Here is a 101,409-nt window from a genome sequence, read left to right on the forward strand (position 1 = left end):
ATTTTTATCATCCGTAAAAGTTGCCATACCCATTAAACCCGTAATTTCTACATTGGGAAAATCTCCGCTGATGAACTTTTGGAATAAATTGTCAGCTTCAGAAATTTCAAGTCCGAATTTTGAGTCTTCTTCTGCAATTTTCACTTGTAACAAAACTTTTATTTTACGCTTATTTTTTGCAGCTTCTTTATTTATTTCATTTAAAAGTTTCTCAGAATCTACACTTTGAATAGTGTCTATAAATTCAGCAATATATTTTACTTTATTGGTTTGCAGATGCCCAATCAAATGCCACTGAATATCTTTTGGAAGAAGCGGATGTTTTTCCATAATTTCTTGTACTTTGTTTTCTGCAAAAACTTTTTGTCCGAAATCATAAACTTCCTGAATAGCCGATACCGAATGGGTTTTTGAAACAGCTACCAATTCTACATTTTGGGGAAGCTGTTTTTTTATATTGTTGTAATTTTCTTGTAAGCTCATAGGTGCAAATTTCTTAAAATTAATTTAAAAATTGGTTTTATTGAGGTTGGTTTTCTGTATGACGCTCTGGCTAAAGGCCAATTTCTACTGTATAATCAAATTTTAAATTTTCAAATTGACAGAATTTAATCTTAAAGAATTTAAAATTACAGATAGAGAACTCGCACTCATCGCTGCCGCTGCTATCATGGGTGAGAGTAAAATTCCGAAGAAGGGGTAGAGTAATCCTGCTGCAATCGGAATGCCCAATACGTTATAAACAAAGGCGAAGAAAAGATTTTCTTTAATGTTTTTGAGTAGTTTTTTACTTAATAATTTTGCTTCCGAAACTCCCAAAAGATCACCTTTCAGCAAAGTAATTTCTGCGCTTTCAATAGCAATGTCAGTTCCGGTTCCCATAGCAATTCCTATGTTGGCCTGTGCAAGAGCAGGTGAATCATTGATGCCGTCTCCGGTCATGGCGACAATCATTCCTTCGTTCTGAAGTTTTTTTACAGCATTCAATTTGTCTTCAGGAAGACATTTGGCTTTGAATTTTTTTATTCCAAGTTCTTTGGCTACGGCTTGTGCGGTGTTTTCGTTATCACCGGTCATCATAATGATTTCAATTCCGTCATTTAGTAAATTTTTCACAGCTTTTTTAGAAGATTCTTTAATATCATCTGTAAAACTCATGAAACCCAAAACTTCATTTTTCTGAGCCAAAAACGAGATTGTGTGTGCTTGGTTTTGAAATTCGTTTGCTTTTGCTATTAAGTTTTCAGGAATTGAAATTTGGTTTGAACTCAAAAGATTTTCGTTACCAAGAAAAACCATTTTTCCATTGATTGTTGCTTTCACGCCTTTTCCGGAAATGTTTTCAAAATCGATTACTTTTTCAGAAGATATATTTTCTGATTTTGCCTTTTTAATGATCGCATTAGATAAAGGATGTTCAGAATTTTGATTTAAGGAGTAAGCTAATTTTAAAATCAAATTAGGGTCATTATTAATTGATTCTATATGTTTCAAAGATGGTTTTCCTTCAGTTAAAGTTCCTGTTTTATCGGTTATTAATACGTTTACCTTATTCATTTGTTCGAGAGCTTCGGCGTTCTTTATTAGAATGCCGCTTTTTGCACCTTTTCCAATTCCAACCATTAGCGACATAGGTGTTGCCAAACCTAATGCACATGGACAAGCAACGATCAACACAGATACGGCGTTCACAAATGCAAATAAAGTTTTTTGGTTTTCTGGCCCGAAAATCTGCCATAAAATAAAGGTGGTAACTGAAACTAAAATTACGATAGGAACAAATATTTTTGAAACTTTATCTGTAAGTTTTTGAATTGGAGCACGACTTCGGCTAGCATCATTTACCATCTTGATGATTTTTGCGAGTAAAGTTTCATCGCCCACTTTTTCAGCTTTCATAATGAAGACCTGATTTCCATTGATGGTTCCTGCGCTTACTTTTGAATCTGCATTTTTCTCTACAGGAATTGGTTCGCCAGTGATCATACTTTCGTCTATTACAGAATTACCTTCAATTATTTTTCCATCTACAGGGATTTTTTCTCCGGGTTTTACTTTTAATAGATCTCCTATTTTAATTTCAGAAAGCGGAACTTTTTTTTCTTCATTATTAATGAACAAATTGGCTTGATCGGGAGATAAACTCATTAAATTCTTAATGGCATTTCCCGTTTTTTTATGAGCCAAAGCTTCCATCAATTGTCCTAAGATAACCAAAGTTAAAATTACACAAACGGCCTCAAAATATAAAGGGATTTCGTGATTGTGACCAAGAATATGATGCGGAATTAAACTTGGAAAAAGTAACACAACAATGCTGAAAATAAATGCAGCGGAAACGCCCAAAGCAATCAAGCTGAACATATTCAGGTTCCAGGTTTTAAAAGAAACCCAGCCTCGTTGCATCAAAAACCACCCCGAATAAAATAAAACAGGAAGTGTAAGAATCAATTCAATCCACCCTTGAATTTCTTTCAAAAAAGAAAACTTAATAAGCATTCCTCCCATAGAAAGTAGAAATACAGGTATTGTAAAAGCCAGAGAAATAAGCAATTTTCTTTTTAAGATATGGTAGGTGTCATCTGAATTGTCACCGTTTTTATCTGGATGTTTTACGAGATCCATTCCGCAAACGGGGCAGCCAACATTGGATTCGTACACTTTATCTCCTTCACAAAACATAGGGCAATAATATTTTCCAGCAGTTTCAGAATTTAATATTTTGGGGTTTTCACCATCAGTATTATTACTTCTTACCAACTCCTCTGTTATTTCTTCCAAATGCATGTGGCAAACCGGGCAGCCAATGTTGCTATCGTACAGTTTTTTACTTTCACAAAACATGGGGCAATAATATTTCCCGATATTATACTTATAATTATCAGGAAGATGTGTTGATGAAAATTGAGGTATATAATTGGGGTCTTTTTCTAGTTTTTCCTCAATTGGAACCAAAAACATGTTGCAAACTGAACATCTTTTTCCGGGCTGAAAATACACTTTTTCGCCTTCACATTCCATAGGACAGTAGTAGACGGAGCTTGGAGATATTTTTTCGCTGGGATTCGGTTTTTTATGATGATGAGATTCGTTTTCCATTTAATGAATTTAAGAATACAAATTTCATGAAAGCAAACGGAAATCTGTTATAGATTTAAGGATTTTGTTTACAGAATTAAGATTTTTTAAACTGAAAATTATAGTAAATCCACGGCTTTACGATTATTGATTTTAAGTTTTTTAAATTCAGTAGGAGACAAACCGGTGCTATTTCTAAATTGAGCCGACAAATGCTGAACACTTTTGTAGCCAAGCTTTGCTGAGATTTCGGTTAACGTAAATTCATTATATAACAATATTTCTTTTACTTTTTCAATTTTTTGAAGAATGAAAAACTGTTCTAAAGTACTGTTTTCTGTTTGAGAAAATGCTTTGGAAATTATACTGTAATCTTTGTGAAGGTTTGATGATAGAAATTGTGATAAAACAAAATTTTCAGCAATATCTAAACTACTGATTTTTGAGATAACAAGATTTTTTATTTTTTCGATAAGTTGCTGGGCTGGATCCTTAATTCTTGAAAAACCTAGTTCCATCAATTTTTTTTCAATATTTCTTAAAATTTCTTCTGAGATTTTCGATTTTAATTTTACTTCACCCAAATTGATATCTACAACGTTGACTCTTTCGTCTTCAAAGATTTTTGAAACTGCCAAAATACAACGATTACACACCATGTTTTTAATGTAAATCTTCATTATTCCTCCTTTGGTGTGAGCCTGTCTTTTACAAATTCAATTTTTGTTTTGCCATGAGGTGCAGGATTTCCTTCTTCGTCTAGATTTACCATTACAATTCTATCAACGGTAATAATGGTTTGGTGGGTCATTTTATTTCTTACCTGGCAAGCCAAAGTGATTGAGCTAGAACCAAATTTAATAACTTCTATGCCAATTTCAATAATATCTCCTTGTTTAGCCGAACTTATAAAATTAATTTCTGAAATAAATTTTGTTACAACTTTCTTATTTTCAAGCTGAATAACGGCGTATAATGCTGCTTCTTCATCAATCCACTGTAATAATCGTCCTCCGAAAAGAGATTGGTTGGGATTAAGATCTTCTGGTTTTACCCATTTTCTAGTATGATAGTTCATAGTTTATTTTGATTTCTAATTTTATGCTTTTTTTTGAGGCGGAATTTCAGATAGTAAAATGGGCTGTGTTCTGCAATTTCAACGAATGTATTTTGATAGTTTATAGTATGAATTTTCATATTTAAAGCTCAAATGCGACATCTAATGTACAAAAAACACTTTAAAGACCTTTAAAAACACTCTGAAAAGTGCCAAAACATAAGTAAATATAGTCGAATTTTAACATTTGTTGAAATGCTTAAAAAAAAACTTGATTTTGAAATTATTAATTGTATCTTGCAGAGGTTTATATTTGGAATCAATATTTGTTCATTACTTTATGTTGTTTTTCTTTTATATACCAAATCTTTACTAATTTAATTTTTTTTTACAATGAACATTTTTGTTTCAAACATCAATTACGCAACTAAAGAACATGAGTTGCAGGATTTATTCGCAGAATTTGGAGATGTATCTTCAGCTAAGATCATCACAGACAAAGAAACTGGTCGCTCAAGAGGTTTCGGTTTTATCGAAATGGGTGACGAAGAAGGACAACAAGCTATTGAAGCTTTAAATCAGAAAGAATTTAACGGAAAAGAGTTAAATGTTTCTGAAGCTAAACCAAGAGAAGAAAAACCAAGAAGAAGCTTTGATAACAACAGAAGCGGTGGAAGTGGTTACGGAGGAGGTAACAACAGCCGTGGAGGTGGTTACGGAAATAATAGAGGAACAGGTGGTGGAAACTACGGTGGTGGAAACGACCGTGGCGGAAATCGTTGGTAAAAAATGAAGCGGCTTTTAAGCCGCTTTTTTTTATGTTTTTATTTTATAAAATTTAGATTAATTCTTACACGAAACTTTCATTCAAAGTTTGAAGAATCTTATATAATTTAGAGATTTGTAAATTTCTAAATTCTAAGATTTAATTAATAGCCTGTAGTTCTATAAGCTGCTCAGTTTAAAGTTATAGCTTTTTGAAGGAATTATTCTTTTTTCTTCTTTTTTTTCTTGTCTTTTGTTTTTTTATCTTTTTTCGGATTCAAGATTTCCTCTGCGATTTCTAATTTTGGTAATTTTATTTTCGTAGGTTTTATTTCTAAATCATGATCAATATATTCTCTTAAATCATCTTTTGTAACAAGATTTTCTCTGAAAAGAAAAGCAAGAATATCTTTTCCAGAATGATCAAAAAAGTTTTCAGAAATCTCTTTCATCAAAAAATCACGATACTGCTGAAAAGGTACTAGAACAGAATATTTGAAAATTCTACCTTCTTTTTCGGTTTTCAGATATCCCTTTTCAATAAGAATTTTCAGGTAAGTAGAAACGGTATTTTGATGTGGCTTAGGCTCCGGATGTTGCTCCATCACTTCTTTTAGATAAAAAGAATTGAGCCTCCAAAAAAGTTTCATCAAATTTTCTTCCGCCGAGGTTAGATGATTAATTTTCATAAATAGTATTTAAGTTCTGAACTGAATATTGCAATAAAGATAAAGAAAAGAAACTAAAAAAGCTATAAATGCTCCTAAAATGACTTCTTTTGTGGTGTGTCTTTTTAAAATAATTCTTGTAATTCCTACCAAACCAGCAATAAAAAGCCAAATTATCCCCATATAAGTTTCTATATTGAAAAATAATGTGGCAACAAAAATGTTAAACGCAGTATGCATAGAACTTTTAATAAAATAATTACTAATCTGTAATGCTAAAAGAAGGATTAAGATAAATAGCATCACAAAATCAAATCTACCAGATTTTAGGTAGGTGTAAGATAAATAAAGAATTACGCAAATCCCGATGAATATATAAAGTGTTTTTCGCTGTATTCGGTTTGATACATCCATATTGGTATATTTTCCCGTTTTCACATTATAAAAAATCCAGGTTACAATAGGGATTATGACTATTAATAAAATTGGCAAGAAGTGTGAGAGAGCTTGTTTTAAATTATATTCGTGAAAGCTTAGATACACAAAAAATATAATTAAAGAGATAAGAGGATTAAAGAAATCAGAAATTACTCTGGATACTTTATGAAGAGGTGATATTGGTTTTTCTTCCATTTTTATTTTTAATAATGTAAATATAATATTATAAGCAAAAAAACAATTGCTCTACATATAATAAAAACGAAGTTTTTTTTATATTTTTGCTCAACTATTTCATAATAAATAAGCAAGAAGCTAGCACATGAAAGAATTTTCTAAAGAGGTGTACCTAAAGTGGTATGAAGATATGACTATGTGGAGAAGGTTTGAAGACAAATGCCGTTCTCTATATCTAAAACAAAAAATCAGAGGTTTTTTACATTTGTACAATGGCCAAGAGGCTATTCCTGCGGGTTTTACACACGCAATGGATTTGTCTAAAGACAGTATGATTACAGCATACAGATGTCACATCCATCCAATGGCAATGGGGGTAGACCCAAAAAGAATCATGGCAGAACTTTGTGGTAAAGCTACAGGTACTTCCGGAGGAATGGGTGGTTCTATGCACATTTTCAGTAAAGAACATAGGTTCTATGGTGGTCATGGTATTGTGGGAGGTCAAATTCCTTTGGGAGCTGGTATTGCTTTCGCAGATCAGTATTTTGACAGAAAAGCGGTAAACATTTGTTTCTTCGGAGATGGTGCTGCTAGACAAGGATCTCTTCATGAGACTTTCAATATGGCAATGAACTGGAAACTTCCCGTAATATTTGTTGTTGAAAACAATCAGTATGCAATGGGAACTTCAGTGAAAAGAACTGCCAATCACGAAGATATCTATAAACTAGGTTTAGGCTACGAAATGCCTTGTCTTGCGGTAGATGCAATGGATCCCGAAAAAGTAGCTGAAGTTGCTTATGAGGCTATTGAAAGAGCAAGAAGAGGAGATGGACCTACTTTTATCGAAGCTAGAACTTACCGTTTCAGAGGGCATTCTATGTCTGATGCTGAGCCGTATAGATCTAAAGACGAAGTTGCAATTGCCAAAAAGGACGACCCTATAGAATTAATTAAATCAAGAATTTTATCAAATAATTGGGCTACAGAAGAAGAATTAGATATATTGGATAATAAATCTAGAGATTTTGTAGAAGAATGTATTGAATTTATGGAAAACTCTCCATATCCTGATACAGAAAAAATCTATGAGTACGTTTACGCTCAAGAGAATTATCCGTTTTTAGATAAATTTGAAAATCAATAAAATTAAATTAATTTGAAATTTGATATTTGAGTTCCCCTAATCTCAAATCTCGAATCTCAAAATTCAAATCAATATAAATCATGGCAGAAGTAATTACAATGCCACGTCTTTCCGATACAATGACGGAAGGTAAGGTGGCAAAATGGCATAAAAAAGTCGGTGACAAGGTTAAAGAAGGAGATATCTTAGCTGAAATTGAAACTGATAAAGCAGTACAGGATTTTGAATCTGAAATTGAAGGAACTCTTCTGTATGTTGGTGTTGAAGAAGGTTCAGCAGCAGCAGTAGATTTGGTTTTGGCAATTATTGGAAATGAAGGAGAAGATATTTCAGGATTAACTGGTGGTGCATCTGCTCCTGCCGCTAATGCAACTGAAGATAAAAAAGAAGAAGCTCAGCCTGAAGCAAAAAATGAAACTCAAGCGGCTATTGCGGAGGTTCCTAAAGGAGTTGAAGTAATAACAATGCCTAGGCTTTCAGATACAATGACTGAAGGTAAGGTAGCTAAATGGCATAAAAATGTTGGCGACACTGTAAAAGAAGGCGATTTATTAGCCGAAATTGAAACTGATAAAGCAGTTCAAGATTTCGAATCTGAATTTAACGGAATTCTTTTGAAGCAAGGTGTTGAAGAAGGTGGTGCTGCTCCAGTAGATACCGTTTTGGCAATTATAGGCCCAGAAGGAACGGATGTTTCTGGTGTAAACTCACCCAAATCTACACAGCATTCATCTGCTCAACCAGAAGAACAAAAAAATGAATCTAAGGTAGAAGAGAAATCGGTTGCACAAGTTACTGTTTCTTCAGATAGAGTAGCTATTTCTCCTTTAGCAAAAAAAATGGCTCAGGATAAAGGTGTTGATATTTCAGGAGTTCAAGGATCTGGTGAAAACGGAAGGATTGTGAAGAAAGATATTGAAAACTATCAGCCTTCTGCAAAACCGGCAACAGAAAATGCAGCTCCTGTGGCTGCGGCACAAGTTGCTGTAAATTTTGTACAAGGCGAGGATTCTGAAACTCCAAACTCTCAAGTTAGAAATATTATAGCAAAACGTCTTGCTGAAAGCAAATTCTCAGCTCCTCACTATTATTTAATGGTGGAGATTAATATGGATAAAGCCATCGCAGCAAGAAAAGAAATTAATGCTCTTCCAGATACAAAAATTTCTTTCAATGATATGATTATTAAAGCTACTGCAATTGCTTTAAGAAAACATCCACAAGTAAATTCTAGCTGGGCAGGTGATAAAATTATCCATAGAGGAAACATCAATATTGGTGTAGCGGTAGCAATTCCGGATGGATTGGTAGTTCCGGTATTGAAAAATACAGACCAAATGTCTTATACCCAAATTTCTGCAGGCGTGAAAGATATGGCAGGTAGAGCGAAGAGCAAAGGTCTTAAGGCAAACGAGATGGAAGGTTCTACTTTTTCAATTTCTAATCTAGGAATGTTTGGAATTGAAACTTTTACAAGTATTATCAACCAACCGAACTCTGCAATTCTTTCTGTTGGGGCTATTATTGAAAAACCTATCGTAAAAGACGGTCAGATTGTAGTAGGAAATACAATGAAACTTTCATTAGCATGTGACCATAGAGTGGTAGACGGTGCTACGGGAGCTCAATTCTTACAAACTTTAAGAACTTATCTAGAAAATCCGTTATCTTTATTAGTATAACTATTTTTCTAGTTTATGAATACAAACCTCCTATTTTTGGAGGTTTTTTTTGTTTTAAATTTAAATGAAAAATTTGCAGGCTCAAATTTTGTTTTTTCTTAGAATAAATCACCCATTACAAAATATTTTTTCATGAAATTGCATAAAGATGTAACCCAAGGAATTGATAATTCAATGTATGCAATCACAGATGCTGGAAGACTTTACAAAATTTCAAAACATAAAAAAAATCTCCAATCTGGAGATTTTTTTTATGTTTAAGTTACCCCAAAATAGTAACGCCTTTTTTGATCATATCATAGATGGCATCTTTTCCATTATCTGGTTTTACGTTTACCGCACGAGTTCCGTTGAAATGTACACAAGTTACATATCCGTTGGCAACAGCATCTAATGCAGTAAATTTTACACAATAATCTAGCGCAAGACCAACAATCTCCAATAATTGGATTTCATGATATTTAAGAAAATCATCCAAACCTGTTTTCATAAAGTGATTATTATCTTGAAAACCGCTATAGCTGTCAATCAAACTGTTTTTTCCTTTTTGAATGGTATGCGTAACTTTTTGAGTATTTAAATCTGGATGAAAATCTGCGCCCAAAGATCCTTGTACACAATGATCTGGCCACATAAATTGTGGAATACCATTTAGAATAATTGTTTCACCAACGTTTTTTCTATTATTAGACGCAAAGCTTTTATGATCCGCTGGATGCCAGTCTTGGGTAAGTATAATTTGGTCATACTCATTCTCTTCCATTAAAAGATTAATGTAAGGAATAATCTCTTTAGAGTCTGGTACAGCAAGCGATCCACCCTCACAAAAGTCATTCTGTACATCTACAATAATCAATGCTTTCTTCATATTTTATTTTATAATTTTTGAACTAAAGATTAAGAATTAGGACTTAAAAAAATACAGTAAAATTCCTTTTAAAACTATTCTTATTTTTGATAAATTTACCAAAACTAAAATCAAAAATTTGTCCAAATATAATTTATCGGACAAATAGACACTGTATGGAAAATTTTAAAATTATTCGCAGTTTTTATGACCATAGACCGAGATTACTCCAAATTACCCAAACAAGAATTATTTATGAAAATAGCGATGTGAAAAATAATCGTTTTACTGAAATTAAAAGAGATGAAATTATCGGTTTAAGGTATGGAATTCAGTTTATCAAAGGTTTTGAATTTACAATCGGGAGAACCTATGTTATATTTATAAAAAAGAACGATGGTAAAGAACTTAAAATTGATTTTAAACTTTTTTACGGTCGAAAACTTCAAAAAAAGCATCAACTTTTTTGTGAAATTATAGACACTCTTTGGAAGCATTATTTTTCTGATCTCAAAAACAGCTTGCTGGAGAAGTATAAAAATGGTGAATCTTTTGAAATTGCAAAAGTTACAGTTTTTGCTAATAAAATTAGTTTTAATAAAAATGAAATTCTTATTTCTGATTTGTCATTAAAACGCTATCATCATTACTTTGTCTTATATTCAAAACAAAAACAAAATAATAACAAAATGCTGTATTACTTGGAAGATGACGATGCAGTAATTTTACTTGAAATTTTAACCGAAATTATAAAAAAATATGATCAATCTTGAATTTAAAAGATTCCCAATCGGGCAATTTGAAGAACCACAACATATTACTGATACCCAACTAGAAGAATATATAAAAGTCATCAAAAATTTCCCAGCAAAACTGAAAAGTTTAATTGAAAATTTTTCAGACGAACAATTTGATACACCCTATCGTGAAAAAGGTTGGACGGTAAGGCAGCTCGTGAATCATCTAGCTGATAGTCATGCGAATAGTTTCATCAGATTCAAGTTGGCTCTTACGGAAGAAAATCCTGTTATAAAACCTTATCAAGAAGCCCAATGGGCAGAGCTCCAGGATAGCGCATCCATCAGTATAAAACCTGCTATGAGAATGTTGAAAGGGATTCATCAAAGATGGTATTGTTTATTAAAATCACTTACCAATAAGCAGTTTGAGCGTACTTTTCATCAACCTGAACAAAATAGAAACTACGATTTAAGAATATGTCTGGCTCTTTACGTTTGGCATTGCAATCATCACTTGGCACATATAGAAAATTTGAAAATTGAGAAAGGTTGGTAAGAAAAAGTCTACATCATTTAAATGATTTTTTAGAAATAAAAACAAGAATATCAAATTTAAGCCCAGATTCTGAACGAAAATGGGGGAGAATGAATGCCGCACAAATGCTAAATCACTGCATCCAAGTCTTAAAAGTTCCTATGAAAAAAAATAAACTTCCGAAGGTTTTTATTGTTTTAAAATGGGTGGGAATACTTGCAAAATACGAAATGAAAATCTTCAACAACGGAATTCCTCACAATATGCCTACTTTTAAAAAACTAATCATTACTTTTGATTGTAATTTTGAGACTTCGAAAGCACAGCTTCTGAAAACCCTTGATGATTATGCAGAATTTCGTGCGCAAAATAAACTTCCTTCTCAGCACCAGTTGTTTGGAAAAATGACAGAAGAAATGTGGGGTTTTTTGGAGTATAAACATCTTAATCATCATTTAAAACAATTTAATGTATGAGTTTATTTGGTAAAATATTTGGAGATAATAAAGAGGAAGAAAACAAAAATTCATCTTTCTGGAAAGTAATAGAAAATGAAGATGATTTAAAAAACGCGGTTAAAATTTCAGAAACGAAAATAATTGCAATTTTCAAGCATTCTACGAAATGTTTTATAAGTAAAACAGTTCTTAAAAATTTTGAAAATGAAGTGAAAAACACACAAAATTTAAATGTAGATTTTTATTTTCTGGATTTAATTAAATATAGAGAAATTTCAAACAAAATAGCTGAAGATTTTGATGTACGTCATGAAAGTCCGCAATTGATTGTTTTTGAGAACGGAAGACCTCTTAATAATGCATCGCATCAAGATATTTCTTTAAGTCAGATTATAAAATGAGTAATATTCAAAATTATTTAGCCAAAGTATTTGAAGTTCCTGCAGAGAAAGTAAGTTTGTGCAGCATTCAGTACGAATCAAGAAAAGTTAATAAACATGAGTTTCTTTTGCAGGAAGGTGATGTTTGCAAAAACACATTTTTTGTTGAAAAAGGTTTGCTGAGAATGTATTCTATAGATAAAAACGGTAAAGAGCATGTGATACAATTTGCACCAGAAAACTGGCTTATTGGTGACAGAAGCAGTCTTTATTTTAATGAAAAATCAAGTTATTTTATAGAGGCTGTTGAAGATTCTGAAATTTTATTTCTAAATCCTGATTTCTTTAGTAATCTTTTGGAAGAGTTTCCGAAAAGCATAGAAAAAAATGATTTGATTATACAAAAACACGTGAAGAGTCTGCAAGATAGAATCAATTCTCTTTTGGGTGAAACTGCGGAAGAACGGTATATGAAATTTACCAAAATGTATCCAGATTTATTGATGAGAGTTCCTCAATGGATGATAGCTTCCTATTTGGGAATAACGCCGGAAAGCTTAAGCCGTGTGAGAAAAGAATTGGCTAGAAAAAACTTTATTACCGATTAACTGCTAAAAAATAAAAAAATACCTCTCAAAGGCTCTAGAGATAAGACAGATCTTTTAAAATTTGATCTGCTAAGTCTGCTAAATCTATGAGAGATAAATTATTAACTGATAACCTTTAAATTTTATTCTATTTTCAAACCCATCATTACTCTACTGAGATATTCTTGTTCTTTTAAAACTTTTTCATAAGATTGCTTGGCATAAACCGAAGAAATATTGTAGCTCTCAGAAAGTGATTCAAAGCCTTGATTTTCAATAACCCCCGAAAAACTTGATAAATATTCAATTATAAAATTGTCTATTAGTTTTTTCCGAATTTCACAAAGTGTACTACTTTTCATTCTTTGTAGAGAATTCAAAACATAAGATTTGTCTGCACCAAAATTTATTGTGTGAGACACCATGGATATATTTTGATGTAAAATAGCTTCTTGCACTATTGGTTTTGGGTCGTCTTCAAAAATCATGATCTAAGGTTTTAAGGTTTGGAAATTTCAAAAACGGTTACTCTTAAATGTTGGCTTTGCCTTCTACACCATCAGAATTATCAGTTTTACTACCACTTACCGCTGCTGCAACAAAGCTCAGTAAACTTACCAGTTTCCCTGCTTTTGTATCCCAGTAATAGCTATCTTTTGGTTCCACTCTTATTATAGAAACCCTAGGGTCATCTTTGCCGTCGAACCAAGCATTGGCAAGAGCAGACCATTTTTCTTCTATAGTAGAACGGTCTTTATAAACAAACGCTTCACCGTAAATAGAGAGATACTCAGAATTTGAATTGTTCATAAAATAAAGTTGAACTCTATTGTCTTCCTTTATTTCAAAATTTTTGTTACTCGTGTCACTGCTTATAAACCAGAGATTTCCAGAATCATCTGTTTCTTGCAAGCTCATAGGTCGAGAGTTGTTTGGAAGTTTTTCTAAATCTGTACAAAACATACAAATTCTTGCGGATTCAGATAATTCTTTGATCTTATTAATTGCATCTTGCTGAATTAAATTTTCTGTTGACATACTATTTTATTTTAGTGTGATTTGTAAAAAGCAATTCAAAAACCCGACCAATTTTGCATATTTGTTTTAAATGTATGAAATATTTTAATAATTAAAACTTTTTAGAGGTTAATAATTGAATTTATTCTAAACATACTGCATTATTATGATTGCAATCATAATTTAATTTGTTGATTTAGAATATACTTACAATTAAGATTTTGTATACAAAAGTTTGTTTTATTCTTTATTTTTAAAAAAAACTCTGGTCTCATATAATGAGAATGTTTTTTTGGCATAAAAAATGTAAATGAAAATATTGATTTAATTATTCTAAAATGACTGATAACCCTACAATTACAAAGACATTGAGTTGCATGAAACTCGACGAAAAGCTATTGATTTCATTTGGTGCAGAAATCATAAGGTATGCAGCGGGAGATTTTATTTTTGAGGAAGAAGCATCACCTTCTTACTATTACCAAATTTTGAAAGGAAGTATAAAAGAAAACAATTATAATGAGCTCGGAAACGAATTTATTCAAAATATATTAGGCGATTCTCAAAGTTTTGGAGATTCTTTTCTTTTTTTGAACAAAAAATACAATATTAATGCAGTGGCTCTTTCAAATTGCGAAATTCTAAGGCTAAAAAAAGATGATTTCTTCAATTTGATTGATCAGCACCCAAAAATTTCAGTTGATACCAACAAATGTCTTTCCCAAAGATTATATTTTAAAACTGCGATGATTCAAAATCTTGCTTCATCTATTCCCGAGAAAAGGATTTTGGGCTTATTAGATTATTTGAAAAGTTTTCATAAAGATGATGAGAAATTTTCTTTTCAAGTAAAACTTACGCGTCAGCAAATTGCAGATTTAATTGGTTTACGCGTTGAAACAGTAATTCGCACTGCCAAAAAACTGGAGAAAGTAAATCTTCTAAAAATTGAAGAAAGAAAGATTTTTTACTAAATTAATAAAGAAAATTTCAGCTGAGAATTTTTACAAAGGCATGTTTTTCAATGTTATTTATTTTTCAAACTAAGGTTTTTACCATAAAACCCTATTGTATTTATGTTATAACTATATCACAAATACAGTATCTGTAGAATATTTTATAATTCCTAGCCTATAAAAACTGTGATTACAGTCATAAAAACATAATACTCAATAATTATATATTTGAGAACTTTAAAAGAGAAAATATTCAAAATAATAAATATAACAACAGCCACTTATAGCTTTTTTTAGCCAGTAATGCGAGACGAAATATGCGTGATATCAATATAAATACTCCCAAACTTAGAGCAAATGCTTTTTCTGAACATCAGGAAATTGTAGAACTTGCAAAAAGCAATTCTACAAGATTATTAAACACTTGCAGATCATTTTTCCCCACTTTCTTTGATGAATTGAAAAAGATAAACCAAGATCTTAAAAAGTCGGAGCTTATTTTTTGTATTTATTTAAAACTCGGTTTTAGTTCAAAAGAAGTAGCCATATATACTTTTGTTACACCTAAAGCGATTCAAAACCGAAAAAATAGATTGAGAAAAAAACTAAATATTGCTTCTGATATTGATATTTATAAATGGTTTGATGATTTATAATTTTTTAGATTTCATAGATTTCAGCATCAGTGAAAACATAGAATCTTCCATTTTTTGGAAGATTTTTTGTGTCTAGTCCTGTGAATTCACTAAAAGCGGGTAGTAAAATCTGGTTTTCAGAAACTACAAAACAGGGGAGTTTGATCTTTTTAATAGGAGAATTAATCAAGAATCCGGGATGAATATGTCCTGAAATTTGAAATTTATCTTCTTTTTTATTAAAATCGTGAACGAAAATGAAATCTTCAGTTTCATATCTTTCGGATTTAAAATCTAAACATAATTTTTTATCTAAAGCTTTAGAAATTTTATCATGATTACCCTCGATCAAATAGAATTTAAGCTCCAAAAATTGTTCTTTCCAAGTACAAAATTGGTTTACTTCAGAATTGTCTCCTGCATGTAGAAGGTCGCCTACAACCACAAGTTTTTCTGGCTTGAAATGCTCAATTAAAATTGATAATCTTTGCAAATCGCTTTCGAAAACTTGATTAGAAAGTGCTATTCCGTTTTTTCGAAAGTGGGCAGCTTTCCCAATATGCAGATCAGATAGTACCAAAGCTTTTTCTTTCTCCCAAAACATCGCACGTTGATTGGTAAGAACAAATGTTTGATTTTTTATTTTTATATTTTTAGCAACTATCTTCATTATTGACGTTAAAATTATCGCTTTTTGTATTCTTTAATCAAAAATAGAACCTTTATTAACTATAATATTGTTTAGAAATTTAAGTATTCATAAATTTATTTAATTTTCCAACTTTTTTTGTTTATTTACGCATTCTTCATTCAATTTTAAAGAAAGCAAGAACAGTTAATAATTAAATTTGATCTATGTAATAGTAGATGTCTAGGTTTTGAGGAATATTCATTTTTTTTCGAAGTCTATATTTTTTATTTTGAACGGTACGGGTTTCTATAAAAGTGTATTTTGCTATTTCTTTCGTGCTTAGTTTAAGTTTAAGCATTGCACAGAATTCTCTTTCTGAAGGCTGTAAATCTTGGTGTTTTTTAGATAATTCTTCCACAAATTCGGGGAAAACAACTTCAAAATTAATTAAAAATGTAGGATCATTTTTCTCTAAAAGCTCTACAAGTTGTTGGAGTTTTTCTGATGAAGGTCCTGGTTTTTTAACAAGATTTTCAGAATCGTTTTGTGGTAGTGATATTATTTTTTTCGTTTTTCTGAAATAAAATAATCCTGCAGCAGCAAAAATACCACAGCCTAAAATAGCATATAAGTAATGTTCTGGCCGAGATTGCTCATGAAGATTTTTTTCTTTACTTAAAACTTTTTGAAGAGAGTTATACTTACTATTCATCACTTTCAAATCATAAGCTTCGGCTTTTATACGATAAAATTCTGCGCTATCTTTTTGATTTGTAGATAAGTAAATTCTTCTAAGAGGCAGGTAAACTTCGTTCAAATTCAAATCTGTACCATTTGATTTACTTACTTTCAACGCTTTATGGAAATAATTAATAGAAGATTTGAAATCTTTTTTTTTCTCATAATAAGTTCCTAGAACAGAGTAAATAGAAATCAAGTTTTTATCGTCCGTATTTTCTTTTGGTCTTATTGCTAAAGATTTATCTGCAAATATTTTCGCAGAATCTATATTGATTTGCAGGTAAATATTGGCAATATTTGAGTAGTTAAGATATTGAAAAACATTTCTTTCCTCGATATTTTGAATTTCATAACCATTTTTAATGACTTGACGAATCTTTTTTGCGGGCTCTTTGGGTTGTTTTTTATCTAAATAAATATTAGCAAAACTCCCCAGTACATTGGCTTTAGCAAAAAAGACCTTTTCACTTTTTGCATCTGCTTTTTCTAATAACTTGTAGGCATCATTCAAATTTTCAATTGCCCGATCTGGTAAATTGTTAATAGAATAAGTCTCAGCAAGATAAACATTTGCCATAGATTCAAAATAGTAATCCTGATAATTTGCAGAGACTTTTTTTAGTTCTTCAGCTTGTACAATAAGACTATCTATAAGATTTTTACTGTAAAAATATCTGCACTTTCGATCAATAATCTTCATCTCAGCATTGCTGTTTTTAAGATTTCGCGCAAGTTTCAGGAGATCTGGAATTAGTAGAAAAGCTTCGTCAATATTTTTGAGATAAAGTTCTGTGTTTGCTTTTAACTTTAGATCAAGTTGAGCTGAAGAAACTTTATTTTGTCCTTGCAAGGCAATACTAAAAATAAGAAAGCAGCCTGAAAAAAATAACATTTTAATGGCTTTAGAAAGATTCACAAAAACTTAATTTTAAATTTGATTGAGTAAAAATATATAAAAAGAAAGGATTTATGAAATATAAAACAAGATATTGTTGGTTTAAGTGAAAATAATTTTTAAATAAATGTAAATATTTAACTACTTCATTTTTTTTGCCTGATTTATCAATTTCTGAATTCTTGCATCCAGATTTTCGCTCGTCAACGTCTGTCGCAAGCTGTCTACCTTAATCGGGAAACTTAAAGGTGTAAAAGTATGGGCATATTTCAAAATAATTTTAGACTTTTCAATCCGTTTAAAGGCTTCCATTAATCTTTGTTCCTGCAATTGCATATTGAAAACTTCTGTATAAGCCTGTTTTACAAGAAAATGATTAGGATCGTAATCTTCAAGAACTTTAAAAATCAATCCTGCCGAGCTTTGTAATGCTTTGTTGGAACGCTGCTGCCCAGGGAAATTTTGTACCACCATTCCCGAAATCACGGCAATGTCTCGGAATTTCCTTCTTGCCATTTCCGCTGAATTGATGCTCGAAATCACATCCACCATCAGATTTTCTCTCGTCAAAATTTTATCTAAATTATCTTCATTCAATGGAATTTCTTTATCACTGAACAGTTCAAAACCATAATCATTCATCGCCATCGAGAAGGAAATAGGCGCTAATTTTGAAATTCTATAGGCAATTAAAGCAGCCATTACTTCGTGTACCAAACGTCCTTCGAAAGGATACATAAACAAATGATGTCCTTCGCGGTTTTTAATCATTTCCACCAGAAATTCGTCCTCTTTAGGGATATGTGAACGTTTTTCCTGATTGGCTAATAGTGGATGCAGAAATTTCAGTTCCTTTTCAGAAGCTTTCGGATTCAATGCTCCCGATAATTTTTCTCTTAAAAAATGACCCAAATTCGAACTCAAAGGCAATCTTCCACCCAAATAACTTGGAGCTTGCGCTTTGCCCTTGGAAGCCCGAACAAAAACTGTCATATCTTTAATCATCGCCACTTCCAAAACACGGCCAGCCAAAATGAATTTTTCTTCTTTTTTAAGTCTCGAAATAAAATATTCCTCTACCATCCCGATGTAGCCACCGGAAATAAATTTCACTTTCAGCATCGCATCGCTTACTATCGCACCCATATTCATCCGATGGAGCATTGCAATTTTTCGGGAAGTTACTTTGTGCAAACCGTCTTCCATCACCACTACTTTATGATATTCTTCATAGCTTTTCAAGGCACTTCCACCAATGGTGAGAAAGTCTACCATTGCCTTCCACTCTTCATCTCTTATTTCCTGAAAAGTATAGACTTTTTTAATTCTTTCGTAAACTTCATTGGGTAAAAATCCGTCACCGACTGCCAAAGTCATCAGAAACTGAACCAAAACATCGAAACACAGAACCACCGGCTCACGAGGTTCGATAACTTTTTCTTTTACGGCTTCCTTCAAAGCTGCAACTTCTATCAGTTCTAAAGAATGCGTTGGTACACAATATATTTTCGAAGTTTCAAAAGGGGAGTGTCCGCTTCGCCCTGCACGTTGGAGAAATCTTGCAACACCTTTCGCAGAGCCAATTTGTATAACCGTATCCACCGGTTTAAAGTCAATTCCCAAATCCAAAGATGATGTAGAAACCACGGCTTTCAGTTTTCCAGAACTTAAATTTTCTTCGATCCAAATTCTCAAATGTGCATCAATCGAACTGTGATGGATGGCGATTTGTCCGGCAAAATCCGGATACGCATTCAGCAAAAGCTGATACCACATTTCACTCTGACTTCGGGTGTTCGTAAAAACAATGGTAGATTTAGATTCCAAAATAATCGGAACCACTTTATCAGCCAGTTTCTGGCCCAAATGTCCTGCCCAAGGCAAAAGTTCAACTTCATCTGGGAAAACCGAAATAATATCAATTTTCTTATGTTCTTTAGCGGTAATTTTTGTTTTCTTAATATCATATGGGATCAAAACATCCTGCGCTTCATCGAGGTTTCCAATCGTTGCCGTAATTCCCCAGATTTTAAGTTTCGGAACGTAATGAAAGAGCTGTGAAATGCCTAACTCGACCATCACGCCACGTTTTGAACCCAGCAATTCGTGCCATTCATCCACCGCAACGCAATGCATACTGCTAAAGAATCGCTGATGATTTTTCTGGGCCAAAAGCAAGTGTAAACTTTCGGGCGTTACAACAAGAATTTCAGGCATATTTTTGACCTGTTGCTGACGAACTTTCGGGTCTGTATCACCATTTCTAACGCCAACTTCCCAGTCCAAACCAATCTCGTCAATCGCTTCCTGCATTGCTTTGGCGATATCTTTTGAAAGGGAACGAAGTGGCGTAATCCAAATCATTTTCAGACCTTTTTTGTACTTGTCGGGATTCGTCAGAAAGTCTGAAACCAATGCTAAAAATACCGAAAACGTTTTCCCAAAACCTGTGGGGGCCACCACCATTCCGCTGTAGCCACTGCCGAATTTCTTCCAAGTATCCACCTGAAATTTAAATGGGGAATTGCCTTTTTCCATCATCCAGTTTTGAATGATCTTAAAGCCTTCGGTATTTTCGTAGTTGCTCAAATTTTGTTAATTATTATGTTTAAACGCAACGCTCGCAAGGTTTATTTTAAAATTTTTTAAAACATTTTCCGTTCGCAAAGGTGTTTCAGTCAGCCATTACATTTTGCTATCATTTGCTGAACGAACTGCCTTTGTAAACGAAAAATATGCAGGAAAATGTCAAAATATCCTTGCGCTCTTTGCGTTTAAAAATTTACTGTATCAATTTTTTAATCTCCTCAATATCATCAATATCATTCACGGTTTTGTCTTTTCGCCATCTTAAAATTCTTGGGAAACGCAATGCTACACCGCTTTTGTGACGGTTGCTGAAACCAATTCCTTCAAACGCAATTTCAAAAACTAATTCAGCTTTTACAGTACGAACGGGGCCAAATTTTTCAATCGCATTTTTATTCACAAACTTGCTGACTTCCATTATCTCTTTATCAGTCAATCCTGAATAAGCTTTGGCAATCGTAACTAATTTGTCTCCACTTTTCACGGCAAAGCTATAATCGGTGTAATAAGCACTTCGTCTTCCGCTCCCTTTTTGAGCGTAAATCAAAACCGCATCAATTGTTAACGGATTGATTTTCCATTTCCACCAATCGCCTTTTTTTCTTCCAGAATGGTAGTGTGAATTTTTCTGTTTCAGCATCAAACCTTCACTGTTGATTTCCCTAGAATTTTCTCTGATTAGATTTAATTGAATCCAATCTTCAAAATCAATTGCCTGTGAAATCTTGATCTTTTCTGGTGCTTCATTTAATAGTAATTCCTCCAGCATTGCTCTTCTTGCGGAGATCGGTTTTTCCCTCAAATCCGTTCCTTCCAATTCCAAAATATCGTACGCAAACACTTCAATTGGAATATCAGAGAGCATTTTTTTAGTTAAAGTTTTACGGTTCAATCGTTTTTGTAATTCATTAAAATTTAAAACGTTACCGTCCTTTACCGCAAGTATTTCTCCATCTATCACAAAGTTGCCTTTCATTGCTTTCACGGCTTCAGTAATTTCCGGAAACTGCTCGGTCACCAATTCTTCACCTCGAGACCAGATGAAAACTTCGTCATTTCGTCTGATGATTTGTCCGCGGATTCCGTCCCATTTATATTCAATGAGCCATTCTTCGGGTTTGCCCAAATTTTCCAATTCTTTTTCCAAAGGATATGCAAGGCAAAAAGGGTAGGGCTTTGAGTTATCAGGATTGATGTTTTCTGCCGAAATTAATTCTTTAAAACTGACCTCAGCAGGTTGCCATTTTCCCATCAGACTGTGCATCAGTGTGCTTGCTTCCTGCCCAGAAAACTTGGTCAAAGAATTAATCAATGTCTTGGAAGAAACACCAATTCTGAAACTTCCACCGAGTAATTTATTGAAAATTAATCGCTCTGTATAATCCAAACCATTCCAAGAATTGAGAACAAATTCTTTCTTTTCTGTATCCGTTTTTGTTTTTAATTCAATAATCTCGGTCATCCATTCCGACAAAGTTTTCTCAATTTTTTCATTAGGTGGCGGAAGAATTAAAGAAATTGTTTCACCCAAATCACCTACCGAAGAATAACTTTCCTGAAAAAGCCAAAACGGCAGTTGGCTTATCTCCAACGCCCATTCTTTCATATAGTTGGTGTTCACATTTCGCTTAGGTCTTTTGCCCGTAAACAAGGCGATAAACCACAATTTATCATCATCTGTCGCTCGCTCAAGATAATTGAGAATGGCATCGATTTTAGCATTGGTTTTATTGGTGCTCTCCAAAGCGTTGATGAGTTCTGCGAAATTTTTCATTTCTTATTCTATCTTTTATTGGACAACTGTCACATCCATTGGGTGTATTTTCTTTTTATTATGGCAGCTTTTCCGCCTTCCTCTCCCGCTTTTTTGCTCGTCGTTCCTCCTCACAAAAAGAGCTCCGTTCAAGTCGGGCTGCGAGCAATTCGATGTTTAAAATTAACAGGCCGCTCCTACGGAGCTTTGATTCAATGACGAATGATTCTGCTATTAACGGGTCGCTCCTACGGAGCTTTGATTTAATGACGAATCATTCTGTTATTAACAGGCCGCTCCTACGGAGCTTTGATTCAATGATTAATAATTTTGCTATTAACAGGTCGCTCCTACGGAGCTTTGATTTAATGACGAATCATTCTGCTATTAACGGGTCGCTCCTACGGAGCTTTTTCTTATCAATCAATTATTCTGCTATTAACGGGTCGCTCCTACGGAGCTTTGATTCAATGATTAATAATTTTGCTATTAACAGGTCGCTCCTACGGAGCTTTTTGTTATCAATCAATGATTCTGCTATTAACGGGTCGCTCCTACGGAGCTTTGATTCAATGATTAATAATTTTGCTATTAACAAGTCGCTCCTACGGAGCTTTGATTTAATGACGAATCATTCTGCTATTAACGGGTCGCTCCTACGGAGCTTTTTCTTATCAATCAATGATTCTGCTATTAACGGGTCGCTCCTACGGAGCTTTGATTCAATGACTAATCATTCTGCTATTAACGGGTCGCTCCTACGGAGCTTTGATTTAATGACTAATCATTCTGCTATTAACGGGTCGCTCCTACGGAGCTTTTTGTTATCATTCAATGATTCTGCTATTAACAGGCTGCTCCTACGGAGCTTTGATTCAATGACTAATCATTCGGCTATTAACGGGTCGCTCCTATGGAGCTTTGATTCAATGACTAATCATTCTGCTATTAACGGGTCGCTCCTACGGAGCTTTTTAAGCATCTGATATTTGAAAAAATATATGAGGTCAATTCAGATCGGATTGTTCTTCATTTTTATTGTCTGTTACAACTTCCTTTTCTACTACTTCGTCATCGTCGTCACCATACAAAGTTTCCACGACATCAGATTTGATTCCGATTTCATTTAAATATTTAGAAAAAATCTCAGTTTGTCCGTGCGTGACGTGAACAATTTCGGCTTCTGTGGCTTTAATGGCTTGTAAAAGGCCTTTCCAGTCTGCGTGATCGCTCATCGGAAAACCAGCGTCCATACTTCTCCATCTTCTGGCACCGCGAACCTGCATCCAGCCGGAACAAATTGCTGTTGCTGCATCCGGAATTTTTTTAATTACATTACTATCCAACAAAGCCGGTGGAACAATCACAATATCTCCTGCTACGTGTTTAATGCTTTCCCGGAAGTCGGGAACTTCATAATCGGGAAGCACAATTCCAACTTCTTCAAAGGCTTTATTGAGTTTTCCAATCGAGTAGTGAACGTGGATTTTCCCCATTCCTTCAACCGCTTTCATAATCCGTTGCGCTTTTCCCAAAGAATACCCTATGAAAACAGAAGTTTTTTGATTTTCCTGATTCCTTAAAACCCAATTTTGCAGTCTTTTATTTAAATCCGGAACTTCCAGCCAGTTGTAAATGGGAAGTCCGAAGGTGCTTTCAGTCACAAATTCATTACACTTTACCAGTTCAAAAGGTGTACTCAAACCATCATCCTGAACTTTGTAATCACCGGAAACTACGCTTACATAACCTTTGTATTCTAGACGAATCTGAGCCGAACCAATAATATGACCTGCCGGATGCATCGAAAGTTTCACACCATTAATGTCTAAAGTTTCACCATACTGTAAAGTTTGACATTCTATATCGGGAGAAATTCTTTGGAGTAAAATAGGTTTTGTAAAATGATGACAAAGATATTTTTTCATTCCCCAGCGGGCGTGATCAGCGTGCCCGTGGGTGATGACAGCATAGTCAACCGGTCGCCAAGGATCAATATAAAATTTCCCCTGCGGACAGTAGATGCCTTTGTTTGTAAATGTAATGAGTTTCAATAGAGCGATGATTAGAGTGTTTCTGATTATTCAAAAAGCTGACCAAATTCTATTTTCTAAACATAATTTACTGTACAATTCATTAGGGTAATTCAATTATTGTTTCGGAAATTTACAAAAATTATAAGAATGCAATTCATCGACTTAGAAAACTGGAACAGAAAAGAACATTTTGAATTTTTCTCCTCATTAAAAAGTCCGTACTTCGGATTTACTACGGAGGTCGACTGTACGAAAGCTTTCGAAAATACCAGGAAAAATGGACAATCTTTTTTCGCTTACTATCTGTACAAGTCTATGGTTGCCATTAATAAAGTTGATGCTTTGAAACTCAGAATTGTGGATAATAAAATTGCTTTGTTTGATAGTCTTCACGTTGGAAGTACGATTGGCAGGGCAGACGGAACTTTTGGTTTTTCTTATTTTGAATATTCTGAAGATTTTTCAGTTTTCAATGAACGTTTGCAGGAGCAAATAACGACGGTTCATAATACAAAAGGTTTGGGAATAAAAAATGAAGGTTTACCGCCCAATCATATCAGGCATACAACGATTCCGTGGCATTCTTTTACTTCGATTCTGCATCCTACCAATTTTGATCCCAAAGAATGTATTCCCAAAATAGCCTTCGGAAAATTCAGTGTACGTGATGGGAAAAAGATGATGCCTGTTTCTATAGAAGCGCACCACGGTTTGGCAGATGGTATTGATCTGGCGAAGTATTTTGAGGCTTTTCAGGGGGAGTTGGATAGAGAGTGATTTCGGTTTATGCTTGTTTTCCTGCATATTTTGTTTTGTTAATAATTGAATAATCTATCAAATAGTTTTCACGGAAATAAAGCAAGATGAAAATACAGATTCTCCATACTTTTCATCATGCTATCATTGTATTCTGCAAGTTTGGGAATCTTTACCAAACCGTGTCCCAAAAGCGAAATTGCCATTGGGAGTTTTAGGAAAAAGAATGCTATTTTGAAGTCTTTCATGTTGTGGTGTTTGATACTAATTTAGGGAGGATATTGTGGATAAGCATAAAACCTGCTGGTGGGCAGGTTTCGATCAAAATTAATTTCTAAAATTTATTTTTACTATCTAGTTCTTAGTACATCATTGTAGAATCAATACTACTGTCAAGAGAATCGTGACGAAAAATATTGTCATAATAGTACTCATCATTATTAGCACATATATGTTCAAAAATAAGTTCACCAACTGACTCCGGAATTACAGGTTGGTTATAGATGGGAATTTGAGAACTTGATATTACTTTTCCATTCCTACCATATTCTATCCAGTTTTTAATATCATAATTTTTTGATGAACAGTCACAGTCCCATAACTGCAGATTTTGCTTGCCACCAACTATAATAAACTTACCTTTTTTATCTTTTACTTTTTTTGTTAGATAAATCCATTTAATCCAAGCCGAGTTACTGCTTTCACGGCGAGAAGAAATCGTATAGTCTGATGATTTATATATCTCAATGAAATTATTTGGTACTGCAATAAAACTGAATAAGCCAAAACATGTGAGAACTGTTGAACCTATTATTACTACTTTAATATTTTTCATTATCAAAATTTATTTAAACCATTTGTTTAATCTTCTCTTTGTCCTGTCAAATGCTGTCTGCTCCCATATTACCTCAAATCCATTCCAAAAAACTCTTATCTGATTTCCAGAGTCGCGGTATAAAACAAATTTTATATCCTTGTGTTGAATATAAACGTTATTTACATTTGAAGATTCGGAGACATATTTAGAGTTGTTGTCCCGGACTTGTTCTAATCTTTGTAAAATGGATTGTGCTTCGTTTAACGGGAGATATCGGAAAGCATACGCACTTCCAATATTTCCGTCAGAATTTCTATTGTCGCCAAAGAAAGCAAGTAAAAGACCTCTTTCATTCACATCTGTACAGTTAAATGCTACAGAAATCAACCCACCACTGTCATCTGATGCCAGACTTTCTGTCTCAAATTTAATTTCACGATTATCTGCATTGCCAATAATATTGTTAATAATATATTCTTTCGACCGGAAGTGCGAAATTTCTTTTGCAACTTCCTTTTTTACAGCATTTGCTGCCAAAAAAGTTATTGCCGTTGCAGCTGCAGCAGTTCCAGCGGCTGTAGCAGTTCTATTTTTTGCATTTCCGTAAATGCTAAAAATGATAAAACATGGAATTAGAATTTTTTTCATGATATAACCAGTTATTTAAAAATTTTATTGTACCACCCACTTACATCTTTCTTAATAAGCTCATGATATTCGTACAGCAATGATGCTAAGCTTGAATTAGCTCTCTGACTTTTATACGAATTTACTGTAAGATAACCATAAAAGTTCCCATTTTTATCTACTACAATTGGAGGATTTGAGGCATAATTATTCCATGGTGAGTATGAACTGTATTCGTTTCCATAAGTTCCATAAGAATTCCAAATAGATTTTGTATTATATGAGTTACCATAAGTTCCGTAACTATTCCAAATAGAATTTTTATCGTACGAATCACAATTTAAACATCCTAAGTACTCATCTTGATCTGATCCGCCATATATATGTAGCGTTTGAGCACTTAAGATTATCGAAAACAGAAAAAATGTAAGAAAGTGTAATTTATTTTGCATGCTAGGATCTTTTGTTTTTTTTGCAAAGATATAGTGTGTGGATGCATAAAAATTACGGTTATCCTTAATTTCAAAAATAAATACAAAAAACTTCAAAATATTCAGTATTTCTACTGAAATTTTAAAAGCCTTTTGTCATATACTAAAGGATATTTTATTACATTCTCGATAAATATTTGCTTTCTAAAAAAATTCGCTTTTCACCACTTTCTCCCACAATCCTTCGGGAACTCTTCGGGTTTCCTTCGGAAAACACATACTTTTCCCGAACAACTCTCGAACAAACCCCAAACAAAAGCCGAAGAAATATCCTTTTCAGAAAGTCTTATTCATCTCAAAATTATTCCTCCAACAAAAACTATTTTTCATTAATTTCGTCAAAAATCAAAAAGATTATGAAGATTAAATTAACCATCTGTTTACTGGCTTTTCTGAATTTTTATGAAGCGCAGGAAAATATCGGTTTTCAAAAACCATCTGCTGAAATTTTACAGCTTGCAGATTACGACAGACCGCCAAGTGTGCTCACCAATGCAAAGAAAGACTGGGTAGTTTTTGTGTACAGACCAACCTATAAAACCCTTGATGACCTTAATCAGCAAGAAATGAAATTGGGAGGACTGAGAATTAACCCCGTGACTAATATTTCGAGCTCGGTAACGTATGCCAATAATCTGAAAGTGCGAAAAATGAATGATAAGACCGAAACTCAGGTGAAAGGTCTTCCTCAAAATCCGAAAATTACCAACACGAGCTTTTCGCCAGACGAAAAGAAAATGGCGTTTACCAACACTACTGATAAAGGAGTGGAACTTTGGATTGTTGATCTTCAGACTGCGACAGCAAAAAAGGTTTCTCAGGATAATCTGAATGCCAATTATGGTTCGCCCTATATCTGGATGAAAGATTCTGAGAATTTTTTAATTAAAGTGCTTCCGGCCAACCGTTCGAAATTGCTTGATTCTTCTAAAGATTTACCTACAGGCCCGATTGTTTCCACTGCAGATGGAAAAGTTTCTCAGAACAGAACCTATCAGGATTTGCTGAAAAATCCTCAGGATGAAAAGAATTTTGATAATCTGATGAGCTCTGAGCTGTATCATACTGACTTCAATGGAAATCAGAAAAAATTTAAAGAAAAAGATCTGTATGCCGGTCTGTCTTATTCTCCTGACGGAAAATATTTGATGGCAACCACGATTAAAAGACCTTATTCTTACATCGTTCCCTTGAACAGATTTCCGATGACTTCAACTGTTTATGATGCGAGTGGAAATGTAGTAAAAGTGGTAAATGAGATTCCGCTGAACGAAATTATGCCTAAAGGTTTCTCCTCCGTAAGAGCCGGAAAAAGGGACATGAGCTGGAGAAGCGATATGCCTGCAACTTTGGTTTATGCTGAAGCTTTGGATGGTGGTGACCAATCTAAATCAGCGGAATTCAGAGATGAAGTTTTTACTTTGGATGCGCCTTTTAACGGGAGTCCGAGGTCTTTTTTTAAAACAAAACAGAGGTATGAAGGCACCAGTTGGACCAATAATCATTACGCTATTGTTTCTGAAGGCTGGTATGATACCAGAAATACAAAATCTTATTTAATTGACCTTAACAACGGGAAATCTCAGGTGATTGATGACCGAAATTATCAGGATGTGTACAGCGATCCAGGGAATTTTAACACGACTAAAAATGATTTCGGAAGATACGTTGTTGATATGAAAGGAGAGAAGGCTTACCTCATCGGGGCAGGGTTTACAAAAGAAGGTCAGCATCCATTTATAGATGAAATGGATATGAAATCTCTGAAAAAGAAAAGACTCTACACGTCTAACCTGAAAAATGCGAAGGAAGAAATCATCGATATTATTGATCCTAAAAAAGGAGACGTTTTAACGATACAGCAGTCTGCAAGTTCATATCCGAATTATTTTAAGAAGAATATAAAGTCTAATACATCTGAGCCGGTAACGCAGTTTGCCAATCCTTTTGAAAGCATAAAAGATGTTTACAAAGAAGTGATTACTTATAAACGAAATGATGGAGTTACTTTAACTGGAACTCTTTATCTACCTGCTAATTACGATAGAAAAGCAAAGAAAGAGAAACTACCTTTATTGATTTGGGCGTATCCCACGGAATATAAAGATAAAAATACGGCAGGGCAGAACACGCAAAACCCGAATGATTTCACTTTCCCATACTACGGATCATTTGTTTACTGGACGGCAAAAGGCTATGCAGTACTAGATGATGCAGCTTTCCCAATCATTGGTGAAGGAAAAACAGAGCCTAATGATACTTTTATCACGCAATTGGTTGCCAACGGAAAAGCGGCGATAGATGCAATAGATCAGTTAGGTTACATCGATAGAAAAAAAGTAGCCGTTGGCGGACATTCTTATGGAGCTTTTATGACAGCTAATCTTCTAACGCATTCTAAAGATTACGCTTGTGGAATTGCTCGTAGCGGTGCTTATAACAGGACATTGACGCCATTCGGTTTTCAGAGTGAGCAGAGGAATTACTGGGACGTACCGGAAATCTACAACGGAATGTCACCATTCATGAATGCCGACAAAATGAAGACGCCATTGCTGCTGATTCATGGTGATGCTGATAATAATCCCGGAACATTTACATTACAGACTGAAAGATATTTTCAGGCTTTGAAAAATTTGGGAGCTCCAGTGAAAATGGTACTCTTGCCGAAAGAAGCGCACGGATATGTTGCGAAAGAAAATATTCTGCATCTGCTTTGGGAACAAGATCAGTTTCTGGAGAAGTGTTTGAAAAAGTAAGACAAGATTATTTATTATAAAATAACCCCTGAAAGTTAAATTTTCAGGGGTTATTTTTTTAGTTTTAAAACTAAAATTTATTTATCGATAGATCCCAAAACCTTTTGTGCAAAAGAGTTTAGGGCATCTTTTTCGCTCATTCCGTTTTTTACGTTGGTGTGAACTTCCAAAGCTCCGCAGATATTGGTAATCAATTCTCCGGCAACATTCAGGTCTTCTTCACTCGTTCCTCTGAATTCGCTGAAACTTTCCAAAACTTCTAAAGTTTTTTCTAAGTTTTCAGGCGTTTGATTCTGGTAAAACTGTCTGATAATAGGCAACTTCATTATAATTCGTTGAATAAATTAATTAAACTTTCTGCCTGATTAGATTGCACCTGATTCACTAATTCTCCGTTTTTGAATATGGCAAATGTAGGAAGGTTATCAACCTTAGCAAGTTTTCTGCTTTCGGGAAGTTTCTCTGCATCAACATATAAAAATGGTATTGCATCGTTTTCTGAAGCTAATTTTTTGAATTTCGGCTTCATTATTCTGCAGTTTCCGCACCATGTTGCACCATATTGCACTACAACTTTTTCGTTATCACTTACAATTTTTTGCAATGTGTCTTCTGCTAATTCTGTATACATAATTTCAATTTGAAAATTTGGTAATTTATTTATTTGAAAATGTCATTAAATAGAAAATGAGATAATTTTAAACTAACCAAAGATTAATTTTCAAATTATCTCATTTTCAAATTAACACTTTATCTTAGTTTTTTGCTAAATATTCTGCAGTAGAAGTTCTGTCTGCTTTCATTGCGTCTTTTCCTTCTTCCCAATTGGCAGGGCAAACTTCACCGTGCTTCTGTACGTGAGTATACGCATCAATCATTCTTAAAAATTCTTTTACGTTTCTTCCTAAAGGCATATCATTTATTGCTTCGTGGAATACTTTACCAGTCTCATCAATTAAATAAGTTGCTCTGTAAGTTACGTTTGAACCGGTAAAGTACTCATTACCTTCTTCGTCAAAATCTATATCTTGATCTACGATATCTAATAAATTAGCCAATTGTCTGTGAGTATCAGCTAAAAGTGGATAAGTTACCCCTTCTATACCTCCATTTTCTTTAGAAACATTTAACCATGCGAAGTGTACTTCATTGGTATCGCAAGAAGCACCTATTACTTTGGTGTTTCTTTTTTCGAATTCACCTAAAGCTTCTTGGAAAGCGTGAAGTTCAGTTGGGCAAACGAAAGTGAAATCTTTTGGGTACCAAAACAATAATACTTTTTGTTGATTTTCTGTTGCTTCCTGAAATAGATTGATTCTTAAATCATCTCCCATATAAGACATTGCATCGATTGCTACGTTCGGGAATTTTTTTCCTACTAAAGACATAATTTTCTAGTTTTTAATTAAATATTTTAATGGTGCAAATATATTGCTTTCTGTCTATTGATTTTATTTGTTTTGATAAATAAAATCTATAATTGTTTTTGGTTTAAAAATGCTTCTAAAAAGATAATTTAATAAATATCAAGATATTAAACTAATATTTTTGAAATTAAATAAAGGTTTTGTCTATTAAAATAAAATCAGATTTAAGTTTGCACCTAAATCTGAAATATAATTTGAAATAATTAGGTTTTAAATAGTTTTTTCCAAAACTTCTTTTATTCTTCTCATTGCTTCTTTCAAATCTTCTTCGGAAGCAGCATAAGAAAATCGTATGCATTCTGGACTGCCGAAGGAAACACCTCCAACGCAGCCTACATGAGCTTTTTCTAAAAGAAACATCGCAAAATCATCCGCATCTTTTATTTCTGTTCCATCTAAAGTTTTCCCTATATAATAAGAAATATCTGGGAAGAAATAGAAAGCTGCTTTTGGCAATAATACTTTAAATCCTGTAATCTCTTTCATCAATTCAAACATCAGATTTCTTCTTTTTTCGAAAGCGTTAATCATATATTTGTACTCCGAAGAATCAGTTTGAAGGGCAACGATAGAAGCTCTTTGAGCAACGGTATTTGCTCCGCTGGTCATTTGCCCTTGTACTTTTTCACAAGCTTTTGCGAGCCATTCTGGGCATGCAGAATACCCTATTCTCCAACCGGTCATTGCAAAAGCTTTAGACATCCCATTGATTACAGCAGTTTGCTCATATACTTCTGGGAACTGAGCAATAGAAGTAGTTTTGGTTTCGTAGTTAATGTATTCGTAAATTTCATCTGAAATCACTGTTACATGAGGATATTTTGCAATAACTTTAGCCAGAGATTTCAATTCATCATAAGTATAATAACCACCTGAAGGATTACATGGTGAGCTGAAAAGTATCGCTTTAGTTTTATCATTTATAGCTTCCTCAAGCTGTTCTGCAGTGATTTTAAAATCTGTGACATAGGATGTAGGAAGCATTACAGAATTTCCACCCATCATTTTCACCATCTCGTCATAGCTTACCCAATATGGTGTAGGAAGAATAACTTCGTCTCCATCATTTACAATTGCTGCCAAAACATTTATTATTGCTTGCTTAGCACCGTTGGAAACACAAATTTGTGAAGGTTTGTAATCTAAATTATTGTCTCTCTTTAATTTATCTGAAATCGCCTGACGTAATTCTAAAAAACCAGGAACAGGAGAATAATGACTGTAGTTTTCATTGATGGCATCAAATGCAGCTTGCTTTATATTGTCTGGAACATCAAAATCTGGTTCGCCAAGAGTTAAAGAAATGACATCTATTCCGCTAGCCTTCATTTCTCTGGCCTTATTAGACATTACGAAAGTTTGAGAGTAACCTAATCTATTTACTCTGTCTGAAAGTTTATTCATGAATTTTTTGTCTTTTAAACAAATATAGAAATAAAGACTATGACTAAAAAACTATAATACCACAAATATTTAGATTTTGCTTCAAGTAATACCACATTGATAAACAAAAATCACTTTCTCTAGAAATTTTTTGTTTATTTTTGAGAAAATTTATACTATGCTGAGACTTCTTTTCTTACTGTTAGCAACGTCTTTATTCGGACAAAATTATCGTTTTGTTTATGAATACAAATTCAGACCAGATATTGTGATAAAAGACTCGTTGGTGACAGACTACATGAATCTTGATACAGATGGTAAAGAGTCTTATTTCTACAACGCTGCGAAATTTGAAAAAGATTCGGCTTATGCTAGTACAAAAGATTCTAAAGTGCTTTCAGAATTCAAAAATTATGATAGAAATCTTACATACACTATTCATAAAATCTATTCACCTAAGAGTGTGAAATTTTACGATAAATTTCAGACAGCCAATTTGGTTATCAAAGAAAATCAATTTCCGGAATGGAAAATTAAAAACGATTTCAAAAAAATTGGAGAAATCAATTGCCAAAGAGCTGTTGCAGAATATAGAGGACGAATCTGGGAGGTGTGGTTCAGTAAAGATTATGCTATTAGTGATGGACCTTACAAATTTTCAGGATTGCCGGGGCTTGTGGTTCAGATTAACGATACTGAAAAAGATCACGAATTTAATTTAATTCAAATAAAAAAAATAAAAACGAATTACGATTTTTTACCTAAATCTAATAAGGAAATTAACGAAAAAGAGTACAGAAAACTTTGGGCAGATTACCGTTTCACTTCTGATGAAATAGATAGTATGAATATGAATTCTAAAGAAGGGAATATTACTTTACACCTAAAAGATGGGTATACAAGCAAAATAAGTCTTGAAAAACTCAAAAAAAATAAAGATATGGATGCTGCACTTTCTGCACTGCTTTCGAAATCTAAAAATAGAATTGAGAGAGATTAATTTTGCATAAACTTGATTCACGATACTAAAAACTTTATTTTTGCTCAAATATACTATTTAAGATGTCTACAGCTTTATTATTAAAATATTTCCCCAATCTTACTGATGTTCAGAAAGAACAGTTTTCAAAACTTGAAGAACTTTATACAGAATGGAATGAAAAAATCAATGTGATTTCCCGTAAAGATATGGAATCTCTATACGAAAAGCATATTCTACATTCTTTAGGAATTGCAAAAGTGATGAGTTTTTCTCCTGGAACAAAAGTGTTGGATATCGGCACTGGTGGTGGATTCCCGGGGATTCCTTTAGCAATTTTGTTTCCCGAAACTCAGTTTACGCTAATAGATTCTATCGGGAAAAAGATTACTGTGGTGGAGGCTGTAGCAGAAGGAGTGGGATTAACGAACGTAAAGGCAATTCACGGAAGAGCTGAGAAATTAAAAGAAAAATTTCATTTTGTAGTCAGTAGAGCGGTAACACAAATGCCAGAATTTCTTCGTTGGCTGAAAGGAAAATTTGAAAAAGAACAATTTAACACAAAACACAATGGTGTTCTCTATCTAAAAGGTGGTGAACTAGCTGAAGAACTTGCAGGTTTGAAATGCGAAATTTTTAGCCTTAAAAATTATTTTGAAGAAGAATTTTATGACACTAAAAAAGTGGTATATTTATCAAAAGGTAATTTTAATTCATAAATAAGTAAATTTTTTTAATCTTTTTTTTCGAAAATTTAAAATAATAAAAAATAAAATTTAATGCTATGAAAAAATTAGTTTCTGTGTTTTTTGTTGCTGCTTTCACAACATTGGGTTTTACATCTTGTAATGAAGATGATGATTACGAAACTATACAGTCTGTAGAAAAAGTAAAAATAGACAGTGTTTCAATTGTAAATGACACTATGGATGTTTTCGCTATACAAAGCATAAGAACCTACCAGAAATTTAATAATCAATGTGAAGGTTTTTATGGTTATGACTATGCTCATACCTCAGATTTCGGCAGAAACATCACTGCTTACAAATTTAAAACCAATGCCAATTGTGGTACGGGAAATTTTACAGGAGTTAATCAAATCAATTTCGCACCAAAAGTAGTTGGGACTTACCAATTTAAATTCTGGACTGGTGACAATACATTTATTACCAAAACAATCGTTGTGCAATAATGAAGTATAGAATCTCAGTTGGTTTTATTTTTTTTGTTTTTATTCTTATTTCAGCTCAGAAAATTGGGTGGAGTGAAAATAGAAAATTAATATGGAGTGACTTTAAAGCTAAGGATAACCTCGGAAAAGACATTGGTGTAGTAGCATTTGCCAATGTAGGCATGGGATACTCTGCAGAAACTACAACAAACCCAAAAGCTCCGGTAAGCATAAAAGTCTCGGTGTTTTTTGATCCCGAAAAATCTTGGAAAGTAGATTATATAAAAGGAGATCGTGTGCTTGTGCATGAACAAAAACATTTTGATGTTGCTGAAATTTTTGGCCGTAAACTCAGAAAATTAATTATCGAAAACATAAAAAACTCACTAGATTATCAGAAAAAATTTATTCCTATTTATAAAGATAACTTAGCTGAATACAAAAGTTTTCAAAAAAAATACGACACAGAAACCAATCACGGATTAAATGAAGAAAAACAACTTGAATATAATCTTGTGATTGCAGAAGAACTGAGAAAACTAAATAAATACCGAGAAAATTGAAATTTTTAAATAAAATAATCAACGAATTGCTGGCTCAGGAAGATGATCTTTCAAAATTCAGCATTGTATTGCCGGGGAAAAGACCCATTGTTTTTATCCGTCAAATTCTCGAAAAAAAGAAATATTCCGGTTTTTTGCCGGATTTTTTTACAATAGAAGATCTCATTACTGACATCGTAGATCAACAGCCGATGCAGGGAATTTCTTTATGGCTATTTTCTTATGATGTATACAGAAAACTCAATCTTATTCCGCAAGACAGTTTTTCAGATTTTTTGAAATGGTTTCCTACGTTGCAGAAAGATTGGGATGATATTTTGAAATTTTCTGAAAGCGATACTGCTGTGCTACAATATATGTTTGATGAAGAGCGCATTAAAGAATGGGCTCAGGATTTGGGCGATCAGGATGAAGTTCCGCGTAAAAAGTTTCTTAATTTTTGGCGAAACATGAATGTTTACCTACCGATTTTGAAATCGGCTTTGCTTGAGAAAAATTGGGCAACACCAGGTATGATTCATGAAAATGCTACTTCGAAAATTCATAAATACGCCACTGAAACAGATAAAAGATTTGTTTTCTGCGGATTTAATGCTTTTACGCCTGTGGAAGAAAAATTGATTCGAAATCTTTTGCAATGGGATAAAGCTCAGTGTTATTTTCAAGGAGATAGATATTATTTTGATGATGAAAGACAAGAAGCAGGAAAATTCCTCAGAGATCATAAAAAATGGAAAGAATTCAATGACAGCAGAGAATTTACATGGATTGAAGATGATTTTAATCAGCCAAAAAATATAAAGGTTTACGAAGTTTCAGGGAATATTACCCAAACTAAAATTTTACCCGAAATATTTGGTGAAATAGCAGATAAAACCTATTCTGATACGGCAATTGTACTCTTAGATGAAAATCTTTTACCAGCAAGTTTAGATGTAATGCATTCTGTAGAGTATCTCAATATAACGATGGGGTTTCCATTAAAGAATCTGTCTTTTTCTAATGCCGTAAAGCAACTTTTTTATCTTCAAAAACAATTAGAGAAAAACAAAACAACTTATTATTACAGAGATATTTACCCAATTCTGGAAGAACTTCCTGCGTCGTATTCTGATGAGAAAATTATTTCAAATTTCAAATCAAAAATAGAGGAGAGGAATATTGTTTATATCTCAAAAAATTTGTTTTCGGAACTGCTTTCCGAGCTTTCTTATTTTAAACTTTTGATGAAAGCAGAATCAGCACAAGCTTATCTAGATTTATTAACTGAATTTTGTATTGATCTGAAATGGTTGGAGATTGATGATATTCAATACGAAAATATTTCTCATTTCGAAAAAGCTTTCAGACTTCTGAAAAACCAGATTTTACCTTATGATTTTGATATCAAGATGGAAACGTTAGAGGTTTTAATCAATCAATATATTAATACAGAAAGTATTGATTTTGAAGGTGAACCTTTGAGAGGCTTGCAGGTAATGGGTCTACTTGAAACACGTTTGCTCAACTTTAAAAACGTTATTCTTCTTTCTGTAAACGAAGGTAAACTTCCGCTGGGTAATTCCCAGAATACGTATATTCCATTTGATATCCGAAGACATTTTGAGCTCCACACTTATCTTGAAAATGACAGTATTTATGCTTATCATTTTTATCGTTTGATACAAGATGCAGAGAATGTTCACTTGCTTTATAATGCATTAAGCTCTGGTATTAATACGGGGGAAAAAAGCCGTTTCATTACTCAAATTGAAATGGAAAGTAACCACGAAATCGAGCATTTAATTATAGAAAATACCAGCGAGCCAATAAAAACCGAACCAATTGAAATCCAAAAAACAGAAGCTGTTATGCAAAAGCTTCAGCAGTGGAAAGACAGGGTTTCGGCTTCCCATTTAACGAGCTATCTTTACAATCCTGTGGATTTTTATCTTTCTAAAATTTTAAACACTTCAGAATCAGACGAAATTGAAGAAGAACTATCTGTAAGAAATTACGGAAATCTAGTTCATTACTCTCTTCAAGATATTTATGAAGAATTAAAAGGTAAAATATTGAATGAAAAAGATTTAAAGAATTCTATTAAAAATATAGATACATATATAGACGGAGCAATAGAAAAACTAAAACATCAACCAGAATTTTACGAAAAAGGCATGAATTTTATTCATAAAGCCATTGCCAAAAAAGTAATTGAAGCTATCCTGAATTTTGATCTTAATTTAATAAAATCTGGAAACGAGCTGAAAATTATAGACATTGAAAGAAAATTTGAAAAAGTAGATTTCTATATAGACGAAAATTCTAAAGATAAAATTTCATTTTATGGATATATAGACCGCATAGATCAGCTAAACGGCACCATTAGAATCATCGATTACAAAACGGCAAAAACAAAAAATCTTACGATAAAGATTGATGAATTAAATCAGGATAACTACTTTCAAAACAGCGATAGAAAACAAGCAATGCAGCTCTGTCTTTATCAGTATGTAGTTCAAAGTTTACCAGAATTTTGGGGGCTTTCTGTACAAACAGGAATTTGGAGTTTTGCAGATGCCCAAAAAGGCGTGGTTTCTTTAGAATTTGCGCAGGGAGAATTGCAAAATGCAATGGTTTCTATACAAAACTTAATTCTTGAAATTTTAAATCCCGAAATGAGTTTTGTGGAGAATGTGAAGACATTTGCAGGAAATTAATTAATAAAAAAATAAATCCTCAGTGTTTCAAAAACCTTGAGGATTTAATATGGTAATTAAAAAGTGTATTATAAAAATTTAAAAAGCATTAAAGCCTGTAATATCAAGTCCTGTAATCAGTAAATGAACATCGTGCGTTCCTTCATAAGTGATTACGGATTCTAAATTTGCAGCATGACGCATCATCGGGAATTCTCCCATAATTCCCATTCCACCAAGTATTTGTCTTGATTCTCTTGCAATATCAATCGCCATTTTCACGTTGTTTCTTTTTGCCATAGAAATTTGAGCCGGACTCGCTTTGTGGTCATTTTTAAGATTTCCTAATTGGAGGCAAAGTAATTGTGCCTTGGTAATTTCAGTTAAAAATTCCGCCAATTTTTTCTGTTGCAATTGAAACGAGCCAATAGGTTTTCCAAATTGTTTTCTTTCTTTAGAATATTGAACTGCAGTGCAGTAGCAATCAATTGCTGCGCCAATTACGCCCCAAGAAATTCCGTATCTAGCAGAATTTAAACAAGATAAAGGTCCTTTCAGTCCTGTAATATTAGGGAGTAGATTTTCCTTTGGAACTTTCACATCATTGAAGACCAATTCACCGGTTTTTGAAGCCCTCAAACTCCATTTGTTGTGCGTTTCGGGAGTGGTAAAGCCTTCCATTCCTCTTTCTACAATTAATCCTTGTATTTTTCCTTCTTCGTTTTTTGCCCAAATCACGGCAATATCACAAAGTGGCGAGTTTGTAATCCACATTTTTGCTCCGTTCAAAAGATAATGATCGCCCATGTCTTTGAAATAGGTTTCCATTGAACTTGGATCTGAGCCATGATTTGGCTCTGTTAAACCAAAAGATCCAATCATTTCTCCTGACGCTAGTTTTGGTAAATATTTTTTCTTCTGCTCTTCAGAACCAAATTCGTTAATGGGAAACATTACCAAAGAACTCTGAACTGAAGCTGCCGAGCGTACCGCAGAATCTCCTCTTTCCAATTCCTGCATGATTAAGCCATAGGAAATTTGGTCAAGACCAGAACCTCCGTATTCTTCAGGAATATAAGGTCCTAAAGCTCCTATTTTCCCCAATTCTTTCATTAAATTGGGCAGGTCGGTATGGTTTTGTGCAGCTTGGTCGATATTTGGCATTACAAAACTTTCTACCCAATCTCTTACAGATTGTCTGATGAGCTTATGTTCATCAGTTAAAAAAGCATCAATTCCAAAATAATCTGGTATGCTGGTAAGCGGATAATATGACATAAATTTTTGTTTTTTTAAAAATAAGGTTTTTTAGACATTAACAAAAAAATATCTGATTTAAAAATTATAATTGCTCAAATATTTATATTGTTTCTTCCTCAAAAAAGGTGTAAGGTTTTGATTTTGAGTGGTATTTTTCAATGAATTTATAAAGGTAAGGAGCCTTGTTTGCAGAGCCATCGTATAGTTTTTCGAGTCTTTCAAGCATATTCATGCTTAAAATTTTTCGCTGAAAATTGTTTCTTCTGAAGGATTCTCCTAAAATTGTCTCATAAAGGCTTTGTAAGTCTTTCATTGTAAATTTTTCCGGAAGTAAATTGGAAGCCGCTACTTGGGTATCGATGTTGTGTCTCAAGAATTCTAATCCGGAATTTATAATTCTGTCATGGTCAAAAGCCATACTTGGAAGATTATCAACTTCAAACCAATCACAGGTTTCATTAAAAGCGTCTGGAAAAGTGTTTGCCAAAGAAAAATCGATAAGACTACAATAGCCAACTGTAAGAAAACGTTGCAATATCCAATGATCTTCAGGGATTTGCAAACCTTTATTTTGTATTAATGTTTTGTGAACATTATTTTCTGTACGATTAAGCCTTCCGAATGTATGAAATTGTTCTAGAAATATGTCTTTAATGTGTGTTCTTTCAAACAAAACTCTTGCAGCAGCATGTCGTAAGTCTTCGTCTATAAAGACAAATCCGCCCGGCAGAGAGTATAAGTCAAGATCATGGTATTTTAAAAGTAAAACCTTTAAAATACCATTATGAAAACCGAAAATAGTACAATCTACAGAGACATTTGGTATAAAATCTTTGCTGTCTATAAGTTCTTTTAGTGTTTCAATGTTTTTGTTGTGATCTGTTTTCATGCTGTAAAAATAAAATTATTTCTATAATTTTTGATTGATCATTCTGAAAAATGAAAATCCAAAGATAAATACCACAATTACAGCTACAAAAATATAAGTAGAGTATAAATGCAACATTTCTTTTTGAAATATTATAGAAATAAGTGCCGAGCTAGCAGAACTTCCTAATGATGAAAATATTACAATGATAGATGTGAGTACGTTTATTTTTTCTTTCTCGGATGATGATATCATTTTTGAATTGGCAACAGGATAGAGTGGAGATAAAAAAAGACCAATAATAGGGAAAATAAAGAGCAAAGCAATTGATTTTTCGTGGTATAAAATCTGTATCGAAATAATGATAGCTAGAATAATCAAAATCATGGCAATACAGAAATAAAAATATCTTGACAAATCAAATTTTTTAATGACCTGAGCAGTAATTATTCTTCCTAGATAACAAAAAACAGCTAAAAAAGATGAAGCTTGCAAAGCGAAAAATGAGTTTACGCCCAATTGTTTTTTGTAAAAAGAGGGCAACCAAGAATTAAAGGTTTGCTCTGTAAAAACAATAAAAAATACCAAACCGAAAAATAATAAAAAATGAGGTTTCCCATAGCCATCAAGATTTGGAAGTAGCTTTTTGCTTTTGTCTTCAGTTTCGATGATTTCAGCTTTGTAAAAAAGAAAAAGTGTATAAAAACTAATCAATGCAATGCCAAAGAAGCCAAATTTCCAATACTCACCATATTGGCTAGAAATAAGCCAACCAAAACTTGTATTGATTACAAAAATACCAATCATAAATGAAGCTTCAACACTATTCATGGTTTTTGCAAGTGTTTTTTCTTCGCTGATATTGTTTTTGATGATATTAAAAACACAAATTTTGCCTAGTGCAAAACAAGTCCCAATGATAGCAAACCAAAGTTTGTAGAACCAAAAAACCTCCACAAATGGTAAGATGATTGAACAAACTGCTACAATAAATAATGCAATGATGATGGATTTTTTTGTTCCTATTCTGCTGATGAAATTTACTGCAAATAGTGAAATAAATGCTATTGGCAAATCTTTAAACGATTCTAAAAAACCAAGTTTATTATAAGAAACATTTTCGTCCGAGAGTTGAAGTATAATAATCCCCATACAGTTTAAAACCATTGAAAAAATGAGGAAAGTAAGCTTTAGCGGAAAAGTGATTTTTCGCAGATGAGTAGTCATTAGAATGAAATTATTTGATTTTTCTGAAAAATGTTGGGTTTTAAAATGCCGTTTTACTCTTTTATGAATTTTTCATAAAAAACAGCGTCTTGAGTTTGAATTTTTAGATAATAAGTTCCCTTAGCAAAATTTACAACTTTAATAGACTTATTATTTTTTTCAGTAGAAATAGGTCTACCTAAATTATCATAAACCTGAACCATTATAACCTCTTTTTCAGAAACAATATTCAAAATATCTTTTACGGGATTAGGGAAAATAGCAATTGTATTTTTCCTAACCAGTTCAGAAGTGCTGAGAGTGGAATTGAAAAGGCCTCCAAAATTTAAAATCCCATAACCCATTTGGTTTGTATGATTTGGAAATAGTGATGAAGTTTGCCTTAATTGATTTCTCATCGTATCTCTGTTCATACCAGGGAAAGCTTGTATGAAACATGCGATACCACCAGCTGCAACCGGAGTAGCAATTGATGTACCCGAAACTGAAATAGTGTTGCTCCCGTTTACAGTTGTCGTAGCTGTGCCTCTGGCAGAAGCATCGGGTTTTATGAAGCCAGCTGAATTGGGGCCATACGAAGAAAATCCTGAAGAAACGCCCACCGAATCTACACTTCCTATGCTGAAAACTTTTGAATTGTCTGCCGGAGTAGTTATAAAATGCCAAGATTGTTCTCCAGAATTTCCTGCTGCAAAAAGCACAAAAATACCTTTATTGACAGCAATTTCTGCACCTCGTGAAATAAATGATGTGCTTCCGTTCATGTGGGCATAAGTGTAGCTGTATTTTGGGTCGTCAAAAGTATTATATCCCAAAGATGTGGTAATTAAGTCGACACCTTGTTTATCTGCAGCTTCTGCAGCTTCAATCCAATACATTTCTTCTTCAGGAACTTCTATTAAAGCATTTTCGCTTCTGTACAAATAGAAATCCGCATCTGGTGCTGAACCTACAAAAGTATCTTCAATGTATCCACCTATTGCTCCTAAAACTGCCGTTCCGTGAGCATTGAGTGTTGAATCATACACATTGGAAGTTTTGGTAACAAAATCGTAGCTATCTTTAATTTGATTATTAGTCCAAAGTCTAGAAAAAGTAGAGCCATTGTTTACGCTAGGAAATCCCGCATCAATAACGGCAATTGAAATTCCACTACCTGTATAACCAGCGAGATGGAGTGGTTTTAGATTGATTTGGTCAATTTGCTCCATTCCAGAGCCGTAGTTGAAAATCGTGTTGAAATTTTCAGTTTCCTGAAATTTATTTTGATGCTTAATCTTTACTACTAATGAAGAATTTTTAGCAAAACTTTCTACTGATGATACAAAAGGTAGAGTTTTTAGTTGGTTTACTTGGGCTTGGTTGGCATTTATTGCAACACCATTCAGCCATTTTGACTTGTCTGAAACGGTAAAACCCATACTCTCAATTGCCTGAACGTAAGAATTTTCTAAAGGAGCATCTTGGTCATTTAAAGGAATTCCAAGTGTTGTTCTGCGGTTTAAAGATTTTTGAGAAAGTTCTGTCAAAGGATTTGCATAAAATGCAGCTTTGTTTGGTTTGCCATTAAAATATACAAATACAAGCTCTGTTTGAGCCGAAACTGATACATAAATTACTAAAACAAAAAGAAGTAGAGATTTTTTCATGTATTATTTTTGAGTAAAGATAAAACAAAATCAATAAAATTTTTGGCAGGATTTTAAATATCGTATTTTTACGAAAATATTTATTTATAAAATCGTAAAGATTTGGAAATTTTAACCCAAAGAAGATTCAGCGATTTTATAAGCCCTTAAAAAACAATTAAAAATCTACATATGAAAAAGATTCAGATGGTTGATCTGCAAAGTCAGTATTACAAAATAAAAAATGAAGTAGATAATGCAGTTTTGAAAGTAATGGATTCCGCAGCTTTCATCAATGGCCCTGAAGTAAAATCATTCCAAACAGAATTGGAATCTTATCTTGACGTAAAACACGTAATTCCTTGCGCCAACGGAACCGATGCTTTGCAAATTGCATTGATGGCTTTAGATTTAAAAGAAGGTGATGAAATCATTACTGCAGATTTCACATTTGCTGCTACAGTAGAAGTTATTCATTTATTAAAATTAAAATCTGTTTTGGTAGATGTAGATTATGATACTTATAATATCTCGCCTGAAGCAGTAAGAAAAGCCATTACTCCAAAAACCAAAGCGATAATTCCGGTTCATATTTTTGGTCAGCCTGCCAACATGGAAGAGATTCTGAAAATAGCGGAAGAAAATAATCTCTATGTGATTGAAGATAATGCTCAGGCAATTGGTGCAGATTTTACCTTCTCAGACGGAATAACAAAAAAGACAGGAACAATGTCTACGGTTGGAACAACTTCTTTTTTTCCTTCTAAAAATTTGGGATGCTATGGCGATGGTGGTGCTATTTTTACTAATAATGATGCGCTCGCACATCGTTTAAGAGGAATTGTAAATCATGGGATGTATGAGAGATATTACCACGATGAAGTAGGTGTGAATTCTAGATTAGACAGTGTACAAGCAGCGATTTTAAGAAAGAAGCTTCCGAATCTTGATGCCTATAATGATGCTCGAAGAAAAGCGGCAGATTATTATGATGATGCTTTTGCTGGAAATGAAAATATACTGACTCCGAAAAGAGATGAAAATTCAACTCACGTTTTTCATCAATATACTTTAAGAATTTTGAACGGAAAAAGAAATGAATTACAAAAATTCTTAACTGAAAAAGAAGTTCCTGCAATGATTTATTATCCGGTAGCTTTAAGAAAGCAAAAAGCTTATTTTCAGGAAAGTAATGATGCAGATTTTGTGAATACAGACAAACTTTTGGATCAAGTAATTTCTCTTCCAATGCATACAGAATTAGACGAAGAACAGTTGAAGTATATTACGGATGCTGTGTTGGAGTTTATGGGTTAAAGATGAAAAGGAAAGTTTTTAAGTATAAATTTGTTTATTGGATTATACTCTTATTAAACATTATCATATCGATTTCTTTTTTAGTAGGAGTAAATAATAGAATTGATACGAAAGACTTTGATAGTATATTAGATGTATTTTCATTTACAGCAGTAACTTTAATCAGTATTTTATCGCTGATATCATTGGTAATGTTAATTAGGAAAAATAAAAATTCAACTATTGTCTTTTCAGTGGTGGTATTGTTAATTCTACTTACAATTTCTGTATTTCTGAGTTATTCAATTTTTGTTGTAAAAGATTTTGGTGAAAATAAGGCTGATTTTTACACTGCACCAATACCTTATTTAATTATTTTTGGAGTACTTTTTTTAATTCACCAATATAAATCAAATGATAATTTTGAATATTTAGAAATCGAAGAAATAGGAAAACAAAGTTAACATTACTACTTACCAATCACACATTACTTATACAAAAAACAAATGGCAATACTTGTAACAGGCGGACTTGGATACATCGGTTCTCACACCGTGGTAGAACTAATCAATAATAACTTTGAAGTTGTTATTGTGGACGACTTATCCAATTCGGAAAAATTTATTTTGCATAATATTGAGGAAATTACAGGTAAACGACCTATTTTTTACCCTTTTGATCTAAAAAGAAAAGAACTTCTCCATCAGGTTTTTGATGCTCATAATATCGAGGGTTGCATCAACTTTGCCGCTTTTAAAGCTGTTGGTGAAAGCCAAGAAAAACCAATTGATTATTATGAGAATAATTTATTTTCGTTAATCAATATTTTGCAAGAATTTAAAGAAAGAAAAATCTCAAACTTTATCTTCAGCTCATCTTGTACCGTTTACGGACAGGCTGATGAAATGCCGATTGACGAAAATACTCAGCTAAAAATGCCAGAAAGCGTTTACGGAAAAACAAAACAGATGGGAGAGGAGATTCTGAAAGATTTTGCAAAGGCTTATCAAAGTAAAATATGTCTGTTGAGATATTTTAACCCAATAGGAGCGCATCCATCATCTTTATTAGGAGAATTACCAATTGGAGTTCCTAATAATCTTGTTCCTTATGTAATGCAGACCGCTGCAGGAATTCGTGAGAAGCTAAGCGTTTGGGGAAATGATTATCCTACAGAAGACGGAACGGCAGTTCGTGATTATATTTATGTGGTAGATTTGGCAAAAGCTCACGTTGCTGCTTTGAAAAGTTTAATCAATAAAAATTCAGAAGAAACCATAATCGATGTTTATAATCTGGGAACAGGAAAAGGTTCTTCGGTTTTAGAGGTTGTTCAAGGTTTTGAAACTGCAAACAATGTTGCTGTTCCTTACAAAATTTGTGACAGGAGAGAAGGAGATATTACCGTTGCTTATGCCAATGCTGATAAAGCAGAAAAGGAATTGAACTGGAAATCTGAAACCTCTCTGGAAGAAGCGCTAAAAACAGCCTGGGAATGGCAGAAATATTTAGAGTCTAGAAAAAAATAATTAAAATTTTAAATTACACTAATTAAAATACGATGAAAACTGATAGAATAGGCATTACATTTTCCTCATTTGATTTACTACATGCAGGCCACATCAAAATGCTGGAAGAAGCAAAGACGGTATGCGATTATCTTATTGTAGGACTGCAGATTGATCCGTCGCACGACCGTCCGAACAAAAATAAACCTACACAAACTATTGTAGAAAGATATATTCAGCTCAAGGGTGTACATGCGGTAGATGAGATTATACCTTACTATACAGAAGAAGATCTGGAAGATATTTTAAAGTCTTTTGTAATTGATGTAAGAATCATTGGTGACGACTATGCAGACAAAGATTTTACCGGGAAACAATATTGCCTTGATAACGGAATTGAAATTTTCTACAACAAAAGAGATCATAGGTTTTCAACAAGTGATTTGAGGAAAAGAATCTTTGAAGCTGAAAAAGAAAAGGCTTCTCGTAAAGAAGTTGAAACGAAATAACTATTAAAGTTTCAAAAAAAAAGAGTTCGGTAACTTAGTTGCCGAACTCTTTTTTTATATTAAACCCAATGATTACATTGGCCCTTGTTGATCGTCACCTGTAGCATTAGAATTCACATCTTTCTTTCTCTTCGGCTGCTCGATTTTCTCACCTTGCTTGAATCTGTAGGTTAGTGAAACCGCAAACTGTCTTGGCTGCCATTGCATGTAAGAATCTCTTGTGAAACCAGGTCCGTAAGAGGTTGATTGCATTGCTCTTGTATTAAAAATATCCTGAATATTAAATGAAAGGGTTCCGTCGCCCTTCCAGATTGTTTTTGAAGCTCCAAAATTCAAAGCATACATATCTTTTCTGTCTATACTCTGAGTTTTCTGTCCTCCTCTGTAGAAACCTTGCAGTTGAAAACTTGTCGTTTTGTCAATTTTCACTGTTGATGTAAGTCTTGCTCTTACTGCAAAACCACTTCCTTCAAAAGGCACGGGTTTGCTAATGAGAGTAGGATCAAAGAAAGTACCTTTTGTATTGTAACCGAAAAGATCTACATTACCGAGTAATTTCAACCATTTTGTGGCATCCCAATTGAAATTCAAATCAAGACCAAATCTGTCGTCACTACCAATATTTACAGGTTTTGTGTGAAAAACAGTTGTTGGAATATTATTAATTATCTCTTGCTTATTATAGGTAACAATTTTCACATCGTCTGTCTGATGTCTGAAATAAAGTGTAGGATTAATGGTGAATTTACTCTTGGAAATACTGTAACCTAGCTCGTAAGAATCTACATACGATGGATTTAAATCTATATTTCCGTCAAAAATATTTTGGTTATCACTATAGCTTGGGTTTGGAATCAAGAAATACGATCTTGGTCTGTCAATTCTACGTGAATAATTCATCAAAAACTGATTGTCTTTTGAAATTTCGTAGCTCAAAAAAACACTCGGGAAAAGATTATTGTAATTCTTTACAGATTTTTTTGCATCACCCGCAAAACTTAGATAATCGATGTCAATTCTAGAATTTTCATTTCTTATGCCTAGCTGATATGCTAATTTTCCTATTTTACTTTTGAACTGAACATATCCTGCATTAAACATTTCCTCGTACTTAGCTCTGTAAGAATAATCTTCAAGATACAGTGTGAACGGCAAAGTAGAAGTGCTTTGAGTAATAATATTTTGATAATTGTTTGTATTAATATCAATTCTGTAACCTGCTTCCAATTTTGAGTTTTCTCCAATCGGCAATTCATAATCTGCCTTTCCAATTAAAGTTTTGTTTCTCGTCTTCTGATCAATAATGTTTTCTAGATCAAAAAGATTGTTTTGAGTTTGGTAAATGTCGCTGCCATTATTGGAGCGGTTGCTCTGTAAACTTAAAGAGACAGCTAAGATTTGCCCTTTGTCATCAAATTTATGATCAAGCCCAAAATCTCCCTGAAATGCTAAATTATCATTATTGCCTGTACTCGTTCTGTTTCTAGTTGTTATAGCATTATTGAAACCGTAATTTACATAATCAATGTTTCCTACATTTTGTCCATTAAAAGTTCTTACCGTTCCAGAAGCGTTAATGGATGTTTTTTCAGTAAGATCTATTAAAAGTCCTCCAGAAGCATTATAATTGTCGTTTTTGCTCTTAGAAATAGACTCATTGTGCGTTTCTCTGAAATCACCTGTAGAAAGATAAGCATTGTTTCTGTTGGTGTTTTTAGACTCTCTGTAGCCACCGCCACCATTCAGAAACCAACTTACATTACCTTTTCTCCAGCTTAAATTGGTATTTAAATTGGTTTGAGGCAAATATCCTAAAGTTCCTATTACACTACCATTGAAACCTGTTTTCTTAGATTTCTTTAAAATAATATTCAAAATACCTGCAGTTCCGCTTGCTTCAAATTTTGAAGAAGGGTTGGTAATTACTTCAATTCTCTCAATCTGATCTGCAGGAATACTTTGCAATGCATTGGCGCCATCGTCAATACCAAGAAGGGCAGAAGGCTTTCCGTTAATTAAAAAACGAACGTTTGAGCTTCCTCTCATTGATACCGTTCCGTCTGTATCTACAGAAACTGAAGGGACGTTTGATAAAACATCTTGTAAGCTTCCTCCTTTGCTTACTATATCCTGAGATGGGTCATACGTTCTTTTATCTAGTTCAACTTTGTAAGGCTTTGTAGTTGCAGTAATTACAACACCTTTAATGTCTTGCGTTTTAGCATTTGTAGTTGTAGATTCAGGCTCAATAGATAATGAACCTACATTTCCAGCTTTTGCTATTTGTTTATTGAAGGCAGCTTTTCGGTAGTCGATGGCATCAATAGTAATATCGTAATTTCCTGGTGTGATACCCATTACATACTGTCCATTCTCATCTGTAAGTGCACCTTCACTTAGTGCTTTGTTGGTTTTGTTTACATACGTTACTGAAGCGTACGGGACGGGCTGATTATCTTTGTTTACCACAGATCCCGTGATATTTACTTTCTCTTGTGCGAAAGCCAAAGCAGCTGCAGATAATACGAAAGTTAATCCTAAAGTCTTTTTGGTAAACAGACTGATGATTTCAGTTTGATTCATAAGTTCTTAATTGTATACAGAATGCAAAAAAAATAAAAAATAAGACTGTTTCTTATGATTTAAATTATTGCAAACAAGTTAGTTTTGTTTATTATTTCTGTTCTATTAGACGCATTTTAACCTAGATTGTTAAATTTTAAATTGTTAAAAAAAGGTTAAATATTTTTACTATTTGATATTTCGCGAGTTAAGCCATTCCTGATATACCTTTGCATTTGCAGCATGTTCCTCTGCATTATCAGTGAATTTGTGAAAACCGGGTCTTGACGGATCTGCACACATAAAAATAAAACTGTTTTTTTCTGAGTTTAAAACCGCATCAACAGAATTTTTATCGGTAATACAAATTGGTCCAGGGGGAATTCCTTTTTGGGCGTATGTATTGAATGGAGATGGTGTAGAAAGGTGTTTATAGAGAACTCTTTTTATAGATTCTTTAAAATTATTCTGCTTATTCATTGCATAAATTACCGTAGGATCACTCTGTAATTTCATGTCTTTTTTGTAACGGTTCAGGTACAATCCTGCTATGGTTTTCATTTCATCTGGTTTACCTCCAGATTCTTTGAAAACTATTGATGCTAAAGCATAAATTTGATCTCTGCTTAGCCCAGACAGAGCTTCTTTTGCCTTACGATCAGTATTCCAGAATTCTTGATACTGGTCGTCAAATTTTTTGAAAAATTCACTTGGAGTTACCGTCCAGTAGAAATTGTAGGTATCAATAAAAAAATATTTTTTTAAATCTTCCGCAGATGTGTACCCTTTTTTTACAGCAATTTTATTAAATTCATCTACAAATTTCAAAGAATCTATTTCTGTTTTTCGGGTAACTTTCCCCAACATTTGATAAACGTCCCCAAAATCACCAATTCTGAAAGAATTTTCGCTTTGATTTCCGGCTTTAATCATATTCACAAGGTTTGAATTTCCCATTCCTTTTTTAAAATGATAACGGCCCGGCTTGAATGTCTTTTGCAAGTTTTTCTCTGTCGCTACAGATTCAAATGCAGCGCTGTTATCAATATATCTTGCTGCAGAATCTAAAATTTGTTTAAAATCTGCACCATGAGGAATTAAAACATAGCCATCTTTTTTGATGTTGTTTCCAAAATTTTTTTTATAAAATTTAAAGCCAAAAAATCCACCAATAGCAATCAGTAGAAGAACAATAATTAAAACTGCTTTTTTCATAGTTTATAAAATCGAAATGAGGGTATTTAGTATTTAAATTTAAATCTGTCCGCTGAAAACTTGTTTTGCTGGTCCTTCCAACCAAATATTAACGAAAGAATTATTGTTTTTCTCTGCATAAACTTTTAAATCTCCACCTAAAGTTTTTACTGCTATTTGATTAGTTGAATTTTTATCAAGATAAGTTAAAGCCGCAGCTGTAACGCCAGTTCCGCAACTGTAAGTCTCGTCTTCAACACCTCTTTCATAAGTACGCACAAAAATCTGTTCATCAGAAATTTCTTCTACAAAATTCACATTGATGCCCTGCTCCTTATAGTTTTCTGAATATCTTATCAATTTTCCTTCTTCAAAAACATTTACATCTGCAATATCATTCACATATTTTATAAAATGGGGCGAGCCTGTATTTAAAACAGAATCATTTCCATCTTTTAAAATCGTTTTTACATCACTCATTTTTAGTTTAACGATTTCACCTTTGATTTCGGCTTCATGAAGACCGTCTATAGCAGTAAAAACAGTTGTAGAATCATTGAAAATTTTTAGAAAATGCGCAAATGCTACCGAACAGCGGGCGCCATTTCCGCAAAAACTTTTTGATCCGTCGGAATTATAGTAATCAACTTCAAAATCTACATTTTCAGCAGAATTAATTTTGATTAAGCCATCAGCACCAATCCCAAAACGACGATCACAAAGCGCTGTAATAGTCTTGTTAGAAAGGTTATTCCATTCCCCCGAGCGGTTGTCTACCATTATAAAGTCGTTTCCTGTACCCTGATATTTAAAAAAATTCATCATCTTCTATTGATTTTAAAAGCCAGCAAAATTAAGTATAATAAAATAAAAAGCGAACGACGAAATGCCGTTCGCAACTTATTTAGAATATTTATCGTCTAAAACCGTTTCCGTTTGTACTTTCTTTATTAGGAGTAGGGGTTTGTCGGTTGTTTTCTGTGCCATTTCTAAAACCGCCAGATGAATTTTGGTTGGTATTCGTATTTTGGTTAGTATTAGAATTATTTCTGAAACCTCCATTATTTCTCGGCTGCGTCTGCTGATTTTGCTGGTTGTTTCTAAAGCCACCATTGTTTCTTGGTAGGCTTTGCTGATTTTTTTGAGGATTTCTGAAGCCTCCGCTATTTTGTCTTGGGTTTGTATTTGTTGTTGAATTGGGACTTGTAAAGCCATAATTGCCAGATCTGACACCAGAATTAGAAGTCGCATTTCTCTCTACATACACTTTCTGTCTGCTGTTTCCGTAGAAATAATAAGGCATGCCTTGATCGTAATAATAATGAATGTCATTTCTGTAATAATATCCATCGTTACCCCAATATCCTCCGTCTCCGTAATAATTACTTGGTGCGTAATAAGCACCGTTACTTAGATACGGATCTCCGTACCCTCCACCTTGATCTGTGTACACAGCACATGAACCAAGGCTCATAAAAGCGAATAGGCTTAGTGAAATTTTGATTAAATTTTTCATCGTATTTAAATTTTAATGTTTTAAACTTTTTTTCCAGGCAATATAACCATTGATTGCCATGAAGGTAAATACCAAATATTGCACCGAAGTTATTCCCAGCTCCTTATAGAGCATCATTGGAACACAAATGAGATCGCCGAGAATCCAGAAATACCAGCTTTCTACTCGTCTTTTTGCCATGAGCCACATCCCAACCAAAAATATAGATGTTGTAATAACATCAAGCCAGTTGCCCCAATCCAGATGGTATAATCCAAAACTGATTCCTTCTGAAGAAAGATTATTGTCTATAAATGGTTTGTAATAATAAACCACCGTTACAAGGAGAATGCTTAATATAAAGAGAATTGTGCTATAAAGCCAATCTTTTTTACTGGATTTTTCAACGTTCACATAAATTTGATCATCAGAATTCTTCGACCACAAAATCCAGCCATAAATGCTCATGGCTGTGTAATAAACATTGATAAGGCAGTCGCCCAGCAACCCTGATTTTAAAAGAATATAGACATAAAGTACAGTAGAAATAATTCCCGTAGGGTAGAGCCAGATATTTTTTTTGATTGATAGATAAACACTTACAATACCAAAAACGCAGGCAAATGATTCTAAAGCAATTTGGCCGTAAGTATAGGCTTCATAGGGTTTTATAAAAAGATCATATAAATTCATCACCTCAAAAATACAGAAAAAAAATAGTTTTAAAATAGTTTTAAAACTTGTGGAAATCAGTTTTGTATGGTCAATAATTAAAGTTTTTCTTCTTTATATTAACAACAAACGTTAATATCTCTAAATTTTTTATATTTTCGTAAATCTTTAATAAATTAAAATTATATGTCTAAAATTTGGACCAAAAAGCCCATGAGTGCTTTTGAGGCAGATGTTAAAAGCAGTGAACTGAAAAGAGTTCTCGGGAAATGGAGCCTCACTGCCATCGGAATCGGAGCCATTATCGGCGGAGGAATTTTTGTACTTACTGGAACGGGAGCTTATTATCATGCAGGACCTGCATTGGCGCTCTCATTCGTTATTGCTGGTATTGCCTGTGTCTTTGCCGCATTGTGTTATTCAGAATTTGCATCTATTTTGCCTGTAGAAGGTTCTGCTTATGCTTATGCATACGGAACTGTAGGTGAAATTTTTGCATGGATTATTGGCTGGGGGCTTATCCTAGAATATGCCATGGGATCTATGACGGTAGCTGTATCTTGGTCGGGTTATTTTAATAAACTTTTAAAAATGTTTGGTTTGCATTTGCCCAACTGGCTCACTACTGATCCCGGAACTGCAAGCGGTGCTTTCTCTGAGGCTACCAAAGCAGTTGAAAAAGGTGGGTTAAGTACAGAAAAACTAGCGCAACTTCAGGAAATTATTTCAAATTATAATGCAGCACCAGATTTATTTGGTTTTAAAATTATGTTGAATCTTCCTGCCTTTCTAATAGTTTTGCTCGTTATCTCAATCTTAATCAAAGGAACAAAAGAAGCTGCAAAAGCAAATAATTTAATTGTAATCATGAAGGTTTCTGCGGTCTTATTTGTTATTATTGCGGGTGCTTTCTTCATTAATGTAGATAATTGGAATCCTTTTATTCCTGCAATACAAGAAGTAATGGAAGGAGATAAAGTAAAAGAAGCTTACGGTATTCAGGGAATTGTCTCGGGAGCAGCTGCTATTTTCTTTGCTTATGTAGGCTTTGATGCCGTTTCCACACAGGCGGGTGAAGCCATCAATCCTAAGAAAGATGTACCGTTTGCAATTATTGTTTCATTGTTGGTTTGTACATTCTTATACATCTTAGTTTCATTGGTACTTACTGGGATGATGCATTACTCAGACTTCAATCCTCAAGGAAAATATCCGGATGCTATAAAAGCTCCAGTAGCATACGCATTTGAGATTGCCGGACAAGGCTGGGCTGGGTACATCATCACGATTGCTGCAACTGTAGGTTTAGTGTCTGTATTAATGGTAATGATCATGGGACAATCTAGAATTTTCTTAGGAATGTCTAAAGATGGTTTGATCCCAAAAATGTTCAGCGACCTGCATCCTGTGAAAAAAACACCAGCTAAAAGTTTGATGATTTTAGGAATTGTAATTGCAACCGTGGCAGCGTTTACGCCAATCAGTAAATTGGCAGATATGACCAGTTTCGGAACATTGTTTGCCTTCACAATGGTTTGTATAGCAGTTTGGATTCTTAGAAAAAAACAACCAGACTTACCAAGAAATTTCAAAGTTCCTGCTTTACCAGTTATCGCAACTTTAGGTATTGCAATCAACTTATATTTGATTTGGAACTTAAGCCATGAAGCTAAATATTTGTCAATGGGTTGGTTGGCTATTGGAGTTGTTATTTACTTCACCTACAGTTTGAGAAATTCTAAACTACATAAAGCTGGCTATGGTGAAACTTTCAAAGCCGAACAAAAGCCTTTAGAAGATGTCGATATCGATATTGATAATAAAAAATAAATTTTAATTCCGCTTCGTGCGGAATTTTTTTTTTGATTAATTTTGAGTATTATGAAAAAACTATTGATCACAGCAAGCATCATAATTTCCATGTTTTCATTCGGACAGAAAATTGAAAGTTTTGAAACAATTCTTAATGACAAAATCAGCATAAGAGCTTTGGAATTATATGACGGTAAAGTTTGGTACAGCGGTACAGATTCTAAATTTGGGTATGTAGATTTAAAGAACAAACAAAATAAAGAACAAATCAAAATTTCAGATCAAAATTTGCAATTCAGAACTTTGGCTCAAGATAAAGATGCTTTTTACGCCATCAATATTGAAAGTCCGGGGTATTTTTTCAGAATAGATAAAAAAAAATTAAGCCACAATGTTGTATTCCAAGACACTGTGAAAACAGCGTTTTACGATGCTTTACATTTTAGTAAGAATAAATTTTTTGCTTTTTCAGATCCTGCAGAAAATTTAAATTTAAAATTAATTGATTTTAAATTTATAAAAGGAAAATTTCAATTACAAGATTATTCTTACTTAAAAATGAACACTGGCGAGGCTGCCTTCGCATCAAGTAATACAAATATTGCTTCGTCTGATAATTATGTTTGGATAGCGACCGGAGGAAATTCATCTAGAATTATTAGACTAAATCTTAAAAACAGCAAGTTAGAAGCTTTCAAAACACCTTTCATACAAGGGATTTCATCACAAGGTATTTATTCTATTGATTTTTCGGGAGACAAATTCGGAATTGCTGTGGGGGGAGATTATACCAAACAAAATGAAAATATAGACAATATTGCAACCTCTACAGACGCTGGTAAAACTTGGCAAATTCAAGCTTCCGGAAAAAATGCAGGTTATACAACTTGTGTGAAAATAAAACCCAATTCTAAAGGAAAAGAAATGGTTTCTGTAGGAGATCAACACATTAGCTATTCATCAGATTTTGGTAAAACTTGGACTAAAATTTCTAGCGAGAAAGGCTTTTATGTCTGCAAATGGGTTGATAGCAACACTGTTGTTTTTGCAGGAAAAGATAAAATCTCATTAATGAAATTAAAATTTTAATTGTTTTAGATACGGCATATCTTTTCAATTGAAATAGAGTTTAAAATGTATTAAAAATTACCTTTGATAAAATTTTCACATGAAAAATTTAAAAATATTTCTATTATTATTACTTCCTACTTTTTTTTATACTCAGAAAATAAGGGTTTTCGTTTTGGCGGGGCAGTCTAATATGAATGGTTTTGGTTACAATAAAGATCTTCCGAGTAATTTAAGAGCATTTAAAGATGTTTATATTTTTCAAGGAAACTCTGTTGCAGACGGAGAAATAAATGGTGGGATTGGGTATTGGGATGTCTTAAAACCGGGTCACGGAACAGGATTTAAATCAGATGGAAAAACCAATACCCTTTCAGACAGATTTGGTTTAGAACTTACTTTTGCAAAAAAGATGCAAGAGTTTTTTCCAGAAGATAAAATTGCGCTGATAAAATATGCCAGAGAAGGAACTTCCATAGATAGTCTCGCTGCAGGGAATTTCGGTTGTTGGGATGCAGATTTTAACGGTAAAAAAGGAGTAAATCAATATGATCATTTTCTTACTACTTTAAAAAATGCGTTGAAGGAAAAAGATATAGACAAGAATGGTAGAGCAGATGAACTCATCATGTCCGGGATTTTATGGATGCAAGGTGAAGGTGATGCAAGCTATAATGAAGAAATTGCCAATAATTATTATTCACATTTAAAAACTTTGATGAACCAGATGAGAGCCGCTTTGCTTACCGATGATTTGCCCGTTGCTATAGGGAAAATTTCAGATTCAGGAAAAAATAATTCTGGGAGAGTATGGGAAATGGGAGAGTTGATACAGTTTGCACAAGAAAAATTTGTAAAAAATGATCATCATTCTTCCATCATTCGATCGACTAAAAATTACAGTTATGGCAATGATCCTTGGCATTACAACAGTGCTGGATATATAGACTTAGGAGAAAAATTTGCAATAGAAGTATTTAGACTGATTACAAAATAAGAAATCTTCGGAAAGCCTAACATTTGTCATTCTTTGTATATCATCATTAATGAGTAATTTTGCATATCTGCCTTAATGGCGGTATGCAAAAATTTTTTACATGAATTCTTTAGTTGATAAATATAATATTCCCGGACCTCGTTATACGTCTTATCCTACCGTTCCTTATTGGGATGAAAACAGTTTTTCTCCAGAACAATATAAGGAAACGGTAATTAAATCCTTCAATGAATCTAATTCTGAGGAAGGAATTTCAATTTACATACACCTTCCTTTCTGTGAGGCTTTATGTACTTTCTGTGCCTGTCACAAAAGAATTACCAAGCAGCATAGCGTAGAAATTCCGTATTTGGAATCTGTCTTAAATGAATGGAATTTGTATTTAAATCTTTTTTCTGAAAAACCAAAACTGAAAGAACTCCATCTTGGTGGAGGAACACCTACATTTTTCTCACCCGCAAATCTTAAAACTCTACTTGAAGGAATTTTTGAAACTGTAGAAATTGCCGATTATCCAGAATTTTCATTTGAAGGCCATCCGAATAACACAACCAGAGAGCATTTACAAACTTTGTATGATATTGGTTTCAGAAGAGTAAGTTTTGGAGTTCAAGATTATGATCCTAAAGTTCAAAAAGCAATCAATAGAATCCAATCTTACGAAAAAGTGAAGGAAGTTACTGAATTTGCTCGTGAAATAGGATACCGAGGTATAAGCCATGATTTGGTTTTTGGTCTTCCTTATCAAAATTGGGAAGCAATGGAAAATACAATCCGCAAAACAATGGAATTGAAGCCAGACAGACTTGCTTTTTATTCTTATGCCCATGTTCCGTGGGTAAAAGGGGTAGGACAGAGAGGTTTTGATGAAAATGACCTTCCAAGTGGAGATGAGAAAAGACGTTTGTATGAAGACGGAAAAAAACTACTCGAAGATTTAGGCTACATAGAAGTTGGAATGGATCATTTTTCGCTTGCACACGACGATCTTTACCAATCTATGACCCAACGCAAACTTCATAGAAATTTTATGGGCTACACTTCTAGCAAAACACAGCTCATGGTGGGCTTGGGTATGTCTGCTATTTCAGATTCTTGGTTTGCATTTGCCCAAAATGTAAAAACGGTGGAAGAGTATCAGAAAATGATAGCGCAGGGAGAAATCCCTGTTGTGAAAGGCCATATTTTGAATCAAGAAGATCTCGCTGTACGTCGTCATATTTTGAATTTGATGTGTCAGCTTGAAACTGAATTTACCGAGACGAATTCTTTTCCAGAACTTCAAAATTCACTTGAAATGCTTTCTGAGATGCAAAAAGACGGCCTAGTTGAAATCTTTGATGCCAAAGTGAAAATTACTGAAAAAGGCAGGGCTTTTACAAGAAATGTTGCAATGGTTTTTGATCTCAGAATGATGAGGAACCAGCCTGGAACCAGAATTTTTTCAATGACGATATAATACAAAGAGTGATTCTATAATGAGTCGCTCTTTAAATTTATTTCAATACAATTTTCAGACTATAAGACTTAAAATCTCCATTCTTAAGAATTAAATAGTATAGGCTTTTGTAATCTCAAAAAGTGCTATAAAACCTGAAGCAAACACTTGTAAACAAATGTTTTGATAAGGTAATACTGATCAGCAAAAAATGCTGTCTGAAAAAAATGATTTTCTCATAATAATTTAGATTTTAGCCTTTTATTTTTTGATGAAATTCTGCCACAATTCAATTAGTGATAACAAAAGTTTAGAGGAAGAAATTTTCAAACTATCATTTAACCTCGAATTTATCTGAAAATAAACGATTTCTATTGTTAAAAAGTCAAAAAAAATACAATAAAATTGTTATATTTGCCGACTTAATTTAACGTAGTAATAACAAAATGCAAGGAAAAGGACTTATTACAATTATTGCTATTGTCCTCGGGTTGATTTGCTTAAACGAGCTTATACCAACCTGGTACGCCAGTAAAATTGAATCGCAGATAGAAGCTGCGAAAGGGAACGAAAAGGAAATCAAGAGGATAAAAGAGCAGACTCTTAATCTTGGTTACACGGAGCTTACGTATGCTAAAGCCAAAGACAAGGAAATGAAATTGGGTCTCGATCTTAAAGGTGGGATCAATGTTCTTTTGGAAATCAACCAAAGAGATTTGGTAAATGATTTAACCAATTTTTCAACAAATCCTGTTTTAATTGAGGCTTTAAACAAGACAGACGAAGCACAAAAAAATTCAACAAAATCTTACATCGACAATTTCTTTGATCAGTTTGATGCTGTAAACAAAGCAAAAGGTGCAAATCTTAAATTGGCAGATTCGGAGATTTTTGGTAATACCAATCTTAATATCCCGTACAATGCGACTGATGATCAGGTGAAAAGTATCGTAAAAAAGAGAATCGATCTTTCTGTAGGTACCGCTTTTGAAGTAATCAGAACGAGAATTGATAAAATTGGAGCCGTTCAGCCAAACGTACAAAGAGTACCGGGTACTGCAAGAATTTCTGTGGAAATGCCTGGTATGAAAGACATCGATAAGGTAAAAAAAATGCTTCAAACTTCTGCAAAACTCCAGTTCTGGGAAGTGCAGCAAGCGCAAGAAGTTGTACCTTATTTTCAATCTTTAAGCACCATTATCTCAGCTAAAGGAGATTCTATCGGTATTTCTAAAAATACGGATTTGATGAAACTTCTTCAATTTGAAAAATTGCAAGCAAATGGAGTAGGAAATATTAAACTTACAGATACCGCTGTCGTAAATAAAATTTTAAACAGCAAATTAGCTCAGTCTGTAAGACCGGCTAACCTAAAATACACTCAGTTTATGTGGGGTTACAAGCCAGAGGCAACTTCGCCAAATGATCTTGTACTTTACGCAATCAGAGGAAACATCAATCAAAAAGCACCGGTAGACGGAGCTGTGGAGACTGCAAGTATTGGATACGACGATCTTAGTAGAGTAGTTGTAGATATGCAGATGGATTCTAAAGGAGCTAAAGAATGGAAGACGCTTACAGAGAAAAATGTAGGAAGACCCGTAGCTGTAACTTTGGACGGAAATGTTTATACAGCACCAAATGTTGTTAATGCAATTCCAAATGGTAGAACTCAGATTTCAGGAAACTTCTCACAAGAAGAAGCTAAAGAATTGGTAGATGTATTGGGTGCTGGTAAGTTGCCTGCAGGAGCAAAAGTGGTTCAAGCAACCCAAGTTGGTCCATCATTAGGTGAAGAATCTATCAACGCGGGGATGATCTCATTTGCAATAGCATTCCTCATCATCATTGTTTACATTATTTTCTATTACGGTGGAGCGGGTATTTATGCAGTAATTGCAATGGTAATCAACCTTTTCTATATCTTCGGAATTATGGACTCTGGTGACTTTACTCTTACGCTACCTGGTATTGCCGGTATGGTGTTGACGATGGCGATGGCCGTAGATACCAACGTAATCATCTATGAAAGAACAAAAGAAGAACTTTTTGCAGGAAAAGGAATTTTCCAGGCATATAAAGACGGTTTCAAACATGCTTTGAATGCAATTATTGATGGTCACTTAACGACTTTATTAACTGCTGGTGTATTATTCTTCTTCGGAACAGGTCCTATTAAAGGATTTGCTATAACTTTAGGAATTGGTATCATCATGACTTTGTTTACATCTGTTGCATTGTCTAGAGTAATGATTTTCTCAAGATTAGAGAAAGGAAAAGGATTGTCTGTTTGGACGGCTCCTACAAAAAATCTTTTCAGAAATACTTGGATTGATTTTATCGGAAAAAGAAAAATTGCTTACGGAATCTCAGCTGTCTTAACGGTGATCAGTTTAGTTTCAATCTTTACAAACGGGTTCAGATACGGAATCGACTTTACTGGAGGTAGAGATTATATCGTAAGATTTGATAAAGATGTTAACGCCAATGATGTTGAAGAAAATTTAGCAAAATTATTCAAAACTCAAGACGGTAAAAACTCTTCTGTAGAAGCTAAAACATTTGGTAACAACAGACAGTTGAAAATCTCAACAGATTATCTTTTCGAAGATGAATCTTTGAAAGCAGATCAAACTATTGAAAACAAACTTTTTGAAGGGCTAAAATCTGATCTTCCTGCAAAAATTACATTTGAAGAATTCAAAGCTGCAGACAAAAATAAGCCTGGTATTATTTCATCTGAAAAAGTAGGTCCTACTGTTGCTGATGATATCCAAACACATGGTATTTTGGCCGTAGTAGCTGCTTTGGCAGGTATCTTCATTTATATTTTAATAAGATTCAGAAAATGGCAGTTCTCACTAGGTGCTGTTGTTGCACTTTTCCATGATGCAGTGATTATTTTGGGAGCTTACTCATTGCTTCACAATTTCATGCCGTTCAATATGGAAATCAACCAAGATTTTGTTGCAGCTATTCTTACAGTATTAGGTTATTCAATTAATGATACAGTAATTATCTTCGACAGAATTAGAGAATACTTGAGAGAGAAAAAATCTGTAACCTTAGCTGGTTTATTTGATGACTCTATTTCAAGTACTTTGGGTAGAACTTTCAATACTACATTTACTGTATTACTGGTAATTCTTGCAATCTTCATTTTCGGTGGTGATAACCTTAAAGGATTTATGTTTGCATTACTTATAGGTATTGGTTTTGGTGCTTATTCATCTATATTCATTGCATCTGCAATTGCGTATGACTTCTTGAAAACAGGAAAAGAAGACGAAGTACACGGAAAATCTACTACAGATAAAGAAGTATTGGCTTCAAAATAAAGTGAACTACAATTAAATTATACAGACCGCCTTTTTTAAGGCGGTCTTTTTTATTAAGATGAATTTATATATTTATTTACATTCAATATAAATGAAAAATATGACATTTTACCTTTTTATAATTTACTAATTTTGCGCCTATGGAAAAATCAAAGAAAAGCGCGGCTATAGGTTTTATTTTCGTCACCCTTCTTATTGACGTTATCGGTTTGGGAATTATCATTCCTGTAATCCCGAAACTAATAGAAGAGCTCATTCACGGAGGGATCACGGAAGCAGCAAAATACGGAGGCTGGCTTGCATTTGCTTATGCTTTTACCCAATTTATTTTTTCTCCTGTAATAGGAAATTTAAGTGACAAATACGGAAGAAGACCTATTATTTTAATTTCTCTTCTTGGTTTTGCAGTTGATTACATTTTTCTGGCTTTGGCACCCAATATTTGGCTGCTTTTTTTAGGAAGAGTAATTGCAGGTATTACCGGTGCAAGCTTCACTACCGCAAGTGCATATATTGCTGATATTTCCACAGACGAAGACCGTGCAAAAAACTTCGGATTGATTGGCGCTGCGTTTGGGTTAGGGTTTATTGTTGGGCCACTTTTAGGCGGTGTTTTAGGGCATTTTGGTGCAAGAGTTCCTTTTTATGCCGCGGCAGTTTTATGTTTAATTAATTTTCTTTACGGGTATTTTATTCTTCCCGAAAGTTTAGATAAAAGCCAAAGAAGAGAATTTGACTGGAAACGTGCAAACCCTATAGGCTCATTGAAGTTTTTGATGAAACATCCTGAATTATCAGGACTTGTGGTGAGTTTGTTTTTGATTTACATTGCTAGTCATGCAGTGCAAACCAACTGGAATTATTTTACCATGAGTGAATTCAAATGGGATGAATTAATGGTTGGGATATCTCTAGGAGTTGTAGGGCTTCTTATCGCTCTCGTTCAGGGAGTTCTTATAAGGTACACAACTCCAAAATTGGGAGAATACAAAAGCATTTACATTGGCTTAGCACTTTATGCAGTGGGAATGCTGCTTTTCTCATTTGCCACAGAAGGGTGGATGATGTTTGTAATATTAATTCCCTATTGTCTTGGAGGTATTTGCGGTCCGGCATTACAATCTGTAATCTCTAAAAATGTTGCACCTAATGAACAAGGTGAACTTCAGGGAGCTTTAACGAGTTTAATGAGCGTTACAGCGACTATTGGCCCACCTTTAATGACTTATCTTTTTTATCATTTCAGTGAAAAAAATGCAGCATTCAGATTTCCGGGAGCACCGTTTTTTCTTGCATTTATGTTGATGTCCGTAAGTGTTGTAATTACTTATTATGCTTTCAAAGAAAAAAAATCTTAAAATATATTTAAATTTAATTTGAAAATAAAGTTTTATATCTAATGTTTCGTATTTTTACAAAATGGAATTAAGCATTGGTGAAATGGCGCTTATCGTATTAGCGATCGTTGTTCTTTTCGGTCCGGATAAACTTCCGTCTATTGCTCGCGACCTTGGCGCAGGTGTGAGAAAAATGAAGGGTGCAGTAGATGATATCAAAACAGAAATTATGAAAGAAACAGATAATCCTGTTTCAGATATTAAAAAAGAAATTGATAGGATAAAAGATGCTGCAAAAGATTTTAATCCAATGAAAAATCTAGATGAAGAATTGAATACATCACCTAAAGAAGCTACTGATAAACCTTTAATAAAACCTTCTGAAGATGAGACTTACGAAGGACCTGTAAGCAGATAATGGAAGAAATTGTTTTAGAAGACAAAGAAGTTTTTCTTTACCTCAATAATTTGGGAAGCCAACCATTTGATCCTTTTTGGGAACTTATTTCCGAGAGATTCATTTGGATTCCTCTTTATGTGATTTTATGTTATTTGCTTTACAAAAATTTCAGGCTTAGAGCATTTGTTTTTATTCTTATTTTTGTTGCGATAGGGACTACAGTGTCTGATCAGGTAGCAGGTATTTTTAAACATGGATTTTTAAGATTAAGACCATGTAAAGACCCTTCATTACAAAAATTGATGAGAATTGTAGTTACTCCTGGTAGCGATTATGGTTTTTATTCTGCCCATGCTTCCAATACATTTTTTCTTGCAACCTATCTAAGTATTTTGCTTAAAAAAAACATAAAATGGATTCCTTATTTTCTTTTTTTCTGGGCAGCCACTGTGTCTTACAGTAGAATTTATTTAGGTGTTCATTTCCCAGGAGATGTTTTGGTAGGTGCGTTTGCAGGATCTTTGGTGGGAGTGATATTTGCTTTGCTCGCAAAAAAAGTGATCAACAAACAAACCCAATCTCAATGACAGCAAAAATATTTTTATTAGGTACAGCATTACTTTCACTGAACTGTATTAATGCTCAGGATAAAAAGATAGCGGAAGATTGCATGATCAAAAATGATTATGTATGTGCTGAAAAACAGTATCAAATTCTAGCTGATAAAGAATTGATACAGAAATTTAAATCAGATTATTACATTCAACTTGGGACGGCGCAGCGAAGGCTTGGGAAAACTACTGCTGCCTTCAAATCATATGAATCTGCTTTAATTACCAACCCTCTTTCTGTTTCTGTTTACGAAAATTTGGCATCATTACACAACACAAAAGGTAGTCGCCCAAAAGCTTTAGAATATGTCAATTCTGGGCTTAAAATAGAAGAGCAAAACGCCAATCTTTATCTTTTGAGATCCAAGATTTATGATAATATGGGAAAAAAGGACTTGGCTTTGAAAGACTTGAATTACATTCTTACATTTGCGCCAGAAAACTTATTTGCAAAAACAAGTATGGCCACACTTAAGAGACGTTCTGGGGATCTTGAAGGCTCACTTGCAGATTACAACAAACTCCTTGCCGAGCGTCCCGAATCTCTTTTGTATAACGGAAGGGCAGAGGTTTATCTTCAAATGAAAAAGTATAAAGAAGCATTATTAGACGTCAACAAATCAATTTCTATTGATTCTAAATTTTCTCAATCATACGTCACAAAAGCCAATATTTTGTTTGAAACTACAAAAACCAAAGAGGCGTGCGATAATTTAAACAAGGCCATTGCACTTGGTTATGAGAAATCTTTATTGCCTGATTACAATTTGAAATGTATCAAAAAAACGCAATAAAATCTGAACTTATTTATTTTTTCAAATTTCAACCATATTCATGCTAAATATTGTTCTTGTAGAACCTGAGATCCCCAATAATACGGGTAACATCGGCAGACTTTGTGTAGGTACCGAAAGCAGATTACACCTCATTCATCCCTTCGGATTTACTATTGATGATAAAAACCTGAAACGTTCTGGCTTAGATTATTGGGTGCATCTTGATGTTTCAGAATATAGTAATGTAGAAGAATGGATGAAGGTAATTCCAGATAAATCACGTGTTTTCTTGATGAGTTCTCATGCCAAAAAATCGTATTTAGAAATAGATTTTCAAGACGGCGACTGGCTTGTTTTCGGGAAAGAAAGTGTGGGCTTGAGCGACAATGTTTTACATCTTTTTGAAAATCATTTAACGATCCCGATGTCAAACCTTATTCGGAGTTTTAATATTGCAAATTCTGTTGCATTCGTAGTAGGAGAGGCAAAAAGACAGATTAATCTGAAAAATTAATTCGTAAAATCTCGCAGTATTTTCAAAATCTTAATAAATTATGATGTAAAAATAGTAAGTCTAAAATCTTACATCTGAAATCTAAATATCTATTTTAATCATTATGATAAGGTTTTCCCTGCAAAATTTGATCTGCACGATACAATTGTTCTACAATAAATAAACGAATCATTTGGTGAGTAAAGGTCATTTTAGACAATGCTATTTTTTCGTTGGCTCTTTCATAGATTTCATCTGAAAAACCATACGCCCCACCAATTAGAATATGAACTTTTTTCACTGAAGTATTCATCCACGTATCTATTTTTACAGAAAACTCGCGGCTAGAAAACTGTCTTCCTTTTTCATCAAGCAAAATAACCAAGTCTGTTTTGTCAATATGATTAAAAAAAAGCTTAGATTCTTCTTTCTTGAGAAGATCTGAAGTAAGATTTTTGGCATTTTTCACATCCGGAATTTCAGTGATTTCAAAATTCCAATGTCTTGGAAGTCTATTGAGATAATAATTGATGAGTGAATTGATTTCTTTGTCATCCGTTTTTCCTATACAGAGAAGTGAAATTCGCATTGTTAATCTTTTTTAGGCTGCAAAGATATTTATTTTGATTCAGACTTTGTTAGGCGTAATTTTTGAAAATCATTTTAATTGTTTACTTTTACCTTTAAACAAGGTTTAAATGTTTTACAGTCTGAAATTCTGATCAACAATCGTATTTCAGTTTTAATAGATTAAATTTAAAATGGCTTTTAAAACTCCCGAAGTAGTCCTGAGGATTCAAAAATTTTTCGATGATATTCACATTCCATTGCTTGGGATTTCTCTTTGGGAAATGTTCCAGATTTACTTCGCTGGTGTGTTCAAAGACAGGATTGGCAGAAAAGCAGCAGGTATTTCTTGGAATTTTACGTTAAGTCTTTTTCCTTTTATTCTGTTCCTTCTTTCGGTTTTGCCTTATATGCCACATTACGATAAGCTTCAGTTTTATATTTTTGAAATTTTGATGCATAATATTTTCCCTAGTAATATTGAAAATGATGTGAGATCTTATATAGAAAACAATATTATTCCAAATATGAAGGGAATTAGTAACCTTACAATTCTCATCGCCCTTGTTTTTGCTACCAATGGAACATTTGCTCTCATTAGCGGATTCAACGAAAAATCAGAAGAAAAACTGAATGATGTAAAAGAGTTTATACTTTCATTTTTTATTACAATTGGGTTTGTAACCATCGTATTTCTGGCACTTTTTGGGGTTTACTATGTAGAAGTTGTGATGAAGCTCTTTACCCCTACATCCAATATTTCGTGGCTTGTAAAAAATCTATCTAAAATAATTGGTTTTGTTTCATTTCCTGTGTTTTTCTTTTTGCTTTTGACTTTGTTTTATTGGTTGGGAACAGTGAAGATTATAAGATTCAGACAAGCGATTCCTGGCGCAATTCTTACAACCGTTTTGTTTGTTGTAACTACCTATTTTTTTACAATTTACATTAAAAATATTGCTCAGTACAACGTTTTATACGGTTCCATCGGATCTATGATTTTACTCATGGTTTGGGTAAACGTAAATGTTTATCTACTGCTTTTTGGGAATGAATTGAATATGGCTTTAAGAAAACTCAGAGTTGAAAAATTATTGGCCGACGAACTCAAAAAAGAAGCATCACAATATACTCCTGAAAAACAAGAACCCAATTTGGAAGGTGATGAAGACCATATTAGAACAATCATTATTGAAACTAAAAATAATGATGAGTGATTTTGAAAAAAGCTTTACCAATAATTATCTTCAGACAAAATTTTTATTTATTTTGAATTTAAATTTAACACAAATATTCTAAAACTGCTGTAATTGCTTAATCTCTTTATACAGAAAATTTTACCTCATCCCGAAAATCAATTTTATTTTAAAAGAGAATAAAGAAATAAATAGCTGTATTGTGGGACTTAATTACTTTCAAAAAGCCCCACGATTATTACAAAAAATGCTTAAAAGAAGTAGTTTAAATGATGAATAATCAGCTTATAAAAACTTTTTATTTATTTACATTAAAAAATCCAAATTCATTTTACATTCTCCGCACTCTAGAAATTCCGTTGATATCTTTAAGTTTTTTGAAGGTTTCCTCAAGTTGGCCAGTATGTTTTACTTCGAGATTAATATTTCCGGTGAAAATACCATCGTTAGATTCTATCGACATGCTTTTCATATCCATCCCCATTGCACCGCTTATTACGGTGGTAATATCGTTAATCATCCCCATTCTGTCTAGCCCCTCGATCTCAATTTTCACTCTATTTTTAAAACTTTCTTCATTCACCCATTTAGCAGGAATTACACGGTAATCATATTGGGCTCTGAGGTTAATAGCATTGGGACAAGTATCGCTATGTACCTTTATTCCTTCTGAAATGGTAATGAAGCCAAAAATTTTATCTCCCGGAATTACGGTGCAGCATTTAGCATAAGAATAATTGAGTTTTTCTTCATCTTTTCCAAAAACAATCATGTCGAGATTCTGTTCTTTCGGCTCTTCATAATGTACATTTTTGGTAGGAGACTTTCTGAATCTTGAAAGCAGATTGTTAAATACATTTTTACTTTCAATATACTTCCTTAAACTACTTACATCCAGCTCATTGGTCTGAAATTTCAAAAATAATTCTTGTGAAGTTTTAAGATTGAAAAACTTTTGTAATTTATTGATTTCTTCATCATTAAAATTAATTTTTGCGTGACGAAGTTTTCTCTGCAAAATTTCTTTTCCTTCTTCTACAAGTTGATTTTTCTGAGAATTTAGAAAACCTTTGATTTTAGATTTTGCTTTTGATGTAATTACAAACTCCAGCCAATCCGCTTTTGGTTTTTGGTTTTGAGAAGATAAAATGTCGATTTGGTCGCCATTTTGAAGTTTATAAGAAATAGGCACCAGCTTGCCGTTAATTTTTGCTCCGAGACACTTCATTCCTAAGTCTGAGTGTACAGAAAATGCGAAATCTAAAGCGGAAGCGTTGGTTGGAAGAATTTTAATTTCTCCTTTAGGTGTAAAAACAAAAACCTCTTTTGAGTAAAGATTGAGTTTAATATTGTCTAAAAGCTCTGAAGTAGTGAGATCCTGCTGCTGTTCTAACACGTCTCTGATTTCAGTAACCCATTTTTCAAAATTACGGTCTTCAGTACTTTGTTTGTATCCTTCTTTATATTTGTAATGTGCAGCAACACCTTTTTCGGCGATATCATCCATTCTTTCGGAACGTATTTGAACTTCAATCCATTTTCTATCTGGTCCTAAAACTGTGAGGTGTAAGCTTTCGTAACCTGTAGAGCGTGGCTGGGTAATCCAGTCGCGCATTCTAGAAGGATTTGAGTGGTAAACATCTGTAACGATAGAATATATTTTCCAAGCGAGAAATTTTTCGTTTTTTGCATCAGATTTATAGGTAATTCTTATGGCATAATTATCAAAAACTTCTTCAAAAGAAACACCTTGCTTTAGCATTTTTCTATAAATAGATGAGATTGCTTTTGCTCTTCCTTTGATGTTGAAATTCAGACCCTCATCTTTTAATCTTACGGTGACTTCGTTTTTGAATTCCTCGATGTATTTTTCCCGGGATTCTTTTGCAAGTTCCAATTTTGATGTGATCTCATTATAAATATCCGGATTGTTATATTTTAGCGAAAGATCTTCAAGTTCAGATTTTATATTATACAAACCAAGACGGTGTGCCATTGGAGCGTAAATATAAACTGTTTCTGAAGCAATTTTTTTCTGCTTATCTGGCGCCATGCTTTCCAACGTTCGCATGTTGTGAAGTCGATCGGCAATTTTGATTAGAATAACTCTGAAATCTTCTGAGAGTGTAAGAAGCAGTTTTCTGTAGTTTTCAGACTGTACAGAAATATTCTGATGATTCATGATCGAAATTTTGGTAAGACCATTTACTATCTCAGCGATTTTTGCTCCAAAAATTTTCTTCAAATCTTCAAAAGTATAATCAGAATCTTCAATTACATCATGAAGTAAAGCACAAGCAATGGATGTTGCTCCTAGGCCAATTTCTGTAGCTACAATTTTGGCTACGGCAATTGGGTGGTAGATGTAGGGTTCTCCGGATTTTCTTCTTTGGTCTTTGTGCGCATCCAAAGCAATATCAAAAGCCTTTCTTATCAATTTGTTGTGTTCTTCATCTAAAGTACGGTACGTATTAGAAATCAGATCTTTATATCGTGCGAGAATTTCTTTATTCTCTTGTTCAAGGTCATAGCTCATTTTTCGAAGGCTTAGTTCTAACGAAAATACGAAAAATAAATGCAGTTATCAATCCTAAATAATAAAAATCCGCAGTTTTTGGCTGCGGATTATGGTTATTAGTTTATGAAATAATTTTTTTAAAATTTCACTTCAGAATCCATGCCTTCTGTGGCACCTTTGAATTTTAAATCCGGACTTGCGTGAATCTCAGTTTTGTTTTTAGTATCTATATATTTTTTTACAATTGGATAGGATGCTTCACCTATGCTCATGTTGTCAATTACGTAAGTTTTTAATACAGAATTTTCACCAAAAACTTTACGTGCTTTAGCTTCATCTGCTTGATTTGTGATTTGCACACTCGTCATGTATGGTAAGTTGTGATGATCTTCTGTAATATATACAATATAGTCTTCATTTTGAAAACCTGCCATTTCCAGCTCAATTTCGAGTCTTCTATAGTCGCTGTGTTTTTGAAAAACACCGGTAATAATTGTAGGCATAGTTTTATTTGTATTGGTTGGTTAAAGATAATACATATTTCTTTATTGTTGATGATAATTTAATTAAATTTTAAATATTTTATTTTATTTTTAATATTTTAAATAAATTTATGAAATTATTAATTATTTACAATTGCTGATTCATTTTAATTTATGCCCTATTTCCTTATTTGCTATACCCTCCATTTCTTCATATAACTTTAAAAGACCCAAGGTACCTTTTTCACCATAGTCGTAGATATTTTTCTTTTTCCGTTATCAAACATAATTTCAATTTCTCTTGATGGGCGGTCTGCGCAAGTAATAGAATATCTTTCCTTTAGTTTATTAAAATTAATTTCTGTAAGATGATTTTTAATCTTTTTAAAATGTAAAATATTATTTCCAAAATAGTTTCCCTCAAGATTTTTGTGAGCGTTTGATTTAAGAATTATTGAGTCATTCTCAAATGTCAGCTGATATTTGATTCCAAGAGCATATCCTCCATACTGCGTTAAAATTATTTTTCAATAGTGTGTGTTTTGATCAAATTTTGTATGTTCTGTCAACTCATTATTTTTAATCATTAATGTGTCATATTTAATTAAATTAACTTTATTACAAATGTTTTAAAGAAAAAAGCCTGTCTAAAAACTAAACAGGCTCTAAATTATTTAAAAAAAAAATTAAATTCTCTCATTTTTAATTTCCTCTACAATTTCAGGATTCAAAAGAGTAGAAGTGTCTCCGAAATTCGAGAAATCACCTTCAGCAATCTTTCTTAAAATTCTACGCATGATTTTTCCGGAACGCGTTTTCGGAAGCCCCGAAACAAACTGAATTTTATCCAATTTAGCAATCGGACCGATTTGATCTGAAATCAATTGATTAATTTCTTTTTTCAGATTATCTTTTTGTCGACTTTCTCCAGATTCTTTTAAAATTACAAAACCATACAATGCACTTCCTTTAATATCGTGAGGGAAGCCTACAATTGCAGACTCTGCCACGGCCGGATGCTCATTGATGCTGTCTTCTATTGGTGCGGTTCCTAAATTGTGACCAGAAACAATTACCACATCATCCACACGACCTGTAATTCTGTAATAACCCACTTCATCCCTCAAAGCTCCGTCACCAGTGAAATATTTTCCCGGAAATGCGGAAAAATAGGTTTCTTTATACCTTTGGTGGTCGCCCCAAATCGTTCTGGCAATTCCCGGCCAAGGAAAACGGATGCAAAGATTTCCTGTTACCTGATTTCCTGTGATCTCATTGCGTTTGTCATCCATCAAAACAGGTTGAATTCCTGGTAAAGGAAGCGTAGCATAAGTTGGTTTTGTAGGCGTAACAAATGGAATAGGAGAAATCATGATTCCACCGGTTTCGGTCTGCCACCAAGTGTCTACAATTGGGCATTTTTTTCTTCCTACATGGTCATTAAACCAGTGCCAAGCTTCTTCGTTGATGGGTTCTCCTACGGAACCAATCACTCGCAATGAGCTTAGATCGTGCTTATCTACCCATTCTGAACTTTCTTTAGCTAAAGAACGGATTGCAGTGGGTGCGGTGTAAAATTGGGTGACTTTATGTTTTTCAATCACTTCCCAGAATCTGTCTGGCTCAGGATATGTTGGGATTCCTTCGAAAATTACGGTAGTTGCGCCATTCAAAAGTGGTCCGTAAAGAATGTAAGAATGCCCTGTAATCCAGCCAATATCTGCAGTACACCAATAAATATCGTTTTCCTGATAATTGAATACATTTTTAAACGTGTACGCAGAATACACCATGTAACCAGCGGAAGTATGAAGCATTCCTTTTGGTTTTCCTGTAGACCCAGAAGTGTACAAAATAAATAAAGGATCTTCGGCATCCATGATGATCGTTACGAAATCGGCAGAAGCTTTTTCGTATAAATCTCCCATCCAGAAATCTCTGCCTTCTTTCATCTGTACTTCGTTGTGGGTTCTTTTTACCACTAAAGTTTTTTCTACAGTCGGACATTTTTCTAAAGCTTCATCAATGATTGATTTCAAATCTAAAACTTTGCTTCCTCTGTAACTTCCGTCTGAAGTAATTAGCATTTTTGCACCACAGTCATTCACTCTAGAAACGACTGCAGAAGCAGAAAATCCTGCAAAAATAACGGAGTGAACAGCTCCTAATTTCGCACATGCCAACATGGTAACTGCCAATTCAGGAATCATAGGAAGGTAGATGCATACTCTGTCGCCTTTTTTGATGCCCATGTCTTTCAAAACATTGGCAGTTTTGTTTACTCTTTCATATAATTCATTGTAAGAGATGTGCTGAGCTTCTTCTTTCGGATCGTTGGGTTCCCAGATGATGGCCGTTTTTTCTCCTCTCACGGCTAAATGTCTGTCTAGGCAGTTTTTGGTAATATTTAGTTTAGCATCTTTAAACCAAGTGATTTTTGCCTCATTCATATCATATTTTACCACTTTGCTCCATCTTTGGTACCATACAAAATTTTGATCTGCCACTTTATCCCAGAATTTTTTCGGGTTTTTGATTGATTTTTTGTACTCTTCAAAGTAGTGCGGTAAATCTTCTATCACATAATTTCTCATACTTTTTCTTTTTAGAATTTATTTGTTTTTTTTAATTTAATTAATGGTTGATTATTTCAACGCAAGGCTCGCAAAAGCTTTTGTTAAGAATTAATCTGAATATATTTCGGTCTCCATAGTGTTTCTGTCAGCAAGAGTGAATTGTTAGATTTTTAATTATTGTACTGACCTATACGAAGACGTTAAAAAAAATGAAAATTTTAGCCGAGTTTCCAAGTTCTGAATTTTTGATTCTTTTTTTTCAAGACAAAAGAGCAGGATACTAAAACTAAATAATTTAAGTTTAATCTAAATTTCTATATTCATTAATTTTCTCTTTAATTTCAGAAATAATCATTTCATCATCAATCGTCGACGGAATCTGAAATTCTTTTCCATCAATGATTGTTCTGATTAACTTTCTTAAAATTTTTCCGGAGCGGGTTTTTGGAAGTCTTTTTACAACCATTACGCTTTTCAGGAAAGCAACTGCGCCAATTTTCTCTCTTACTTTTAAGATGATTTCTTTTTCAATATCTGCTTTAGAAATTTCTGCACCGTTTTTTAAAACAACCGTTGCAAAAGGAACCTGACCACGCAAATCATCATCAATTCCTACCACAGCACATTCTGCAACATCGGGATGGGAGGAGACAATTTCTTCCATTTCGGAAGTTGAAAGTCTGTGTCCCGCAACGTTGATAACATCATCCACTCTTCCTGTGATGAAAATATAGCCGTCCTCATCTTTTATCGCTCCGTCTCCTGAAAAATAGTAGCCTTTATATTGGGATAAGTAACTTTTGTCAAAACGTTCATAATCATTCCAAATTCCCAACATTGCACCTGGAGGAAGCGGAAGTTTGATGACTAAATAACCTTCTTTATGTTCATCTAATTCGTACCCGTTTTCATCAAAAATTTTAATATCATATCCGGGAATTGGTTTTCCTGCAGAAGCCCTTTTGATTTTATAATCTTCATAGCAAGTGAGTAAACCTAACATCGGCGAACCGGATTCTGTCTGCCACCAATGGTCGATTGCGGGAACTCCGATATGTTCCTGAAACCAGTCTAAAGTGGCAACATCACATCTTTCGCCTGCTAAAAACTGTTTTTTGAAATGGCTTAAATCGTATTTTTTAACAAGTTCGCCGTGCGGATCTTCTTTTTTTATAGCTCTAATGGCTGTAGGAGCGGTAAACATTGCGGAAACTTTATATTCAGAAATAATCCTCCAGAAAGTTCCTGCATCGGGAGTCATAATAGGTTTTCCTTCAAAAATAATAGTGGTATTTCTGTTTATTAAAGGGCCGTAAACACTATAGCTGTGACCCACTGCCCATCCAAAATCGGAAGCTGCCCAAAAAGTTTCTCCAGGTTCAATTCCGTAAATATATTTCATAGAAAACTTTAAAGCTGTAGCATAACCTCCTGTGTCTCTTGTGATACCTTTTGGTTTTCCTGTGGTTCCTGAAGTGTATAAAAGATACAGCGGATGATTTGATTCTACTGCTACACAACTTGTAGGTTCTGATTTTCTCACCAAATCTTCATAATCAACAATTCCTTCAAACATTTCATGCTGGTTGTCTATTAATTTTCTGTTGAAGACAATAATGTTTTCCACTTTATCCTGTGCCAGTTCAATTGCTTTTTCAACTAAAGGCAAGTATGGAATTCTTTTGGTAATTTCAATTCCTGCAGTGGCTGTAATCAAAGCTTTAGGTTTGCAGTCATCAATTCTTACAACCAATTCTTGCGGTGCAAAACCTCCGAAAACAACATTATGAATCACACCAATTCTAGCGCAAGCCAACATTGAAAAAAGTGTTTGTGGAATCATTGGCATATAAATCACTACCGTGTCGCCTTTCTGTAATCCTAAAGATAATAGTCCAGCTGCTAATTTTGATATTTCTTCTTTAGCCTGATTGTAGGTGTATTTTATTTTCTGATTGGTAACGGGAGAGTCATAAATAATGGCAGTTTCTTGGCCAAAACCGTCTTCAATATGTTTGTCAATACAAAGATAGCACATGTTCAGTTTTCCATCGGGAAACCACTGGGTATAATTATTTGCATCTTTTGAAATAATTTGTTTTGGAAAATCAAACCATGTAATTTCATGAGCTTGTTCTTTCCAGAATTGCTCATTTTCTTCTATGCTTTTTTTAAATAAATCGTCTGCTTCCATAATATTTTTATGTTTTGTTTTTTTAATACGAATGATATGGTTTTGCTTCATTAATAAGATTAAACTATTTGTCTCATTTGACCAATTCATTTTTGTTTAAGTACTAAGTAACTCCTCAATCTGAGAAATCAGTTTTTTTATAGAATAAGGTTTTGTTACATACGCATCAGCTCCCATTTCTAAGCCTTTTTCTATATCTTTTGGGTTATTTTTGGCACTGAGAAACAAAACTTTTGTATTATTTAAATTTGTATTCTTTTTAATTTCTTCCAAAGTGCTGTATCCATCAAGATTTGGCATCATGATATCGAGTAAAATGACATCGGGAGTGATGGTTTTCAAAAATTCTAAAACCTCAGTTCCGTCTCTGGCGATGAACACTTCGTAACCAATTTTTCGGAAACTGTATTCTAAGGACATTAATATTTTGTGTTCATCATCTGCAATTAAAATTTTTTTCATTTTTGTACTTTTTTAGGGTTCAATTTCATTTTTTTTTATGTTTTCTTCGGCAAAGTGATCGTAAACGTTACTCCCAAACCGCTGTTTTGTGCTTTTATGGTTCCTTTATGGGTTTCCACTATTCTTTTTGAAATCGCTAATCCAAGGCCACTACCTACAGGTTTTCTAATGTTCTGGTTTTTAGCTTGATAAAATTTATCAAAAATCATTTCCAAATCTTCTTCAGGAATGTTTTTTCCGGTATTGAATATTTTGATGATTAAAACATCGTCTTTTTCTGAAAATTTGGTTTGAATTGTTCCTTGTTCATCGGTAAATTTCAAAGCATTTCCTAAAATATTCTGGAAAAGCTGAATCATTCTCGCTTCGTCATATTCAAATTGATAATGGTGTAGGAGATCAACTTCGCTTACATGAATGAATTTCTGCTGAATGAGATGTAAAATAGGATTTAATGCTTTTTTATAGGTTTTTATAATATTATTTTCATGAATATTTAATGCGATTTCTCCGTGCTGAAGTTTATCCAGATATAAAATATCGTTGATGATTTCACTTAATCGATCAGATTCTGTGATGATGTTGTTTAAAAATTCTTTTTTAATATCTAAAGGAATATCGTCATCATCTGCTAAGATTTCTCCAGCTGAACGTATTGCTGTAATCGGAGTTCTTAATTCGTGAGCAACAGAATCTAAAAAATCGTCTTTTTGAAGATCTTTTATAATTAAATTTTGGTTGGCTGTGCTTAAATCAGTTGAAAGCTTTTTCAGTTCTTCAGATTTCTCGGTTAGTTTTTTATTAAGAGTGATATTTTCTTTGGATTCTTCTAAAATATCTAGAACTTCTTTTAAAGATATTTTGTCTTCCTTAGTTACGCCTTCAATCAAAATTTTTGCAGAAGCTGTGCCTATTCTTCCTGCCAAAAGGTTTTCAGAGAATTTAATAAATCTAGAATCAGCAGTTTCGGTTTGAGAATCGATATTGTATTTAATATTGAAAATCCGCAGGGCTTGTTCGGTTTTCTTTTTACCTAAAAAACGCTCCAAAACATTTTGAATATCAGAAACATAAGCTGTTCCTCTCCAGATGAATGCATTTTCGTGATTTTGAATGTATTTATCAATATCTACATAGAGTTCAGCAAAGTTTCTTTCACGGTAATTGCCTTTTCTACTCACAGAAAGGATTGTAAATAGGGCAGTGTTAACTAATATAGACCAAAAGAAGATTTCAGGAATTCTTGTTAGGAAAGAGATGTCAAAAAACTGAAAAGCATCATACGTATCTCTTAAAATACCTTTCAATTCTGAGTTGTAAGAAAAATAATATTGAGGAATAATCAACCCGAAATAGCAGATAATTAATCCTGCTAAAAGCCCAATTACTGCACCTTGATAACTTCCTCTTCTCCAAAATATAGCTCCGAAAAATGCCGGTGCCAATTGTGCAATGATGACAAATGAAATCAGTCCTACAGAATCTAAAGAAGTTTTTAAAATGAAATATTTATAAAAAGCAAAAGCAACGATAATTAGTCCGAAGATTGAAAATTTACGAATATTGGTAATATTTCTGGTGTTTTGAACTTCATTTTCAGCTTTAAATTTCCCCAACAAACCGTACGGAATAATCAAGTTGTTGGAAAGCATTATCGACAAGGTGATTGCCGAAATAATAATCATGGATATAGATGAACTCAAACCTCCCAAAAACACCAAAACTGTAATCAAAGTATTATCAAAATGTTGAGGAATAAGAATAGAGTAAAACTCGGGATTCACGTTTTGTCCTTGGAAAATCAATCTTCCGCCCCAAGCAATTGGGAAAATGAAAATGGTGAAAATTAAAAGATATAATGGGAAAAACCAAATTGCTGTTTTAATATGTTTTTCTTGTCTGTTTTCAACTATTGCGGTGTGAAACTGTCTCGGTAGAATACAAATGGCTGTTCCGGAAATCATGCAGAGAACCATCCAGTTCAGGGCACCTTCAATTCCGTTGAAGGTATTTTTAGCTTTGAAATCTGGGAATTTGCTCGCCTTTTGATACAAGTCTGAAAATCCATCAAACGCATAATAAATAACGAATAATCCTAAAATAACAATGAAAAATAATTTAAGAAAACTTTCCAATGCAATTGCGGAAATGATTCCCAAACGTTTTTCGGAGGCATCAACGTATTTTGTTCCGTAATAAGATGAAAAGACAGCAATTAAGATGACTACAAAAGTTCCGCTGTCGGTTAAAATATTTTGTGAAATTTTGGTTTCTGTAACCAAATGAAAAGTTTCGGAAATTGCTTTTATCTGCAATCCAATGTAAGGGATAATTGCAAAAAGACAGACCAAGGTAATAATGGCACTGAAGCTTCTGCTATTCCCATATCGTAAAGAAATAAAATCTGCCAAACTGCTTATTTTATTGACCCTTGAGATACGAACAATCCTTGTATTAATGTAAATCCATGCAGGAATCACTATAATGGGGCCAATATAGATGGGTAAATAATTGAGACCGCTGGTTGCTGCTACACCAATACTTCCATAATACGTCCATGCAGTGCAGTACACAGCGAGAGACAATGCATAGATATAGGGATTATTGATCCAAATCTTACTTTTTTTCTTCTCTGCCAAATGGGCAACTAAGAACAAAAGCGCAAGGTAAATAAGAACAACGATAAATAAAGCAATACTACTCATCATATTTTTTTACGATTACAAAAGAAATAATGATGGAAATCATCCAAGCAGAGAAAAAATAAATGAGAATCATCGGGTAGCCAAAAACCTCCGTTTCACTATTAAAAAGCAATGAAATAGGAATGCTAAACGCAATCAGTAGACCTACGCTCAGGATAATCAGTTTTTGCTCGTGACGCTTTTTCATAATTGATTGATTATTGATTCAAATGTTTTGATATTATTTGGTTTTGAATGAAATCTAAATAAATGCTTTCTATTCCCCAACCCTAAAAGGAGGGAAGATTTTACTTGAAAATTGACTAAAATAATTCTCTTTAGGATAGTGTGAAATAATTTTAATCCATTTTTTAGTGATAAAAGATAATTGATGAACGGTATCATTCATCAATTATCATCTATCAGTTATAATTTATTTGTCGTCAGAATATTCTCCTATCAAAGAATAATATCCGAATATGGCCAGTCCGCCTGTGACAATCGGTACCAATACAAAAAGAATGATGATGCCGAATACCAGGTCTTCTTGCTTTCCTGATGTGATTTTAGGAACGCCCATCACCGTAATTCCGAAGTAGGCAACAGCTAAGGCAGCCAAGATCCATACAATGCCTAATATTTTTTTTAATCCGTTCATTTTAGTAGATTTAAAATTAATAAATTTTGAAGTGGTTATCCTTATTAATCATGGATATTGTTGTTCTTATTTTTGAGATAAATCAATCCGATGACTAAACAGACTGCTGCAACTCCGATCGGATACCAAAGTCCTTCAAGATACCAGGTTGCATGTCCGGCGTCTTTTCCGGAAGTTACGAGATAAGTGGCTACTGCCGGAAGCAATCCTCCAAAAACACCATTACCAATGTGATATGGTAAAGACATCGATGTGTAACGGATTCTCACCGGGAACATTTCAACTAAAAATGCTGCAATCGGGCCATAAACCATCGTTACGAAAATTACCTGAATAAACACCAAGAATACCAAATACCATCTCGTGTCGTTGTTTAATGTAATTGCAGTAGAAACTTTGGGTTCTTCAGCTTTTCCGTCTTTCATTACAGGACCTGCTGCAGACCAATGAACGATACTGTCTTTTTTAATTAAAGTTCCGTCTGTGAAAATGGTTTCTTTATGGAACGTGATTAAACTGTCTGTTGCAATACTTTTGTGAATGGCAGCAACTCTGGTTTCTTTAATGCCATTATCTGCAACGGTTTTTGCTTCAATATTGACGCTTTTGTACATCGCATCATATATAGGTCTGTAAGCCAAAATCGCTACCAACATCCCGGTCATCATAATTGCTTTTCTTCCAATTTTATCTGAAAGCCAACCGAAAAATACAAAGAAAGGCGTTCCCATCAGCAATGCTGTAGCCATCAAGTAATCTACCTGCATCGAGTTGATATTCATTACTTTTTGAAGAAAACTCATGGCGTAAAACTGACCTGTGTACCAAATTACTCCTTGCCCCATTGCAGCACCAAATAATGCCAATAAAACGAATTTGAAATTAAATTTATTGCCGAAACTTTCTTTTAGAGGGTTTTTTGAAGTTTTTCCCTCACTTTTAGCCTTAGCAAAAAGCGGCGACTCCTTCATGTTTTTTCTAATGAAATAAGAAACTCCCACCATTAAAATAGAAATCCAGAAAGGAACTCTCCATCCCCAAGAATCAAATTCTTCAGCTGAAAGTGTGTTTTTAGTAATTAAAATAACAATTAATGAAATAAAAAGTCCTGCTGTAGCTGTAGTTTGGATCCAAGAAGTCCAATAACCTCTTCGGTGTGGCTGCGAATATTCTGCTACATAAGTTGCTGCTCCTCCGTATTCTCCACCTAAAGCTAAACCTTGTAAAAGTCTCAAGATTAAAACCAAAACCGGCGCCATAAATCCTATGGTCTCATACCCAGGAATACACCCGATAAGGAATGTAGAGAATCCCATGATAAGTAACGTTACCAAAAACGTGTATTTTCTTCCGATGATATCTCCCAATCTTCCAAAAAATAGAGCTCCGAAAGGCCTTACTACAAAACCTGCTGCAAAAGTTGCCAGCGTAGATAAAAATGCTGCGGTAGGATTGTCTGCCGGGAAGAATTTGGTTGCCAAAACAACTGCTAGGCTTCCGAAAATGTAGAAATCATACCATTCTATTAAAGTTCCGAGGGAAGATGCAGTAATCACACTCCAGATGGTGCGGTTTTTCTGCTTATCTGTCATATTCTCGTAAACATCGTGGTGTTGTTCGCTCATATCAATAGATTTTTTTGTTAATTATTAAATGAAATTAGTTTTATAAATAAATCTGAAGCTGCACAATAAATTCTCCTTTAGACTTCGGGTTTTCTGTTGGACTTGTGTAAACCGGTCTTGTAGAATATTGTGTCGTAATTTTTGCATGATGACCGTCTAAAAACCAGTTGGCTCCCACATCAAATTGTGAAGATGGCTTATCAAAAGCTTCAAAATCTTTGTAAGTGTAAGCGGCAAAAGGCTGAATTCGTACTTTTGGTTTTTCTGATTGATTAGGTAATAATAGACCAGCCTGAGCGTACACTACGTTTCCAGTTCCAATCATTGGCTGAAGGTTTCCGGATCCTGCAATGGCTCTTTGTCCGGAAAAATTAGGATCGTTAGCAGCGATATTCATAATTCCTAAGTTTCTTACATAATTCGGCCCAAAATTATAGTTGAAATACCCTGCGTAAGCCGAAACTGCCATTTTGTTTTTTGCTTCACCCAAAGGAATGTCTGCAAAAGCGTCTACAGAAAGTAGAGTAATGTCGTGTTTTTCGATGTTTGAGTTGAGTGAAGTTTTTGTTCCTTCAGCTTGATGATAAAAACCAGCACCAAGGTTGAAAACTTTTTTGGTTCCTAAGTAAGTGCCCACTTTAAAAGGGAGAAGATTAGATTCAGAATCTAAGAATTGATACTCAAAATACCCAGCTTTAGACCAATTTGGGTTTCCGTTGTTGTCTACTGCGACTTCATTTCCGGGGATTAATGTATTGGCTGGATTTAAATCTGTTGCAAATGGTTTATTTAAACTCATTCGGTATTCAAATTTTCCGTATTTACCTTTTGCGAAAACACCCATTTGTCTTGCAAACTGGTCAGAATTATCAATCAAAGGCCAGCTGAAAATAGGAGAATCCAAAGTTAAAAAATTCAATGTGGAAGCCATCGTCATACGTGAAAGACCCATGTAATAATGGAGTCCGCCACCTAAAGTTAAACTGAATTTTCCTGCTTCCCCAGGCATCACCACAGCATATTCGTTCCATGCATCATGAAAGAAAAGTTGTGGCTTTTTACCATTTCCGTAGCCACCTGTTCCCGTAGTTCCCGTTGCGCCACCATTGATAAAAGTTTGATTATTCATTCCCAAATGCAGCAAAACCATATATCGTTTACTGATTTGTGCATAGGTTAAAATACGAGCTCTTCTGTTTCCTAAGTTCCAAGTATTGTCGGTCGGCTCGCCGGCAACTATACTTCCAGGGTTCATATCTGTGTTCCTAATCCAGAACTGATCCCATAAAATAAATCTAACATACTTGTCTCCTTGAGGATTTAAATTTATTTTTAAACCACTTCCATAATCAGGAGAACCTTGCCCATATACAGAATTGCTAATTAAAGCTAATCCTATAAAACTTAATATTTTCTTCATAAATTATTAATTTATTGGCTTTTATTTTGCGAAAGCCAAATTGTAATTAATAATTTAGTTGTGAAAATTTAAAATATATAATTGCTAATGATATAGTTATTTGTTTTAGTTTAAGTTGTATAAATGAAAAATTAATATGTAATCGTCTTTATTGTAAATAGTTAAATTATTATTTTTTAAATCTTTCCCATTTTATAAGCATATATTTATCCGCAAATTGCGTTATAATCAATCCTGAATCTTTTATATTTTCAGGATTTGAAATGTAGTCTGTCAATTCACTTTGTTTAAGTATTTTGTACACTGGGTGAAACTCAGAATGAGGAGGTCTAGTAATATTATATCGTTTTATCCAAGAGCTTATAGTAACATGAGAAATTCCTAAAATTCTTTCGATTTCTCTAAACGTTAATCCCTCTAAATAAAGCTGTAAGGCTTTCGTAACATAATAATCATCAATCTGCTTCCCCAGTTTTTTTACTGTAAAATAATAATTACAGTCCTTACAGTGGAATCTTTGTTTTTCGTTAATAATACCACTTTTTACTACATTTTTATTCTTACATTTCGGACAAATATTATCCATAACTATATATTTTTAGCAAATATATAATAATTTAGCAATATTATAGATTTACAGGTTGATTTATGCTCTATAAACAAATGTTTTAAAAGAATTTTGATTGTTTTAAATGTTTAAAAGAAAGTTTTTTCTTATTGATATTAACAGAAAATTGTCTCTATTCAAGAAATTCTTCTTTATTATTTTAGATTTACATGAGATATTAAAGAAAAACTACATTTCAAAGCATAAAAGTGTGGGTGTTTTTTTAGCGTAAAGTAAATCAAAGAAGAGAAGAAAAACGGAAGTTCATCAAGTGTTGCGTATGATATATTACGAAAGCTCTAATAATTAGAAAAAGCATTAAAAATATAAATTTTGGTAATTTGATTTTAAATTAATTCTCCTTTAGTATTAATTTCACCCCAAATCAATCTTAAATTTTGTAGACTTCTTCACCTCATGAAGCACAATAGAACTGTGGTATTGCCCGATGTTAGGGATATTTGAAATAATATTGACAGCAAATTCATTATAAGAATTAACATCTTTTGAAATGATTTTTAACATATAATCATATTCGCCGGAAAGACTGGTGATTTCCTGAACTTCATCATACTGCATGATATTTTTCTCGAAAGTCTCTAAAACTTTCTTGGATTGCTCTTTTAAACGCACATTACAATAAACAACAATATTCAAACCCAACTTTTCTCTGTTCAGAAGACCGACATATTTCTCAATAACACCTTGTTTCTCCAATTGTTTAATGCGTTCATAGGTCGGAGTAAATGTTAAACCTATTTTCTCTGAAATTTCCTTCACAGAGAAAGTAGAATCTTCCTGGATTATGCTGAGAATCATTCTGTCTTTTGCGTCCATAAACTATATTTGAATTCTAACAAAAATATTAAGAATAAGTGAGAATAAACAATGATTGAAGTTTTTTAATTTTTTTGAAGTTTCGCTTTGTCATGTTAGCCAAATATTATATCTTTGCACCTAATGAATAACACAGTATTTATATCATTAGAATTACCGGGCGTAGACGCCCTTTACGATATTTATTTATTTTAAGCGAAGATATTTTCTTCGCTTTTTTTATGTTCAAAAATTAAGATATTATGTTTACGATTACCGAACTAAGTACAGAGAAAATCAATAAGATACTGAAGGAAGCTTTAGCTTTTGCCAACGGAAAAACAGCCAAAATTGAAGGTGAGGTTTTCTGCTCAAACCTGTTTTTTGAAGACAGTACAAGAACCAAAACAAGCTTTGATGTAGCCGAGAGAAAATTGGGTTTGCAGGTCGTTCCGTTTGATGCTTCCAACAGTTCTGTCAACAAAGGTGAAAGTTTATATGACACTGTAAAGACGATTGAAAGTATAGGGGTAAATCTTGTCGTAATTAGAGATAAAAAAGACCGGTATTTTGATGAATTAAAAAACATCAATATTCCCATCATTAATGGAGGTGACGGAACGGGAAACCATCCTTCACAATGCATGCTCGATTTACTCACGATTTATCAGGAATTTGGAACATTTGAAGGTTTAAAAGTGGGGATTGTAGGGGATGTGAAACACAGTCGCGTTGCCAATTCAAATGCAGAAGCTTTGAGAAGATTAGGCGCTAAAGTTTACTTCTCAGGACCTGAACAATGGTTTGATGAAGGTGCTTTAATTAACGGAACTTATCTTTCTGTAGATGAAATGATTCACGATGTGGATGTTTTAATGTTATTAAGAATCCAGCATGAGAGACACGATTCAAAAATCAGTTTCTCTGCTTCAGAATATCATAAGAAATATGGCTTGACGAAAGCAAGAGAAAAAACGATGAAAAAACAAGCAATCATCATGCATCCAGCGCCCATCAATAGAGATGTTGAAATAGATACCGACTTGGTAGAATGTGAACGCTCAAGAATCTTCAAGCAAATGCAGAATGGTGTTTTCGCACGAATGGCGATTCTGAAAAATGCTTTGGAAGAGAAAGGTTTTTCTTTTAAGTAAAAAGTTAAAAGAGACAAGCATGAATGCTTTTGAGATTTTAAAATTATAATTCGAAATGGTTGAAGAAATCTCAAAAAAAAAATAATACTGAATCAAGCCCTGAAAGGGCGACCAGTCAATAGCCTTGGGTGAAGCCCATGGAAATAGAAAGAAAACCTAGTCAATTAAGCCCTGAAAGGGCGTAATCAAAAATCACATAGGTCGGAAAATAATTAAATTAAATAGAAATAAAGATAAAAGTTAAAATGAAGAAAAAATTAATACTGGAGTCCGGTGAAGTATTTCATGGAGAAGGTTTCGGAGCAGAATTGGAGACAGCAGGAGAGGTGGTTTTCAATACCGGAATGACGGGATATCAGGAATTGATTTCTGACCCATCATATTGCGGTCAGATTGTTTGTATGACGTATCCGCTGATCGGAAATTACGGGATCAACCGTGATGACTACGAAAGCATAGAGCCTGCAATCAAAGGTCTTATTGTAAAAGAAATTTGCGATTTACCTTCCAATTTCAGAACGCAAATTACTTTACAGGAATTATTTAAAAAGAAAAATCTTTCAGGTATTTCAGGTATTGATACCAGAAGGCTTACAAGAATCCTTCGTAACTCAGGGGTTGTGAAAGGAAAAATCGTGAATGCAGATGCAGACGAAAAGACTACTGTTGAAGAGTTAAAATCAACAACGTTCCCAACCAATCAGGTGGAGCAAGTTTCTACAAAAACTTCTTATGCCAACCCAGGGAGAGGGCTTAAAGTAGTACTTGTTGATTTTGGGTCTAAATTAGGAATAATCAGAGAATTATCTCAAAGAAATTGCGACATCATTGTAGTTTCACAAGATACAACGGCAGAAGAAATTTTGCTAATGGATCCGGATGGAATCATGTTATCCAACGGTCCTGGAGATCCTGAAGACAATCAACACGCTTTAGAAATGATCCGTGGATTGCTAGGAAAAGTTCCAATCTTCGGAATTTGCCTTGGACATCAGTTGATTGGACTGGCTTGCGGAGCAAAAACTTTCAAATTAAAATTCGGTCACAGAGGAGGAAATCACCCTGTTTTAGATTTAGAAAAGAACAAAGTAGCCATCACTTCTCAAAATCACGGCTATGCTGTTGACCAAGAAAGTCTTAAAGAAACAGATTTAATAGAGACTCATATCGCATTGAATGACAGAACAAACGAAGGTCTTAGACATAAGATTCATCCGTGCTTTTCCGTTCAGTATCACCCAGAAGCGAGCCCAGGTCCTGAAGATGCGAATTATTTGTTTGATGATTTCATTGAATTAATGGAAAACTTTAAGAATAAATAAATGTCAACATTCCGTCAAATATATTATCAGATTGTATTCAGCACAAAACATAGGAAACCTGTTTTGGTTGAAGCGCATGAAGATCAGTTATACAAATACATTTGGGGAATTGTAAAGAATAAAAACTGCAGACTTTATAGAATTAACGGAATGCCAGATCATATTCATTTGTTTGTAGACTTACATCCATCGATGTCGTTGAGTAATTTTGTAAAAGATATTAAAATTGCAAGCAATAGTTGGATAAAGCAAAGCGGATTATTTCCTGATTTTGAAGAATGGCAAAGTGGTTACGGAGCGTTTACATATTCTGAAAAAGATAAAGATGCCGTGATTAATTATATTAAAAATCAAAAAGATCATCATAAGCATGAGTCTTTTGAGGATGAATATAAAAATTTGTTGAGAGCAAATGGGATTGAATTTGATGAAAAATATTTATGGGCATAGTTCAACCCATTTCATGGGTTGTTGGGTTGTGATGTCAATGTTCAGTCCATAGGTTTCACCTATGGCTAGTAATGTTCAGTCACGTTGTGGCTGTAATAGAGAATGTTTTTGATGGTCACAATTAATCATATGAATCTGGGATGTTGATAAAAATCATCAAAGAACAGTGAAATGATTCAGTAATAATAGTCATGGTTAAAACCTATGGAAACGATGAAAACAATCATCAACGAACCATGAAATGGTTCAACAATAATAACCACGGATGAAATCCGTGTACAACGATGAAGACAATCATCAACGAACCATGAAATGGTTCAACAACAATAGCCTCGGATGAAATCCGTGGACAACGATGAAAACAATCATCAACGAACCATGAAATGGTTCAACAATAACAGCCACGGATGAAATCCGTGAACAACGATGAAAAACAATCATCAACGAACCATGAAATGGTTCAACAATAATAGCCACGGATGAAATCCGTGGACAACGATGAAAAAATCATCAACGAACCATGAAATGGTTCAACAATAATAGCCACGGATGAAATCCGTGGACAACGATGAAAACAATCATCAACGAACCATGAAATGGTTCAACAATAACAGCCACGGATGAAATCCGTGGACAACGATGAAAACAATCATCAACGAACCATGAAATGGTTCAACAATAATAGCCTCGGATGAAATCCGTGGACAACGATGAAGACAATCATCAACGAACCATGAAATGGTTCAACAACAATAGCCACGGATTAAATCCGTGGACAACGATGAAGACAATCATCAACGAACCATGAAATGGTTCAACAATAATAGCCACGGATTAAATCCGTGGACAACGATGAAGACAATCATCAACGAACCATGAAATGGTTCAACAATAATAGCCACGGATGAAATCTGTGGACAACGATGAAAACAATCATCACCGAACCATGAAATGGTTCAACAACAATAGCCATGGGTAAAACCCATGGAAAAATAGAAATAATTAATTCACGAACCCTGAAAGGGTTCAACATTAATAAAAGAAAATGAAAAGAAACGACATAAAAACAATTTTAGTAATCGGTTCCGGCCCAATTATCATCGGCCAGGCAGCGGAATTTGATTACGCAGGAACGCAGGCTTGTCTTTCATTGAGAGAGGAAGGCTACAAGGTGATTTTAATCAATTCAAACCCTGCAACGATCATGACGGATGTTGAAATCGCTGACAAGGTTTACATTGAGCCGATTTCACTTCAGTTTGTAAGTCACATCATCAGAAAAGAGCGTCCCGATGCACTTTTACCGACACTTGGCGGACAAACTGGTCTAAACATGGCGGTAGAATTGGAAAATTCAGGAATTCTTGAAGAATGTAAAGTGGAAGTTTTGGGAACTACACTTTCAGCCATCAACAGAGCGGAAGACAGAGATTTGTTCCGTGAATTGATGAGAGAATTAAACGAACCAGTTCCTGAATCTGATATCGTAACAACGGTTGAAGGAGCACTGAGCTTTGCTGAACAAATCGGTTATCCGGTAATCGTTCGTCCTGCCTTTACAATGGGAGGAACAGGTGGTGGAATCGCTGCTAACGAAACCGAATTAAAAGAGATTGCAGAATTAGGTTTGAAATACAGTCCGGTAACGCAATGTTTAATCGAAAGATCAATCGCAGGTTTCAAAGAAATAGAATACGAAGTAATGCGTGATGCAAACGACAATGCGATTGTGGTTTGTAACATGGAAAATATAGATCCGGTGGGAGTTCATACCGGAGATTCAATTGTTGTGGCGCCTTCTCAGACGCTATCTGATAGAGAATATCAGATGTTAAGAAACGCCTCACTAAAAATCATCAGAGCTTTAGGAATTGAAGGAGGATGTAACGTACAGTTGGCTTTAGACCCGCATTCATTTGATTATTACATCATCGAGGTTAACCCAAGAGTTTCCCGTTCATCAGCTTTAGCATCAAAAGCAACAGGTTATCCGATTGCTAAGATTGCTGCAAAAATAGCGGTAGGACTGACTCTAGATGAAATCATGAATCCAGTTACAGGAAAGACTTACGCTTGTTTTGAGCCAGCTTTGGATTATGTAGTAACAAAATTCCCGAGATTCCCTTTCGATAAATTTGAAACGGCAGACAGAAGATTGTCAACTCAAATGAAAGCGACAGGAGAAGTAATGGCGATCGGAAGAAATTTTGAAGAGTCTTTACAAAAAGCAGTTCGTTCTCTGGAAACAGGATTGAGACATTTAGGTTTAAAAACAAAACAGGCTGCAGCGCTTACGGATGAAGATATCGAAAGAAGAATCAGAGTTTGCGATGACGAAAGATTATTCATCATCTGTGATGCTTTAAGAAGAGGTTACGACTGGGAACAAATCGTAGAATGGAGTAAAATCGATAAATTCTTCATCTGGAAATTAAAGAAATTAGTCGATTTCGAAAAAACAATTGCAGCGAACAGATTTGATAAAGAAATTTTAATTCAGTCTAAAAAATTAGGTTTCTCAGATCAGAATATCGCTCATTTATGGGAATCTTCGCAGAGAGAAGTTTACAATTTCAGAAAAGAAAACGGAATTGTGCCGGTGTACAAAATGGTAGACACCTGTGCTGCTGAATTTGAATCTGAAACGCCCTATTTCTACGGAACGTACGAAGAGGAAAACGAATCTGTAGTTACTGATAAAGAAAAAATCATAGTTCTTGGTTCTGGACCAATCAGAATCGGGCAGGGTGTTGAGTTTGATTACGCAACGGTTCACTCAGTTTGGGCAATCAAAGAAATGGGTTACGAAGCAATTATCATCAATAATAATCCTGAGACTGTTTCTACAGACTTCTCGATTTCAGATAAATTATACTTCGAACCTTTGACGGAAGAAGATGTGATGAGCATCATCGACCTTGAAAAACCAATGGGAGTTGTTGTTCAGTTTGGGGGACAAACAGCCATCAATTTAGCAGATAAATTAGCGGCTTATGGAGTGAAAATCTTAGGAACTTCACTTGAAGATTTAGACAGAGCTGAAAACAGAGATAAGTTCGAAAAGGCTCTTCAGGAAATGGGAATTCCTCAGCCTTTAGGAAAAACCTCAACTTCAAAAGAAGAAGCGATTGTGATTGCCAATGAGATTGGTTATCCGGTTTTGGTTCGTCCGAGCTACGTTTTGGGAGGTAGAGCAATGGAAATTGTGTACAATGAAGCAGAACTTTCTCACTATATGGAATTTGCGGTAGATGCAAGCCCAGATCAGCCGGTTTTGGTAGATCGTTACATCACTGGAAGAGAAGTGGAAGTAGATGCGATTTGCGACGGCGAAACAGTAATCATTCCTGGAATTATGGAGCATATCGAAAGAGCAGGAGTTCACTCCGGTGACTCGATTGCAGTGTATCCTCCACAAAATGTTTCTCAAGCTGAAATTGATACTTTGGTAGATTACACAGAAAGATTAGCTAAAGGATTGAATGTTATCGGATTAATGAATATCCAATACGTTCTTTTTGAAGGAAATGTATATGTCATTGAAGTAAACCCACGTTCATCGAGAACAGTTCCTTTCTTGTCTAAAATTACCGATGTTCCAATGGCGAATTTAGCTACGAAGGCAATTTTAGGTCAGAAACTAAAAGATTTAGGCTACAAAAACGGATTGGTTCCAAATAAAGAAGGTGTTTTCGTGAAAGTTCCTGTTTTCTCTTTCTCAAAATTAACGAAAGTTGATATCTCTTTAGGACCAGAAATGAAGTCTACAGGAGAAGTAATGGGGAAAGACACAACCTTGGAAAAAGCCCTTTACAAAGGATTGGTTGCAGCAGGAAGAAAAGTTCCGATGCACGGTTCCATCTTGTTTACGGTAGCTGATAAACACAAGCAGGAAGCAGCAGATTTGGCGTCAAGATTCCACGAAGTTGGTTTCAGAATTTGGGCAACCGAAGGAACTGCAAAATTCTTTGCTGAACAGGGAATTCCTTGTAAAATAGGATATAAAATAGGAGAAGACAGTGTTAATTTAATTGATCTGATTCAAAAAGGAAAAGTACAATATGTTGTTAACACCATGACGAAAGGAAAGCAGTCTGAAAGAGACGGTTTCCAAATCAGAAGAATGAGTGTAGAAAACGGTGTTCCTTGTTTAACATCAATGGATACGGTAGAAGCGATTCTGAAAGTGATTGAAAGTATGAGCTTTAAAATGGAAGTGATGTAATTTCGTAACTAGAATATAAATTTTTAATCCCCGTAATTTATTCTTACGGGGATTTTTGTTTCTACAATATTATTTTTGTTAATATTTAGAAATTAGATTTAATTTTTAGCAAAAGATTCCAAGTCTTGAATTTTTATTTTAATACAAAAAAAATTACTTAATCTTAAAATACGGCTCGTCAAAATGCTTACTTTTCTTTATATAAACAGTCTTTCTGTCTGCATCAAAAATCCAATTAAATCTTTTAAGTAAGTCTGCAGCAAAATAATTTTTATGTTGCATTTTGAGATCACCAGTGAAAAATCCGGCGGCGACATCCTTTAAAACAATATTTCCTATTTTCAGAAAAGGTAAGATGCCTTGTTTCGTTATTACGCTTTGCCCCGCAGAGTTTTTCATTGTTTTTTCATTTGTAATTTTAAGATTTTTATCCAGTTCTTTTCCGTCTGCAAATTCATTACTGTACATCAAGCCACCAGAATATCCTGATTGAAGAAGAAAGTAAGCTTCATGCTGTTTTCCGTCAATTACGTTATCTGCAACAATATAAAACTGATCATTTTCTACAAATAATTGTAAAGGTTGGTAGTTTTTCAAATCAGGAGTATGATTGTAAATAACAAATTTGTTATCATCATAATCAATCTTAAAAATTTTACCGTGAAATATACCTGTCCCGATTTTTCCATCGGCTTCATGCCCAGTCAGTTCATTGTCGAAAAATCTTATATTTTCATATTTTTTATTAGCGATTTGTACTGTATTTCCATCACTTATTTCATCTTTAAAAATGATGTGATCTGCTTTTCTTTTTCTTTCCGGAGAAATTGAAGCGTCTTTCATTGCAATTTGAAACATAAGATCCAAAGAGTCTTTTTCATTCACCAATGTTTTGATAATGATATTGTTATGTTTCGTAAGACGGAACGGAATGCTTTCCTGCGCTGTACAGTATAGAAATTCGCCAACAAGGAAAATAATAATTAATGATTTATTAAGCATTTTTAAATTTTAAATATCAAATGTAAAATTTTAATCTCATAATTTAACTTTTAAATCAAATTCATGTGAAGTTTTTTTTACCTTTTTATGATAAAGTTTAAAAATCAATCTATAAAATATTTATCTTTAAAATCTAGAAACAGAAATAAAAATAACCAAATGACGAAACATCAACAACGTGTGAAAGAAGTTCAGCATTTCTTCGATAATAAAGATACTGTACTGGGTTTCAGAAAATTGCTAGACTGTGCTATGGATACTCAAAACATGGAAATCTACAGGGAAGCAATTGAACTCACAGATTGGAAAGAAAAATACCCTGCCTATACCGACGAACTGATTGAAAAATCTAAGTTTCTGCTTGAAAAAATTGAAAAAATCCCAGTACAAGAACATATTGTGGAAAAATCTGTGCTCCGCGCAAGAAATATTCTGAAATCTTATGGCAGTAACAGATTTTCTCTTGGCCCAGTTTCTATGGAGATCAATAAAGGACAAATTTATGGTTTGGTAGGCGAGAATGGAAACGGAAAAACAACGTTGTTGAGAATTTTAGCTAAAGAAATATCTTTTAATGAAGGCGATCTTAATTATTCTTTCAACGTTGAGCCTAAAGATGAATATGATCTTTGCACAAAGCTGGTTTACATTCCGCAACGTACCGAAAAATGGTATGGAAATCTGAAAGATAACTTAAAATTTGTACTTTCAAATTACGGTGTAAAACCCGAAGAAAACGAAACCCGAACATTGATGATGATTGCCCGCCTCGGTCTTTGGAATTACAAACATTTGAAATGGAACGAACTCTCATCAGGCTACAAAATGCGTTTTGAATTAGCCAGAACACTATTGAGAAAGCCTGAAATTTTACTTTTAGATGAACCTTTAGCAAATCTTGATGTATTGGCGCAACAGGTTATTTTGGAGGATTTAAAATCAATTGCCAACTCTGTTAACAATCCTATTGCTTTGATTTTGAGTTCTCAACAATTGTACGAAGTAGAAAAAGTTTCAGATAAAGTTATTTTCCTGAAAAACGGCCAATACAAAGACAATTCTCAACTCAATAACGCCGAAAATGCAAATTTGATTATCGAAATTGATACTCCGGAATCTAGAGAACATCTTCTTGATGTCTTCAAAGATTTCACTTTAGAAAAACTGAATTTCAACGGTGGTGTTTACGTTGCTTACTTCTCATCTGAAACCGAATTTCATCAGGTAATCGCAGCTTTGGGCCAGGCAAAAACAGATTTGGTGTACATCAGAAATATTTCATCTTCTACGAGAAGATTTTTCGTTAATTAATCTTCTTTAATTCAAAATAAAATGCAAAAAATAAATAAATTCAATCAATTTCTGCTCGAAAAATACCCAACAATCTGGAATACCAAAATCGTTTGGATGCTTTTGGCGGGAATTATCGTTCATCTATTATTTTTTATTATCGGGTATGTTTCTTATATCAACCCGAAATCCCTTCAAACAACGAATGTAACAGATGATTATTACCGAGACGGAATTATTTTAGTTCATTTGATTATTTCCATCTTGATGATAGTGGGTTGGCTAATTATGATGTTTAAAAATAATGCTTTCAAAAACTTTTATCCCAATTCCAAAGGAAAACTGTTCTCGCAATTCTTTCAATATTTTGTGATTATTTTCGTTTGTACTACTTTTTATTTTTCTTATATGATTGGTTTTAAGATGTTTATAAACAGTAAATATCCCGATACAGAAATGAAAGCAAACATCGAAACCATCAATCGCGGTAATGCTTTTTTAAGTCAGAATTTAGAGTTGTACACTTTAGATAATCGCCTTTCACCACAACCTTTTTTCGATCTGTATTGTGAAACAGATATCAAAAAAGTAGACCGTACGAAGAAGTATTTTGTTTTTTATAATCGTGTTTATCAATACTATTCTGTGTATTCAAAGACATCATATCAGAAAGATTACAGAAAAGATTTTATCATTCCGCAACCAGAAAAAGCCGAAGAAAAGGAGGTAATTTACTCTGAGAAAGATGGAGACAAGTCTGAAACTTTTTACTTCAAAAAAAATGTTGTTGATGTTTCTCAGCAAATAAAGTTTGAAGGTGTTAGTTTTTATAATTTTTCTGAATTGTTTTATGAAGACAAAAGCAGAATCAGTGACTATTCTAATATCAACTATTACGAAAAAAACAGTGTAGACTCTCAAAATATTTCGCTCAAAAAGAAAAAAGCCGAAATTAACAGAAAAACTGCCGAGCTTTTAGATAAAAACAGTCCCGCAGAAATTGAGCAACTTCTTTCCAGATTCTTGAAAATATCCAATCAATTTGCCATTGAAAATAATCTGGATGCCAAGCAATGGATGAAGATGGTTTATTCTCCCACAAATTTCAATGTACGATACTTTATAAAAAAATACAAACCATCGCTAGGACAAGAATATGATCCTAACAATTCTGAAGATTATGATAATGTTGCACTAGCAGCCGATTCTGCAGTAAGTGTTGCAGATGCTGCAATTGTTAACAAAAACGGCGAGATCGTTAACGATAGTATTTTAATCAAAGATTTTAATCCTGAAATAAATAAACAAATCTCTCCTGAAGATTACTTTAAAAAAAACACAACAGATTATTATTACTACACAGACAATCTGAAGGATTTTCTTACTAGCGTTGATGATGTAAAATCGTATGACTTTTTTTCTCAAAATATTCACATTTATCTTTGGATTGCATTTTTCTTGGCAACATTTATTTTAAGTTTTAGAATTACAGGTTTGAAATCGCTATTATTCAGTATTATTTCTGCGGGAGTTTTAACTTTACTGGTAACATTAATCGTGGTTTTGTACGCTGTTTCTGTTTCAGGAAAAGAAGAATTTTTTGTAGCGTATCTCGTATTTATTATCTCAGTTTTTATACTTTCTGTTCCGATTTTTGCGATGAACAAATTCAACAAACTCATTACATCTCTATTTGTCAATATTTCCTTGAATGGTTTTGTACTATTTGTACTTCTACTCTTCGGAATCGTTACCATTCATCAGAAAGAAGCATGCAAAGATATTGATGGATACTGCCAAACAATCATGGATTCTCTAGGATTAGGATTGAGCTACATTATCTTAATCTGCGGGTTTCTGTTTATGTTTTTCTACACAAAAGTATTGCTGAATTGGAAAGCGAGACCAGAATAATCCAATATAAACCTTGTACGTTTTTTACAAGGTTTTTTTATGATAATAAAATCATACTTTAACAAAATTTATCAAACTCAAAAACCAATTTCTGACATCGATTTCGTAATTTTAGCAAAATTTAAAAAAGTGAAAAAATTATTATTTGCAATTTGCATATCAGCTTCAGCTTTCAGTTTTGCACAAGATTATTCGGTGCCGGCAGCCAGTCCGCGTCAGAAAGTTGAGCAACAGTTTTCTATGTCAAAAATCAGCATCGATTACGGAAGACCGGGTGTGAAAGGAAGAAAGATATTTGGAGAATTGGTTCCTTATGGCCAGGTTTGGAGAGCGGGTGCCAATTCATCTACAAAAGTTACGTTTGGTCAGGCGGTTAATTTCGGAGGAAAAATGGTTCCTGCAGGAACTTACGGTTTGTTCATCGTACCTACAGAGAAAGAATGGAAAGTGATTTTAAATAAAGATTTCCAGCAGTGGGGCGCTTACACTTATGATGCTAAAAATGATGTGGTAGATGTAACTGTTCCTGTAAATAAATTGGCAGACAAGCAGGAATGGTTTGAAATCACCATTAATCCTACAGATGAAAACTCAGGAAACTTAGTAATTAAATGGGATATGGCACAGGCTGAAGTGGCTTTAAAACCTGCAAAACCGGACGCAGTTACTAAAATTGCTGAGAAATTGAAAGAAATTAAAAAAATAGAATCTGACGCTGCAAAAACAAAAAGCTAAGATTTATAAAGATGAATTTTTCTATTCAACCCATTTTAGAAAATGAAAAATATCAATTAATCCCCTTGCAGAAAGGGGATTTTGAGTTGTTGTATGAAGTGGCTTCCAATCCTGAAGTCTGGGAGCAGCATCCAAATAAAGACCGATACAAAAGAGAAGTTTTTAAAAACTTTTTTCAAGGTGCGATAGAAAGTGAAGGCGCTTTTAAAATTGTGGAAAAAGCTACCAGAAATATCCTAGGAAGCACTCGTTATTATGATTTTGATGAATCTAAAAACAGTATTTTCATTGGTTATACTTTCTACGGCACCAGTTCATGGGGAAAAGGCATCAATCCACAGATAAAAAACTTGATGTTGGATTATATTTTCCAATTTATAGAAAAGGTTCATTTCCACATTGGGAAGGAAAATTTCCGCTCACAAATTGCTTTGGAAAGATTGGGCGGACAAAAGATTGCTGAAGAAGACGTGGCTTATTTTGGTGAACCAAAGAGAACCAATTTTGTGTACGAAATAAGAAAAGAAAATCGTAAATCATGAAAAAATATAAAATTCAGAAATCACCATTTGTGGTTCCTACAAACGACGGAAAACTGATAGAGGAACATTGGGGAAATTCTACTCAAAACTCTAATATTTCAATTGCTCACATGATTGCACCTCCAAATTGGAGCGAGCCTCATCAAACTCCCGAATTTGATGAATTTACAATCGTTATTTCTGGGAAAAAGCAATTTGAAATTGATGGAGAAATTGTGATTTTAGAAAAAGGACAAAGTATCTTAATAGAGAAAGGGGCAAGAATCCGTTATAGTAATCCGTTCTCAGAATCTTGTGAATATGTTGCAATTTGTCTTCCTGCTTTTTCTATGGATTTAGTTAATAGAGAACAAGAAATAATTTAAATATGGCATTAAAAATTTGTCCAAAGTGTAAAGAGAATTCTTTTACTTGGTTTATAAGCGGAAAAACCCAGCTGACAACGTGGAGTTGTTTTGATTGTGATTACGAAGCGAAGCAAACTGACAAAGATGAACAGGTGTGTGAAAACTGCAAAGAGACATCAAAAATAAAGTTGAAAGATAAAGAAATAGAGTATTGGTGGTGTTCTAACTGCAATGAGATTTCCTAAACATTACCTTGAAATTTCGAGATGATTATTCATCATATAATGAAAAATTATTGTAAGTTCGTGCCTTAATTTATTAAGACTATAAAATAACCATGAAAAACAAACTAACGATTCTGTTATCGATGAGCATTGCTCTTTCTACAACATCTTGCGCAAGTATTATTACAGGCACTAAAGATAAAATAACGTTCAACACAACACCAGAAGGTGCAAAAGTATTTCACAAGGGAGTTGAAAAATGTACTACGCCTTGTACTACAGAAATTTCAAGATCTTTAGGCAAACAAACAGTTACTTTTGCAAAAGAGGGATTCATCAGCAATGAAGTAAAACTGACAAAGAATTTTAATGCTGTTTCTCTAGTAAATATCTTAATTGGAGGAGTTATTGGTATCGGAATAGATGCTGCTACTGGTTCTCTTACCAAATATTCACCAAAAGCTTATACAGTTGAATTAAAAACTAAATAATATTTTTGTAAAAATAAAAAATGCTTCGATAAAATTTACAATAAATTTCATCGAAGCATTTTAAGTTATTGTCAATTTATTTCAAAATTTCTTTCAAGAAAATCAGCGTATGATTCCAGGCTCTTTTTGCCATTAAAGGATTGTAATCTGCAGATTTTGGATCTGTAAATGTATGTTTTGAGTTAGCGTATGTGATGATTTGCCAATCTGCTTTTCCGTCATTCATTTCTTTAATCAGATTGTTGTAATCTTCCGGTGTTACACTTTTATCTTCCGCAGGATTCTCTACTAAAATTCTAGTTGAAATAGCTTCATTCGGTCTTGATTGATCTTTTCCGATACTTCCGTGAATAGAAACTACGCCCACAACAGGCAATTTTCCTCTTGCAGATTCCAAAGCTCCAGTTCCTCCGAAGCAGTAACCGATGACCGCAATTTTCTCTGGAATGGCACCGTTTTTCTTCAATTCTTCCAACGCCAGAGAAATTCTTTTTTGGTAAGCTTCGTAATTTTGTTTATAAAATCCCGCAGTTTTTGCTGCAGAAGCATTGTCCGTAGGTATGTTGCCTTCACCATAAATATCGGCAATGAAAGCAACATAACCTTGCTTTTCTAAATCTGCAGCGGCTGTTTTTGCTTCATCATCTATTCCTTTCCAAGCAGGAAGGATGAGGACTCCGGGCAGTTTTTTTCCGGCGTTTGATGTTATTAAACCGTTGAGTTTTTGCAAACCATCCTTATAAGAAACTTTCTTTAAATTTTGACTGAAAACTATTGTTGAACTAAGCAAAGTTGCTGCGATGAAAATAGATTTGAACATATTTTGTAATTTTTTGATGTCAATAACTGTGATGTTAAGTAAATAAAACAAACTGTAAATTTGCTAAACATAAACACAAATTGTTCCATAAAAACTAAAAACGATTATTTTGTTTAAAGAAAAATCACTCTGCTTTGTAAAACTGATATTCTCCATTCTCATAATACGCATTGATATGCTGTAAACCATTCGTTAAAACAATGGCAGAAGCGCCAATAACAGAGTTGTATCTTGCCGTCTGTTCGAAGGTTTTTTCTGTTAATTTAATTTGTGGAGCTTTGCATTCAATCAAAATTTTTGGTTGTGCTTTTTCTGTTACCAAGAGGTCAATTCTTTTGGTTAAACCATTGATAACGATCTTCTTTTCTGTAATTAAAGCCGATACAGAGTATGATTTTACAGTGAGATAATAATGGATCCAATGTTGCCGTACCCATTCTTCAGGAGTAAGCAAAAGGTAAGTTTTACGAACCAAGTCATAGATAAAAAACTTATCTTTGTCTTTCTTGAATTTAAAATCAAAAGTTTCCTGAAAATTGAGTTTGGGAAGTTCCATTTATTAAGATGAAAGAATTAGATTTAATCCTCAAAAATATTAAAAATAAAGAAGTTTTACCGATTTATTTTTTCCACGGAGAAGAACCTTACTTTATTGATGTTGCTGTAAAAGCCTTTGAACACGACTTTTTGGAAGAAGACGAAAAAGCCTTCAACCAAACTGTGACCTACGGAAAAGACACCACCTATCAGGAAATTCTTTCTTTGGCAAGACAATTCCCGATGATGGGCGATAAGCAAGTGATTATTGTAAAAGAAGCGCAAGACTTGAAATTTAATGATGAGGAAAGCAAGGCTTTAGATGCCTATGTAGAAAATCCTGTCCCGTCGACGGTTTTGGTTTTTGCCCACAAACACAAGAAATTAGACAGTCGAAAAAAAGTAACGAAAACTTTAGCGAAAATTAAAGCGCTTTTTCTGAGCGAACCATTTAAAGATCATAATCTTCCCAAATGGATTGCAGACGAGTGCAACAGGATGCACATAAAAACGGCTCCAAATATTTCTCATCTTTTGGCAGAATATCTTGGCAATGACTTATCAAGAATTTCAAATGAGTTGGGTAAGCTGAAAATAATCTTGAAAGAAGGTCAGGTTTTAGACGGTACGATTGTAGAAAATCACATTGGGATCAGTAAAGAGTTCAATGTTTTTGAACTTCAGAAGGCTTTAGGGACGAAAAATGCAAATGCTGCTTTTAAGATTGCTTATTTTATGGGCAAAAACCCTAAAAACAATCCTTTTGTGATGTTGCTTTCGAGCTTGTATAATTATTTCTCAAACGTCATTATTTACAATACGATGATGGGGCAATCTCCGCAAGTAATTGCCTCGCAAATGAGCATTAATCCTTATTTTTTGAAAGATTATGCAGAAGCAGCGAGATTATATCCTTTGAAACATTCCACAAGAGTGCTTTCAATTCTGAGAGAATTTGATATGAAAGGAAAAGGATTGGGCGCTGTCAATATGAGTGATGCAGAATTGATTAAAGAGCTGGTATACAAGATTATAAATGTTGATAAAATAAAAATGAAAGTTTGATTTTTGAGCTACAATTTTTCTTCGCCGAAAATAATTTAAAATTTTCATTTAGAGCCATACCGTATTAAATAAGAAATTTTCAGATATTAACGAGTATTATTTTAACTTTAAAATGAGAAATATATATGCAATCATTTTAGTTTTATTGTTTCATCTTTCATATTCGCAATTTAAAATAAAGTCTATCTCGCCGGTTGTTGATCAAAATGATGCTTTTAATGTTCAGGTTATTGAAACGTTAGGTTATTTTTTAGGCACCCAAGATTCCAAATTCTGGCTAGAATCTGATTTTAAAAGGTTCAAAGAACCATATTACGAGATTATTGGGATTGAAAGCGGCAGATTGGGAGTAAACTTTTATCAGCCTTCATTATTGGAAATTATCCCTACCGACGAAACAGATAAAAGAATAATTAAGGTAGCATATATTGGCTACAATATAGAAACAAAGTCAAATCTGATTAAGGCAATCTACAATATAATTGCCGTGAAAAAAGACAACAAAATTTTCTTCAGTAAATATATCGATTACGCAGCTAAAGATTGGCAAATAAAGAAAGTAGATAACATAACTTACTATATTTCGCCGCTGAAAAATTATAATATTCAAGAAGTTGAAAAGCAAAAGACAGACATTAAGCTGCTCTCAGAATTTTTTGAAACTGAAAAATTTCCAATATTTTATTATTCAACAGTTTCCCCAGAAGAGGTTTTCAATTTAAAAGGTTTTGATTATCATCCGATGATGTATCTTGATCAATCTGGAGGATTTGCAGAAAATTACAACATTATTATTTCCGGAAATAATTCAGAATATTACACTCATGAAATCGTTCATTTATATACTTCAAAACTTTTCCCCAAAATAGATCCCTATTTTGATGAAGGAATTGCTACATTTTTTGGAGGAAGTGGTAAATTTGATTATCAATGGCAGAAAAACAAATTGAAGAAATTTCTTACAGAAAATCCGGAATTTGATGTGTTAAAACATTTGGATATTTATGAAAGACTATATTTTGAAAAAGAAACTCCAATTCCGTACATAGTATCTGCCGTTTTTTGTGAAATGATATTATCTAAATTTAGCACAAAAAATCTTTTTTCTGTCTTTAAAAACGGTACTTCAGCAAAGGAAGGATTTCAAATTTTTAATTTATATGAAAATAATATCAATACTGAATTAAGGAAGTTTTTAAAAATATAAAAGATGAAAATCAGCTCATCGAATTTTAAGATATTAAATATTGACAACTATCATTAATTTTCTTTTAATAAAACATTAAAAATTCCGAAATTAGCATTCTTGAAATTGATAAATAAATTATGGAGCAAAATATTTTAGACTGTGTAATAGTAGGATCGGGACCTTCTGGTTTTACAGCAGCAATTTACGCAGCAAGAGCAGACCTCAAACCTTATTTATATACAGGTTTAGAACCAGGAGGACAATTAACAACAACAACTGAAGTTGATAATTTCCCTGGGTATCCTGCAGGAATTACCGGCCCCGAGATGATGATGGATTTGCAAAAACAAGCCGAAAGGTTTGATACAAAAGTTCTTTATGAAATGATCACAAAAGCCGAATTTTCTAATGAAGTTGGCGGTATACATAAATTATATGCTGGAAACAAAGAGATTTTCGCAAAAACCGTGATTATTTCTACTGGTGCCACTGCAAAATATTTAGGTTTAGACGACGAAAAAAAATACAATGGAGGTGGAGTTTCTGCTTGCGCAACCTGCGACGGTTTTTTCTACAGAGGAAAAGATGTGGTGGTCGTGGGAGCCGGCGATACCGCAGCAGAAGAGGCAACGTATCTTGCAAAATTGGTCAATAAAGTGACTATGTTGGTAAGAAAAGGAGAGTTTAGAGCTTCAAAAGCAATGATTCACAGGGTTGAAAATACACCGAATATTGAAGTGAAATTTCACCACGAGTTAATAGGAATTGAAGGTGAAAATAATTTGGTCGAAAGAGCAGTTGTAGTCAACAATCAAACTCAGGAAACATCTACAATAGATGTTCACGGAATTTTTATCGCCATTGGTCACAAGCCAAATACAGATATTTTCGTTGGTCAAATTGATTTGGACGAAAATGGCTATATTGCTACTGAAAAAGGCTCTACAAGAACTAATCTTCCAGGGGTTTTTGCAGCTGGTGATGTTCAGGATCATATTTACAGACAGGCTATTACTGCTGCAGGTAGCGGTTGTATGGCAGCAATGGATGCTGAAAAATATCTAGCAGAGTTGCATTAATTCATCTACTAAAAATATATAACGCACCTCGTGAGGTGCGTTTCTTTGTTATTATGAGAAATATTATTTTCATCTTTCTTGGTGGTGGAGTAGGTAGTGTAGCACGCTATTTAGTGTCCTTTTATACGCAGAAACTCTGGACAATTAATTCATTTCCCATGGGAACCTTCACCGTTAATATCTTGGGCTGTCTTTTTATAGGTTTTCTTACTTCCTATTTTATAAAAATTGATAATTCACTTAAATATCTTTTAGTAACAGGTTTTTGCGGTGGTTTTACAACTTTTTCAACATTTTCAGTTGAAAACTATTCTATGTGGCAAAATCATGATTATCTTACCCTATTTCTTTATATTTTCTTAAGTTTAATTTTAGGTTTTGGAGCAGTAATTTTGGGAATGAAAGTGGAAAGTTTAGTTTAAAACAAATTGAAGATCAAATTAATTAAACTGATTTTTAACGAATTAATAATTAAACTTAATTTTTATGTAAATAAAATTTTGTTAGAATTGAAAAACATTATATATTTGCACCACTGAAAACAAAGATACTATCTGAGTTCTAGGGAGAGATGGCAGAGTGGTCGATTGCGATAGTCTTGAAAACTATTGACTGTAACAGGTCCGGGGGTTCGAATCCCTCTCTCTCCGCCAGTTGGGGAACCAAAATAAGCTAAAACGCTGTAAACATTGATGTTTACAGCGTTTTTTGTTTTTACGCTAAAGTCAAAAAAAATCAAAATAGGTCACGATTTATATGACCTTTTTAGTGATCCATCGTGAAAATTGGAAAATAGGTCACAAAAAACTCAGGGAAACCTGACCAATAGGCAGTCTAACGATTGTACATCTTGCAAAAAGTGGTAACAAAAACTAAATTATTAAACAATTAAAGTTACCACACAATGAACAAAACATTCAACCTGTTATTCTTTATAAAAAAGAATAAAATCAGAACCAACGGAACCGCTCCAATCTACTTGCGAATCACGATAGATGGCAAGGCAGCGGACATTGCCGCTAAAAGGTATATCGAACCGCAGAAATGGGATGGTAAAGCGCATAAGGCACTGGGTAACTCCCAGGAAGCTAGAACGCTTAATGTTTATCTTAAGACTTTAGAGCAACAGGTTTACGATTCACACTACGTAATGTTAAAAGAGGATAACTGGATATGCAAATAAAAATTCCAGTATAAGTTAAGCTACATTTTGATAAATTTTGTTTTGATTATTAAACTCTTCAATAGTTTTGTATTTCAGTG

Annotated in this window: 95 protein-coding genes and 1 tRNA gene (1 of these 96 cut by a window edge); 49 read left to right on the forward strand and 47 right to left on the reverse strand. The window is 33.7% G+C overall.

All coding sequences use genetic code 11. From position 1 onward, the window contains the following. The 4 genes from BW939_RS05575 to BW939_RS05590 all read right to left on the reverse strand — a co-directional run. Window positions 1–483, reverse strand: partial view of a YggS family pyridoxal phosphate-dependent enzyme gene (locus BW939_RS05575; RefSeq protein WP_076450657.1) — the 5' portion only. Its footprint begins 177 nt before the window's first position; only the first 483 of its 660 coding nucleotides appear in the window; its start codon is at window positions 481–483; the stop codon falls past the left edge of the window. Between the two features lie 102 nt (window positions 484–585). Beyond that, entirely contained in the window at window positions 586–3,099 is a 2,514-nt protein-coding gene (locus BW939_RS05580) for a copper-transporting P-type ATPase (protein WP_076450658.1), read from the reverse strand. Between the two features lie 98 nt (window positions 3,100–3,197). Then, window positions 3,198–3,758: a helix-turn-helix domain-containing protein gene (locus tag BW939_RS05585; protein ID WP_076450660.1), complete on the reverse strand. Its 561-nt coding sequence runs from the start codon at window positions 3,756–3,758 to the stop codon at window positions 3,198–3,200. Next, on the reverse strand, window positions 3,758–4,156 hold the full coding sequence (locus BW939_RS05590; RefSeq protein ID WP_076450662.1) for an acyl-CoA thioesterase: 399 nt from the start codon (window positions 4,154–4,156) through the stop codon (window positions 3,758–3,760). Before BW939_RS05590 ends, BW939_RS05585 begins: the two co-directional genes overlap by 1 nt. A 372-nt stretch (window positions 4,157–4,528) precedes the next feature. Here BW939_RS05590 and BW939_RS05595 point away from each other — a divergent pair, with 372 nt between their 5' ends. Beyond that, window positions 4,529–4,921: an RNA recognition motif domain-containing protein gene (locus tag BW939_RS05595; RefSeq protein ID WP_076450664.1), complete on the forward strand. Its 393-nt coding sequence runs from the start codon at window positions 4,529–4,531 to the stop codon at window positions 4,919–4,921. A 200-nt stretch (window positions 4,922–5,121) separates the two neighbouring features. Here the strand turns inward: BW939_RS05595 and BW939_RS05600 are convergent, their stop codons facing one another. Beyond that, window positions 5,122–5,589, reverse strand: a complete 468-nt coding sequence (locus BW939_RS05600) for a BlaI/MecI/CopY family transcriptional regulator (RefSeq protein ID WP_076450665.1) — start codon at window positions 5,587–5,589, stop codon at window positions 5,122–5,124. A gap of 9 nt (window positions 5,590–5,598) precedes the next feature. Continuing rightward, window positions 5,599–6,201, reverse strand: a complete 603-nt coding sequence (locus BW939_RS05605) for a phosphatase PAP2 family protein (protein WP_076450667.1) — start codon at window positions 6,199–6,201, stop codon at window positions 5,599–5,601. Window positions 6,202–6,328: 127 nt separating this feature from the next. On the opposite strand from BW939_RS05605, the gene pdhA reads away from it, so the two are divergent. The 3 genes from pdhA (at window position 6,329) to BW939_RS16085 (ending at window position 9,276) form a co-directional block, all read left to right on the forward strand. Continuing rightward, a complete protein-coding gene (gene pdhA / locus BW939_RS05610) occupies window positions 6,329–7,333 on the forward strand; it encodes a pyruvate dehydrogenase (acetyl-transferring) E1 component subunit alpha (protein WP_076450669.1) in 1,005 nt (334 codons plus the stop codon). Window positions 7,334–7,413: 80 nt separating this feature from the next. Then, complete coding sequence (locus BW939_RS05615) at window positions 7,414–9,015, forward strand: pyruvate dehydrogenase complex dihydrolipoamide acetyltransferase (protein ID WP_076450671.1); 1,602 nt, start codon at window positions 7,414–7,416, stop codon at window positions 9,013–9,015. A 132-nt stretch (window positions 9,016–9,147) separates the two neighbouring features. Continuing rightward, window positions 9,148–9,276: a hypothetical protein gene (locus BW939_RS16085; RefSeq protein ID WP_262484468.1), complete on the forward strand. Its 129-nt coding sequence runs from the start codon at window positions 9,148–9,150 to the stop codon at window positions 9,274–9,276. Between the two features lies 1 nt (window position 9,277). On the opposite strand, the gene pncA is transcribed toward BW939_RS16085, so the two are convergent. Then, complete coding sequence (gene pncA / locus BW939_RS05620) at window positions 9,278–9,883, reverse strand: bifunctional nicotinamidase/pyrazinamidase (protein ID WP_076450673.1); 606 nt, start codon at window positions 9,881–9,883, stop codon at window positions 9,278–9,280. 155 nt (window positions 9,884–10,038) lie between these two features. On the opposite strand from pncA, the gene BW939_RS05625 reads away from it, so the two are divergent. Genes BW939_RS05625 through BW939_RS05645 form a run of 5 tightly spaced genes read left to right on the forward strand, consistent with a single transcriptional unit; the run spans window position 10,039 to window position 12,583 of the window. Further along, window positions 10,039–10,635 carry a hypothetical protein gene (locus BW939_RS05625; protein ID WP_076450675.1) on the forward strand — a complete coding sequence of 199 codons (597 nt, stop codon included), beginning with the start codon at window positions 10,039–10,041 and terminating at the stop codon, window positions 10,633–10,635. Further along, a complete protein-coding gene (locus tag BW939_RS05630; RefSeq protein WP_084566606.1) occupies window positions 10,622–11,158 on the forward strand; it encodes a YfiT family bacillithiol transferase in 537 nt (178 codons plus the stop codon). Before BW939_RS05625 ends, BW939_RS05630 begins: the two co-directional genes overlap by 14 nt. Next, window positions 11,152–11,613: a DUF1569 domain-containing protein gene (locus BW939_RS05635; RefSeq protein WP_228417136.1), complete on the forward strand. Its 462-nt coding sequence runs from the start codon at window positions 11,152–11,154 to the stop codon at window positions 11,611–11,613. The genes BW939_RS05630 and BW939_RS05635 overlap by 7 nt, the downstream gene beginning before the upstream one ends. After that, window positions 11,610–11,996 carry a bacillithiol system redox-active protein YtxJ gene (gene ytxJ, locus BW939_RS05640; protein WP_076450676.1) on the forward strand — a complete coding sequence of 129 codons (387 nt, stop codon included), beginning with the start codon at window positions 11,610–11,612 and terminating at the stop codon, window positions 11,994–11,996. The genes BW939_RS05635 and ytxJ overlap by 4 nt, the downstream gene beginning before the upstream one ends. Then, window positions 11,993–12,583, forward strand: a complete 591-nt coding sequence (locus BW939_RS05645) for a Crp/Fnr family transcriptional regulator (RefSeq protein WP_076450678.1) — start codon at window positions 11,993–11,995, stop codon at window positions 12,581–12,583. Before ytxJ ends, BW939_RS05645 begins: the two co-directional genes overlap by 4 nt. A 122-nt stretch (window positions 12,584–12,705) precedes the next feature. Here BW939_RS05645 and BW939_RS05650 read toward each other — a convergent pair whose 3' ends face one another. Both BW939_RS05650 and BW939_RS05655 read right to left on the reverse strand, forming a co-directional pair. Beyond that, entirely contained in the window at window positions 12,706–13,050 is a 345-nt protein-coding gene (locus BW939_RS05650) for a hypothetical protein (protein WP_076450680.1), read from the reverse strand. Window positions 13,051–13,093: 43 nt separating this feature from the next. Further along, window positions 13,094–13,600: a pyridoxamine 5'-phosphate oxidase family protein gene (locus tag BW939_RS05655; RefSeq protein ID WP_076450682.1), complete on the reverse strand. Its 507-nt coding sequence runs from the start codon at window positions 13,598–13,600 to the stop codon at window positions 13,094–13,096. A 356-nt stretch (window positions 13,601–13,956) separates the two neighbouring features. On the opposite strand from BW939_RS05655, the gene BW939_RS05660 reads away from it, so the two are divergent. Both BW939_RS05660 and BW939_RS05665 read left to right on the forward strand, forming a co-directional pair. Next, window positions 13,957–14,553 (forward strand): Crp/Fnr family transcriptional regulator, encoded by a 597-nt coding sequence (locus tag BW939_RS05660; RefSeq protein ID WP_076450683.1) that lies wholly within the window; start codon window positions 13,957–13,959, stop codon window positions 14,551–14,553. 299 nt (window positions 14,554–14,852) lie between these two features. After that, window positions 14,853–15,191, forward strand: coding sequence for a helix-turn-helix transcriptional regulator (locus BW939_RS05665; protein ID WP_076450685.1), 339 nt, complete (start codon window positions 14,853–14,855; stop codon window positions 15,189–15,191). A gap of 4 nt (window positions 15,192–15,195) precedes the next feature. On the opposite strand, the gene pdeM is transcribed toward BW939_RS05665, so the two are convergent. The 5 genes from pdeM to BW939_RS05690 form a co-directional block, all read right to left on the reverse strand. Beyond that, on the reverse strand, window positions 15,196–15,840 hold the full coding sequence (pdeM, locus tag BW939_RS05670; RefSeq protein ID WP_076450687.1) for a ligase-associated DNA damage response endonuclease PdeM: 645 nt from the start codon (window positions 15,838–15,840) through the stop codon (window positions 15,196–15,198). Window positions 15,841–16,012: 172 nt separating this feature from the next. Further along, on the reverse strand, window positions 16,013–17,434 hold the full coding sequence (locus tag BW939_RS05675) for a helix-turn-helix transcriptional regulator (RefSeq protein ID WP_076450689.1): 1,422 nt from the start codon (window positions 17,432–17,434) through the stop codon (window positions 16,013–16,015). Window positions 17,435–17,578: 144 nt separating this feature from the next. Beyond that, window positions 17,579–19,978, reverse strand: coding sequence for a ligase-associated DNA damage response DEXH box helicase (locus tag BW939_RS05680; protein ID WP_076450849.1), 2,400 nt, complete (start codon window positions 19,976–19,978; stop codon window positions 17,579–17,581). A 241-nt stretch (window positions 19,979–20,219) separates the two neighbouring features. Further along, window positions 20,220–21,800, reverse strand: coding sequence for an ATP-dependent DNA ligase (locus BW939_RS05685; RefSeq protein WP_076450691.1), 1,581 nt, complete (start codon window positions 21,798–21,800; stop codon window positions 20,220–20,222). A 986-nt stretch (window positions 21,801–22,786) separates the two neighbouring features. Beyond that, a complete protein-coding gene (locus BW939_RS05690; RefSeq protein WP_028123828.1) occupies window positions 22,787–23,833 on the reverse strand; it encodes a ligase-associated DNA damage response exonuclease in 1,047 nt (348 codons plus the stop codon). Between the two features lie 129 nt (window positions 23,834–23,962). Between BW939_RS05690 and BW939_RS05695 the strand changes: the two genes are divergently transcribed. Further along, window positions 23,963–24,592: a CatA-like O-acetyltransferase gene (locus BW939_RS05695; protein WP_076450693.1), complete on the forward strand. Its 630-nt coding sequence runs from the start codon at window positions 23,963–23,965 to the stop codon at window positions 24,590–24,592. 68 nt (window positions 24,593–24,660) lie between these two features. Here BW939_RS05695 and BW939_RS15830 read toward each other — a convergent pair whose 3' ends face one another. The 4 genes from BW939_RS15830 to BW939_RS05710 all read right to left on the reverse strand — a co-directional run bounded on the left by BW939_RS15830 (window position 24,661) and on the right by BW939_RS05710 (window position 26,467). Further along, window positions 24,661–24,819: a hypothetical protein gene (locus BW939_RS15830; RefSeq protein ID WP_159439256.1), complete on the reverse strand. Its 159-nt coding sequence runs from the start codon at window positions 24,817–24,819 to the stop codon at window positions 24,661–24,663. Window positions 24,820–24,932: 113 nt separating this feature from the next. Then, window positions 24,933–25,406 carry a hypothetical protein gene (locus BW939_RS05700; protein WP_076450695.1) on the reverse strand — a complete coding sequence of 158 codons (474 nt, stop codon included), beginning with the start codon at window positions 25,404–25,406 and terminating at the stop codon, window positions 24,933–24,935. A 9-nt stretch (window positions 25,407–25,415) separates the two neighbouring features. After that, window positions 25,416–26,036: a hypothetical protein gene (locus tag BW939_RS05705; RefSeq protein ID WP_076450697.1), complete on the reverse strand. Its 621-nt coding sequence runs from the start codon at window positions 26,034–26,036 to the stop codon at window positions 25,416–25,418. Between the two features lie 11 nt (window positions 26,037–26,047). Next, entirely contained in the window at window positions 26,048–26,467 is a 420-nt protein-coding gene (locus BW939_RS05710) for a hypothetical protein (protein ID WP_076450851.1), read from the reverse strand. Between the two features lie 395 nt (window positions 26,468–26,862). Between BW939_RS05710 and BW939_RS05715 the strand changes: the two genes are divergently transcribed. Then, window positions 26,863–29,265 (forward strand): S9 family peptidase, encoded by a 2,403-nt coding sequence (locus BW939_RS05715; RefSeq protein ID WP_076450699.1) that lies wholly within the window; start codon window positions 26,863–26,865, stop codon window positions 29,263–29,265. Between the two features lie 77 nt (window positions 29,266–29,342). On the opposite strand, the gene BW939_RS05720 is transcribed toward BW939_RS05715, so the two are convergent. From BW939_RS05720 to BW939_RS05735, 4 genes are all read right to left on the reverse strand, one after another. Beyond that, on the reverse strand, window positions 29,343–29,591 hold the full coding sequence (locus tag BW939_RS05720) for a DUF6952 family protein (protein WP_076450701.1): 249 nt from the start codon (window positions 29,589–29,591) through the stop codon (window positions 29,343–29,345). Then, entirely contained in the window at window positions 29,591–29,896 is a 306-nt protein-coding gene (locus tag BW939_RS05725) for a thioredoxin family protein (RefSeq protein ID WP_076450703.1), read from the reverse strand. Before BW939_RS05725 ends, BW939_RS05720 begins: the two co-directional genes overlap by 1 nt. 124 nt (window positions 29,897–30,020) lie before the next feature. Further along, entirely contained in the window at window positions 30,021–30,653 is a 633-nt protein-coding gene (locus BW939_RS05730) for a peroxiredoxin (protein ID WP_076450705.1), read from the reverse strand. 249 nt (window positions 30,654–30,902) lie between these two features. Next, window positions 30,903–32,096, reverse strand: a complete 1,194-nt coding sequence (locus BW939_RS05735) for a pyridoxal phosphate-dependent aminotransferase (protein ID WP_076450707.1) — start codon at window positions 32,094–32,096, stop codon at window positions 30,903–30,905. A gap of 157 nt (window positions 32,097–32,253) precedes the next feature. Between BW939_RS05735 and BW939_RS05740 the strand changes: the two genes are divergently transcribed. The 5 genes from BW939_RS05740 to BW939_RS05760 all read left to right on the forward strand — a co-directional run bounded on the left by BW939_RS05740 (window position 32,254) and on the right by BW939_RS05760 (window position 37,487). Beyond that, window positions 32,254–33,075, forward strand: coding sequence for a GLPGLI family protein (locus BW939_RS05740; protein WP_076450709.1), 822 nt, complete (start codon window positions 32,254–32,256; stop codon window positions 33,073–33,075). A gap of 62 nt (window positions 33,076–33,137) precedes the next feature. After that, window positions 33,138–33,773 carry a 16S rRNA (guanine(527)-N(7))-methyltransferase RsmG gene (gene rsmG / locus BW939_RS05745; RefSeq protein ID WP_076450710.1) on the forward strand — a complete coding sequence of 212 codons (636 nt, stop codon included), beginning with the start codon at window positions 33,138–33,140 and terminating at the stop codon, window positions 33,771–33,773. A 65-nt stretch (window positions 33,774–33,838) separates the two neighbouring features. Further along, window positions 33,839–34,246, forward strand: coding sequence for a hypothetical protein (locus tag BW939_RS05750; protein ID WP_076450712.1), 408 nt, complete (start codon window positions 33,839–33,841; stop codon window positions 34,244–34,246). Beyond that, window positions 34,246–34,788, forward strand: a complete 543-nt coding sequence (locus BW939_RS05755; protein WP_076450714.1) for a hypothetical protein — start codon at window positions 34,246–34,248, stop codon at window positions 34,786–34,788. The genes BW939_RS05750 and BW939_RS05755 overlap by 1 nt, the downstream gene beginning before the upstream one ends. Beyond that, complete coding sequence (locus tag BW939_RS05760) at window positions 34,785–37,487, forward strand: PD-(D/E)XK nuclease family protein (RefSeq protein ID WP_076450715.1); 2,703 nt, start codon at window positions 34,785–34,787, stop codon at window positions 37,485–37,487. Before BW939_RS05755 ends, BW939_RS05760 begins: the two co-directional genes overlap by 4 nt. Before the next feature lie 78 nt (window positions 37,488–37,565). Here the strand turns inward: BW939_RS05760 and BW939_RS05765 are convergent, their stop codons facing one another. The 4 genes from BW939_RS05765 to BW939_RS05780 all read right to left on the reverse strand — a co-directional run bounded on the left by BW939_RS05765 (window position 37,566) and on the right by BW939_RS05780 (window position 42,470). Then, window positions 37,566–38,744, reverse strand: a complete 1,179-nt coding sequence (locus tag BW939_RS05765) for an acyl-CoA dehydrogenase family protein (RefSeq protein WP_076450717.1) — start codon at window positions 38,742–38,744, stop codon at window positions 37,566–37,568. 82 nt (window positions 38,745–38,826) lie between these two features. Then, entirely contained in the window at window positions 38,827–39,615 is a 789-nt protein-coding gene (locus BW939_RS05770; RefSeq protein WP_076450719.1) for an NUDIX hydrolase, read from the reverse strand. Between the two features lie 21 nt (window positions 39,616–39,636). Then, window positions 39,637–40,821 (reverse strand): MFS transporter, encoded by a 1,185-nt coding sequence (locus BW939_RS05775; protein ID WP_076450720.1) that lies wholly within the window; start codon window positions 40,819–40,821, stop codon window positions 39,637–39,639. Window positions 40,822–40,874: 53 nt separating this feature from the next. Then, window positions 40,875–42,470, reverse strand: coding sequence for a S8 family peptidase (locus tag BW939_RS05780; RefSeq protein ID WP_076450722.1), 1,596 nt, complete (start codon window positions 42,468–42,470; stop codon window positions 40,875–40,877). A gap of 171 nt (window positions 42,471–42,641) precedes the next feature. On the opposite strand from BW939_RS05780, the gene BW939_RS05785 reads away from it, so the two are divergent. Genes BW939_RS05785 through BW939_RS05800 form a run of 4 tightly spaced genes read left to right on the forward strand, consistent with a single transcriptional unit; the run spans window position 42,642 to window position 45,762 of the window. Further along, window positions 42,642–43,766, forward strand: a complete 1,125-nt coding sequence (locus tag BW939_RS05785; protein WP_076450724.1) for a DegT/DnrJ/EryC1/StrS family aminotransferase — start codon at window positions 42,642–42,644, stop codon at window positions 43,764–43,766. 2 nt (window positions 43,767–43,768) lie between these two features. Continuing rightward, entirely contained in the window at window positions 43,769–44,209 is a 441-nt protein-coding gene (locus BW939_RS05790; protein ID WP_076450726.1) for a hypothetical protein, read from the forward strand. A 42-nt stretch (window positions 44,210–44,251) separates the two neighbouring features. Continuing rightward, complete coding sequence (gene galE / locus BW939_RS05795; RefSeq protein ID WP_076450727.1) at window positions 44,252–45,274, forward strand: UDP-glucose 4-epimerase GalE; 1,023 nt, start codon at window positions 44,252–44,254, stop codon at window positions 45,272–45,274. Window positions 45,275–45,306: 32 nt separating this feature from the next. Continuing rightward, window positions 45,307–45,762: an adenylyltransferase/cytidyltransferase family protein gene (locus BW939_RS05800; RefSeq protein WP_076450729.1), complete on the forward strand. Its 456-nt coding sequence runs from the start codon at window positions 45,307–45,309 to the stop codon at window positions 45,760–45,762. A 72-nt stretch (window positions 45,763–45,834) separates the two neighbouring features. Here the strand turns inward: BW939_RS05800 and BW939_RS05805 are convergent, their stop codons facing one another. From BW939_RS05805 to pnuC, 5 genes are all read right to left on the reverse strand, one after another. Then, on the reverse strand, window positions 45,835–48,345 hold the full coding sequence (locus BW939_RS05805) for a TonB-dependent receptor domain-containing protein (protein WP_076450731.1): 2,511 nt from the start codon (window positions 48,343–48,345) through the stop codon (window positions 45,835–45,837). Between the two features lie 168 nt (window positions 48,346–48,513). Further along, on the reverse strand, window positions 48,514–49,539 hold the full coding sequence (gene mltG / locus BW939_RS05810) for an endolytic transglycosylase MltG (protein WP_076450732.1): 1,026 nt from the start codon (window positions 49,537–49,539) through the stop codon (window positions 48,514–48,516). Window positions 49,540–49,578: 39 nt separating this feature from the next. Then, window positions 49,579–50,343, reverse strand: coding sequence for a diaminopimelate epimerase (gene dapF, locus BW939_RS05815; RefSeq protein ID WP_076450734.1), 765 nt, complete (start codon window positions 50,341–50,343; stop codon window positions 49,579–49,581). An 88-nt stretch (window positions 50,344–50,431) separates the two neighbouring features. Then, on the reverse strand, window positions 50,432–51,034 hold the full coding sequence (locus tag BW939_RS05820; RefSeq protein ID WP_076450736.1) for a hypothetical protein: 603 nt from the start codon (window positions 51,032–51,034) through the stop codon (window positions 50,432–50,434). Window positions 51,035–51,046: 12 nt separating this feature from the next. After that, a complete protein-coding gene (pnuC, locus tag BW939_RS05825) occupies window positions 51,047–51,706 on the reverse strand; it encodes a nicotinamide riboside transporter PnuC (protein ID WP_076450738.1) in 660 nt (219 codons plus the stop codon). 165 nt (window positions 51,707–51,871) lie between these two features. On the opposite strand from pnuC, the gene BW939_RS05830 reads away from it, so the two are divergent. From BW939_RS05830 to BW939_RS05875, 10 genes are all read left to right on the forward strand, one after another. Next, a complete protein-coding gene (locus BW939_RS05830) occupies window positions 51,872–53,515 on the forward strand; it encodes an APC family permease (RefSeq protein WP_084566607.1) in 1,644 nt (547 codons plus the stop codon). A 51-nt stretch (window positions 53,516–53,566) separates the two neighbouring features. After that, entirely contained in the window at window positions 53,567–54,586 is a 1,020-nt protein-coding gene (locus BW939_RS05835; RefSeq protein ID WP_076450740.1) for a WD40/YVTN/BNR-like repeat-containing protein, read from the forward strand. Between the two features lie 79 nt (window positions 54,587–54,665). Continuing rightward, complete coding sequence (locus tag BW939_RS05840) at window positions 54,666–55,562, forward strand: sialate O-acetylesterase (protein WP_084566608.1); 897 nt, start codon at window positions 54,666–54,668, stop codon at window positions 55,560–55,562. Window positions 55,563–55,662: 100 nt separating this feature from the next. Further along, window positions 55,663–57,021, forward strand: coding sequence for an oxygen-independent coproporphyrinogen III oxidase (hemN, locus tag BW939_RS05845; protein ID WP_076450742.1), 1,359 nt, complete (start codon window positions 55,663–55,665; stop codon window positions 57,019–57,021). Between the two features lie 425 nt (window positions 57,022–57,446). Then, window positions 57,447–60,338, forward strand: a complete 2,892-nt coding sequence (gene secD / locus BW939_RS05850) for a protein translocase subunit SecD (protein WP_076450744.1) — start codon at window positions 57,447–57,449, stop codon at window positions 60,336–60,338. A 140-nt stretch (window positions 60,339–60,478) separates the two neighbouring features. After that, the gene (locus tag BW939_RS05855; protein WP_076450746.1) at window positions 60,479–61,696 is read left to right on the forward strand and encodes a TCR/Tet family MFS transporter; all 1,218 of its coding nucleotides are present in this window, start codon (window positions 60,479–60,481) and stop codon (window positions 61,694–61,696) included. 61 nt (window positions 61,697–61,757) lie between these two features. Next, window positions 61,758–62,093 carry a Sec-independent protein translocase subunit TatA/TatB gene (locus tag BW939_RS05860; RefSeq protein ID WP_076450747.1) on the forward strand — a complete coding sequence of 112 codons (336 nt, stop codon included), beginning with the start codon at window positions 61,758–61,760 and terminating at the stop codon, window positions 62,091–62,093. Then, window positions 62,093–62,662 (forward strand): phosphatase PAP2 family protein, encoded by a 570-nt coding sequence (locus BW939_RS05865; protein WP_076450749.1) that lies wholly within the window; start codon window positions 62,093–62,095, stop codon window positions 62,660–62,662. The genes BW939_RS05860 and BW939_RS05865 overlap by 1 nt, the downstream gene beginning before the upstream one ends. Then, on the forward strand, window positions 62,659–63,480 hold the full coding sequence (locus tag BW939_RS05870) for a tetratricopeptide repeat protein (RefSeq protein WP_076450751.1): 822 nt from the start codon (window positions 62,659–62,661) through the stop codon (window positions 63,478–63,480). The genes BW939_RS05865 and BW939_RS05870 overlap by 4 nt, the downstream gene beginning before the upstream one ends. A gap of 40 nt (window positions 63,481–63,520) precedes the next feature. Next, window positions 63,521–63,976, forward strand: coding sequence for a tRNA (cytidine(34)-2'-O)-methyltransferase (locus tag BW939_RS05875; RefSeq protein WP_076450753.1), 456 nt, complete (start codon window positions 63,521–63,523; stop codon window positions 63,974–63,976). A 94-nt stretch (window positions 63,977–64,070) separates the two neighbouring features. Here BW939_RS05875 and BW939_RS05880 read toward each other — a convergent pair whose 3' ends face one another. Then, complete coding sequence (locus tag BW939_RS05880; RefSeq protein ID WP_076450754.1) at window positions 64,071–64,544, reverse strand: 23S rRNA (pseudouridine(1915)-N(3))-methyltransferase RlmH; 474 nt, start codon at window positions 64,542–64,544, stop codon at window positions 64,071–64,073. Window positions 64,545–64,716: 172 nt separating this feature from the next. On the opposite strand from BW939_RS05880, the gene BW939_RS05885 reads away from it, so the two are divergent. After that, a complete protein-coding gene (locus BW939_RS05885; protein ID WP_076450756.1) occupies window positions 64,717–65,739 on the forward strand; it encodes a YihY/virulence factor BrkB family protein in 1,023 nt (340 codons plus the stop codon). 310 nt (window positions 65,740–66,049) lie between these two features. Here BW939_RS05885 and BW939_RS05890 read toward each other — a convergent pair whose 3' ends face one another. From BW939_RS05890 to BW939_RS05945, 12 genes are all read right to left on the reverse strand, one after another. Next, on the reverse strand, window positions 66,050–68,254 hold the full coding sequence (locus BW939_RS05890; RefSeq protein ID WP_076450758.1) for a RelA/SpoT family protein: 2,205 nt from the start codon (window positions 68,252–68,254) through the stop codon (window positions 66,050–66,052). Between the two features lie 119 nt (window positions 68,255–68,373). Beyond that, window positions 68,374–68,739 (reverse strand): hypothetical protein, encoded by a 366-nt coding sequence (locus BW939_RS05895; protein WP_076450759.1) that lies wholly within the window; start codon window positions 68,737–68,739, stop codon window positions 68,374–68,376. Between the two features lie 665 nt (window positions 68,740–69,404). Further along, the gene (acs, locus tag BW939_RS05900; protein ID WP_076450761.1) at window positions 69,405–71,312 is read right to left on the reverse strand and encodes an acetate--CoA ligase; all 1,908 of its coding nucleotides are present in this window, start codon (window positions 71,310–71,312) and stop codon (window positions 69,405–69,407) included. 283 nt (window positions 71,313–71,595) lie between these two features. Continuing rightward, on the reverse strand, window positions 71,596–73,488 hold the full coding sequence (locus BW939_RS05905) for an AMP-binding protein (RefSeq protein WP_076450763.1): 1,893 nt from the start codon (window positions 73,486–73,488) through the stop codon (window positions 71,596–71,598). Between the two features lie 96 nt (window positions 73,489–73,584). Further along, complete coding sequence (locus BW939_RS05910) at window positions 73,585–73,950, reverse strand: response regulator transcription factor (protein WP_076450765.1); 366 nt, start codon at window positions 73,948–73,950, stop codon at window positions 73,585–73,587. A 35-nt stretch (window positions 73,951–73,985) separates the two neighbouring features. Then, on the reverse strand, window positions 73,986–76,655 hold the full coding sequence (locus BW939_RS05915; protein ID WP_076450767.1) for an ATP-binding protein: 2,670 nt from the start codon (window positions 76,653–76,655) through the stop codon (window positions 73,986–73,988). Further along, a complete protein-coding gene (locus BW939_RS05920; protein ID WP_076450768.1) occupies window positions 76,648–76,842 on the reverse strand; it encodes a hypothetical protein in 195 nt (64 codons plus the stop codon). Before BW939_RS05920 ends, BW939_RS05915 begins: the two co-directional genes overlap by 8 nt. A 225-nt stretch (window positions 76,843–77,067) precedes the next feature. Continuing rightward, a complete protein-coding gene (locus BW939_RS05925; protein WP_076450770.1) occupies window positions 77,068–77,292 on the reverse strand; it encodes a DUF6814 family protein in 225 nt (74 codons plus the stop codon). A gap of 44 nt (window positions 77,293–77,336) precedes the next feature. Continuing rightward, window positions 77,337–78,917, reverse strand: a complete 1,581-nt coding sequence (locus BW939_RS05930; RefSeq protein ID WP_076450772.1) for an MFS transporter — start codon at window positions 78,915–78,917, stop codon at window positions 77,337–77,339. 40 nt (window positions 78,918–78,957) lie between these two features. Then, entirely contained in the window at window positions 78,958–80,337 is a 1,380-nt protein-coding gene (locus tag BW939_RS05935) for a porin (protein WP_076450774.1), read from the reverse strand. Window positions 80,338–80,506: 169 nt separating this feature from the next. Next, window positions 80,507–80,923, reverse strand: coding sequence for an IS1/IS1595 family N-terminal zinc-binding domain-containing protein (locus tag BW939_RS05940; RefSeq protein WP_076450776.1), 417 nt, complete (start codon window positions 80,921–80,923; stop codon window positions 80,507–80,509). Window positions 80,924–81,319: 396 nt separating this feature from the next. Then, window positions 81,320–81,781 (reverse strand): Lrp/AsnC family transcriptional regulator, encoded by a 462-nt coding sequence (locus BW939_RS05945; RefSeq protein WP_076450777.1) that lies wholly within the window; start codon window positions 81,779–81,781, stop codon window positions 81,320–81,322. A 242-nt stretch (window positions 81,782–82,023) separates the two neighbouring features. Between BW939_RS05945 and BW939_RS05950 the strand changes: the two genes are divergently transcribed. The 4 genes from BW939_RS05950 (at window position 82,024) to carB (ending at window position 88,911) form a co-directional block, all read left to right on the forward strand. Further along, on the forward strand, window positions 82,024–82,914 hold the full coding sequence (locus tag BW939_RS05950) for an aspartate carbamoyltransferase catalytic subunit (protein ID WP_076450779.1): 891 nt from the start codon (window positions 82,024–82,026) through the stop codon (window positions 82,912–82,914). Window positions 82,915–83,159: 245 nt separating this feature from the next. Then, complete coding sequence (locus BW939_RS05955) at window positions 83,160–84,236, forward strand: carbamoyl phosphate synthase small subunit (protein ID WP_076450780.1); 1,077 nt, start codon at window positions 83,160–83,162, stop codon at window positions 84,234–84,236. Then, complete coding sequence (gene tnpA / locus BW939_RS05960) at window positions 84,237–84,686, forward strand: IS200/IS605 family transposase (RefSeq protein WP_076450782.1); 450 nt, start codon at window positions 84,237–84,239, stop codon at window positions 84,684–84,686. It begins immediately after the preceding gene. A 1,045-nt stretch (window positions 84,687–85,731) separates the two neighbouring features. Then, entirely contained in the window at window positions 85,732–88,911 is a 3,180-nt protein-coding gene (carB, locus tag BW939_RS05965; RefSeq protein ID WP_076450784.1) for a carbamoyl-phosphate synthase large subunit, read from the forward strand. 153 nt (window positions 88,912–89,064) lie between these two features. Here carB and BW939_RS05970 read toward each other — a convergent pair whose 3' ends face one another. After that, entirely contained in the window at window positions 89,065–89,913 is an 849-nt protein-coding gene (locus tag BW939_RS05970) for a hypothetical protein (RefSeq protein WP_076450785.1), read from the reverse strand. A 159-nt stretch (window positions 89,914–90,072) separates the two neighbouring features. Here BW939_RS05970 and BW939_RS05975 point away from each other — a divergent pair, with 159 nt between their 5' ends. The 6 genes from BW939_RS05975 (at window position 90,073) to BW939_RS06005 (ending at window position 95,456) form a co-directional block, all read left to right on the forward strand. Continuing rightward, the gene (locus BW939_RS05975; RefSeq protein ID WP_076450855.1) at window positions 90,073–91,224 is read left to right on the forward strand and encodes an ABC transporter ATP-binding protein; all 1,152 of its coding nucleotides are present in this window, start codon (window positions 90,073–90,075) and stop codon (window positions 91,222–91,224) included. 21 nt (window positions 91,225–91,245) lie between these two features. After that, complete coding sequence (locus BW939_RS05980) at window positions 91,246–93,117, forward strand: hypothetical protein (RefSeq protein ID WP_076450787.1); 1,872 nt, start codon at window positions 91,246–91,248, stop codon at window positions 93,115–93,117. A 129-nt stretch (window positions 93,118–93,246) separates the two neighbouring features. Further along, the gene (locus BW939_RS05985; protein WP_076450857.1) at window positions 93,247–93,852 is read left to right on the forward strand and encodes a DUF2911 domain-containing protein; all 606 of its coding nucleotides are present in this window, start codon (window positions 93,247–93,249) and stop codon (window positions 93,850–93,852) included. Window positions 93,853–93,863: 11 nt separating this feature from the next. Further along, the gene (locus BW939_RS05990; RefSeq protein WP_076450790.1) at window positions 93,864–94,394 is read left to right on the forward strand and encodes a GNAT family N-acetyltransferase; all 531 of its coding nucleotides are present in this window, start codon (window positions 93,864–93,866) and stop codon (window positions 94,392–94,394) included. Beyond that, complete coding sequence (locus tag BW939_RS05995; RefSeq protein ID WP_076450792.1) at window positions 94,391–94,759, forward strand: cupin domain-containing protein; 369 nt, start codon at window positions 94,391–94,393, stop codon at window positions 94,757–94,759. Before BW939_RS05990 ends, BW939_RS05995 begins: the two co-directional genes overlap by 4 nt. 319 nt (window positions 94,760–95,078) lie before the next feature. Beyond that, on the forward strand, window positions 95,079–95,456 hold the full coding sequence (locus BW939_RS06005) for a PEGA domain-containing protein (protein ID WP_076450795.1): 378 nt from the start codon (window positions 95,079–95,081) through the stop codon (window positions 95,454–95,456). Window positions 95,457–95,532: 76 nt separating this feature from the next. Here the strand turns inward: BW939_RS06005 and BW939_RS06010 are convergent, their stop codons facing one another. After that, window positions 95,533–96,276 carry a dienelactone hydrolase family protein gene (locus BW939_RS06010; protein ID WP_084566609.1) on the reverse strand — a complete coding sequence of 248 codons (744 nt, stop codon included), beginning with the start codon at window positions 96,274–96,276 and terminating at the stop codon, window positions 95,533–95,535. Window positions 96,277–96,400: 124 nt separating this feature from the next. Next, window positions 96,401–96,832: a type I restriction enzyme HsdR N-terminal domain-containing protein gene (locus BW939_RS06015; RefSeq protein ID WP_076450797.1), complete on the reverse strand. Its 432-nt coding sequence runs from the start codon at window positions 96,830–96,832 to the stop codon at window positions 96,401–96,403. Window positions 96,833–96,840: 8 nt separating this feature from the next. On the opposite strand from BW939_RS06015, the gene holA reads away from it, so the two are divergent. The 6 genes from holA (at window position 96,841) to BW939_RS06045 (ending at window position 101,329) form a co-directional block, all read left to right on the forward strand. Further along, complete coding sequence (gene holA, locus BW939_RS06020; protein WP_076450798.1) at window positions 96,841–97,878, forward strand: DNA polymerase III subunit delta; 1,038 nt, start codon at window positions 96,841–96,843, stop codon at window positions 97,876–97,878. A gap of 112 nt (window positions 97,879–97,990) precedes the next feature. After that, entirely contained in the window at window positions 97,991–99,085 is a 1,095-nt protein-coding gene (locus tag BW939_RS06025; protein ID WP_076450800.1) for a hypothetical protein, read from the forward strand. 119 nt (window positions 99,086–99,204) lie between these two features. Beyond that, complete coding sequence (gene trxB, locus BW939_RS06030) at window positions 99,205–100,146, forward strand: thioredoxin-disulfide reductase (RefSeq protein WP_076450802.1); 942 nt, start codon at window positions 99,205–99,207, stop codon at window positions 100,144–100,146. Window positions 100,147–100,199: 53 nt separating this feature from the next. Further along, complete coding sequence (gene crcB / locus BW939_RS06035) at window positions 100,200–100,568, forward strand: fluoride efflux transporter CrcB (protein WP_076450808.1); 369 nt, start codon at window positions 100,200–100,202, stop codon at window positions 100,566–100,568. Between the two features lie 143 nt (window positions 100,569–100,711). Next, a tRNA-Ser gene (locus tag BW939_RS06040) sits at window positions 100,712–100,799 on the forward strand. A 251-nt stretch (window positions 100,800–101,050) separates the two neighbouring features. After that, window positions 101,051–101,329: an Arm DNA-binding domain-containing protein gene (locus tag BW939_RS06045; RefSeq protein ID WP_076450810.1), complete on the forward strand. Its 279-nt coding sequence runs from the start codon at window positions 101,051–101,053 to the stop codon at window positions 101,327–101,329. Window positions 101,330–101,409 lie beyond the last annotated feature (80 nt).

This window comes from Chryseobacterium piscicola (assembly GCF_900156685.1).
In the GTDB taxonomy this organism is placed as follows: Bacteria; Bacteroidota; Bacteroidia; order Flavobacteriales; family Weeksellaceae; genus Chryseobacterium; species Chryseobacterium piscicola.

What these genes read in the sequence shown, in the direction of transcription:
- BW939_RS05580 (WP_076450658.1), bottom strand. Translation starts at nt 3,099, where the DNA reads ATGGAAAACGAATCTCATCATCATAAAAAACCGAATCCCAGCGAAAAA.
- BW939_RS05585 (WP_076450660.1), bottom strand. Translation starts at nt 3,758, where the DNA reads ATGAAGATTTACATTAAAAACATGGTGTGTAATCGTTGTATTTTGGCA.
- BW939_RS05590 (WP_076450662.1), bottom strand. Translation starts at nt 4,156, where the DNA reads ATGAACTATCATACTAGAAAATGGGTAAAACCAGAAGATCTTAATCCC.
- BW939_RS05595 (WP_076450664.1), top strand. Translation starts at nt 4,529, where the DNA reads ATGAACATTTTTGTTTCAAACATCAATTACGCAACTAAAGAACATGAG.
- BW939_RS05600 (WP_076450665.1), bottom strand. Translation starts at nt 5,589, where the DNA reads ATGAAAATTAATCATCTAACCTCGGCGGAAGAAAATTTGATGAAACTT.
- BW939_RS05605 (WP_076450667.1), bottom strand. Translation starts at nt 6,201, where the DNA reads ATGGAAGAAAAACCAATATCACCTCTTCATAAAGTATCCAGAGTAATT.
- pdhA (WP_076450669.1), top strand. Translation starts at nt 6,329, where the DNA reads ATGAAAGAATTTTCTAAAGAGGTGTACCTAAAGTGGTATGAAGATATG.
- BW939_RS05615 (WP_076450671.1), top strand. Translation starts at nt 7,414, where the DNA reads ATGGCAGAAGTAATTACAATGCCACGTCTTTCCGATACAATGACGGAA.
- BW939_RS16085 (WP_262484468.1), top strand. Translation starts at nt 9,148, where the DNA reads ATGAAATTGCATAAAGATGTAACCCAAGGAATTGATAATTCAATGTAT.
- pncA (WP_076450673.1), bottom strand. Translation starts at nt 9,883, where the DNA reads ATGAAGAAAGCATTGATTATTGTAGATGTACAGAATGACTTTTGTGAG.
- BW939_RS05625 (WP_076450675.1), top strand. Translation starts at nt 10,039, where the DNA reads ATGGAAAATTTTAAAATTATTCGCAGTTTTTATGACCATAGACCGAGA.
- BW939_RS05630 (WP_084566606.1), top strand. Translation starts at nt 10,622, where the DNA reads ATGATCAATCTTGAATTTAAAAGATTCCCAATCGGGCAATTTGAAGAA.
- ytxJ (WP_076450676.1), top strand. Translation starts at nt 11,610, where the DNA reads ATGAGTTTATTTGGTAAAATATTTGGAGATAATAAAGAGGAAGAAAAC.
- BW939_RS05645 (WP_076450678.1), top strand. Translation starts at nt 11,993, where the DNA reads ATGAGTAATATTCAAAATTATTTAGCCAAAGTATTTGAAGTTCCTGCA.
- BW939_RS05650 (WP_076450680.1), bottom strand. Translation starts at nt 13,050, where the DNA reads ATGATTTTTGAAGACGACCCAAAACCAATAGTGCAAGAAGCTATTTTA.
- BW939_RS05655 (WP_076450682.1), bottom strand. Translation starts at nt 13,600, where the DNA reads ATGTCAACAGAAAATTTAATTCAGCAAGATGCAATTAATAAGATCAAA.
- BW939_RS05660 (WP_076450683.1), top strand. Translation starts at nt 13,957, where the DNA reads ATGAAACTCGACGAAAAGCTATTGATTTCATTTGGTGCAGAAATCATA.
- BW939_RS05665 (WP_076450685.1), top strand. Translation starts at nt 14,853, where the DNA reads ATGCGTGATATCAATATAAATACTCCCAAACTTAGAGCAAATGCTTTT.
- pdeM (WP_076450687.1), bottom strand. Translation starts at nt 15,840, where the DNA reads ATGAAGATAGTTGCTAAAAATATAAAAATAAAAAATCAAACATTTGTT.
- BW939_RS05675 (WP_076450689.1), bottom strand. Translation starts at nt 17,434, where the DNA reads ATGTTATTTTTTTCAGGCTGCTTTCTTATTTTTAGTATTGCCTTGCAA.
- BW939_RS05680 (WP_076450849.1), bottom strand. Translation starts at nt 19,978, where the DNA reads ATGATGGAAAAAGGCAATTCCCCATTTAAATTTCAGGTGGATACTTGG.
- BW939_RS05685 (WP_076450691.1), bottom strand. Translation starts at nt 21,800, where the DNA reads ATGAAAAATTTCGCAGAACTCATCAACGCTTTGGAGAGCACCAATAAA.
- BW939_RS05695 (WP_076450693.1), top strand. Translation starts at nt 23,963, where the DNA reads ATGCAATTCATCGACTTAGAAAACTGGAACAGAAAAGAACATTTTGAA.
- BW939_RS15830 (WP_159439256.1), bottom strand. Translation starts at nt 24,819, where the DNA reads ATGAAAGACTTCAAAATAGCATTCTTTTTCCTAAAACTCCCAATGGCA.
- BW939_RS05700 (WP_076450695.1), bottom strand. Translation starts at nt 25,406, where the DNA reads ATGAAAAATATTAAAGTAGTAATAATAGGTTCAACAGTTCTCACATGT.
- BW939_RS05705 (WP_076450697.1), bottom strand. Translation starts at nt 26,036, where the DNA reads ATGAAAAAAATTCTAATTCCATGTTTTATCATTTTTAGCATTTACGGA.
- BW939_RS05710 (WP_076450851.1), bottom strand. Translation starts at nt 26,467, where the DNA reads ATGCAAAATAAATTACACTTTCTTACATTTTTTCTGTTTTCGATAATC.
- BW939_RS05715 (WP_076450699.1), top strand. Translation starts at nt 26,863, where the DNA reads ATGAAGATTAAATTAACCATCTGTTTACTGGCTTTTCTGAATTTTTAT.
- BW939_RS05720 (WP_076450701.1), bottom strand. Translation starts at nt 29,591, where the DNA reads ATGAAGTTGCCTATTATCAGACAGTTTTACCAGAATCAAACGCCTGAA.
- BW939_RS05725 (WP_076450703.1), bottom strand. Translation starts at nt 29,896, where the DNA reads ATGTATACAGAATTAGCAGAAGACACATTGCAAAAAATTGTAAGTGAT.
- BW939_RS05730 (WP_076450705.1), bottom strand. Translation starts at nt 30,653, where the DNA reads ATGTCTTTAGTAGGAAAAAAATTCCCGAACGTAGCAATCGATGCAATG.
- BW939_RS05735 (WP_076450707.1), bottom strand. Translation starts at nt 32,096, where the DNA reads ATGAATAAACTTTCAGACAGAGTAAATAGATTAGGTTACTCTCAAACT.
- BW939_RS05740 (WP_076450709.1), top strand. Translation starts at nt 32,254, where the DNA reads ATGCTGAGACTTCTTTTCTTACTGTTAGCAACGTCTTTATTCGGACAA.
- rsmG (WP_076450710.1), top strand. Translation starts at nt 33,138, where the DNA reads ATGTCTACAGCTTTATTATTAAAATATTTCCCCAATCTTACTGATGTT.
- BW939_RS05750 (WP_076450712.1), top strand. Translation starts at nt 33,839, where the DNA reads ATGAAAAAATTAGTTTCTGTGTTTTTTGTTGCTGCTTTCACAACATTG.
- BW939_RS05755 (WP_076450714.1), top strand. Translation starts at nt 34,246, where the DNA reads ATGAAGTATAGAATCTCAGTTGGTTTTATTTTTTTTGTTTTTATTCTT.
- BW939_RS05765 (WP_076450717.1), bottom strand. Translation starts at nt 38,744, where the DNA reads ATGTCATATTATCCGCTTACCAGCATACCAGATTATTTTGGAATTGAT.
- BW939_RS05770 (WP_076450719.1), bottom strand. Translation starts at nt 39,615, where the DNA reads ATGAAAACAGATCACAACAAAAACATTGAAACACTAAAAGAACTTATA.
- BW939_RS05775 (WP_076450720.1), bottom strand. Translation starts at nt 40,821, where the DNA reads ATGACTACTCATCTGCGAAAAATCACTTTTCCGCTAAAGCTTACTTTC.
- BW939_RS05780 (WP_076450722.1), bottom strand. Translation starts at nt 42,470, where the DNA reads ATGAAAAAATCTCTACTTCTTTTTGTTTTAGTAATTTATGTATCAGTT.
- BW939_RS05785 (WP_076450724.1), top strand. Translation starts at nt 42,642, where the DNA reads ATGAAAAAGATTCAGATGGTTGATCTGCAAAGTCAGTATTACAAAATA.
- BW939_RS05790 (WP_076450726.1), top strand. Translation starts at nt 43,769, where the DNA reads ATGAAAAGGAAAGTTTTTAAGTATAAATTTGTTTATTGGATTATACTC.
- galE (WP_076450727.1), top strand. Translation starts at nt 44,252, where the DNA reads ATGGCAATACTTGTAACAGGCGGACTTGGATACATCGGTTCTCACACC.
- BW939_RS05800 (WP_076450729.1), top strand. Translation starts at nt 45,307, where the DNA reads ATGAAAACTGATAGAATAGGCATTACATTTTCCTCATTTGATTTACTA.
- BW939_RS05805 (WP_076450731.1), bottom strand. Translation starts at nt 48,345, where the DNA reads ATGAATCAAACTGAAATCATCAGTCTGTTTACCAAAAAGACTTTAGGA.
- mltG (WP_076450732.1), bottom strand. Translation starts at nt 49,539, where the DNA reads ATGAAAAAAGCAGTTTTAATTATTGTTCTTCTACTGATTGCTATTGGT.
- dapF (WP_076450734.1), bottom strand. Translation starts at nt 50,343, where the DNA reads ATGATGAATTTTTTTAAATATCAGGGTACAGGAAACGACTTTATAATG.
- BW939_RS05820 (WP_076450736.1), bottom strand. Translation starts at nt 51,034, where the DNA reads ATGAAAAATTTAATCAAAATTTCACTAAGCCTATTCGCTTTTATGAGC.
- pnuC (WP_076450738.1), bottom strand. Translation starts at nt 51,706, where the DNA reads ATGAATTTATATGATCTTTTTATAAAACCCTATGAAGCCTATACTTAC.
- BW939_RS05830 (WP_084566607.1), top strand. Translation starts at nt 51,872, where the DNA reads ATGTCTAAAATTTGGACCAAAAAGCCCATGAGTGCTTTTGAGGCAGAT.
- BW939_RS05835 (WP_076450740.1), top strand. Translation starts at nt 53,567, where the DNA reads ATGAAAAAACTATTGATCACAGCAAGCATCATAATTTCCATGTTTTCA.
- BW939_RS05840 (WP_084566608.1), top strand. Translation starts at nt 54,666, where the DNA reads ATGAAAAATTTAAAAATATTTCTATTATTATTACTTCCTACTTTTTTT.
- hemN (WP_076450742.1), top strand. Translation starts at nt 55,663, where the DNA reads ATGAATTCTTTAGTTGATAAATATAATATTCCCGGACCTCGTTATACG.
- secD (WP_076450744.1), top strand. Translation starts at nt 57,447, where the DNA reads ATGCAAGGAAAAGGACTTATTACAATTATTGCTATTGTCCTCGGGTTG.
- BW939_RS05855 (WP_076450746.1), top strand. Translation starts at nt 60,479, where the DNA reads ATGGAAAAATCAAAGAAAAGCGCGGCTATAGGTTTTATTTTCGTCACC.
- BW939_RS05860 (WP_076450747.1), top strand. Translation starts at nt 61,758, where the DNA reads ATGGAATTAAGCATTGGTGAAATGGCGCTTATCGTATTAGCGATCGTT.
- BW939_RS05865 (WP_076450749.1), top strand. Translation starts at nt 62,093, where the DNA reads ATGGAAGAAATTGTTTTAGAAGACAAAGAAGTTTTTCTTTACCTCAAT.
- BW939_RS05870 (WP_076450751.1), top strand. Translation starts at nt 62,659, where the DNA reads ATGACAGCAAAAATATTTTTATTAGGTACAGCATTACTTTCACTGAAC.
- BW939_RS05875 (WP_076450753.1), top strand. Translation starts at nt 63,521, where the DNA reads ATGCTAAATATTGTTCTTGTAGAACCTGAGATCCCCAATAATACGGGT.
- BW939_RS05880 (WP_076450754.1), bottom strand. Translation starts at nt 64,544, where the DNA reads ATGCGAATTTCACTTCTCTGTATAGGAAAAACGGATGACAAAGAAATC.
- BW939_RS05885 (WP_076450756.1), top strand. Translation starts at nt 64,717, where the DNA reads ATGGCTTTTAAAACTCCCGAAGTAGTCCTGAGGATTCAAAAATTTTTC.
- BW939_RS05890 (WP_076450758.1), bottom strand. Translation starts at nt 68,254, where the DNA reads ATGAGCTATGACCTTGAACAAGAGAATAAAGAAATTCTCGCACGATAT.
- BW939_RS05895 (WP_076450759.1), bottom strand. Translation starts at nt 68,739, where the DNA reads ATGCCTACAATTATTACCGGTGTTTTTCAAAAACACAGCGACTATAGA.
- acs (WP_076450761.1), bottom strand. Translation starts at nt 71,312, where the DNA reads ATGAGAAATTATGTGATAGAAGATTTACCGCACTACTTTGAAGAGTAC.
- BW939_RS05905 (WP_076450763.1), bottom strand. Translation starts at nt 73,488, where the DNA reads ATGGAAGCAGACGATTTATTTAAAAAAAGCATAGAAGAAAATGAGCAA.
- BW939_RS05910 (WP_076450765.1), bottom strand. Translation starts at nt 73,950, where the DNA reads ATGAAAAAAATTTTAATTGCAGATGATGAACACAAAATATTAATGTCC.
- BW939_RS05915 (WP_076450767.1), bottom strand. Translation starts at nt 76,655, where the DNA reads ATGAGTAGTATTGCTTTATTTATCGTTGTTCTTATTTACCTTGCGCTT.
- BW939_RS05920 (WP_076450768.1), bottom strand. Translation starts at nt 76,842, where the DNA reads ATGAAAAAGCGTCACGAGCAAAAACTGATTATCCTGAGCGTAGGTCTA.
- BW939_RS05925 (WP_076450770.1), bottom strand. Translation starts at nt 77,292, where the DNA reads ATGAACGGATTAAAAAAAATATTAGGCATTGTATGGATCTTGGCTGCC.
- BW939_RS05930 (WP_076450772.1), bottom strand. Translation starts at nt 78,917, where the DNA reads ATGAGCGAACAACACCACGATGTTTACGAGAATATGACAGATAAGCAG.
- BW939_RS05935 (WP_076450774.1), bottom strand. Translation starts at nt 80,337, where the DNA reads ATGAAGAAAATATTAAGTTTTATAGGATTAGCTTTAATTAGCAATTCT.
- BW939_RS05940 (WP_076450776.1), bottom strand. Translation starts at nt 80,923, where the DNA reads ATGGATAATATTTGTCCGAAATGTAAGAATAAAAATGTAGTAAAAAGT.
- BW939_RS05945 (WP_076450777.1), bottom strand. Translation starts at nt 81,781, where the DNA reads ATGGACGCAAAAGACAGAATGATTCTCAGCATAATCCAGGAAGATTCT.
- BW939_RS05950 (WP_076450779.1), top strand. Translation starts at nt 82,024, where the DNA reads ATGTTTACGATTACCGAACTAAGTACAGAGAAAATCAATAAGATACTG.
- BW939_RS05955 (WP_076450780.1), top strand. Translation starts at nt 83,160, where the DNA reads ATGAAGAAAAAATTAATACTGGAGTCCGGTGAAGTATTTCATGGAGAA.
- tnpA (WP_076450782.1), top strand. Translation starts at nt 84,237, where the DNA reads ATGTCAACATTCCGTCAAATATATTATCAGATTGTATTCAGCACAAAA.
- carB (WP_076450784.1), top strand. Translation starts at nt 85,732, where the DNA reads ATGAAAAGAAACGACATAAAAACAATTTTAGTAATCGGTTCCGGCCCA.
- BW939_RS05970 (WP_076450785.1), bottom strand. Translation starts at nt 89,913, where the DNA reads ATGCTTAATAAATCATTAATTATTATTTTCCTTGTTGGCGAATTTCTA.
- BW939_RS05975 (WP_076450855.1), top strand. Translation starts at nt 90,073, where the DNA reads ATGACGAAACATCAACAACGTGTGAAAGAAGTTCAGCATTTCTTCGAT.
- BW939_RS05980 (WP_076450787.1), top strand. Translation starts at nt 91,246, where the DNA reads ATGCAAAAAATAAATAAATTCAATCAATTTCTGCTCGAAAAATACCCA.
- BW939_RS05990 (WP_076450790.1), top strand. Translation starts at nt 93,864, where the DNA reads ATGAATTTTTCTATTCAACCCATTTTAGAAAATGAAAAATATCAATTA.
- BW939_RS05995 (WP_076450792.1), top strand. Translation starts at nt 94,391, where the DNA reads ATGAAAAAATATAAAATTCAGAAATCACCATTTGTGGTTCCTACAAAC.
- BW939_RS06005 (WP_076450795.1), top strand. Translation starts at nt 95,079, where the DNA reads ATGAAAAACAAACTAACGATTCTGTTATCGATGAGCATTGCTCTTTCT.
- BW939_RS06010 (WP_084566609.1), bottom strand. Translation starts at nt 96,276, where the DNA reads ATGTTCAAATCTATTTTCATCGCAGCAACTTTGCTTAGTTCAACAATA.
- BW939_RS06015 (WP_076450797.1), bottom strand. Translation starts at nt 96,832, where the DNA reads ATGGAACTTCCCAAACTCAATTTTCAGGAAACTTTTGATTTTAAATTC.
- holA (WP_076450798.1), top strand. Translation starts at nt 96,841, where the DNA reads ATGAAAGAATTAGATTTAATCCTCAAAAATATTAAAAATAAAGAAGTT.
- BW939_RS06025 (WP_076450800.1), top strand. Translation starts at nt 97,991, where the DNA reads ATGAGAAATATATATGCAATCATTTTAGTTTTATTGTTTCATCTTTCA.
- trxB (WP_076450802.1), top strand. Translation starts at nt 99,205, where the DNA reads ATGGAGCAAAATATTTTAGACTGTGTAATAGTAGGATCGGGACCTTCT.
- crcB (WP_076450808.1), top strand. Translation starts at nt 100,200, where the DNA reads ATGAGAAATATTATTTTCATCTTTCTTGGTGGTGGAGTAGGTAGTGTA.
- BW939_RS06045 (WP_076450810.1), top strand. Translation starts at nt 101,051, where the DNA reads ATGAACAAAACATTCAACCTGTTATTCTTTATAAAAAAGAATAAAATC.